Origin of the sequence: Streptantibioticus rubrisoli (assembly GCF_024436055.1) — a bacterium.
Taxonomy (GTDB): domain Bacteria; phylum Actinomycetota; class Actinomycetes; order Streptomycetales; family Streptomycetaceae; genus Streptantibioticus_A; species Streptantibioticus_A rubrisoli.
The window spans coordinates 1-114,989 of the sequence record NZ_JANFNH010000012.1; the positions used below are offsets into that span (position 1 = coordinate 1).

Genomic DNA, 114,989 nt, shown 5'->3' on the forward strand with positions numbered 1-114,989 from the left:
GCCGTGAGGGGCGGGTGGGCGGGAGGTCCCCCCTCCACCCGCCCCACACGGCGGTTGACGGGGTCACTTCACCGGCGACAGGAAGTCGTCGGCGATCCGCTGGGCCACCCGCTCCAACAGTGGTCCCGCCTCCGCGATGCACCGCAGGACGTCCGGCTCCAGTTCGGTGAGCGGGTAGGCGCGACGGATCCCCGCCGCCGCCAGCTCCGCGGGCGGCAACGTCAGCCGCCCGCAGACCGCGACGACCTCGACTCCCCGGGCCCGCGCCGCCTGCGCGACGCCCGCGGGGGCCTTGCCGTGCAGGGTCTGGGCGTCGAGCGAACCCTCCCCGGTGATCACGAAGTCGGCCCGGGCCAGCGCCTCGGCGAAGCCCAGCAGCTCGAACAGCACCTCGACCCCGGGCCGGAACGCCGCCCCCAGACCCACCAGCGCCCCGTACCCGATGCCGCCCGCCGCACCCGCGCCCGGCGCCTCAGCGGCCTGGACCGCGCGAGCGCCGACCGCCTCACCCAGCACCCGCACATACCGCCCGAGCGCGGCGTCCAGCGCCTCGACATCGGCCGCACAAGCGCCCTTCTGCGGGCCGTAGACAGCCGCGGCGCCCTTGGGGCCGCGCAGCGGGTTGTCCACATCGCTGGCCAGTACGACCTCCGTGTCGGCCAGCCGTGGCTCAAGCCCGCTGAGGTCGGCCGTGGCGAGCGCGGCCAGCGCGGCGCCGCCGGGCCCGACCGGCTTGCCGTCCGCGTCGGTGAACGCCGCACCGAGGGCGGCCAGCATTCCGGCCCCACCGTCCGTCGTGGCGCTGCCGCCGACCCCGAGCACGAGGGTGCGCGCTCCGGCGTCCAACGCGGCGCGCAGCAGCTCCCCGGTGCCGTACGTGGTCGCGGTGAGCGGTGCGAAGACGCCGACCGGCAGGTGCCGCAGGCCCGACGCCTCGGCCATCTCGACGACGGCAACGGTGTCGCGCAGCGCGTAGGCCGCGGTCACCGGATCGCCCAGTGGCCCGGTCACCCGTGCCGTACGCCGTTCGAACCCGGCGGCGACCGCCGCGTCCACCGTGCCGTCGCCCCCGTCGGCGACCGGCAGGAACTCGACGCGCAGGCTGGGCACGGCCCGGTGCAGGCCGGTGGTGAGGTGCTGGGCCACTTCGGCGGCCGTCAGTGACCCCTTGAACTTGTCCGCGGCGATCAGCACGCTGCGAATTTCTGCCACCTTTGCACTCTCCAGGAGTTAAGTCGCGCCGCTTCGGACCTTATCCGCCCGATGCTTCGCTGCCCATGGTCACCGCCGACAAGCCGCCCTCTGCGGAGGCATATATCCCGACATAGCGATAGAACGGGAGCGCCCTGGCGCGCGCTGTCGTGGCCGAGGGCGCGCTCGGCGAGGAGTCGCCGGACACCGGGCCCGCGGTACCGCGCGCCATCGGCGTGCTGTCCACATTCGGCTGGCTCTTCGTGATCTCCACCGAGTTCCTTCCCGGTCCTGGCCCCGGTGATCGCTCCCGCCGCGCGGTTCACGACAGCCGCGCGGCGCTGACGCCGCGGTCGCGACGTCTCTCCGGCATCCCCCGAAATCTCCTGACACGCGCGGCGTCCCGGGCGCCCGACCGCGCACCGGTGCGCTCCCTGGGCGCTGACAACTACGCCCCGCCCCTGGGCACTTGACGTACCACGCCCCCACGCCAGAAGAGACTTGCCCAGCCCAAACCCCGTGGCGACAGCGAGCAACTCCACCGGCGTGCCCCGGCGCACACAACCGCCACGACCCGTGACCCCCAGCCCACAATCCGCCTGAACGGCACCTCGCGTTCGGCCAAAAACCAGCGCCGACCGGCGCGTTCATCGGCACAATGGGTGCGTGCCGCAATACGCCGAGATACAACTCGACCCCAACACCTCCGTGCGCCTGGAACTCGCGCCGGTCGGCGTGCCCCCGCAACCCGCTCCCGCACCCGGCCCCGAGGCTGACGCCGCTGACCTGCCCGACGGCATCAGCGGGGCGGTGCCCGTCGGCCGGGCGGGCGCCGCCTCGGAGCTGACCTCGGAGGCGCTGCGGTTCACCCTGCGCCCGCTCGGCCCGCTGCTCCAGGAGGTGCATGACTCGGTCAGCGCCATCAAGAACCCGCCACAGGAGATCAGCGTCGAGTTCGGCGTCCAGATCGGCCAGGACCTCAAACTCGGCATCGTCGGGGCCCGCGGGCGCGCGAGTCTGACGGTCACGGCTTCCTGGCAGGTCGGTCAGGATTCGGAGTGAGCACCTATGGGGTGGTTCCGGTACCTCGGCGCGGATGACTCGGCCGGTGTGCACGACGCCTTCGTCTCCGTCTTACGGGAGAGCGATCAGCGGGCCGCCGGTGGCGGTGTGCTGCTCACCGAGCGCCATCTGCTGACCTGCGCCCATGTGGTCAACGTGGCGCTGGGCAAGGAGCTGTTGGCGTCCGCCGATCCGGGTCCGGTGCGGATCGGGACCGTCTTCCCCGGCAGCGGCTCGCGGGTGCCGCAGGAGGCGCGGGTCGCCCACTGGGTGCCGCCCCGGCGCACCGGCGGCGGGCTGGACTGGAGCGGCGACCTCGCCGTCCTGGAACTGGACGCTCCCGCGCCGGTGGTGCCGCCGCGCTGGTCGGAGATGGTGCCGGGGCAGGGGGTGCGCGCCTGGCACGGCGGCGGGCACACGGCCACGTTCGTCGAGGTCACGGTCAAGGAGTGCGACGGCTGGATCGGCTACGTCGACGGTGAGCTTTCCGGCGCGGCGATCGGCCCCGGCTACAGTGGCGGCCCGCTGTGGTCGGAGCGCGAGGGCGCGTTCGTGGGTCTGGTCGCGGCCCAACTGCGCGCGCCCGACGGCCCGTTGGCCGCGCACCATGTGGTGCGGCGCGGTTGGGCGATCCCCTGGCAGGCGGTCCGTGCGGAACTGGAGTCCGCGGGCGCCGGGCCGCTGCTGGCGGCGGCGCAGGACACCGGGGACGCCGAGCGCGTACCGCACCAGTTGCTGCCGCCGCTCGCCGCGCTGCTGAGCGACCCGGCGGAGCGTACCGACAAGGCCCGGCGGCTGGCCGAGCAGTGCGGACTGCACGCCCTGGACGACGGTTCCGCGCCCACGTACGAGGAGTTGGCGACGGTACTCGCCGAGTATCCGCGCGCCCTGCCCTCGCTCACCGAGGTGCTCGTGCCGACCGCGCACAGCATCGCGGCCCGCGACGCCATCGACACCCTGCACGCCAGCGGACCCCTGGCGGTCGGAGCGCGGCTGCTGTCATACGACGAACACCACCATCTGCTCGCCCAGTTGCGGCAGCACACCAAGACCGACCCGACCCTGCTGTCGTCCGCCGCGCGAGGCGCGCTCGCCTATGCGGAACTGCCGCAGCCGGTACGCGCGGCGCGGATCGCACCGGAGGGCCTGGAGGCCGCGGTGGACGCGCTGGAGGAACTCGGCGACAGCGGGCGCGTGCCCGACGGCACACCGCGGGTCCCCGCGCTGCTGCGGGTGGCCGAGTACGTGGCGGCGGCGCTGGACGGCCCGGCCGGTGACGAACTACGCGGCTGGAGCGATCGGGTGGCGACCCGGCTCGGCATCCACCCCGCCGCGTTGGCCGAACGCCGCAGGGACGCCGACGAGTGGGCGCGCAGCCGCCACGTCGACAGCGGCCGCACCGTCGTCCGGCTCACCCGCCGCCCCGGCGACCCGTCCGGCGCGTACCGGTGCACGGTGTGGCGGATGGCCCCGGACGGCACCGCGACCCGTGCCTCCACCGGCGAGGACCGCCCACTGAGCGGCGCCGACATCGCCCGCCTGGTGCGGGACGCCGTCGCGCCGGACGACGCGGAGGCGCCCCTGGTCGAGGTGGTGGTGGACCGCGACGCGCTGCAGTTGCCGGTGGACGAGTGGCGCGAGGCCGAGCCGGATGACAGCGATCCGTACGGCATCTTCGCCCCGGCGGCGCTCGGCGCCGACTTCCGGGTGGTGCTGCGCTGCCCGGAACTGCGCCGCAGGTCCGCGACGGGCGCGGCCGACCTGCGGCGCCGTTGGACCGGGTGCCGTACCGACGAGACGCTGGTGGTGGACGAACTCATCGGCGACGTAAGGGCGTTGAAGGATACACTCAACAGGACACGGCAGCGGTCGACCGGCCGGGTGGTGCTGCACGGCCCTTTGGCCCGGCGGATCCAACTGCTTCAGGTGTGCCTGTTCATGGGCGTCCCGGTGGTGCTGTGGGACCGGGCGGCTGCCGGGCGGGACGACGGGCGGCATCTGGACGAGATCGACGCCGCGGGCCCGTTGGACTCGCTGCCGGAACGGGTCAGGGACTTCCGCGTCGATGTGTACGCCGATCCGGAACGCACCGCGCGGCCCTCGCTGGTCTGGGAGGATCCGGACCGGCCGCTTCCAGGTGAACTGTGGCTGGCGGACCCGGTGGCAATGACGGAGGAGAAGTGAACGGCAACACCGAAGACGGCGACTGGCGGCTGTTCCGGGGGGACGGCACGGCCCGCGACACCGTCTTCCCCGAACCGCCGCCCTGGCGCCGGTTCGGCGACGCGTTCCAACAGCAGGCGCAGCGCCCGTACTTGATCGGCCGGGCCCAGTCCGATGTCGTCAACGCGGCGCTGCATCTGCGCCGTCCGCTGCTGGTCACCGGCCATCCGGGCACCGGCAAGTCATCTCTGGCCCGGGCCATCGCCCATGAGCTGAAGCTGGGCAGGGTACTGACCTGGCCGGTCAACAGCCGTTCCGTGCTCCAGGACGCGCTGTACCGCTATGACGCGATCGGGCGCCTGCGCGAGACGGCGCTCCACCGCGACCGCGGCGAGCAGTCGCCGGAGCCGGGCATCGGCTCCTTCGTGCGGCTCGGACCGCTGGGCACCGCGCTGCTGCCGAACGACAGACCGCGGGTGCTGCTCATCGACGAGCTCGACAAAGGCGATGTGGACTTGCCCAACGACCTGCTGGCGGTCTTCGAGGACGGCTCGTACGAGATCCCGGAGCTGGCCAGGCTGCCGCGTGAGCAGTCCGAGGTCGAGGTGTTCCCGGACGATCCGGACGGCGATCCGGTGCCGGTGGTACGCGGCCGGGTGTGCTGCACCCAGTTCCCGGTCGTGGTCATCACGAGCAACGGTGAGCGGGACTTCCCACCCGCCTTCCTGCGCCGCTGCGTTCGGCTGGACCTGCCGGACCCGGACGAGGAGCGGTTGCGCGAGATCGTCACCGCGCACCTGGGGCAGGACGCCCTGGAGGCGGTGGACGATCTGCTACGGGACTTCCTGGCCCGCCGGGCGCCCGGTGAGCTGGCCACCGACCAGTTGCTGAACGCGGTGTTCCTGCGCTCCGGCGGGGTCGACCTGAGCGCCGAGGGCCTGTTGGACGCGGTGCTGCACCGGCTCGGCGGGGCGGTCTGACCGCCATGCCCGGGCGGGTACGGCGGGTGCTCGCCGACTGCGGGGTCGATCTGTCGCCGCAGGAGCTGCTGGACGCCCTGTGGTTGGCCCACCGGCTGCCCGCCGACGCCTCGGCTCCGCTGGCCAGGGCCCTGGCCGCGGCCGAACCCGCGGCGGTGGACAGCGGTTCGGCGGCGGCCACCGAAGCGCCGTCTCCCGCGCGGGAACACGTGGCGCGAGAGGAGGCGCCACCCGCGCACCCGGGCACCTTGCACGCGAGCGCCACCATGGCGGCTGTCCCCAAGGCGGCGCGGAGCACGCCGCTGGCCGCACTGGCGGTCCGCGCGCCGGAGGAAAAAGCCCTTGGCGCCGCTGAGTTGCGGCTGGGACGCGCGTTGCGACCGCTCAAGCAGCGGCACCCCGGTGGCCGCCTGCTGGAGTTGGACGAGCGGGCCACCGCGGACGCCATGGCAGAGACCGGGCTTCCGGACCTGGTACTGCGCCCCGCGGGCGAGCGCCGACTTGACCTGGCGCTGGTCGTGGACGACGGCCTGTCCATGCTGCTGTGGCGTCGACTCGCCACCGAGCTGCGGTCGTTGCTGGAGCGGCTCGGTGCGTTCCGCTCGGTGCGGGTGCACGGGCTCGACACCCGCGCGGTGGGCGAACCGGCGTTGCGCGGGCGCCCGTTCGCTCCCCAGGCGGCTGGTCTGCGCCCGGGGTCGGTGGCCGACCCGACCGGGCGGACCCTCGTGCTGGTGGTCAGTGACGGTGTGGGCGCGGCATGGCGGGACGGCCGGATGCGCCGACTCCTCGCCCGCTGGGCGGCGTGCGGGCCGACTGCCGTGCTGCACGCCCTGCCCGCCCGGATGTGGAACACCTCCGGGATCCGCACGGAGGACTGGCAGGTGACGGTGGGCCAGACCTGGGCGGCCAACCGCACCTGGCGGGTGGCGGATCCGGTACTGCCGCCGGAGCTGGCGCCGTTCGACGGCATGCCCATCCCCGTCCTCGAACCGGAACCCTCATCGGTGGCCAGGTGGGCCCGGCTGGTCGCCTCGCCGGGCGGCAGCGAGCTGCTGCCGCTGCTGGCCGACGCGCCCGAGGAGGTACCGCGCCCCGCCGCGCCGTCCGGGGGCGGTGGTGATCCGGTGCTGCGGTTCCGCAGTGCCGCCTCGCCGGAGGCGTACCGGCTGGCCGCGCATCTGGCGGCGGTCGCACCGGTGTCGGTACCGGTGATGCGGCTGGTGCAGTCGGCGGTGCCCTGGCGGGCCGAGACCGCGCATCTGGCCGAGGTGTTTTTGGGCGGCCTGATGCGGCGCACCGACGGCGGGGGCTGCGGCACCGGGCCGCAGCACCAGACGTTCGACTTCACCGAGGAGGCCCGCAAGATCCTGCTGGACACCGTCCCGGCCGCGGAACTGGCGCGCACCACCAGCGCGGTGGCCGACCGGCTCGGGGAACTCGTGGGCCGCTCACCCGACTTCCCCGCCTGGTTGTCGCACCCCGGCGGGGTGGACGAGGTGTCCGGCGCGTCCCAGCCGTTCGCCGAGCTGGACGCACGGCTGATGCGGCATCTGGGCGCGCCTGTGGAGCGACCCGCGTCACGACAACGGCAGACCTGGGGGCCGCTGGAACCCGACGATCCGCTCGCCGTCGGCCCGTACGCCCTGTACGCGCGCAGCGAAGCCAGCGGGTTCTGCGTGCTCTACCTGGGCCGCTCCGGGTCGGGGCGGGAAGCGCTGCTGCGGCTACCCCGCAGTCCGGATCCGGCGCGCGCCTACCAACTCATCCGGCGGACGGCCCTGGCGCTGACGCGCATGGGCGGCCGGTACGCGCCCGCGCTGCGCGACTTCGACCTGGCGCAGCCGCCCTACTGGACGGCGGAGGAACTGCTGGTGGGGCCGTCCGGTGAGCCCGCGCCGCAACTGCCCTTCCTGGTACGGGAGAAGGATCCGGCGCCGGGTTCCGCGCTGTGCTACGAACTCAGTTGGGGCCTGGCGCGGGCGGTGGCCCGCTGCCACGACGCGGGGATGGCGCACTGCGCGCTGGCCCCTTCGTCGGTACTGGTCACCGGGCAGGCGTCGGTACGGCTCACCGGTTGGGCGCACGTGCTCATCGACCCCCCGGAGAACGAACTGCGGGTGGCCTGCGCCTCCGACGTCTATTCGCTCGGCACACTGCTGATCGCACTCAACTCCCGCTCGATGCCGTGGAGTCCGGCGGAGGGAGAACTACGCGGCTCCTCGTCCTGGCTGCCCCGGGTGCCCCATCCCGACCTGCGGAAGTTGCTGAGCCGGTGCATCGCGCTGGATCCGCGGACGCGACCGACCGCTCATGAGGTGGCGGACGCGTTCGCCGCTCAGCTGCCGGACGGAGCAACCCGGTCGGCGGCACTACGGGAGGCGGTCCCTGAGGACGGGGCCCCGGCGCCCGTCGTGGAGGCGCCGTCCCCGTCCGCGCGGCTGTGGCTGCCGCAGCGCCGTACCGCCATGGGCAGACAGCTGCAGGAACGGCGACTGGAGCTGGTCCAGCGTCCGTTGGCCCGCTGCCACCGGATCGTCGTGGTCAGCGCCGTGCGCTTTGCGGGAGCGTCCACGACGGCGCACGCGCTGGGCGCGCTGCTGGCGTCCGTGCGGGAGAACAGCAGGGTCGTACTGATCACCAACGACCGCAAGTGGTTCGCCGGAAGTGATGCCTCCGGGCTGCGCATCCCGCGGATCGAGCGCAATCCCGACGGTCCGCTGAGCACGCCGAGGAGCTATCGGGGACTGGTCAACAGCCTGCGCGGCGAGTGCGACATCCTGATCACCGACACGGACGCGGAGATGCCACTGCCCGGCGGGCATCTGACGGAATCTCTGGTGGACCAACTGGTCATCGTGGCAGCGCCGTCCAGCAAGCGGAGCGCGGCGGTCGACGCCACGGACGCGCTGTTCGACCTGGTCGCCAAGCACGCTTCGGAGCGGCTGGTCGCACAGAGCATCGCCGTCATCTCCCAGCACCACGGCAGTGCGGGGGCGCATCGGGATCTGTCGGACCGGCTGCGCGGCCGCTGCCGGGGCTTTGTGAGCATTCCGTCGGACAGCGGTCTGGCAGGCGGGCGCTTCCCCGATCCGGCGCTGCTGCGGGGGGTGACGCGGGAGCGGTACCTGGATCTGGCGGCGCTGGTCGCGCAGGGCTTCCCGCCGGTTGGTCCTTCGTAGATCCACGCTGGTCAGGGCCGGTTGTCAGACCCCCGTGCGACGATCTGGGCATCACTTCGAAGTGAGGGAGAACGGGGACGCGGCGGGGTCCGCGCGACGATGGAGGGGGTCACGTCATGCAGCGCGACAGCCTACGGTCCATATACGGCAACCTACGGTCCATATCCGGCCGCCACCAGTGAGGAGCCGCGGGATCAGCGGCCGACCGCGTACCCCTGCATACCGCGGGGGTTGGCGGCGGCGCTGAGCACACCGGTGGCGGGGTCCCGGGCGACGGCGCACAGTCGGCCCTCGGTCCATGACTCGCCGACCGTGACATGGTGTCCGCGGGCGCGCAGCGCGGCGATGGTCCGCTCCCCCAGGCGAGACTCGACGGTGACGCTGCCGGGCAGCATGGCGCGGGGATGGAACGAGCTGGGGAAGCTGTCGTTGTGCCAGTTCGGGGCGTCGATGGCGCCCTGGAGGTCGAATCCGCAGCGCACGGCGGGGCGCAGTGCCACGGCGAGGAAGAAGTGCAGGCTCCACTGGTCCTGCTGGTCTCCGCCGGGAGTGCCGAACGCCAGCACGGGCTGGCCGTCGCGGAGCGCGAGAGACGGGGAGAGGGTGGTGCGCGGCCGTCGGCCGGGGGTGAGGGAGTTCGGCAACCCCGGCTCCAGCCAGGTCATTTGGAGCCGGGTGCCCAGCGGGAAGCCGAGTTCGGGTACGACCGGGTTGGACTGCAGCCAACCGCCGCTGGGGGTCGCGGCGATCATGTTGCCCCAGCGGTCGACGACATCGAGGTGGCAGGTGTCGCCGCGGGTCGCGCCGTCGGACGCGACGGTGGGCTCGCCCGCTCCGGCTACGGCGAGCGGGTCCCAGAGGCGGTCACCGCCTCGTCTGGCGGCGGCACGTCGCGCCTGGCGGGGCAGGCGGGGGGTGCGGCCGCCGGGGCTGCCGGGGCGCAGGTCGTGCGATGCGGTGTCGCCGACGAGCTGTCGGCGGTCGGATGCGTAGGAGTCGGAGAGGAGGTCGTCCAGGGGGACGGTGCCGGGTTGCGCGTCGCCGTACCAGGCCTCGCGGTCGGCCATGGCGAGCTTGGCGCCCTCGATGAGCAGGTGCGGGTAGTCCTCGGTGCCGTAGGTCAACTCTTCCGGCAGCAGGGCGAGTTGCTGGAGGAAGACCGGGCCCTGGCTCCAGGGGCCGGGTTTGGCGACGGTCCAGCCGTCCCAGTCGTAGGTGACGGGTTCCTCGTAGGCGGCGGACCAGTTCGCCAGGTCGTCGCCGGTGAGCACTCCGGCGTGCCGTTCGCCGCTGGTGTCGAGGGCGGGGCGGGCGGCGAAGGAGGCGAGGGCTTCGGCGATGAAGCCTTCGCGCCAGACCCGGCGGGCGGCGTCTATCCGGTTCTCCCGGCTGCCGGGGGCCGCCTCGGCCTCGGCGATGAGGCGGCGCCAGGTCCGGGCCAGGATGGGGTTCTTCAGGAGCTGTCCGGGGACTGGGGAGCGGCCGTCGGGTAGATAGAGCTGGGCGGAGGTGGTCCATTCACGGAGGAACAGTTCGCGTACCGCTTCGACGGTGCCGCAGGCGGCTTCGACGGCGGGGTGGCCTCCTTCCGCGTACCCGATGGCGTGGGCGAGTACGTCGGCGAGCGGCTTGGTGCCGTGGTCGCGCAGCAGGAGCAGCCAGGCGTCGAAGGCTCCGGGTACGACGGCGGCCAACGGGCCGGTGCCGGGGACGAGTTCGAGGCCGAGGCCGGTGTAGCGGTCGATCGTGGCGCCCGCGGGCGCGGGACCCTGACCGCACAGTACGCGTACCTCGCCACCCGCGGGCGCGAGGATGATGGGGACCTCGCCCGCCGGGCCGTTGAGGTGTGGCTCGACGACGTGCAGTACGAACGCGGCGGCGACGGCGGCGTCGAAGGCGTTGCCGCCGTCCTCCAGTACCGCCATGGCGGACTGGGACGCCAGCCAGTGGGTGGAGGACACCATGCCGAACGTGCCCTGCAGGGTGGGGCGCGTGGTGAACATGGTTACGCCCGAGGGATGTCGAAGTAGGACAGCAGCCCTCCGGCCAGCCGTAGGTCGCCTTGCATCTTCAGCTTGCGGGTGAGGAACAGGGCCGGTCCTGAGGCGTTGCCGGAGGCCAGCCGGAGCAGTTCCGGCGCGGCCATGGTGAGCGTCAGCCGGGCGGGGCGGTCGGTGCCGTGCGGGGTGACCACGCACCGTCCGTCGGCGATGTACGTCTCGTAGGTGTCCAGGGCGCCGCCCGCGCCGGTGATCCGCCAGCGCACCAGCGCGGTGCGGTCGCCCGCCTGGGCCGGGTTGAACAGGGTCTCCATGCGGCGGAAGAGTTCGTCGAGCACCCGCCTGCGGTGCGGCCCGGCCATCACCTCGGCGGTCCTCCTGGCGGGCGTGTCCCGGACGATGCGGGCGAACTCAGCGGACTCGACGGAGCGCAGATCGAGGGTGCCGAGGTCGAGGGTGCCGAGGTCGAGGTCGTCGCTGGTCGCCATGGGCGGGCACCTTTCTGACTTCCCGGGAGCCTACTGATCGGTAAGGCTAGGAGCCCCCTCCACCTGCCGCAAGACGACCTCTACCAACCGTGCGACGGCCGCGCGGAGCCGCCCGCACGGTCCCGCCACAGCGCCTTCAGCACCGCCCGCGCCGCGTGGTGGCCGGACATCCCGTGCACCCCGGGACCCGGCGGCGTGGCGGCGGAGCACAGGAAGACCGCGGGGTCGCTGGTGGCGTACGGCACGCGGCGCAGCGTCGGCCGCAGTACGGACCGCAGTCCGGCGGTGGCGCCGCAGGCGTAGTCGCCGCCCACGTAGTTGGCGTTGCGCGCGGCGAGTTCCGCCGGGCCGCTGATCGCCCGGGCGAGCACCCGGTCCCGGAAGCCGGGGGCGAAGCGTTCCAGCTGCCGCTCGATGGCCTCGGTGGCGTCGCCGCGCCAGCCATTGGGCACCCGCCCGTAGACCCAGAAGACGTGCTTGCCCTCGGGGGCCCGGGTGGGGTCGAAAAGGCTGGGCTGGGCGGCCAGCAGGTAGGGGGCCTGCGGTGCGCTGCCGTGCAGGGCGGGCAGCAGTCCGGCCTCGACCTCGCTGATGGTGCCGCCGACGTGGATGGTGCCCGCGCGGGCGGCCTGCGGGGAGCGCCAGGGCACCGGGCCGTCCAGCGCGTAGTCGATCTTGAATGCGGCGGGTCCGTAGCGGAAGCCGCGGTAGTCCTTGGGCAGCCCGGCGATCCTGGTGAGCGCGGTGGGCGAGGTGTCGAAGACGTACGCCCGGGCGGGCGGCAGCTCCTTCAGCGAGGTCACGGTGGTGCCGGTGTGGATCGTGCCGCCGAGGTCCTTGAGGTATCCGGCCAGCGCGTCCGAGATGGCCTGGGATCCGCCGCGGGCCAGCGGCCAGCCGACCGTGTGCCCCGCCAGCAGGAACATCAGCGCCGCGCCGCCCGAGGACAGGCCGTACAGCGGGGTGCTCAGATGCCCTGCGGCACCGGCGATCAGGGCCCGCGCCGGTGCGTCACGGAAGCGCCGGGCCAGTACGGTGGCGGGCAGGCCGCCCAGCATGCCGAACCGGGCGAACAGCAGCGGGCTGCCCGGCAGTCCTGACCACTGAGCGCGCATCACGTCCCGGGCCACCTCGTCCCAGCGGCCGAGGAACGGGGCGAGCATCCGGCGGTAGGCGCCCGCGTCGCGCGGGCCGAGCGAGGCGGCCGTCTCACCGACGGCACGGGACAGCACGGCCGCCGAGCCGTCGGGGAACGGATGCGCCATCGGCAGGTCGGGGTGCACCCACCGCAGGCCGTACTTGTCCAGCGGCATCGTCTTGAAGACCGGCGAGCCGACACCGAAGGGGTGCGCCGTCGAGCACGGGTCGTGCCGGAAGCCGGGCAGCGTCAGCTCCTCGGTGCGGGCGCCACCGCCCACGGTCGGCTCCGCCTCGAAGACCTCGACCGTCAGCCCGGCCCTGGCCAGCTCGATCGCCGCGGTCAGCCCGTTGGGCCCGGCCCCGATCACTACCGCTTCGGTCGTCGGCGAGTGCGTCACGTCACCACAGTGCCAGAGGAGCGTACGGCCGCGCAGAGCGGGGGTCTGCTGGCCACGGCGGCTGTGCCGGGTTGCGGTTCGTCCGGCGGGCCGCCGCGGCAGGCCCGGGGAACCGGGGCCTGCCGCGGTGCGCGTCAAGTCAGGGCAGGGATCACCTCGTTGCCGTAGGCGTCGATCACCGCCTCCCGGGCGTCGTGCATGGCGTAGAGGGCGAACTGGGTGACGCCCAGGTCGCGTAGGCGGCGGAGCTTCTCCCTGTGGGCCTCCGCAGGACCCAGGAGGCAGAAGCGGTCGACCACGGCGTCGGGCACGAAGGCCGTGTCCGGGTTGCCGACGCGGCCGTGGTGGGAGTAGTCGTAGCCCTGCCGTTCCTCGATGTAGGCGGTCAACTCCTCGGGAATCTCGGCCGAGTGCTCGCCGTAGCGCGCCACCAGGTCGGCCACATGGTTGCCGACCATGCCGCCGAACCACCTCGTCTGCTCACGGGCGTGGGCGAGCCCCTCCTGCGTCCCGTCGGTGACATAGGCGGGCGCGGCCACGCAGATCCTCACGTCGTCCGGGTCACGCCCGGCGTCCGCGGCGGCCGTGCGCACCGCCTTGACCATCCACTCGGTGAGGAAGGGATCGGCCAGTTGCAGGATGAAGCCGTCCGCCTCGCGCCCCGCGAGGGCCAGCGCCTTGGGGCCGTAGGCGGCCATCCACACCGGCAGTCTGCCGTCCTTGACCCAGGGCAGCCGCAGCGAGGTGCCGTCGACCGCGACCTCCCGGCCCTCCGCGAGTGCGCGGATGACGCGCATCGCCTCGCTCAGCGTCGCCAGGGTGTTGGGCTTGCGTCCCGCGACCCGCATCGCCGAGTCGCCGCGGCCGATCCCGCACACCGTGCGGTTGCCGTACATCTCGTTGAGCGTCGCGAAGGTGGCGGCGGTGACCTCCCAGGCGCGGGTGGCCGGATTGGTGACCATGGGCCCGACGATCAGCCGCTCGGTGTGTTCCAGCACCCTGCTGTAGATGACGTAGGGCTCCTGCCACAGCACGGTGGAGTCGAAGGTCCAGCCGTAGCGGAAGCCGTTCCGCTCGGCGCGGCACATCAGGTCGACCACCGCCGAGGCGGGCGGATCGGCCTGCAGGACCAGTCCGAAGTCCATCTACCACTCCCCTAGTGTCCGGTGAGGTACTGACAGATACCGCGCGGCTGGTACTGGCCGTGCCCGGCCCGGCCCACGTAGCTGCGGGCGTCGATGACCAACTCGCCGCGTGACAGCACGGTTTCGACCCGCCCGGTGACCCGCTTGCCCTCGTAGGCCGAGTAGTCGACGTTCATGTGGTGGCTCTCGGCGGAGATCACCTGCTCGGCGTGCGGGTCGTAGACGACCACGTCGGCGTCGGCACCGGGCGCCAGGGTTCCCTTGCGCGGGTAGAGGCCGAACATCCGCGCGGGGGCGGCGCAGGCCAGCTCGATCCAACGGCGGCGCGTCAACTTCCCCTCCACCACGGCCTGGTGGAGCAGGTCCATCCGGTTCTCCACGCCCGGCAGGCCGTTGGGGATCCTGGAGAAGTCACCGCGGCCCAGCTCCTTCTGCCCGTAGAAGCAGAACGGGCAGTGGTCGGTGGAGACCACCGACAGGTCGTCGGTGCGCAGCGCCCGCCACAGCGCCGCCTGGTGCTCCACGGGGCGCAGCGGTGTGGAGCACACGTACTTGGCGCCCTCGAAGTCAGGCCTGGCCAGATCGTCGGCGGACAGGAACAGGTACTGCGGGCATGTCTCGCCGAAGACGTCCAGCCCCAGGTCACGGGCGTGCGCCAGCTCGGCCACGGCCTCGGCGGCGGAGACGTGCACGACGTACAGCGGTGCTCCGGCGACCCGGGCGAGCTGGATGGCGCGGTGCGTGGCCTCGGCCTCCAGCAGCGCCCTGCGGACTTCCCCGTGGTAGCGGGGGTCGGTGTGCCCGGCGGCCAGCGCCTGCTCCACCAGTACGTCGATGGCGATGCCGTTCTCGGCGTGCATCATGATCAGCCCGCCGTTGCCCGAGGCGCGCTGCATGGCCCGCAGGATCTTCCCGTCGTCGCTGTAGAACACCCCGGGATAGGCCATGAACAGCTTGAACGAGGTGCAGCCCTCCTCGACGAGGAGGTCCATCTCCTTCAGGGTGTGCTCGTTGACGTCGGCGAGGATCATGTGAAAGCCGTAGTCGATGGCGCACTGCGCATCGGCCTTGGCGTGCCAGGCGTCGAGTCCTTCGCGCAGCGAGTGGCCCACGCTCTGGACCGCGAAGTCGATGATGGTGGTGGTGCCGCCCCAGGCGGCGGCGCGGGTTCCGGTGGCGAAGGAGTCCGAGGCGAAGGTGCCGCCGAACGGCATCTCCATGTGGGTGTGCGCGTCAACTCCGCCCGGAACGACGTACTTTCCGGTGGCGTCGATCGTGCGGTCGGCGCTCCATCCGGCGGCCGCCTGGCTGCCGTGCGCGGCCAGCGCGGCGATCCGGGGGCCCTCGATGAGGATGTCGGCGTGCACCTCGTCGGCGGCGGTGATCACCAGTCCGCCGCGGATCACGGTACGTGCGGTACGGCTCATGGCGTGGCCTTCCCCTCTCGCAGTCGCTCGGTCGCGGTGCGCAACGCGTCCTGAAGGATCCCGGCGCCCTCCTCGGCCTCGGCGACGGTGAGGGTGAGCGGCGGTGCGACGCGCAGCACGTTGCCCTCCCTGCCGCCCTTGCCGATCAGCAGTCCGCCTTCCCTGGCGGCCTCCAGCACCGCGGTGGCCGCCTGCGGCGAGGGGTCCTCGGTGCCGGGCGCCACCAGCTCCACGCCGAGCATCAGGCCCCGGCCGCGTACCTCCCGTACCAGCGGGGAGGCGGCGGCGATCGCGGACAGCCGGGCGGCCAGCAGTCCGCCGACCCGGCGGGCGTTGCCCTGGAGGTCGTGCTCCAGTAGGTACTTGAGGTTGGCGAGGGCGCCCGCGGTGGTGACCGGGCTGCCGCCGAACGTCGAGATGGAGTTGGCGGTGAGGCAGTTCATCACCTCCGCCCGGGCGACGACGCCGCCCATGGACAGGCCGTTGCCGATGCCCTTGGCGAAGGTGAGGATGTCCGGCGGTCCCGACTGGCTGTGCGCCTGCCAGCCCCAGAAGTGCTCGCCGGTGCGTCCCCAGCCGGTCTGCACCTCGTCGCTGATCCACAGGATGCCACGGGGTGCGAGGACTTCGCGGAACGCGGCGAGCAGCCCGTCCGGCGGCGCGGTGAACCCGCCCACGCCCTGGATGGGTTCGGCGATCAGTGCCGCGACCGAGCCGCCTGCCTGCCCGAGGACGTCCTCCAGGTCGGCGACGCAGGCGGCGATGAACTCGGCGTCGGTGAGCTGGGCGTAGGGGCCGCGGCTGCGGACCGCACCGTGTACGTAGAGCGTCTGCAGCGGTGACAGGCTCGTCGGCGACCAGGCGGTGTTGCCGGTGACGCCGACGGCGGAGAAGGAGCGGCCGTGGTAGCTGTTGCGCAGCGCCAGCACCTGGTTGGAGCGGGTGTGACTGGTGGCCAGCAGCAGTGCGGTGTCGTTGGCCTCGGTGCCGGAGGTGGTGAAGAAGACCCTGGCGTCGGGAATGCCGGACAACCGGGCGATGTGCTCGGCGAGTTCGACCGCGGAGCGGTTCAGGTACAGCGTCGAGGAGTGCAGGATCCTTGCGGCCTGCTCGCTGACCGCCCGGGTGACCTCGGGCAGGGCGTGCGCGGTCATGGTGGTGAGGATGCCGCCGAAGAAGTCGAGGTACCTGTTGCCTTCCGCGTCCCAGACGTGGCGCCCCTCGCCGTGCGTGATCTCGATGGGCTGCCGGTAGTACGTGGCGAGCCAGTCGGGCATGACGGCGCGGTGACGGGCGTGCAGGCTGGCGTGGTCGCCGTTGCTGGGTGCGGATGTTTCGGTCATGGCCGTCATAACGATCACGGCTCCACAAGGTCGCCGTAGGCGTCTGGCCGGCGGTCCCGGTAGAACGCCCACTGCTGCCTGACCTCTTCGATCATCGCGAAGTCGAGGTCGCGCACGACCAGCTCCTCTTCCTTGTCGCTGGCGGTGTCGCCGACGAACTGCCCGCGCGGGTCGACGAAGTACGAGGTGCCGTAGAAGTCGTCGTCGCCGTAGATCTCGTGTCCGACACGGTTGATGGCGGCGACGAAGTACTCGTTGGCGACCGCGGCGGCGGGCTGCTCCAACTGCCACAGGTAGGCGGACAGTCCACGGGAGGTGGCCGACGGGTTGTAGACCAGCTGCGCTCCGGCGAGGCCGAGGGCCCGCCAGCCCTCGGGGAAGTGGCGGTCGTAGCAGATGTAGACGCCGATCCTGCCGACCGCGGTGTCGAAGACCGGCCAGCCGAGGTTGCCGGGCCTGAAGTAGTACTTCTCCCAGAAGCCCTTGACCTGGGGGATGTGGTGCTTGCGGTACTTGCCGAGGACGGTGCCGTCGGCGTCGATGACCGCGGCGGTGTTGTAGTAGAAGCCGGTCTGCTCCACCTCGAAGACGGGGGCGACGATCACCATCCCGGTCTCGCGGGCCAGCGCGGACATCCGGCGGATGGTGGGGCCGTCGGGGACGGGCTCGGCCCAGCGGTAATGCTCGGGCTCCTGGACCTGGCAGAAGTACGGGGCGTTGAAGACTTCCTGGAAGCCGATCACCTTGGCGCCCTGTGCGGCCGCCGCGCGGGCGTGCGCCTCGTGCTTGGCGATCATCGATTCGGTGTCACCGGTCCAGGTCGCCTGGACCAGTGCGGCGCGTACAACTGTGGCCATTGGGCAGCTCCTTTGACGCGACGTCACGCAGGGGTCTACGTGCGTAGACGGTATGAGCGGCCAGCTCACCGTGACAAGACCGCTGCGCGGGAAAGAAAGCATCCCCGGGGACCGCGGCCCCCGAACCCCTCCGCGGACCCGGGTCCCGTGCCCCGCGGACTCCGGACCCACCCCAGATCAACAGGGAAACTTGCAAGTTCACCTGTCGATAATTTACCGTGGGAGCATGGCACGAAAGGCGGCACACGACACCGACACCGCGACGGAACTGTCCGTGGTCATCGGGCAGTTGATGCGGCGGCTGCGGGCGGAGTCCCCGGAAGGGGCGCTCACGCCGACGCAGCGATCGGTGATGGGGTGGCTGGACCGCGACGGGCCAGCCACCACCGCGGCACTGGCGCGCGCCGAACACGTTCGTCCGCAGTCCATGCGGATGACCCTCGGCGCGCTGGAGGAGCAGGGCATAGTGACCCGCGCCCCGCACCCCACCGACGGCCGCCAGGTGGTCTTCTCCCTCACCCCGGACGGCCGCAAGGGCCTGACCTCGGTGCGGCACGCCAAGGAGAGCTGGCTCGCCGAGGCCATCGCGGGCGTCCTGGACCCCGCCGAGCGGCGCACCCTGAACGAGGCCATCGCGCTGCTGAAGCGGCTAGCCGAGTCGTGACACGCACCGGAACCCGCACCGCGGCAGCCCGCTCGGGCACCGGTGAACAGGCGGGGTTCGGCCCGAGGTTCATCACCCCGCTGCTGCTCGGAGCCGTACTGAACCCGGTCAACTCGACCATGATCGCCACCGCGTTGGCGGCGATCGGCACCGATCTGCACGTGGGCGCCGCGCAGACCGCCTGGCTGATGGCCTCCCTCTATCTGGCCAGCGCCATCGGCCAGCCCGCGATGGGCCGGTTGGCCGACCTGCTCGGGGCACGCCGGGTCTTCCTGGCCAGCCTGGTGCTGGTGTGCGCGGCGGGCGCGGTGGGCGCCCTCGCTCCCAGCCTCGGCTGGCTGGTGGTCTCCCGGATGCTGCTGGGCCTGGGTACCTCGGGGGCGTATCCGGCGGCGATGGCGCTACTGCGGGCGGAGTCGGAGCGGCTGGACCGTCAGACCCCGCGCACGGTGCTCGGGCTGCTGTCGCTGGCCGGGCTGTCCAGCGCGGCGGTCGGCCCGGTGCTCGGCGGGGTGCTGACGGCCACCCTGGGCTGGCGGGCGATCTTCGCGGTGAACATGCCGTTGGCGGTGGTCGCGCTGGCGCTGGCGGCGTTGTGGCTGCCGGGCGGCAGGCCCGCCGGGTCGCCGCGGGCCACGGCGGCGCTCGATCCCGTGGGCATCGCGCTGTTCGCCGCCGCGCTCACCGTCACCACGGTGTTCCTGATGCGGCTCGACCACCCGCGCTGGCCGCTGCTGCCGGTGCTCGTGGTCCTCGGTGCCGTGCTCACCTGGTGGGAGCTGCGCCGTGCCGTCCCCTTCATCGACCCGCGCATGCTGACCCGCAACCGGGCGCTGGCCGCCACCTACCTACGGCACGGCATCGCCTATCTGGTCATCTACTGCGTGATGTACGGCTACTCGCAGTGGCTGGAGGAGGCCCATGGCATCTCGGTGTTCGACACCGGTCTGGTGATGCTGCCGATGTCGGTGGCCGCCGCGGTCTGCTCGCTGCTCGGCGCTCGCACCAAGGGCATCCGGGCCCAGCTCACCCTGGCCGCGGCGCTGCTCGCGGTGGGCAGCGCGGGGCTGCTACTGGCCGGAGCCCACACACCGCTGGCGGTGGTGCTGCTGATCGGCACGGTCTTCGGCCTGCCGCAGGGCCTCACCTCCACCGGCAACCAGGCCGCCGTCTACGTCCAGGCGCCGCCCGGCGGCACCGGCGCCGCGGCCGGACTGCAGCGCACCGCGCAGTACCTCGGCGCGATCGTCGCGTCCAGCCTGATCGGCCTGTTCTACGGGTCGCGGGCGACCGATGCCGCGCTGCACGGCATGGCCGCCACGGCGGGCGCGCTGAGCGTGCTGCTGCTCGCACTGACCATCGCCGACCGGGCGTTGCGCGCCAGACGCCACTGACCCGGTCATCCCCAACCGCACGACGACGAACGGAAGTAGGCACCGTCCATGCCAGCAACGGCACTTGACCCCCGGACCGCGCTCGTCCTGATCGACCTGCAGAAGGGCATCGTCGCCCTGCCCTGTGTCCACCCCAGCGCCGAGATCGTGGAGCGCGGCGCGCGGCTGGCGGCGGCCTTCCGCGCCAAGGGCCTGCCGGTCGTCCTGGTGAACGTCGCGGGCCGCGCGCCAGGCCGCACCGACACGCCGCTGCCGGACCGCGAACTGCCCGCCGACTGGGCGGAGTTGGTCCCGGAACTGGGTCGGCAGCCGCAGGACATCACCGTCACCAAGCAGCAGTGGGGCGCGTTCCACGGCACGAATCTCGACCTGGAGCTGCGCCGCCGGGGCGTGACACAGATCGTGCTGGCCGGTATCGCGACCAGCGTCGGCGTGGAGTCCACGGCCCGTGGCGCCCATGAGCACGGCTACCACGTGACCGTCGCCACGGACGCGGTCACCGACATGAACCCGGACGCCCACCGCAACAGCGTGGAGCGGATCTTCCCGATGCTGGCCGAGACCGACAGCACGGAGGCGATCATCAAGCTGCTGGGGTGAGCGCCCGGGTGGGAGTGGGGTTCTCCCCACTCCCACCCCGCGTGCTGCCGGGATGTCCCGGCCGGGCCTGTCGCGGACACGATGGTCCGCATGGTGCACAGGATTCAACACGCGGCCGTCGGACTGGTGGCGCTCGGAGCAGCCGTGGTCCCGGCGGGCTCGGCGAGCGCCGCGGCGCCCCTGCACGGGGTGTGGCGGATGGACGGCTACGGCACGGTGCTCAGCGTCGAGCACGGTCAGCTCCGCACGTTCCAGACGACGGCCGTCGGTTGCCTTCCGGGTGAGGTGGCCCAGCAGTCGGGACCACCCGCCAGGGACGGCTCGGTCACATACACGACGTCCCACGAGGACCTCTACACCGTTCGGCCGTCGGCCCGGCCGGACAGCGCGGCCTTCCAGGTGGCCGGATCTCCGGGCGACCGCGGGCTGCGGCGGATCAGCGCCCTGCCCACCGCGTGCGCGCACAAGGCGCCGTCCGATCCGGTGGCGGTGTTCGAGACGTTCTGGCGGACCTTCGCGGAGAACTACCCGTTCTTCGCCGCCAAGGGCGTCAACTGGCAGGCGGCGCACGTCCGTTACCGCCCGCGGGTCAGCGCCCACACCTCCGATGACCAGCTCTTCACCGTCCTGCGGGACATGGTCGCGCCGCTGAACGACGCGCATGTTCATGTGTCCGACGGGGGCTCCCGGTACTTCGGCCAGGTACGGCCGGGAACGGTGGTGCCCAGCCCGGCGCTCGACGCCAAGGTGAAGGCGTACGTCAAGGACCGTGACCTGCGCGGTCGACCGCTGACGGAGTTCGCGGACGGCCGGATCAGCTATGCCGATCTGCCCAGTGGCCTGGGGTACCTGCGCGTCTCCGGTTTCGGCGGCTACACGGCCGACCGCAACGATCCGTACGCCGCCAACGAGAAGGCACTCGATCAGGCACTGGACACGGTGTTCAGCGCGACGCGGGCAAAGGACCTGAAGGGGCTGGTCATCGACCTGCGGGTGAACGGCGGCGGCTCCGACGAACTGGGGCTGCGCATCGCCTCCCGGCTGACGGACCGCCCCTACCTCGCGTACGCCAAGCGGCACCGCGACGACCCGGACGACCCGGCCCGGTTCAGCCGACCGCAGCCGATCACCGTGCGCCCGGCCGACGCCCCGCGCTACACCGGCCCGCTGGCCGTACTGACCGGAGGATCGACCGTCAGCGCCGGAGAGACGTTCACCCAGGCGCTGATCGACCGACCGGGGAAGGTGGTCCGGATCGGTGAGAACACCCAGGGCGTGTTCTCCGACGTCCTGGACCGTGAGCTGCCCAACGGCTGGAGCTTCGGACTGCCCAACGAGGAGTTCCTGACCCGCGACGGGCGGACCTTCGACGGCCGGGGTGTTCCACCGGACATCCGCGAACCGGTCTTCACCGCCGGGGAGTTCGGCCACCGCCGTGACGCGGCGTTCGACACGGCGGTGGCGCTGCTGGGCTGAGTCAGGGCTTCCCGGACGGCCAGACGACCATGGCCGAGCCGCCGCCGCGGCGTACGGTCTCGGCGGCGGCGACCCACCGGCCGTCCGGCAGGCGCTGGACACCGGTGGCGGCGCCGATCTCCGGGTTGAGGGTGAAGTGGTGGCCGATCTTCTCCAGCTCACCGCGCAGTGGGCTGTTGTAGAGGCCGGGCTCCAACTCGGTGTTGGCGGCGTTGCGTTGGCTGGCGCGCGGCGCGGCGATCGCGTCCACCAGCGGCAGCCCGCGGTCGACATGGCCGAGCAGTACCTGGAGCACGGTGGTGATGATGGTCGCGCCGCCGGGCGATCCGATCGCGAAGTCCGGCCACCCGTCCTTGAGCACGATCGTCGGGGAGATCGAGGAACGCGGACGCTTGCCGGGACCCGGCAGGTTCGGGTCGGGGACGGCCGGGTTGGCCGGGGTGAAGTCGAAGTCGGTCAGCTCGTTGTTGAGCAGGAAGCCACGGCCGGGCACCACGATGCCGCTGCCACCGGTCTGCTCGATGGTGAGGGTGTACTCGACGACGTCGCCCCACCGGTCGGCCACCGTTAGGTTGGTGGTGTTCTGGCCCTCGTACGTGGTGGGTTCCGCGGTGCCGCCGTGGTCGCAGCCGTGCGACGGGTGGTAGGGGTCGCCGGGCGGCAGCGGGCTGGTGAGGACCGCGTCGGACTTGATCAGGCAGGCCCGCGAGTCGGCGAACCGGCGTGAGGTCAGGCCGCGGGTGGGCACGTTGACATACGCCGGGTCACCGACCCAGCGGCCCCGGTCGGCGAAGGCGATCCGGCTGGCCTCGATGAAGTGGTGCAGGTACTGCGCCGGGCTCATCCCGGCGAGGTCGTACCGCTGGAGGATGTTCAGGGCCTCACCCATCGTGGTGCCGCCCGAGGATGACGGCGCGATCCCGTACACGTCGAGGCCGCGGTACGCCACATGCGTCGGCTGCCGGTACCGCACCCCGTACGCGGCCAGGTCGGCGGCGCTCAGGTCACCGGGGCGGACCTTGCGGGTCGCGGTCGGGCTCACCGGCGGATGGTGGACGGTGCTGACGATGTCGGCGCCGATGTCGCCGCGGTAGAGGGCGCCGAGGCCGCGTCGGCCCAACTCCCGGTAGGTGCGGGCCAGATCGGGGTTGGTGAAGGTGGAGCCGACCACCGGCAGCTTGCCGCCGGGCAGGAACAGCTTGGCGGTGGCCGGGAAGTCGGCGAACCGCGCCTGGTTGGCGGCGGTCTGCTGGCGGAACGTCTGGTCGACGGTGAAGCCGCGTTCGGCGATGCGCTCGGCCGGTGCGAGCGACTGGGCCAGTGAGCGGGTGCCCCAGCGGTCGAGGGCGGCCTGCCAGGTGGCGGGGGTGCCGGGGGTGCCCACGGAAAGGCCGCTGGTGACCGCCTGGTCGAACGGGAGCGGCTTGCCGTTCTCCAGGAACAGGCCGCTGTTCGCGGTGCGCGGTGCGGTCTCCCGTCCGTCGATGGTGGATATTCGGTGGGTCCTGGCGTCGTAGTAGACGAAGTAGCCGCCGCCGCCGATACCGGCCGAGTACGGCTGGGTCACCCCGAGCGCGGCGGCGGTGGCGACGGCCGCGTCCACCGCGTTGCCGCCGTGCCGCAGGACGTCGATGCCGACCGCGGAGGCGTTGGCGTCCACGCTGGAGACGGCGCCGCCGTAGCCGACCGCGACCGGCGACTTCACCGGGGCGGCGACGGGGGTGCCAGCCGCCGCCGGCGTGCCCGCGGCGAGCGTGGCGAGCACGGCGCCGGTCGCGGCAAGTGCCGTTATTCGGCGGCGAGTTGTCGATCCTGCGGCAGGACCCATGCGTACCTCCAAGCGAACGACAGGGCCGGGAGCCTACCGGCGGGACAGGAGCGACGACAGGGGGGCGGCGGCCGCCGCGGTGATGTTTCGTCCGGCTGTAACGTTCCGCGCCCTTGGGTCACGTCAGGTCGGCACCTCACGTCAGGCCGACGCCACGTCAACTCGCCATCGCGATGACCAGCCACATGAACCCGGCGCCCGCGAGCGTGCACAGCAGCGTGGACAGCGAGGGGTGCGGGCTGTGTGCCTCGGGCAGGATGTCGCAGGTGGCGAGATAGCACAGGAACCCGGCGAAGAACCCCAGGTACAGCCCGAGCACGCCGCGTGGGAGGGTGACGCCCAAGGTGGTGGCGGCGCCGACGACGGGCGCCACGGCATCGCAACCGAGCAGGGCGAAGGTCCGACGGCGGTCGTTCCCGTACAGCCAGGTGACCGTGTAGGTGTTGAAGCCGTCCGCGAAGTCGTGGGCGATGACGGCGAGCGCCACCACCGCGCCGACGGTCGCCCCGGTCTGGAAGGCCGCGCCGATGGCGAAGCCGTCCATGACGCTGTGTGCGATCAGGGCGCTCGCCGCGGCGATCCCGAGGGCCCGCGGCGGCGCGCGGTCGTGCCGGTAGCGGTGGGTGTGGGCGGCGTACTCGCCCTCGTGGGCACGGCGGACGGCGACCGCGCGCTCCGCGGTGTGGATGGCGAGGAAGCCCGCGACGAACAGCAGCAGCGCAGCGGGTACGCCGAACACGTTCGCCGGTTGGGCGCGGAGGGCCTCCGGCAGCAGGTCGAAGCCGACCGCGCCCAGCATCAGCCCGGCGGCGAACCCCAGGACGAGATGGCGGCGATCCCCGATGCGGTGTGCCACCGCGCCGCCGAGCAGGGTCATCCAGAACGCGCCCACAGCGACCATTACTGCCATGGGGTCATGATCCGGCCACGCCGGGGGGTCGGCGCTCGGGCGTGGGCCGTATGGGCGGCGCGGCGGCTACTGATGCGTGGGTACGGCCTGCCGCGCCGCCCGGATGGGTCAGTCGAAGACGCGCGAGGCGAGGGTGGCGCGCTCCTCCTGCGGGATGGAGGTCCAACGGGTGCCGCGGATGGCGCCTTCGAGCGCGAAGAGGGTGTGACCGCGGGCGTCCTCCGGCAGTTCCGCGCTGATCTTGGCGTACGCCGCCTCCGCGCCGAGCCGACGCAGTTCCGCCGCGTCGCACACCCCGGCTTCGCGCAGCCGGTCGGCGAGGATCGCACCGATGTTGGGGAGTTTCTCCAGGGATTCCATGTCGTATCTCCCGGTCTGGGTGGTTCGCGGGGTCCTCTGCGCCATGATGCCCGGCTCCGGGCCCGATCCCGTGGATGCGGGGCCGACCTGACGCCCGATCCGGCGGTCTTGTCGGGCGTCGGCGAGTACGGCAGCGTACGGGCGACGGTGATCACAAGTGCTCATGGATGATCAGGAGAGGGCGATTCGATGGCACGGACCAGACGAGAGCGGTCACTTTCCGGCGGGCGACGGTTGCCTTTCGGGCGACCGCTGTCCTTGTGGCCATTACTGTCCCTTTGGCCGTTACTGGCCGCGCTCGGTGCCGCGGCGGCGCTGGCGCTCGGCGGGCTGAGCGCGCCCGCCTCGGCCGCGGCGGCACCGGGACCGCGTTCGAACCCGGCGGTGGACTACCAGGATCCGGTGTCCGCCCTGCCGCCGGTCAGCCGCCCGGCCACCCGGCACTGCACGGTGGAGGTGATGCGCCATGACTTCGGCGACAACCTCGCCGATCCCCCGTTCAGCACCACCGTCACACCGCCCAGCCGTTGCGCGGGTCCGTGGACGAAGGTCGTCATGGACTGGTCGGGCAGCGTCAAGGGCCGCCAGTACGACCGGCTCGCCGGGGTGTGGCTGGGTGGCGCGGAGATCTTCCGCACCAGTACGGCCGAGCCTGACGAGGACGGCGTCAACTGGCATGTCGACAAGGACATCACCGAGTTCATCCCGCTGCTGAGGAGCCCTCAGCAGCTCCAGGTGGAGCTGGGCAACGTGGTCAACTCCACCTACACCGGCGTCTACCACATGCGGCTGAGCTTCACCTACTACCTGGCCGACGCCCGGCATCCGGCCGCGCGCACCGCCGACCAGGTGATACCCGTCGACCGGCACGACCCTAAGAGCGCGCCCTGGTTCGAGCTGGGCAAGGGCCAGTCGGCGACCACCTCGGTGTCGCTCCCGGCCAATCTGACCCGGGCCCGGCTGGAGCTGTACGCGCGCGGCGGCGGGTGCGACGAGCAGTGGTTCACCGCCGTACCGGACGACCTGGCCAGGACCGCGCCCGACTACCTGTGCGGCGGCGGTCCCTACCGTGAGGTGCTGGTCTCGGTGGACGGCCGTCCGGCCGGGCTGGCACAGCCGTATCCCGTGGTGTACTCGGGCGGCATCGTGCCCACGCTGTGGCGGCCGATCCCGGCCATCGACCAGTTCCGCACCGAGGCCTACGACCTCGACCTGACCCCGTTCGCCGGTCAACTCGCCGACGGCAGGCCGCACTCGCTGACCATCACCCCGTATGACGCCAACGACACCTGGACGGTGGGCGGTTCACTGTTCCTGGACACCGACCACGGCCGGTCCCACACCGGCGGCGCGGTCACCGCGGACTCGCTGGGCGCGGCCCCTCGGGTGGCGACCACGCAGACCAAGCGGGCGGACGGCGGTACGGATGTCGCGGTGGACGTGCACCGCGACTGGTCGATCAGTGGCTATGTCGACACTTCCGGTGGACGGGTGGTGACCACCGTCGAACAGCACCTCGGGTACCGCAACACCGACGCGGTCTCCAAGACCGGCCAGCGGCAGGTGGTGCGCCAGACGGACACCGGGGCCACCACGGTGCGCACCGCTGGTCCCGGCCGCGACCAGCGGACCGCCGTGCGGCACTCCTGGGCGTACCCCATCGACGTGGACAGCGACGCGGTCTCCAACGTCGACTACAACAACTACGACCTGCGCGCGGCGGTGACGCAGGGGCGCACCGAGACGGACGCCGTACGGTCCGGCCGCGGTGGCTGGCACGTCACGGCCGTCTCGGACGACCGGCTGACCGCCACGGGTGAACTCGCCCGCAAGGCCGGGGCGGTGCTGACGGCGGACGGCACGTCCGTTGAGCACTATCGGGGTGCGGACGATTCCGGGTTCTGCTACGACCGTCTGCTACGTGCCGCGCACGGGTGGATCACGTCGGACTCGGGCGGGCTCTGCGGGTAGGCGCTCCGGGCTCCGCTGGGTGGGCGGGGGCTCGGCTGGATGGGGGGAGGGGCTCCGCTAGGCGTGCGGGGGGCTCCGCTGGGTGGGTGGCGATAGGCCGTCGATCGTCTGCGGCACGGTTGTGGCTGGTCGCGCCCACGCGGCGGAGCCGCACATGAACACAGCCCCGCGACCCTTCAGGGCGCCGCCAACCGCACCCTCAATGGCCTTCGGCCGCCTCGGCGTGGACCTGGGCCAGTTCCGGAGTGCCCCCGGTCGCCCAGGCGTGGCCCGCGGCGACCACGTCGATCTCCCGGCCGGAGGCCAATCGCACCACAGGACGGCCGTTCGGCCAGATCTGCCAGACGGCGCCGGGCACACTGCGCACGATGACCGTGCCGAGGTACAGCCCGGCGTCGTTGCCGAGCCAGGAGAGGTTGTCCGGATCGTCCCGCCACTGCGGCGGCAACTGGTCGAGGGCCGCCAACGAGGCCGCGGTGTCGTCGAGTTCGACCCCGGCCGCCGACGCCTGTTCCCGCAACAGCTCGCACTCCGAGAGCAGTTCCGCGACACCTTCCTGGTCGACGGTGCCCGGGGCGGTGACGGACACGCCACGCGCGGTGCCGTGCCGCTTGCGCCATCTGTCGAAGAACGAGATATCCATACCGACAGACTGGCACCACCGGTCCGGGCGCGACGTCAGACGCGGCGATCAGATACGGACGCTGTACGCCTTGCGCAGCGTCTCGTGCACCGTCCATGTCGTCCGGTCGCCCTCGCGCAGCACGCACACATCGCCAGGGCCCACCTCGAACGTCGGGCCGTCCGCCACCTCGATCGTGGCCCGGCCGCTGAGCACCACGAACATCTCGTCGGCCTCGGTGTCGGTGACCGCTCCCGGGGTGATCTGCCAGATGCCGTGCGCCCGGGTGCCGTCCGGTGACTCCCACAGGACGGCGCCGGTCGCCTCGGGAGTGCCGGAGACGATCTGTGCCGGATCGAGCGGTTCCGGCGACAGTTCGGCGGCGGCGATGTGCAGGGCGAAGCTGGGCACGAGGGGACGGCCCGGGTCAACGGCGGTCATGGCCGCTCAGCGTACGCGGGTGGGCCGCGGCGCCGGGGCGGCACAGTGTGTGCGCTCCGGTACCCGTCCGTACAGGTCGTAAAGCGGCTACAGCTCCAGGTCGACCACGACCGGGGCGTGGTCGGAGGCGCCCTTGCCCTTGCGCTCCTCGCGGTCCACATAGGCGTCGCCGACTGCCTTGGCGAAGGGCGCGTTGCCGTAGACCAGGTCGATGCGCATGCCCTTGTTCTTGGGGAAGCACAGTTCCCGGTAGTCCCAGTAGGTGAACGGCCGGTCGTACTTCAGCGGGCGGGGCACCACGTCGGACAGGCCGGTCTCGCGCAGTGCGGCCAGCGCGGCGCGCTCCGCCGGGGTGACATGGGTCAGCCCCTCGAAGACCGACGAGTCCCAGACGTCGTCGTCGGTGGGGGCCACGTTGTAGTCACCGAGGACGGCGAACGGCCGGTCCCCGCCCGCGTCGTCGGCGACGGCCCGCCGCAGCGCCTCGAACCAGAGCAGCTTGTAGTTGTAGTGGTCATGGCCGACCTCCCGGCCGTTGGGCACATACACCGACCACACCCGCACCGCGCCGCAGGTGGCCGCCACCGCGCGCGGCTCCTGGCTGCCGTCGTAGTCCGGGCCGTCCGGCAGGCCGAGCACCACGTCCTCCAGCCCGACCCTGGACAGCACCGCGACGCCGTTCCACCGGCCGTTCGCGTTGACCGCCGCTTCGTAGCCCAGCTCGCGCAGCTGGTCGGAGGGGAACTGCTCCGCCGTGCACTTGGTCTCCTGTATGCACAGCACGTCCGTGCCGCTGTTCTCCAGCCAGGCCAGCAGCCGCGGCAGGCGGGCGGTGATCGAGTTGACGTTCCAGGTCGCGATGCGCAGTGCCATGTCCCGCAATCTACCGCCCGCCACTGACAGGCCGGACGGCTACGCCAGTTCCACGCTCTCCCCCGGCACGATCCTGCGGTGCTCGGCCCCGCCGATACCCGGGCCGGACGGTCCCAGGTTGCGGTTGTAGACCCCGTGCCCGGCGTCGTTCAGCAATCCGTCGTGGATCGAGTAGGCCTGTCGCGGACCGACCTCGCGCAGGTAGTCGACGACCTCCGAGAACTTGTTCCACGGAGCGTGTACCGGGAGCAGCAGCGTGCTGACGCTCTTGTCCGGCACCGTGAGCGCGTCGCCGGGGTGGAACAGCGAACCGTCCACCAGGAAGCCGATGTTGGTGATGCGCGGCAGGTCGGGGTGGATGACGGCGTGCAGTTCACCGTGCACCTCGATGTCGAAGCCCGCCGCTTGGAAGGTGTCGCCGTTGCCCACCGTGTGCACCCGCCCGGGGAAGGCGGCGGCGATCCGGTCGACGACGCTGCGCAGGGTCCAGATCTCGGCGGCCGGGTTGGCGTCGAGCGCGGCCCGCAGCCGGTCCTCGTCGAAGTGGTCGAGGTGCTCATGGGTGACCAGGATCGCGTCGGCGCCGACCGCCGCGTCCTGCTCACTGAAAGCGCCGGGGTCGATGACCAGGGTCTGCCCGCCCTTCTCCAGCCGGACGCAGGCGTGACCCTTCTTGGTCAGCTTCATGGTTGTCTCCCCTGTCAAGCCGTCCCGGGAACCGTTTCCCCAACATCATTTCACCGGGGCGCGGTCAGACCACGGCCCTGGCGGGGCGAGCCGATCCGGGTATCCGGCGAACCCTCAGCGGGGCAGTTGGGCGACCTCCCTGATGACCCGCTGGGCCACGGCGAGGGCGGAGCGGGCGGCGGGCACGCCGCAGTAGACGGCGGTCTGCATCAGCACCTCCTTGATCTCGGCGGGCGACAGGCCGTTGCGCAGTGCCGCGCGGACATGGAAGGCCAACTCGTCCAGATGGCCGCCAGCGACGAGCGCGGTGAGGGTGACGCAACTGCGGGTCTTGCGGTCAAGACCCGGCCGGGACCAGATCTCGCCCCAGGCGTAGCGGGTGACGAAGTCCTGGAAGTCCGCGGTGAGTTCGTCGGCTTCGGCCGCGGCCTGGTCCACGTGCGCGTCGCCGAGCACCTCACGGCGGATCCGCATGCCGGTGTCGTACGGGTCGGGCCGCTGCCCAGGCACGGCGGCTGACGGCTCGGGCACTACGGTCGGCGCCGCGGGCGGCGCCATCGGCGACGCGGCGGGCGGGGCGGCGTTCGGCGCGGCCGCCGGGGCGACGTTCGGCGCGGGTGCCACCGGCGGCGGGGGTACCGGCGCCGCGGGCGGCGGGGTGGTCAACGGCGCCAGTGCCGGGGCGGCGGCCGGGTGCGGCGGCGTGGGCTCGACGGGCGGCCGGAACGGGGGCGGGGTGGGCGTGACGGCACGGTCCTGCCAGGCGGTGGAAAGGTGCCGGACCACCAGATCGGTGAACGCCCTCGGCTGCTCCACCGGAACCAGGTGGGCGGCACCGGGCACCACCGCGAGCCGGGCGTCGGGGATGCCCGCGACCAGTGCGCGGGCCTCGGCGGGCGGTGTGGCCTGGTCCTCCGCACCGGCCACGACCAGCGTCGGGACGGCGACCCCGGCGAGTTCCGCCCGTACGTCATGGGTGGCCAGTGCCTCACAGGCGGCGATGTAGCACTCGGCGTCGGTGGTGCGCACCATCTGCACGCCCCACTCGACGATGGACGCCTGTGCGGTGCGGAAGGCCGGGGTGAACCAGCGCTCCGGGGTGGTCTGGGCGATCTGGGCGAGTCCACCGGACCGCACGACGACCCCGCGCTGCCGCCAGCCGTCGGGGGTGTCGAAGCGTGCCGCCGCGGAGACCAGGACCAGCGAGGCCACCCGGCACGGGCTGCGCAGCGCCAGGTCGAGACCGATGGCACCGCCGATCGAGCAGCCCGCGTAGCCGAACCGCTCGACGCCGAGGCCGTCGAGGGTGGCCAGCAGCCGGTCGGCCAGCTCGCCGACGGAGGGCGCGGGTTCCGCGGGGGCGCCGCCGTGGCCCGGCAGGTCGAAGCGGAGCACCCGCCAGTGCGCGGTCAGTTCGGGTATCTGCCGGTCCCACATGTGCCATGTGGTGCCGAGGGCCGGACCGAGCACGAGTACGGGGGCGTCCTGCGGGCCTTCGATCCGGTGCTGGAGGGTCTTCGGGTCAGTCACCCGGCCACGCTATCGAGGGAGCGGAATGAGCCGTTCAGCACCCCCGTGCCGGGCATGCCTCAGCGGAAGGTTGTGGTGGAAACGAGGTAGACGGCCGGTTTGTCGGGGTTGTCGAGGTTGACGGTGATCCGGTGCTCGGGCTTGTCGCCGTGGCCGGGCAGGGTGGCGCCCGCCCAGTCGTGTGCTGGCGAGAACTTCCAGCCGACCCGCTGGGACTGGTCGGCGGTGATGGTCACCGCGCCGCCCTTCAGGTCCTCGCGCCCCGCGCCCAACTGCGCCAGGAACGTGTCCAGTCCACCCGCGGTGGTGGTGAACTGTACGTAGAGCGAGCTGGTTTGCCACGCGTTGGACTCGAAGTAGGCGACCTTGGTGGCGTTGTACGGAATCGGCACCTGGTAGATGCTGCGCTGGGTCCGGGCGGGCCAGTCGTCCACCAGACCGGCCATCTCGGCCTTCAGCGACTTGGCGCCGTCGGTGTCCCGGCTCTGCACGGCGGCGACCGCGCCGTAGCCGGACGGGATCACGATCAGCAGGGCGACCACGATCCACTGCACCCAGCGGCGCCGTCCCCGCGGATGCCCGGTGGTGGCGGAGGTGGGAATCATCGTGCGTCCTCCCGGCCGCGCGGCACCAGCCGTGTGCCGAGCCCGGCGCGCTCGTAGCGTTCGACCCGCCGCCGGTTGGTGCGGCGGAAGCGGCGGGCGATCAGCCGGGCCAGGTCCGCGGCGCCCACCATGCCCGCCTCTGGCCCGAGTTCGGCCTTGACGATCCGGGCCTCCGGCCGGTAGCCGCGACCGGTCAGGGTACGCCGGAAGGCGTCCCTGGCCGGGCCGATCAGCAGGTCGTCGGCGGCGCTGACGCCTCCGCCGATGACGAAGCAGGACGGGTCGAGCGCGGCGGCCAGGTTGGCGATGCCGACGCCCAGCCACTGTCCGATGTCCTGGAACAGCTCGACGCACATCGCGTCGCCCTCGCGGGCCAGCTCGGTGATCAGCGGACCGGTGATCTCGCTGACGTTGCCGCCGACCCGGTCGATGATCGCCTGCGCCACCGGGGAGTCCGCGGCGGCCAGTTCGCGAGCCTCGCGCACCAACGCGTTGCCCGAGCTGTACTGCTCCCAGCAGCCGCGGTTGCCGCACGGGCAGCGGTGCCCGCCGGGCACCACCTGCATATGGCCGAACTCGCCCGCGACCCCGTACCGGCCCCGCTTGACCTGGCCGTCCTGAAGGATCGCGCCGCCGATGCCGGTGCCCAGCGTGATCATCACCAGGTCGTCCGCGCCGCGCCCGGCGCCGAACCGCCACTCCGCCCAGGCCGCGGTGTTGGCGTCGTTGTCCACCATCACCGGCACCAGCAGCCGCTCGGCGAGCTTGTCCCGCAGCGGTTCGTCACGCCAGGACAGGTGCGGTGCGAACAGCACCCGGGAGCGGTCGGCGTCCACCCAGCCCGCGGCGCCGATACCCACGGCGTGCACGTCATGCCGCTCGGACAGATCGAGCACCAGCTCGACGATGGTGTCCTCGACCACCTTGGGGCTCTTGGACTTGTCCGGGGTCTCGGTGCGCAGCTTCTCCAGGATGTTGCCGTCGGCGTCCACGACGCCCGCCATCACCTTGGTGCCGCCGATGTCGATGCCCACCGTGGGCACCCGGGGCGCGGTGAGATGGGAGCGGCGTTCGCGGCGGCCGACGGTCTGCAGGACGGTGGCTCGCGCCGCGCCCCTACGGTGGACGCGTTCGCGGTAGGCGCTCAAGGGGTCTCTCCGGGTCGGGGGCTCTACTGGGCGATTCTGCCTCATGCGCGGTCCGGTGAGCGAAGGCCGTCCGGTCGGCTCAGCTCATGGCTGAGCTGTTCCAGCTCGCTGCCGCCCGCCATCTGGCGGGTCAGCTCCTCCAGGGTGATCTCCGCCTTGGTGTGGCTGCCCGCCATCGTGCCGCGCTTGAGCAGGACGAAGCGGTCGCCGACCAGGTGGGCGTGGTGCGGGTTGTGCGTGATGAGCACCACGCCGAGGCCCGCGTCACGTGCCGCGGCCAGGTACTTGAGCACCACGCCGGACTGCTTGACGCCGAGCGCCGCGGTCGGCTCGTCCAGCACCAGGGCCTTCGCGCCGAAGTACACCGCGCGGGCGATCGCCACGCACTGCCGTTCACCACCGGACAGGGTGCCGATGGGCTGGTCCACGTCGCGCAGGTCGATGCCCATCCGCAACAGTTCGGCGCGGGTGGTCTCGCGCATCGTGCGCACGTCGAGGCGCCTGAGGGGGCCGCGGCCCTTGCGCGGCTCGGAGCCGAGGAAGAAGTTCCGCCACACCGGCATCAGCGGGACGACCGCCAGGTCCTGGTAGACGGTGGCGATGCCGCGGTCCAGGGCCTCGCGCGGTGAGCCCAGCCGGACCTCCTCGCCCTCGATCCGGTAGCTGCCGCCGTCGTGCTGGTGCAGCCCGGCGACGATCTTGATGAGGGTGGACTTGCCCGCGCCGTTGTCGCCCAGCACACAGGTGATCTCCCCCGCGCGCACGTCGAGGCAGACGCCTTCGAGGGCCTTGATGTTGCCGTAGAACTTGCTGATGCCTTCCAGCTCGACCAGTGGCGTCATGTGCTGGCCTCCGCGCGTTTGCGTACCCAGTGGTTGAGCAAGGTGGCGAGCAGCAGCATCGCCCCGAGGAAGAACTTGAACCAGTCGGGGTTCCACTGGGCGTAGACGATGCCCTTGCTGGTCATGCCGAAGATGAACGCGCCCACGGCCGAGCCGATCGCCGAGCCGTAGCCGCCGGTCATCAGGCAGCCGCCGATGACGGCCGCGATGATGTAGAGCAGTTCGTTGCCGACGCCCTCACCGGACTGCACCACGTCGAACGAGAGCAGCAGATGCTGGCCGGAGATCCAGGCGCACAGCGCCACCGCCATGTAGAGGCCGATCTTGGTGCGCGCCACCGGAACGCCGACCGCCCGGGCCGCGTCGGCACCACCGCCCACCGCGAACACCCAGTTGCCCGCCCGGGTGCGCAGCAGCACCCAGGTGGCGACCGCCACCAGGGCCAGCCACCACACGATGGTGACCTGCAGGTCGACCGAGCCGATGGTCAGGTGGGAGGCGAACACCGCGCGGGCGGAGTCGAAACCCTGCATGTCGGAGATGCTCTTGGTGGCCACCGTGCCGCTGATCAGCTTGGTGCAGCCCAGGTTGAGTCCAGTGAGCATCAGGAACGTGCCGAGGGTGATGATGAAGCTCGGCAGCCTGGTGCGGGTCAGCACGAACCCGTTGAAGAACCCGATGGCCAGCGTGACCAGCAGGGAGACCCCCACGCCCACCCAGACGTTGGCGGTCATCTGGTAGCTGAACATCGAGGAGAACAGCGCGGAGGTGGTGACCATCACCCCGGCCGACAGGTCGAACTCCCCGCCGATCATCAGCAGCGCCACCGGCACCGCCATGATCCCGATGGTCGACGAGGCGTACAGCACGGTGCCTAGGCTGGACGGCTGGAGGAACGAGTCGGCGACGAAGGAGAAGAAGAGGAACACCGCGACCGCCCCGACCACCGAGCCGAGTTCGGGCCGGGCCAGCAGGCGGCGCGGCAGCGAGCGCCGCACCAGGCGCTCGTCGAGGGTGGCCTGGGTCATCGGGTCCCCCGCTGGGTGTACTGGCGCAGCGCGTCCGCGTCGTCCCTGGTGACGATCTGCGGGCCGGTGAGCACCGGCTTGCCGCCGCCGAGGGCGTCGCGGTTGTACTTGTACAGCCACATCAGGTCCACCGCCTCGTACCCCTGCAGGTACGGCTGCTGGTCGACGGCGAAGCCGAGGCTGCCGTCGGACAGGCCCTGGGCGACCTGGGCGTTGAGGTCGAAGGTGTCGATCTCGGCGCTGCTGCCCGCCTGTTGCCTGGCCTTGACCGCGGTGGCGGCGAACGGCGCGCCGAGGGTGACCACGGCGTCGACCGACTTGTCGGACTGCAGCTTGGCCTGGAGCGCGGACTGCACGTCGGGCATGTTGGTGCCGTTGACGTAGAGGTTCTCCACGGTGCCGTGGAAGGACTGCTTGACTCCGGCGCAGCGCTGCTCGTGGCCGACGTTGCCCTGCTCGTGCAGTACGCACAGGGCGTGCTTCCTGCCGCGCTTGTCGAGCTCGTCACCGACCGCCTGCCCCGCGATGGTCTCGTCCTGGCCGACGTGGGTGAGGGCGCCGAACGCCTTGGACTGGTCGGCGCCGGAGTTGATGGTGATCACCGGTATTCCGGCCCGCTCGGCCTTGGCGACCACGTCCTTCATGGCGTCCGGCTTGGCCAGGGTGACGATCAGCCCGTCGACGTGCTGGTCGATGGCGGCCTGGACCAGTTGCGCCTGCTGGTCGCTCTGGTCGCTGGCGGAGTACAGGAAGTTGACGTTGTCCTTGACGGAGGCCTGCTTGGCGCCGTTCTGGACGATGTCCCAGAAGGTGTCCCCGGCGCCGGAGTGGGTGACCATCGCCACCGTCCACCGCGGGGTGGTGACCGCCTTGCCGTTCGCGGCGGCCTGCTTGGCCCGTTCCTCCGCGCGCAGACCCCCGGTGCTGCTGCACCCCGTCACGGTCGCGGCCATCACGGCCGTCATGATCGCGATGAGCGCGCACAGCCGCCTTTCCACCCTCGCCACTGCTTCCTTCGCCTTCCTCGGGGACCCGCCAGCCGTCCATTGTCCCTGACGCGGCGGAAACCCGAGATCAGGGGCGTACCAGCAGCTGGAACTCGAAGGCGTAGCGGGAGGCGCGGTAGATGTGGGTGCCGTACTCCACCGCCCTGCCGGTGTCGTCGTAGGTGGTGCGCTGCATGGTCAGCAGGGCGGCGCCCTCGGGCTCGGTGAGCTGCTCGCCCTCCTCGGCGGTGGCGTTGCGGGCGCCTACCGCCTGGCGGGCGCTGTGCAGGGTGATGCCCGCGGCGCGCATCAGCCGGTACAGGCCGGTCTCCTCAAGGCGTTCGCTGTCCAGTTCCAGCAGCTGCGCGGGCAGGTAGTTGCACAGGTACGCCATCGGCTCGCCGTGGGTGAGGCGGAGCCGTTCGATCACCTGGATCTCGCTGCCCTCGGCGACCCCGAGGGCGGCGGCGACCTCGGCGGAGGCGGGCTCGGTCTCGTTGCGCAGCACCCGGGTGGCCGGGCTCTGCCCGGCGGCCTGGAGGTCGTCGTACAGGCTGCTCAGTTCCAGCGGGCGCTTGACCTGGCTGTGCACCACCTGGGTGCCGATACCGCGGCGGCGGACCAGCAGGCCCTTGTCGACCAGGGACTGGATGGCCTGGCGGACGGTCGGCCGGGACAGGCCGAGCCGCCCGGCCAGTTCGATCTCGTTGCCCAGCAAAGAGCCCGGGGCGAGTCGGCCGTGCTCGATGGCGCTCTCCAACTGCTGGGCGAGTTGGTAGTAGAGCGGCACGGGGCTCGACCGGTCCACCGCGAAGTCAAGGCTTACGGGCTCAGGCTTGGGCACGGGCCGAGAATATCCATCGGTAAAGCTGACAGGAAAGTCTGACATCACATTGTCCTGACATGTTCCCTGGGCAGGGTCCCGATCGGGGAGGGCATCTCGGCCCTGACGGCGGTCACAGGTGGTGGCGCCGGGTCGCCAGCTGCCGTTCGTACTCCTCACGTGCCTTGACGGCGGCGGGCCGGGTCGCGGTCTCGGCCACCGGCACGTCCCACCACGCCTCGGCACCCGGTGTGGTCGGTGCGCGGCCCGCGGCAGTCTCGGTCTCGACGTACACACACGTCGGCCGGTCCGAGGCGCGGGCGGTGGCGAGGGCGGCGCGCAGTTCGCGGACGGTCGCCGCGCGGATCACGTCCATCCCCAGGCTGGCGGCGTTGGCGGCCAGGTCGACCGGCAGCGGTTCGCCGTCGTAGGAGCCGTCCTCGGACCTGAACCGGTAGGCGGTACCGAAGCGTTCGGCGCCGATCTGCTCGGACAGCCCGCCGATGGAGGCGTAGCCGTGGTTCTGGATCAGGACGATGTTGACGCCCACGCCCTCCTGGACGGCGGTGACGATCTCGGTGGGCATCATCAGATACGTGCCGTCCCCCACCAGCGACCACACCGGCCGGTCCGGCGCGGCCAGCCGCACGCCGATCCCGGCGGGGATCTCGTAGCCCATGCAGGAGTAGCCGTACTCCAGGTGGTACTGGCGCGGGGAGCGGGCCCGCCACAGCTTGTGCAGGTCGCCGGGGAGCGAACCGGCCGCGTTGATGATCACGTCCTCGTCGCCCACCACCGAGTCCAGCGCGCCCAGCACCTGGGTCTGGGTGGGCCGGGCGTCCTCGTCATCGGCCGCGTAGGCGGCGTCCACGATCCGCTCCCAACGGGCCTTGCCGGTACGGTACTCGGCCTCGTACGACGCATCGACGCGGTGGCCGCCGAGGGCCTCGGTGAGCGCCTGGAGTCCGGTACGGGCGTCGGCGACCAACGGGATGCCGCTCAGCTTGTGGGCGTCGAAGGCGGCGACGTTGAGGTTGACGAAGCGCACCGCGTCCGCCGCGAACAGGGTGCGGGAGGCGGTGGTGAAGTCGGTGTACCGGGTGCCGACGCCGATCACCAGGTCGGCGGTGCGGGCCAGTGCGTCGGCGACCGCGGTGCCGGTGTGGCCGATGCCGCCCACGTCGCCCGGGTGGTCGTAGCGCAGCGAGCCCTTGCCCGCCTGGGTGGAGGCCACCGGGATGCCGGTGGCGTCGACCAGCGCCCGCAGCGCCTCCTCCGCCTCGCTGTGGTGGACGCCGCCGCCCGCCACGACCAACGGCCGCCGGGCGGCCCGGATCGCGCTGACCGCCGCCGCCAGCTCCACCGGGTCGGGGGCCGGGCGGCGCACCCGCCACACCCGCTCCGCGAAGAACTCCTCGGGCCAGTCGAACGCCTCGGCCTGCACGTCCTGCGGCAGCGCCAGGGTGACCGCGCCGGTCTCGACCGGGTCGGTGAGCACCCGCATCGCCTCCAGCGCCGCCGGGATCAGCGCCGCCGGACGCATCACGCGGTCGAAGTAGCGGGAGACCGGCCGCAGCGTGTCGTTGACCGAGACGTCCCCCGCGTACGGCACCTCCAGTTGCTGCAGCACCGGGTCGTTGGCGCGGCTGGCGAAGATGTCGCCGGGCAGCAGCAGTACCGGGATGCGGTTGATGGTGGCCAGTGCCGCGCCGGTGACCAGGTTGGTGGCGCCCGGGCCGATGGAGGTGGTGACCGCCTGGGTGGACAGCCGGTTGGACTGCCGGGCGTAGCCGACCGCCGCGTGCACCATGGCCTGCTCGTTGCGGCCCTGCAGGTACGGCATCGCGGACCGGCCGGACTCCAGCAGCGCCTGCCCGAGCCCCGCCACGTTGCCGTGCCCGAAGATTCCCCAACAGGCACTGATCAGCCGGGACTTGCGGCCGTCCCGCTCGGTGTACTGGTGGGCCAGGAACTCCACCAGGGCCTGGGCGACGGTGAGCCGTCGTGTGGTCATCGCTCTTGCGCTCCTTTGGAAGCGGCGGGATACAGGGGGAGCCGGGGGTCGACGGGCTGGCCGGCCCAAGTGCCGCGGATCCAGGCGTGGTCGGGGTGGTCGCAGATCAGCCACTCCCGCTCGGCGCCGGGACCGGCCATCACGTTGAGGTAGTACATGTCGTGGCCGGGTGCGGCGATCGACGGCCCGTGCCAGCCGTCGGGGATCAGCACGGTGTCGCCGTGGCGCACCTCGGCGAGCACGTCCGGGCCGACGCCGTGCCCGGAGGGGGTCACCCGCTGGTAGCCGACGCCCGGCGTGCCGTGCGCGGCGGCGATCTCGAAGTAGTAGATCTCCTCCAGTTGGGACTCCTGGCCCGGACGGCATTCGTCGTGCTTGTGCGGTGGGTACGAGGACCAGTTGCCGCCGGGGGTGAGGACCTCCACGGCGATGAGCCTGTCGCACTCGAACACGCCTGCCGCGGCGAAGTTGTTGACCTGGCGGGAGCAGTTGCCGGTGCCGCGCAGTTCCACCGGCACGTCCTCGGCGGGTCCGTAGCGGGCGGGCAGCCTGCGCTCGCAGCGAGCACCGGTGAGGGCGAACCGGCCGCCCGCGCCGCTGGCGATCTGGGCGTGCGCGTCGCGCGGCAGATAGGCGAAGTCGGTGACGGAGCTGAACACGCTGTCCCTGCCGCGCAGTTCGAAGGCGCGTCCCTCGGTCACCACGGTGCAGCCACCGCTGAGCGGCAGCACGATCCACTCGCTGTCGCCGGTGGCCAGCGAGTGCGAACCGCCCGGCGGCAGTTCGAGCACCCGCAGTGCGGAGTAGCCCCAACCGGCTCGTTCGGGGTCGATGTCCACCGTGTACGGGCCGTCGGCGGTGCTTGCGGCGGTGCGGTGGAATTCCTGGGAGTCGCAGGTCATGGTTCTCAAGTCTCCTGACCGCTGGGCGGGTTCACAGCAGTCCGACGGCGGTGTCGACGGCGGCCTCCACGCTGCCGCGCGCCGGGTACAGCAGTGAGCGGCCGACGACCAGGCCCTGCACGGTGGGCAGCCGCAGCGCCTTGCGCCACTTCTCGTACAGCCCCTCCTGGTCCCGGCCGACCTCTCCGCCGAGCAGTACGGCGGGCAGCGTGGAGGTCTCCATGACGGCGGCCATGTCGTCCACGTTCTCGGTGACCGGCACCTTCAGCCAGGTGTAGGCGGAGGTTCCGGCGAGGCCGGAGGCGATGGCGATGGATCTGGTGACGGCCGCCGCGCTCAGGTCGTTGGTCACCTTGCCGCCCACCCGGCGGGAGATGAACGGCTCCACGAAGACCGGCAGCCGCCGCTCGGCCATCTCGTCGATGGTCCGGGCGGTGGAGTACAGGGTGCTCACCGACCCGGCGTCGGCGTAGTCGAGGCGCAGCAGCAGCTTGCCCGCGTCGAAGCCCAACCGGGCGATGTCCTGCGCGCGGTGGCCGGTGAACCGGTCGTCCAGCTCGAACGAGGCTCCGGCCAGGCCGCCGCGGTTCATCGAGCCCATCACGACCTTGCCGTCGAGCGCGCCGAGCAGCAGCAGGTCCTCCAGGATGTCGGCGGTGCCCAGCACCCCGTCCACACCGGGCCTGGCCAGCGCGGTGCACAACCGTTCCAGCAGGTCGACCCGGTTGGCCATGGCCAACTCGTACTCACCAACGGCGAGCGCGCCGCGCGCCGGATGGTCGGCGGCGATGATCATCAGCCGACCGCTCGGTCCTATCAGAGGCCGACGGACCCTGCGCGCGGCGGCTTCGGCGATGGCCTCGGGGTGCTGGGTGCGCACCTTGACGAGGTCGCTGATGCTGATGCTCAAGGGGTGCTCGCTTTCACGTGGGGCAGTGGGTCAGCCATGCGCGAGGAGGTCCTCGACCTCGGACTCGGTGGGCATGGCGGAGGAGCAGGCGAGCCGGGCGGCGACCAGCGCCCCGGCGGCGTTGGCGTACCGCATCACACGGTCCAACTCCCAGCCGGCGAGCAGCCCGTGGCACATCGCGCCGCCGAACGCGTCGCCCGCGCCGAGGCCGTTGACCACCTCCACCCGCACCGGCGGCACCTCGGCGGACCGGCCGTCGCGATGCACGGCCAGCACGCCCCTGGGCCCCTGCTTGACTACCGCCAGTTCTACTCCTGCCGCCAGCAGGGCGCGGGCGCAGGCCCAGGGCTCGCGGACGCCGGTGGCGACCTCGCACTCGTCGAGGTTGCCGACCGCGACGGTCGCGTGTGCCAGCGCCTCGGCGTAGTACGGACGCGCTGTCTCCCTGGCGTCCGGACCGTCCCAGAACATCGGCCGCCAGTCGAGGTCGAAGACCGTGGTGCCGCTCTTGCCGCGGGCGCGCAGCGCGGTCAGGGTGGCCGAGCGGCTGGGCTCGGCGCACAGTCCGGTGCCGGTCATCCAGAAGACCCGGGCCGCACGGATGGCGTCCAGGTCGAGTTCGGCCGGGTGGATCTCCAGGTCGGGGGCCTTGGGCTGGCGGTAGAAGTACAGCGGGAAGTCATCGGGCGGGAAGATCTCGCAGAAGGTGACCGGGGTGGGGTACCGCTCGACCGGGGTCACCCAGCGGTCGTCCACCCCGAACTCCTTCAGCGCCTGGTGGACGTAGGTGCCGAACGGGTCCTGCCCGGTGCGGCTGATCACCGCGCTGCTCCGGCCGAGCCGGGCGGCGGCCACCGCCACGTTGGTCGCCGAGCCGCCCAGGAACTTGCCGAAGGTCTCGACCTGCGGCAACGGCACGCCGGTCTGCAGTGGATAGATGTCCACCCCGACCCGGCCCATCGTGATCAGGTCGTACGGCTCGGTCATGGGCATGGCTCCTCGTGGTCCGTCATGCGCCGGTCCGAACGCCCGGCCGAGTCAGGTCTAACGGCTGCGCGCGGCCATTGTCAACGCTTTGTCATTACATTCGAACGTCCTAACCCCGACGGAGCCCTCACCCCGTCACGTTGGCGTTATCCCGTCGTTACGTCGAGATGAACTGATGTCATAACAAACCCTTGACAGGGCCCTCGGTACGAGGTTGGCTCCGCTGTGCAACGGGCCGTGTTGCCCCGATCCGCCTTCCCTCCCCGCAGCTCCCCCTTCCCCGCAGCGAGGTATCAGGACCGATGGAAAGTTCCGCCACACCCCGCAGAGCAGCCGCCCTCGCCGTACTGGCGGCGAGCACCCTCATCCTCGCCGGATGCGCCAGCAGCTCCGGCGGCAAGAAGGCCGCAGACACCGCCGACGGCATATCGGCGGGCCACGCCAACACCCCCCGGATGAAGGTCGCGATGATCACGCATCAGGCCCCGGGCGACACCTTCTGGGACCTGGTGCGCAAGGGCGCCCAGGCCGCCGCCGCCAAGGACAACGTCCAACTCGTCTACTCCTCCGACCCCAACGCCGCCAACCAGGCCAACCTGGTGCAGAACGCGATCGACCAGAAGGTCGACGGCATCGCGGTGACCCTGGCCAAGCCCGACGCGATGAAGAACGCGGTGGCCAAGGCCGAGCAAAGCGGCATCCCGGTGGTCGGCCTGAACTCGGGCATCGACGTCTGGAAGCAGCAGGGCCTGCTGGAGTACTTCGGACAGGACGAGAGCATCGCGGGCCAGGCGGTCGGCGACAAGCTCAACCAGCTCGGCGCCCACCACGTCGTGTGCGTCGTCCACGAGCAGGGCAACGTCTCGCTGGAGGACCGCTGCGCGGGCGTGAAGAAGGACTTCAAGGGCACCACCGACCTGCTGTACGTCAACGGCCAGGACATGCCGTCGGTGAAGGCGACCATCACCGCCAAGCTCCAGCAGGACCACTCGATCGACGAGGTGGTCACCCTCGGCGCCCCCTTCGCGCTCACCGCCACCCAGTCGGTCTCCGACGCGGGCAGCAAGGCCAAGGTGGCCACCTTCGACCTCAACAAGGACCTGGTGTCCGCCGTGCAGGACGGCAAGGTCCAGTTCGCCGTCGACCAGCAGCCGTACCTGCAGGGTTACCTCGCGATCGACGCGCTGTGGCTCTACAAGAGCAACGGCAACTACAGCGGTGGCGGCACCGCCCCGGTGCTGACCGGCCCGGCGTTCGTGGACAAGGGCAACGTCGCGGCCATCGCCAAGTTCGCGCGGAACGGGACCCGGTGATGACGATGACCCAGCAGGCCGCGTCGGCGGCCGACGCGCAGTCGGCCCCCGTACCGCCCAGTACCGACGGCCGAACCGCCCAGCGCTCACCGGCTCGCAGACTGCTGGCCCGGCCGGAGGTCGGCGTGGCGGTCGGCGCCATCGCCGTGTTCCTCTTCTTCTTCGCCGTGGCACCGACGTTCCGGCAGGCCGACTCGATGGCCACGGTGCTCTACCAGGCCTCGACCATCGGCATCATGGCGCTGCCGGTGGCGCTGCTGATGATCGGCGGCGAGTTCGACCTGTCAGCCGGGGTCGGGGTGGTCAGCTCGGCACTGACCGCCAGCATGATCAGCTACCAACTCACCCAGGACGTCTGGGTGGGCGTGGTCGTGGCGCTGGTGTTCTCGCTGGCGGTCGGCGCGTTCAACGGCTATCTGCTGGTGAAGACCGGACTGCCGAGCTTCCTGGTCACACTGGGCACCTTCCTGATGCTCCAGGGACTCAACCTGGCGGTCACCAAGCTGATCACCGGCAATGTCGCCACCGACTCGATCAGCGACATGAACGGGTTCAACCAGGCCAAGGCGGTCTTCTCCTCCGACATCACCATCGCGGGGGTGTCGGTCAAGATCACCGTGTTGTGGTGGCTGGTCTTCGCCGCCCTCGCCACCTGGGTACTGCTGCGCACCAAGTACGGCAACTGGGTCTTCGCCGTGGGCGGCAACAAGGAGAGCGCGCGGGCGGTCGGCGTACCGGTGACGTTCACCAAGATCACGCTGTTCATGGCGGTGGGCTTCGGCGCCTGGTTCGTCGGGATGCACCAGCTGTTCGCCTTCGACACCGTGCAGTCGGGTGAGGGCGTCGGCAACGAACTGCTCTACATCGCCGCCGCGGTGATCGGTGGCTGTCTGCTCACCGGCGGCTACGGCTCGGCGATCGGCACGGTCATCGGCGCGTTCATGTTCGGCATGGTCACCCAGGGCATCGTCTACGCCGACTGGAACCCCGACTGGTTCAAGCTGTTCCTGGGGGTCATGCTCCTGGGCGCCACCCTCATCAACCTGTGGATCCGCCGTCAGGCCACCCGGAAGTGATCACCATGGCAACCAAGGAAACCTCCGGCACCACCTCGCCGCCCATCGTCGAGCTGAGCGGCGTCGGCAAGTCGTACGGCAACATCCGCGCGCTGCACGGGGTGGACCTCACCGTCAGCCCCGGCCAGGTGAGCTGCGTGCTGGGCGACAACGGCGCGGGCAAGTCCACCCTCATCAAGATCATCTCAGGGCTGCACCAGCACTCCGAGGGCGAGTTCCGCATCGACGGCGAACCGGTACGGCTGGGCTCGCCGCGCGACGCGCTGGACCGCGGCATCGCCACCGTCTACCAGGACCTGGCCACCGTGCCGCTGATGCCGGTGTGGCGGAACTTCTTCCTCGGCTCCGAGCTGACCCGGGGCCGCTGGCCGCTGCGCCGGTTGGACATCGCGCTGATGAAGAAGACCGCCGACGAGGAACTGCGCAACATGGGCATCGTCCTGGACGACCTGGAGCAGCCGATCGGCAGTCTGTCCGGCGGCCAGCGGCAGTCCGTGGCGATCGCCCGCGCGGTGCACTTCGGCGCCCGGGTGCTGATCCTGGACGAGCCGACCGCGGCGCTCGGCGTCAAGCAGTCCGGTGTGGTGCTCAAGTACATCGCGGCGGCCCGGGAACGAGGGCTCGGCGTCATCTTCATCACCCACAACCCGCACCACGCCTACATGGTCGGCGACCACTTCACCGTGCTGCGGCTGGGCACTTTGGAGCTGAGCGCGGCACGCGCCGAGGTCGGCCTGGAAGAGCTGACCCACCACATGGCGGGCGGCGCCGAACTGGCCGCGCTCAAGCACGAGTTGGCCCAGGTGCGCGGCGTCGACACCGACGAGCTGCCGTCCGCCTCCCTCGGGGCGCAGTGATCACCAGGGCGCCTCGCCCCCTGACCTTCGTTCTTGACCCCGCCCCTGAACCGGCAAGGAGAGCACCGCAGATGACCACCAGCTCCGCCCCCGTACTGGACCGCATCCGGGTCGGTTCGGCACCCGACTCCTGGGGGGTGTGGTTCCCCGACGACCCGCAGCAGGTGCCCTGGACCCGGTTCCTGGACGAGGTCAGCCAAGCGGGTTACGAGTGGATCGAGTTGGGGCCGTACGGCTATCTGCCCACCGACCCCAAGCGGCTCACCGACGAACTCGCCCGCCGCTCGCTGAAGGTCTCCGCCGGAACCGTGTTCACCGCGCTGCACCGCGGCCCGGCGGTCTGGGACGCCACCTGGACGCACGTCGCCGAGGTCGCCGAGCTGACCCAGGCGATGGGCGCGCGGCACCTGGTGGTCATCCCGTCCTTCTGGCGGGACGACAAGACAGCCGAGCTGATCGAGCCCAGCGAGCTGACCGGTGAGCAGTGGGGCCATCTGACCACCGGCATGGAGCGGCTCGCCCACGAGGTACGGGAGCGCTACGGGCTGGACATCGTGGTCCATCCGCACGCCGACACCCACATCGACACCGAGGAGCATGTCGTCCGCTTCCTCGACTCCACCGACTCCGACCTGGTCAAGCTGTGCCTGGACACCGGCCACTACGCCTACTGCGGCGGTGACAGCGTCAAGCTGATCCACACCTACGGCGAGCGGATCGGCTATCTGCACCTGAAGCAGGTGGACCCCGACATCCTCACCGACGTGATCGCGAACGGGGTGCCGTTCGGCCCCGCGGTGAGGCGCGGCGTGATGTGCGAGCCGCCGCGCGGAGTGCCGGAGCTGCCCCCGGTGCTGGAGGCGGCGCAGGGCCTCGGCGTGGATCTCTTCGCGATCGTGGAACAGGACATGTATCCGTGTCCCGCGGACCAGCCACTGCCGATCGCCCAGCGCACGCGGCGTTTCCTCCGCTCGTGCGGGGCCTAGCCCCCGCCGGGCGGGCCGGAGCGGCGACAACGGGTTCCACGGGGGCAACCCCCCGGATCCCGCTCTCCTGGCCCCCGACAAGCAACCCGTAGGCCCCGGAAGGACGAACCAGAGCAATGCACAACACACTCGGCGTAGCCGTGATCGGTACCGGACGGATGGGGGCCGACCATGTGCGCCGTATCGACGAAGTGACCAGCGGAGCGCGCGTCGCCGCCGTGGTGGACATCGACGCCGACCGCGCCAAACGCATCGCCGACCGCATCGAGGGGTGCACCGCCTACACCGACCCGGCCGCCGCCATGGCCGCCCCCGCCGTGGACGCGGTGCTGATCGCCTCCCCGGGACCGGCGCACGAGGCCGCGCTGCTGGCCGCGTTCGAGCGCGATCTGCCCGTGCTGTGCGAGAAGCCGCTCACCCCGGACGCGGCCTCCACGCTGCGGGTGCTTGAGGCCGAGCAGCGGCTGGGGCACCGCAGGGTGCAGGTCGGCTTCATGCGCCGCTACGACGCGGAGTACCTGCGGCTGAAGTCGCTGCTGGCCGGGGGCGAGCTCGGCCGCCCGCTGATGGTGCACAACCGGCACCGCAACGCCTCCACCCCGCCCGGCTTCACCAACGCCATGCTGATCAACGACTCGGTCGTGCACGAGATGGACACGACCCGTTGGCTGCTCGACCAGGAGATCACCGCCGTCACCGTGCTGCGCCCGACCCCGTCCGGCAACGCGCCGGAGGGCCTGGACGACCCGCAGTTCGTCATCTTCGAGACGGACGGCGGCGCGCTGGTGGACACCGAGATCAACGTCAACTGCCGCTTCGGCTACCAGGTTCAGGCCGAGGTGGTCTGCGAGCGCGGCACCGCGCGGATCGGCGAGGCGCACTCGCTGCTCACCAACACCGAGGGCCGTTGGGGCGGCAGCATCGCCCCGGACTTCGTGGAGCGGTTCGAGGAGGCGTACGACCGCGAGGTGCAGAGCTGGGTCAACGCCACCCGGCGCGGCGAGGTCGTGGGTCCCAGCGCCTGGGACGGCTACGCCGCGGCGGCGGTCTGCGAAGCCGGGGTGCGGGCGCAGACCGAGGGCCGCAGGGTGCCGGTGGAGATGATCGAACGCCCGGCGCTGTACCGCTGAACTCCCCTGACGGCACACCTGATTGAGGACCGCCATGCGAATCGGACTTGTGGGCACCGGCCGGATCGGCTCGTTCCACGCCGAAGCCCTGCGAGCACTGCCCACCGTGAGCGAGTTGGTGGTGGCCGACGCCGATCCGGCCCGGGCCGTCGAGGTCGCCGCACGCGTCGGGGCCCGGGCGACCGGGTCGGTGGACGGCCTGTTCGCCTGCGGGGTGGACGCGGTGGTGATCGCCTCGGCCACCTCGGCGCACGCCGAGCTGATCACCCGCGCCGCCCGCGCCGGTCTCCCGGCGTACTGCGAGAAGCCCATCGCGCTGGACCTGGCGGGCACGCTGCGCGCGCTGCACGCGGTCGAGGCCGCCGGAACCATGTTGCAGATGGGCTTCCAGCGGCGCTTCGACGCCGGATACCTGGCCGCCCGCGCCGCCTACCGGGACGGAAGGCTGGGCCGGGTGCACACCATCCGGGCCGTCACCTCGGACCCCGCTCCGCCGCCGCCGGAGTTCCTGCCGCTGTCCGGCGGGCTGATCAGGGACTGCCTGGTGCATGACTTCGACGCGGTGCGGTGGCTGACCGGTCGCGAGGTGGTGGAGGTCTTCGCCCGCGGCTCGGCCGGTGGCGCGGCGTTCTTCCGCGAGGCGGGCGACGTGGACACCGCCGCCGCCCTGCTCACCCTGGACGACGGCACCCTGGTCACCGCGACGGCCACCCGCTACAACGGCGCGGGCTATGACGTGCGGATGGAACTGTCCGGTGAGCGGGAGCAGTTCGTCGTCGGCCTGGACGACCGCACCCCGTTCACCTCCGCGGAACCCGGCGGTCCGGCGGGACCGGAGCGGCCGTGGACCGGATTCCTCGAGCGCTTCGAGAGCGCCTACCGGGCGGAGTTGGCCGCGTTCGTCGAGGCCGCCGCGGGCCGGGCCGCCAACCCCTGCTCGGGGCGCGAGGCGCTGCACGCCCTGCTGGTCGCCGAGGCGTGCGAACTGTCCCGGCTGGAGGGCCGCCCGGTGCAGTTGGAGGAGATCGCCAAACAGCTGTGAAGGAGAGGAGGGGGACGCCGTCCCCCTCCTCCTCGCGCTCAGCTGGGCAGCAACTCCTCGATCGCGGCCGCGAGTTCCTCCGACTCCGGGTCGGTACGCGGCCGGAACCGTGCGGCCACCGTACCGTCGGGGGCGATCAGGAACTTCTCGAAGTTCCACTGGACGGGTCCCGCCTCGCCCTCGGAGTCGGCGAACCGGGTCAGTTCGGCGTACAGCGGCTGCTGGTCGGCCCCGTTGACGTCGGCCTTCGCGTAGAGCGGGAAGCTCACACCGTAGGTGGAGGAGCAGAAGGTCTCGATCTCCTCGGCGGTACCCGGCTCCTGGCCGCCGAACTGGTTGCAGGGGAAGCCGAGGACCGTGAAGCCACGATCGCCGTAACGCTTGTGCAGGCGCTCAAGGCCCGCGTACTGCGGGGTGAGACCGCACTTGGAGGCGACGTTGACGATGAGCAGCGCCTTTCCCCGATGGTCGGCGAGCGAGCCGGGCTCACCGGCGAGGGTGCGCAGCGGAATGTCGTAGAGGTTGGCCATGCCGCGATACTAGGACCTCCCATCGGGCGTGAACCGAACCGGCAACCGCCGCGGGCCGCGGATCAGCATGCCGTCCCGCCAGGCCAGGGCCGCCGGGTCGGCGTCCAGGGCGAGGTCGGGGCAGCGCTCCAGCAGCGTGCGGATGGCGATCCGGGCCTCCAGCCGGGCCAGCGGCGCGCCCAGGCAGTAGTGGATGCCGTGGCCGAAGGCGATATGGCCACCGGCGGGTCGGCGGATGTCGAAGCGGTTCGGCTCGGGGAAACGGTCCGGATCGCGGTCCGCGTCGGCGAGCGCGACCAGCACCAGTTGCCCGTCACCGGGGATGACCGTGCCGCCCACCTCGCAGGGCTCGGTGGTGAAGCGGTACGTCGGGGTCTCCACCGGGCCGTCCCAGCGCAGCATCTCCTCCACCGCGTTGTCGATCAGCGTGAAGTCGGCGCGCAGCGCGGCCAGTTGGCCGGGGTGGGTGAGCAGGGCCAGTACGCCGTTGGAGATGAGGTTGACCGTGGTTTCGTGCCCCGCGACCAGCAACAGCCAGGCGGTGCCGCGCAGTTCGTCGGGTGAGAGCCGGTCACCGTCCTCGTCGGTGGTGCGGATCAGCGCGCTCATCAGGTCGTCGCCGGGGTGCCGCCGTTTGCCGTCCAGCAGCCGCTCCAGGTAGCCGGTCAGCTCCTGCGCCGCCGCGGACCGTACGGCGGGGTCGGTGGCCGACAGCGCGGTGTTGGACCAGTCGCGGAACGCCACCCGGTCGAGCGTCGGCACCCCGAGCAGTTCGCAGATCACCGAGATCGGCAGCGGGAACGACAGCGACTCCACCAGGTCGGTCCGGCCGTCCGGTGCGGTCAGCATGGTGTCCAGCAGGCCGTCGGTGATCTCCTGGACCCGCGGGGCCAGGCCCTGGACCCGGCGCGTGGTGAACTCCCTGACCACCAGCTTGCGCAGCCGGGCGTGGTCCGGCGGATCGGAGTTGAGCATGTGCGGCCCGGCGGCCGGGCTGGTGAGCGGGAAGTCGGCGGCGGCCATCTTCCACTGCTTCGACAGCCGCGGATCGGTCAGCGCGGCGCGTCCCGCCTCGTAGCCGACGACCAGCCATGCCTCGGCGCCCTCGGGTATTCGCACCCGGTGCACCGGACCGCGTTCGCGCAGCGCCGCGTAGACCGGATAGGGGTCGCGGACGAAGTCCTCGCCCAACGCGGCCAGATCGATCACTTCGTGTTCCCCCACCACACGCCCTCTCTTCCGGAACTCGCGACAGGCTAACGTCCAACAAGGGTCCGGCGAACGGCAGTTGTGGCCGAACCCAGGCTGCTTACTCCACGGGCTCGGCGATACGGCCGAGCAGGTCGGCCACCCGCTTGGCCACCGTCTCCCGGTCGCCCTCCACCAGCGGGGCGCCCAGGCCGCACGCCACCGCACCGGCGGCGAGCCATCGCGGTGCGGTCTGCGGGGTGATGCCCGCGGCGGGCAGCATCGGCGCCTGCGGCAGTACGGCACGGACGTCCGCCAGCCAGTCGGGTCCCACGGCGGAGGCGGGGAACACCATGACCGCGTCGGCGCCCAGTTCCATGGCGCGCACGATCTCGTTCACCGTCGCCGCGCCGGGGAAGACCGGTATCCCGTAGCGGTGCCCGGTGGATATCACCTCGGGGTCGAGGTTCAGCGCGGTCAGGAAGCGGGCCCCGGCGTCGACCGCCATCCGGGCCGAGGCACCGTCCAGCACCGTGCCCGCCCCGATGATCGCCTCGTCACCGACCTCGCGCACCAGTGTGGTGACCGCCTCCAGCGCGAAAGGAGTGGTTAAGGAGATCTCCAAGGTGGTGATCCCGGCGGACAGCAGGGTGTCGGCCATCCCGGCGGCATGGTCGTAGCTGTCGGCGCGGATGGTGGCGAGGATCCGCTGGGCCAGCGCGGCCCGAGTGATCTCCCAGCGGTACACGGCGGTTCGCCGTCCTTTCCTGTTCGGCCCAAGGGCTGGTGGTCGCCAAGAGCCGGTCCCCTAGAGGGACCGCCTCTTCGAGAAGGCTAGCGGTCGCCACCGACAACGCCCCGGCCGGAAACGGCCCGCGGCGGCCCGGCCGCACGGACCCGGCCGCCTCCGTCGTACGTCCAACGGCCCCTGCACGCACGGGAGTTCCCGGCACCGGCGGCCGCCTGCCGCGGTGGTGGCGGTCTTCGCCGCGTACGCGGTGAGCCGCTACCGCTTCCGCGGGCGGCGGGTGTTCACGGTGACGGTGCTGTCCACGCAGACGTTCCCGGGGATCCTCTTCCCCGTGATGGCCAACGACACCACCCGCACCCTGGCCGTGGGTCTCCGGGCTACGCCAGTCAGACCGATGTGTACTGGGACCAGGTTATGGCGGCCTCGCTGGTGGTGAGCGTGCCCGTCGTCGCCGGGTTCCTGCTGTTGCAGCGCTGTCTGGTCGCCGGTCTGACCGCCGGTGCCGTCAAGTGAACTCACCGGAAGGGTTGTTGTGACCGAACACCTTGTGGACGACCTCGCCGCCTTCCCCGCCGACTTCCTTTGGGGGGTGGCGACCGCCGCGTACCAGATCGAGGGCGGGGTGCGGGAGGACGGGCGCGGCCCGTCGATCTGGGACACCTACTGTCACACGCCCGGCAAGGTGGCGAACGGCGACACCGGAGACGTGGCCTGCGACCACTACCACCGCTGGCGCGAGGACATCGCGCTGATGCGGGAGCTGGGCGTGACCGCGTACCGGTTCTCCATCGCCTGGCCGCGGGTGGTGCCGCTCGGTGACGGCGAGGTCAACCGGGCGGGGCTGGACTTCTACGACCGGTTGGTGGACGCGCTGCTGGACGCGGGCATCACGCCGTTCCCGACGCTCTACCACTGGGACCTGCCGCAGGCACTACAGGACCGGGGCGGCTGGCCGAGCCGTCAGACCGCGGAGCGGTTCGGGGAGTACGCGGCCGTGGTGGCCGGGGCGCTCGGTGACCGGGTGCGGGACTGGGCGACGCTCAACGAGCCGTTCTGCACGGCCTGGATCGGGCATCTGCAGGGGCAGATGGCGCCGGGCCTGGCCGATCTGACAGCGGCGGTGCGCGCCTCGTACCACCTGCACCTCGGACACGGCAGGGCGGTCGCCGCGATCCGGGCGGCGGTGCCGGACGCCCGGGTCGGCATCGTCACCAACCTCAGCCCCTACGAGCCCGCCACCGACCGGGAGGCCGACCGGGCCGCGGCGGTGCGCGCCGACGGACACGGCAACCGCTGGTGGCTGGATCCGCTGCACGGGCGCGGCTACCCACCGGACATGGTCGAGGTGTACGGCGTGGAACTCCCCGTGCGGCAAGGTGACTTGGCGGCCATCGCGGCGCCGCTGGACTGGCTCGGCCTCAACTACTACTTCCGCGTGGTGGTCGCCGACGACCCGACCGGGCAGGCGCCGTACGCCCGCCCGGTGTACCAGCCCGGTGTGCCGCGCACCGCGATGGACTGGGAGGTGTATCCGGGGGGCCTTGAGGCGATGCTGGTGCGGCTGACGCAGGAGTACGGCGCCCGCCGCGTCCTGGTGACGGAGAACGGGGCCGCGTACCCGGACACCGTCGGCCCCGACGGCCAGGTCGACGACCCCGAGCGCACGGCCTATCTGGCCGCCCATCTGGCGGCCTGCGCCCGAGCGGTACGGCGCGGCGTGCCGCTCGGGGGGTACTTCGCCTGGTCGTTGCTGGACAACTTCGAGTGGGGGTACGGGTATGAGAAGCGGTTCGGGTTGGTGCGGGTGGACTACGCGACGCAGTCGCGGACGGTGAAGGCCTCCGGCCGCCAGTACGCCAAGCTCATCGCCGCGCACCAGCGGCGGACGCGGGGGGCGTTGCGGTGAGTTCTGACACCGCAGGTCCGCGCCATCGTGGTTGCTCGCCGTCGCGGCGGAAAACCATTTGGGGGCAAGCCCCACCCCCCGGGGCGGGCCTCCTACAACCGCGCGGCGCGTTCGCGCAGGCGCGTCGCGCCGGTCTCGGTGAGAGAACCGTACAGACGCAGCCGGGCCACGCCACCGTCGGGGAAGATGTCAAGGCGGACGTGGGTCGCCGCCGGTGCGGCCACCACGAAGCGGTGCACCGTGTCCGGCTGGAGCCGGGTACGCGGCAGGATCTCGAACCACTCGTCGGGGTTGGACGCCGCGTCCAACCCGTGAAGCGCCGCCCAACCGGCCGAGTTGCCCTTGTAGCAGCCGGTGTCGATCTCCACGGCGCGGATCTCGGCGTGCTCGGTGAGCCGGTAGCGCACCCAGTCATGGGCCTTGTCGCGGCGCCGCCGGGTCTCCCAGCCGTCGTCCATCTTGCGGGAGCGGCCGGGCAGGATGGTGTTGACGGGCGGCGAGTAGAAGCGGTCGGAGGCGTCCTCCGCGGTGCCGCCGTTCTCCAGCGCGACCACGTCGAAGGTGCCGAGCACGGCGAGCCACTCGGGGTCGGGCACGACCTCGCCGTACACCCGCAGCCGGGCTATGCCGCCGTCCGGATGCTGGTTGAGCCGCAGGTGGGTGAAGCGGCGTTCGGTGTCCACCTCGAAGGCGTTGGCGGCGTGCCCGCCGACGGGGGTGCGCGCGACGACCTCGGTCCACCGGGTGGACGGCGCCAGCAGTTCCTCGGGCGACGCGGACAGCGGCGCGGTGGTGGCCTCGACGCTGACGCTCTGCGGGTAGTTGCCGCGGAAGTGCGCGGTGTCCACGACGATGCCGCGGATCACACCGGGCGCGCCGAGCCGTATCAGCGCCCAGTCGTGGTCGGCGTCCACCGGATGCGGGCTGTCCGCGCCGGTGCCGCGGCGGCGGCGGGTCTCCCAGCCGTCCATGACCTTGCCCTTGTGCCCGAAGTGCTCGGGGTCGAACACGGGGCGCTCGGGCACCAGCAGGTTCTCCCGCTCGGCGAAGAACTCGTCGCTGGCGGCGATGACCCCGGCACCGAGGCGGCGGTCCGCGAGGTCGGCCAGGTGGTCGAACGGAACCTCGGCAGCGCGGTAGTCGGCATACGGATCGCCGCCACCGTACGGCTTGGCGTCGCCGGTGAAGCGAGTGACCTGCGTCATGCATGCTCCTTGTCGTGTTCGCGTGCGAGCAGCCGCCCGCGGGGTCGGGCGGTCACCCCGTGGTCGGCGATGAGCTGTCCGCGCAGCCAGGTGGCGCGCACCACGCCGTGCAGGGTGCGGCCCGCGTAGGCGGTGACCTGGTTGCGGTGGTGCAGGGCCGCGGGGTCGACGGTGAAGGTCTCCTCGGGGGCGAGCACCGCGAAGTCGGCGTCCCGGCCGGGCGCGATGGCCCCCTTGCGGCTGAGCCCGACGAGCCGCGCGGGACCGGTGGACATCCAGTGAGCCACGTCGCTGAGGGTGTGGCCGCGCCGCCGGGCCTCGGTCCAGATGGCGGGCAGTGAGAGCTGGAGGGAGGAGATGCCGCCCCACGCCTGGCCGAAGTCGCCGCCCTCCGGGCGCTTGAGCTCGACGGTGGCGGGCGAGTGGTCGGAGACCACGCAGTCGATCGTGCCATCGGCCAGTCCCCGCCAGAGCGCGTCCCGGTTGTCCGCCTCGCGGATCGGCGGGCAGCACTTGAACTCCGTCGCGCCGTCGGGGACTTCCTCCGCCGTCAGCGTCAGGTAGTGCGGACACGACTCGGCGGTGACCCGTACCCCGTCGCGCCTGGCGGCGGCGATCAGCGGCAGCGCGTCGCTGGACGACAGGTGCAGTACGTGCACCCGTGCGTCGAGCCGCCGGGCGAGCGCGACCAGCCCTTCGATGGCGGTGTTCTCGGCGGTGCGCGGCCGGGAGGCCAGGAAGTCGGCGTACTTCGGTCCGTGCGGCTGGGGGGCCGAGTCGATCAGCTCCGGGTCCTCGGCGTGCACGATCAGCAGTCCGCCGAACGAGGCGATCTCCCCCATCGCCGCCTGGAGTTCGGCCGGGGAAAGCTGCGGGAACTCGTCCACGCCCGAGTGCAGCAGGAAGCACTTGAACCCGAACACCCCGGCGTCGTGGAGGGGTTGGAGGTCCTTGACGTTGCCGGGTACCGCACCGCCCCAGAAGCCGACATCGACGTGGACCTTGCCGAACGCGGTGCCGCGCTTGGTGGCCAGCGCCGCCGGTGTGGTGGTGGGCGGAACGCTGTTGAGCGGCATGTCGATCAGCGTGGTCACGCCACCAGCCGCGGCGGCGCGGGTGGCCGTCTCGAAGCCCTCCCATTCGGTGCGGCCCGGGTCGTTGACGTGGACGTGGGTGTCCACGAGACCGGGCAGCAGCGCGTCGTCTCCGACGTCCACCAGCCGGGCCCCGCCGGGCACCCGCGCCTCGTACGGCAGGACGCCGGTGATCCGTCCGGCGCTGACCGCCACCGCGGCCGGGCGCTCTCCTTCGGGCGTGACGACCCGCGTCGAACGCAGCACCAGTTCCACGTCGGACACGCGCTCCCCTCCTCCACCCTCAGAGACTTTTCAACGTTCTGTTGAACGCACTGTTGAACGAATCTTCATCCGTCGAGCAGGGAGCGTCAAGAGCGCACCGAAGGGACAACCGGGGTCGCGGAGCAGGTTCAGCCGATTCCACAAAACGGAATCCACTTTCCGTGAAGTAGAATGTAGCAACCGCCAGTCGTCAGCCCACCGCCAGTGATCGCAGCGGCGGTGAACGGTAGGCTGCGGTACTGCCGACGGGCTGCCACCCGGAGGCCCAGCGGCTTCGAGAGGACCGGACGTGCCGTCGATCAGCTCCAGCAGCTCCGCCCACACCCCGAGCGCGGCCAAGGCGCCCAACGGGGGCACCGGTGGCGTGCAGTCACTGGAGCGCGCCTTCGACCTGCTGGAGCGGATGGCCGACGCGGGCGGCGAGGTGGGGCTCAGCGAGCTGTCCGCCAGCAGCGGGCTGCCGCTGCCGACCATCCACCGGCTGATGCGCACCCTGGTCTCCTGCGGCTACGTCCGCCAACAGCCCAACCGCCGCTACGCGCTCGGCCCGCGGCTGATCCGGCTCGGCGAGAGCGCCTCACGGCTGCTGGGCACCTGGGCCAGGCCGTACCTGGCGGAGCTGGTCGAGGCCACCGGGGAAACGGCGAACATGGCGCTGCTCGACGGCGACGAGGTCGTCTACGTGGCACAGGTGCCCTCACGCCACTCGATGCGGATGTTCACCGAGGTCGGCCGACGGGTGCTGCCGCACTCCACGGGCGTCGGCAAGGCGCTGCTCGCGAACGTACCGGCGGACGAGGTGCGGGCGCTGCTGGCGCGCACCGGGATGCCCGCGGCGACCGAGAAGACGATCACCGATCCCGACGCGTTCATCGCGGAGCTGGAGCGGATCCGGGCCGCGGGGTACGCGGTGGACGACAACGAACAGGAGATCGGCGTGCGCTGTCTGGCGGTGCCGGTGCCGGACTCGCCCACGGCCGCCGCCATCTCGATCTCGGGTCCGGCGGGGCGGGTCACCGAGGCGGCGCAGGAGCGGATCATTCCGGTACTGCGGGACATCGCCCGGCAGTTGTCGGCCGCCCTGGCCCGATCCGCCTGAGGAATCGCCGATCCGCCTGAGGAATCGGGCCGGTTACGGCGCGACGCCCCACGGCGGCACGGTCGGGCGGGGAGCGGGCGGCCCGAAGAGGTCTATGGCGTTGCGCAGTTCACGTACCGCCGGGGAGAGCGCGCTGACCGAGCCCAGCGCGCCGGTGATGAGCAGCAGGGAGTAGCGCAACCGGTCCGCCGCGGGTGCCCCGGTGGAGGTCTGGCCGTCCAGTGCGGTCAGTTCCTCCTCGGCTATCTCGCGGTCGGACAAGTGGCCGCGGTAGCCCGCCAGTTCGCGGCGCAGCCGGGTGACGGCGGTGCGCAGCTCCGCCACCCGCGGGTCCTCCGGACCCACCCCGGTCCCATCGTTCGACACTAGGCACTCCCCTTCGAGCGCAGTAGGCCGGACCAGTAAAGGCGACGCTCCGCACACCGCGCCACACGGAGCGCTAAATACGTCCTAAAAACCTTGGCGCGCAGGGCAATTCGCGGCCTTGCGCACCGGGAATCTCACGCACGGTCGCATATTCCGGGCACCGCACTCACTCGCCGTCACGTCGTGTGATCGTCCATCACATTCCTGTTCCCCGCCTCGCACACAGGTCTGCCGTTTTCACGCCGGGCCGGAAAGGGGTATGCAGGGGGTCATGGTGGAACATAACGGCGCCGCTCCCCCGGTGCCCGGTCTGGTGCTGGCCGCCGGGACCGGGCGGCGGCTGGGCGGCCGCCCCAAGGCCCTGCTGCCCTTCCGCGGCGGCCTGCTGGTGGAGCACGCGGCACGGGTCCTGCGGGAGGGCGGCTGCGCCCCGGTCCATGTGGTGCTGGGCGCCGCTGCGGCGCAGGTACGGGAGCGGGCCACAGGGCTCGGGGGGTGCGTCCTGGTCGACAACCCGGACTGGGCGCGCGGCATGGGCTCCTCGCTGCGCGTCGGGCTGGAGTCGCTCGCCCCGCTGGGGGCGCCCGCGGTACTGGTCGGACTGGTGGACCAGCCGGGCATCGGGCCGGATACCGTCGCCCGGCTCCTCGCCGCGGCCGCGCCGGTGTCGCCGGGCACCCTGGCCGCCGCCGGATACCGGGGGCGGCGCGGCCATCCGGTGCTGTTCGGCGCCGACCACTGGCCCGCGATCGCCGCCTGCGCGACCGGCGACCAGGGCGCCAGGGCGTATCTGAAAAGCCACGAGAGCAGCATCACACTCGTCGAATGCGGGGACATCGCCGCGCCCTACGACATCGACACCCCCGCCGACCTGCGGCTCCTCTCGGACGATCTTCCCAGCGCGGAAACGGGCTGATCCGCACCCCTGCACCGGGTGCCACAAACCGTTGATCTTCCACTATGCAGAAACTATGCTCCACGCAGCAGAAGCCTCGGCTGGCCGCACACCTCGCCGGGGCCGCCCTGCCGCCGTACCCACGATGCACGGCACCCCGTGCCGCCACCGCGCCACCGCCGCACACGGTCCGCGCGGGAAGGAGTGACCGCCATGTCCACAGCAGCGTCGCAGGAACCGGCCGTCGTCGCCGCCGGTACCGTCCCGCGATCCGAGGAGGTGCTGACCGACGAGGCGCTGACCTTCGTCGCCGCGCTGCACCGCCGGTTCGCACCGCGCCGGGCTGAGCTGTTGGCCCGGCGCAGGGAGCGCCGCGATGAGATCGCCCGCACCGCGCGCCTGGACTTCCTCCCGGAGACCGCCGCGATCCGGGCCGGGGACTGGCAGGTGGCCCCCGCGCCGCAGGCGCTGAACGACCGCCGGGTGGAGATCACCGGCCCCACCGACCGCAAGATGACGATCAACGCGCTGAACTCCGGCGCCAGGGTCTGGCTCGCCGACTTCGAGGACGCCTCCGCGCCCACCTGGGAGAACGTCGTACTGGGCCAGCTCAACCTGATCGACGCCTATGAGCGGCGGATCGACTTCACCACCCCCGAGGGCAAGTCCTACGCGCTGCGTCCCGACGCGGAGTTGGCCACCGTGGTCATGCGTCCGCGCGGCTGGCACCTGGACGAGCGCCACCTGGTGGTGGACGGCGAGCCGGTGCCCGGCGCGTTCGTGGACTTCGGCCTGTACTTCTTCCACAACGCCGAGCGGCTGCTGGCCAAGGGCAAGGGACCGTACTTCTACCTGCCGAAGACCGAGTCGCACCTGGAAGCCCGGCTGTGGAACGACGTCTTCGTCTTCGCCCAGGACTACCTGGGCATTGCGCAGGGCACCATCCGGGCCACCGTGCTGATCGAGACCATCACCGCGGCCTTCGAGATGGAGGAGATCCTCTACGAACTGCGCGACCACGCAAGCGGGTTGAACGCGGGGCGCTGGGACTACCTGTTCTCGATCGTGAAGAACTTCCGTGACGGCGGGGAGAAGTTCGTCCTGCCGGACCGCAACGCGGTCACCATGACCGCGCCATTCATGCGCGCGTACACCGAACTGCTGGTGCGCACCTGCCACAAGCGCGGTGCGCACGCCATCGGCGGCATGGCCGCGTTCATCCCCTCGCGCCGCGACCCTGAGGTGAACGCCAAGGCGCTGGAGAAGGTCAAGGCCGACAAGGACCGCGAGGCGGCGGACGGTTTCGACGGCTCCTGGGTCGCTCACCCCGACCTGGTGCCGGTCGCCCGGGCCAGCTTCGACGCGGTGCTCGGCGACCGGCCGAACCAGAAGGACCGGCTGCGCGAGGACGTCCATGTCACCGCCGAGCAACTGCTCGCCATCGACTCACTGGACGCCAAGCCCACGTACGAGGGACTGCGCAACGCGGTGCAGGTCGGCATCCGCTACATCGAGGCGTGGCTGCGCGGGCTCGGCGCGGTGGCCATCTTCAACCTGATGGAGGACGCGGCCACCGCCGAGATCTCCCGCTCGCAGATCTGGCAGTGGATCGACGCGGGCGTGGTGTTCGAAGGCGGCGAGAAGGCCACCGCCGAACTGGCCCGCCGGGTCGCCGCCGAGGAACTGGCCGCGATCCGCGCCGAGATCGGCGACGAGGCCTTCGCCGCCGGTAGCTGGCAGCAGGCCCACGACCTGCTGCTCCAGGTCGCGCTCGACGAGCGGTACGTGGACTTCCTGACCCTGCCCGCCTACGAACTGCTGGACTGAGGAGCTGAGTTGGTGGTGCGTCAGCTGTCGTACAGCCGGACGATCCGGTGCATGCCGAGGAAGGCGTGCGGCGCACCGCCACCGTCGTCGGGGACGAAGCACAACAACGCGTAGGTGCCGCGCCGCAGATGGCGCGGGTGCACCAGCACGGTGCGGCCGGGCGCGATGGCGCCGAGCCCGGACGGCTCACCGACGAAGGGGGACGGTCCCGGCACCGGGCCGTGCGCCAGCGCGTCGAAGTACCGGGTCAGCTCGGCGTCGCTGGTGCCGGGCCGGACGCGTTGGATCTGCATCTCGTGGATCTCGGTGGAGATGTTGTGCACCAGGAAGGTGCCGTGGGAGCTGTCCACGTCCTGCGGGCGGAAACGCGGTCCGGCCCCGGTGTCCACGGCGAGGACCCGTCCGGTCGGGGTGCGCCGCAGCGGTCCGTAGCGGCAGGGGCCTTGCAGCCGTACCGCCTCCAGTTCGGCGTCGGCGCTGGGGTGGCGGCGGAACGCGGTGAGGTCCAGCAGGTAGACCCAGCCCGCGGTGATCGCCTCGGTGAACTCCACCGGCACCCGGCGGGTGACGTAGGCACCGCCCAGCGCCTCGGCCTCACCCCGTACCGCGTGGATACCGGCGGCCGCGGTGCGCGGATCGCGGCTGACCGCGTTCACCAGGTCCGCCAGCACCCGCTGTGGCCGCACTCCGCGCTTGGGCCGGAACAGTTGGAGCTGCCGCCCGCGCTGGTCGCCCGTGCGCACCCGGAACGTGACGTTTCCGCAGCGGTGGTGGCGGGGCGCGCGGACGCCCGAGCGGCTGATGCGTACGTCGACGCCGTGGTATCGGTGCACTGGGCGCGCGCAGACGAGGTGGGCTCCGGCGAGGATGGCGGCCACCGCCAGCGCGGTGGCTGTCGTGGCTTCGGCCGCACGCCGCCATGGCTTCCTTCGCATGGGCGAACCCCTTCTGGTGTGACTCGCGCCACATCAGAACACCGGCCGGGGCGGATGCCAATCAGCCATGCGGGCGGACTTGCGACCGCCCCCACCGGAAATCCGCCGCGGCGGCGAACACCCCCGCACCGTGGCCCGGCGGTGCCGAACCCACCGCGACCAGCCCGAGGCGCTACGCGGCACCCGAGGACACCGGCTCGCCGATCGGCTCCACTCGCGCAGCCGGTTTGCGGCCCAGGTGGTGGAAGACCGTGTTGAGCACGACCGCCACCAAACAGCCCATGCTGACACCGGAGTTGAGCACGATCCGCAGATGCGGGTCCACCCCGTCGTAGAAGTCGGGGGCGACGATCGGGATGATGCCGCCCCCCAGGGCGACGGCCATGATCAGCAGGTTGTCGCCGTCGTTCAGATCCGCCTCGGCGAGCGTCTTGACGCCGCTGGCGGCCACCGTGCCGAACAGCACGATGCCCGCGCCGCCCAGCACCGGCCCCGGCACCAGGGCGATCAGCGAGGCCAGTACCGGACACAACCCCATCACGACCAGGATGAGTCCACCTGCCGCGACCACGAACCGACTGCGCACCCGGGTGATCGCCACCAGGCCGATGTTCTGCGCGAAGGCGCTGTTGGCGAAGCCGTTGAAGACCGGGCTGACCGCGCTGCCGAGCATGTCGGCGCGCAGCCCCGCCGCCAGCACCGCCTCGTCCGCGGGCTTTTCGACCACCTTGCCCAGCGCCAGGATGTCGGCCGTCGACTCGGTCAGACAGACCAGTATCACCACGCACATCGAGACGATCGCCGGTAGCTGGAACTGCGGCGCGCCGAAGTGGAACGGGGTCGGAAAGCCGATCAGGCCCGCCCTGCCGAGCGGGCTGAAGTCGGTGACGCCGAACGGGATCGCGATCAGGGTTCCCACGACGAGTCCGATGAGCACCGCGATCTGCTGGAGGAACCCGTTGAGCATCCGCCGCAGGACGAGCACGACGACCAGGGTGATGACGGCCAGCGCGATGTCGGAGGCGCTGGCCGCGGGATGCGCGGGATCGTTCCCCGCGACCCAGCCGATGGCCACCGGCAGCAGCGAGACGCCTATCAGGGTGATGACCGAGCCGGTTACGACCGGCGGGAAGAACCGGACGAGCCTGCCGAAGTACGGGGCGATGAGGAAGCCGAGGGCCGCGGCGACCATCACCGCGCCGAACATCACCGGCAGGCTGTCGCGGTGCGGTGTGGTGCCGGCGATCGCCACCAGCGGTGCCACCCCGGCGAAGGAGACCCCGTTGACGAACGGCAGTCTGGCCCCGACCTTCCAGAAGCCGAGGGTCTGCAACAGCGTGGCGATGCCCGCCGTGAACAGGCTGGCCCCGACCAGGAAGGTCAACTGAGCGCCGGACAGCGCGCACGCCTTGCCGACCACCAGCGGTGGTGCGACCACACCGGCGTACATGGCGGCGACATGCTGCAGTCCGCTGGTGACGAGCTTGAGTGGGGGAAGGGTCTGGTCGACCGGATGCCTGCGCTGTGCTGGAGCTGGGACCACGGTGCTCCTCCTGTCGGTTGCGCGCTCTCGCGCGGGTTTCAGGGAGGTGGTGCGGGTCGAGGGGTTGCGCGTTGCGGTTGCGGTTGCGGTTGCGGTTGCGGTTGCGGGCAGAAAATGCGCCGCCCCCTGCCGTGACCATCCCGGCACGGGGGCGGCGCTGCCGACCGGGGACCGTCCTCCTCGGTCGGTGTCTCGATGAGAGTTGTCAGCCGGTGAGCCCGGCGATCCTCGCCAGGCGCTGGGTCTCGGCGCGGGTCGAACGGGCGATGGCGTCCTCGTCGACGGTGACCAGACGGCCGTGCTCGACCACCGGCTTGCCGTCGGTGAGCAGCAGGGTCAGCGGGGCGGCGGCGCCGAGGACCAGCGCCGCGACGGGATCGGCGATGGAGGAGTGGAGCACACCGTTGAGCTTCCACAGCGCCAGGTCGGCGAGCTTGCCCGGCTCGATGGAGCCGATCTCGCGCTCCCGGCCGAGCACCCGGGCGCCGCCCATGGTGCCCAGCCGTAGCGCCTGACGGGCGTTCAGCGCCTTCTCGCGGTGCGCGCCGAGCCGGTTGATCAGCAGGGCGTTGCGCAGTTCGGTGCCCAGCTCGCCGGACTCGTTGGAGGCGGTGCCGTCCACACCGAGGCCGACCGGCACTCCGGCGGCCAGCATGTCGGGCACCCTGGCGATTCCGGCGGCCAGCCGGGCGTTGGAGGACGGGCAGTGGGCGACGCCGGTGCCGGTCTCGGCGAACTTGTCGATGTCGGAGTCGTTCATGTGGACGCAGTGCGCCATCCACACGTCCTCCCCCAGCCACCCGGTGGACTCCAGGTAGTCGGTGGGGCCCATGCCGAACAGCTCGTGGCAGAACTTCTCCTCCTCCACCGTCTCGCTGCCGTGGGTGTGCAGCCGTACCCCCCGCGCTCGGGCCAACACCGCTGCCTCACGCAGGAGTTCGGTGGAGACCGAGAACGGTGAGCAGGGCGCGACGCCGATCCGCAGCATCGAGTCGAAGGACGGATCGTGCCAGCGGTCGATCGCCTCCTCGGTCGCGGTGAGCGCGTCCTCGGTGGTCTCGACGGCGAAGTCCGGGGGCAGGCCGCCGTCGGACTTCCCGCGGTCCATCGAGCCGCGGGTCGGGTGGAACCGCACCCCCATCTCGGCCGCGGCGCGGATCTCGGCGCCGAGCAGATCGCCCGTACCGCGCGGGAAGACGTAGTGGTGGTCCATCGCGGTGGTCACCCCGGACAGCGCCAGCGCGGCCAGTGAGCCCTGGGCGGCCGCGTACACCATCGCCTCGTCGATGCGGGCCCACACCGGATAGAGGGTGACCAGCCAGTCGAACAGGTTGCAGTCCTGGGCCAGGCCGCGGGTGATCCACTGGTAGAAGTGGTGGTGGGTGTTGACCAGGCCGGGGGTGAGCAGATGGCCGTCGGCGTCGATCCGCCGCACCACCTGGTCCAGCCCGGTGGGAGCGGGGCCTGCGCCCACCGACTCGATGCGGTTGCCCGCGATGACCACATGGCCGCGGGCGTACTCGGTGTCGTCCTGGTCAACGGTGGCGATGGCACAGTTCTCGATGACGATGCGCGCCGTCGCGCCGCCTTGGGCTGCCGATGCTGCCATGGTGGTTCCTCGTTGTCGTGTGTTGGCGGTGGGCACGGCATGGCCCTGGGGATTTGAGTGCCGGAGCCGGGCGGGGCGGTCGAGGAGGCCGCCCCACCCGTCGGGCGCTCCGGGTGCCGAGTGTGCTTGTGGTCTGTCAGAGGTTCGTCATGTCCACCGGTATCCGGGCCTCGACGCCGTCACGCAGCACGGTCGCCTCGATCAGGCCGTACGGGCGGTCGGCGGCGAAGTACACCTCGTTGTCGTTCTTGAGGCCGAACGGTTCGAGGTCCACCAGGAAGTGGTGCTTGTTGGGCAGCGAGAAGCGGATCTCGTCTATCTCGGAGCGGCTGTTGATGACGCGTGAGCCCATCTGGTAGAGCGTCTGCTGCAGTGAGAGGCTGTACGTCTCCGCGAAGGCCTGCAGTATGTGCTTCCTGGCCTGCGCGTAGGAACGCTCCCAGTTGGGCGCGCGGTCCTCGTCGCTGGTCCAGTTGTAGCGCCACCAGGCGCTGACGTCGGTGGCCAGGATGCGGTCGTGGGCTTCCTTCAGGGTGGTGTACTTGTCCTTCACATAGCCCCAGAACTCCGAGTGGGTGGAGTTCAGCACGGTGAGGTCCTTCAGCCCGGCCAGCACCTCCCACCTGTCGCCGTCGAAGGTGATCTGGGCGGTGCGGACCTCCTGGCCCTTGCGGACGAAGGAGTGCTTGACCTCGTCGGCCCCGATGAAGCGGGAGTTGCCGTCGGTGGTCTCGATCCGCTCCCAGGCGTACTCCTCTATCCGGATGCGCGCCCGCTTGATCGGTTCCTGGCTGGTGACGAAGTGCCGGGCGAGATGCATGCCGAACTGCTCGGCGGAATCGATCCCGTGCTCCTTCGCGAAGGCGAACACGGTGTTCTTGGTGGTGTCGGTGGGCAGTACGTTGGCGTTGCTGCCGGAGTAGTGGACCTCGTCCATGTCGCCGGACAGGGCCACGGAGACGTTGAGGTCCTTGATGTGGTGGGTGTCGCCGTCCCGCGTGATCCGTACGACGCGGTTCTCCGCTTTGCCGTACTGGTTCTGGCCGAGAATCGTGGGCATGTCTGCTAGCTCCCTCGGTAAACGGAGTAGCCGAACGGGTTGAGCAGCAGCGGTACGTGGTGGTGCTCGCCCGGTCGTACGGCGAAGGTGACCGTCACCTCGGGGAAGAACGGACCGCTGTCCCGATTCGCGGGGGCGTCCTGCTGCGCATCGGCTTGCTTCTTCTCGAAGTACGGCTCGACCTCGAAGAGAAGCCGTACATGGGTGGTGCCCTCGGGGAGGGCGGGCAGGTCCTTGCAGCGCCCGTCGGCGTCCGTGGTGGAGGCGCCGTGCCCGGTCCACGCGGCGTTGCCGCCACGGCGGACCGACAGCCGCACGGGCACGCCCTCGGCCGGGCGGCCGATGCTGGTGTCCAGTACGTGCGTGGACACGGAGGTGTCCGTCATGACGGGTCTCCTTCCGCCGCTACCAGGCGGGTCAGCCGGATACGGTTGATCTTCCCCAGTTCCCCGCGGACGATCTCCCGCTCCTGTTCCAGAGTGTTGCCGATCCGGGCTCTGGCCGCGTCCCGCATCTGCTCGCCGGTCAGGCCGGTGGCGCAGATCAGGAAGACGTGTCCGAACCGTTCCTGGTAGGCCAGGTTGAGTTCGAGCAGTTCGGCCTTGAGCCGGTCCGACGCCCCGGCCATACCGCGCTGTTCGCGCGCCGAGGTGGGGTCGCCGGGCTCGGGGCGGCCGATCGGCGGGTGGCCCGCCATCGCCTCGCCGAGGTCGTCGGCGGTCAGGTCGTGCAACGCGGCGTCGCTCGCCGCCAGCAGCGCCTCCGCGTCGGGGTACGGGCGCTCGGCGAGCACCGCGGCGACCCAGGTGGTGGACGAGCACACCTCACGCAGCAGTCGGGCGGCGGTGTCAGCGTCGGCGGCGTTGAGGCGGGCGAGGCCCGCGGTGGAGCGAGAAGTCATCTGCGGCCTCCGGGGCCTGCTGGACCGTGCTTGCCCGGAAAGCTAGATCCAGCCGACAGGCGCCGTCAACAGTTTGTTGAACTTTCGCCGACAGAAAGGGCCGCCACCCGGGACAAACCGGGTGGTGGCCCCGAAAAGGCTGGTCACGCCGCGTCGATGAGTGGTTACCGGCCGCCCTTCGCTGCGTTCTCACGGTTGAGGTAGTTGTAAACGGTGAAGCGGCTGACCCCCAGCGCGGAAGCCACCGTCTCCACCCCGTGCCGCACCGAGAAGGCGCCGCGCTCCTCCAGGATGCGCACCACCGTCTGCTTCTCCTTGCGGTCCAACTCGGCCAGTGGACGGCCCTGGCGGCGCTCGAGGTCGGCCAGGATGTGGTCGAGCGAGTCGGCTATGTGCGGCAGCCGCACCGCGACCACCTGCTCGCCCTCCCAGCTGAGCACCACGTCATCGCCGCGCGCGGCCTCGGGCGGGACCATCTCGCCACCCATCGCGTCGACCAGCGGCTTGACGGCGTCGACCAGCGGATGGGGGTCGGGCGCCACCATGCTCACCCCTCCCCCTCGTCCACCACGTTGAGCTGCAGGGACACCCGGGTCGCACCCGCGTCCAGAGTGCGCTCCAGCAGGTCGCGGACGGCGGCGAGCACCGCCTGGGCCGACCCTTCCGCGGTGTTGCCGAACGGACCCACGTCCACCCGGTCGAGATCGGCCGTCTGCACCACCTCGCGCGCCACCACCGCATGCCGCGGGGCCTCGTCGAGGTCGAACGGCTCCGTCGTGAACTCCACCCTCAATCGCACGCCCTCAACCTAACCGGTCCCGGGCACGCCTCGACGTCCGCACTTGACACTCGCCGCACGCATCCCCCACTCTTCCAATACGCAGAAACCAACTTCCGCAATGTGAAATACATCGAGCGGCGGAAGCCAGCGCGATTCCGGAAAGGGGCGCATCCCGGTGGGTTTCTCTGACACGCGCTTCGACGTGAACCTGTCGATCCTCTTCACCGAACTACCGTTGCTCGAGCGCCCCGCGGCCGCCGCGGCGGCCGGGTTCACCGCGGTCGAGCTGTGGTGGCCGTGGGTCGAATCACCCGCCCCCGAGCAGGCCCAACTCAGCGCCCTGCGGGACGCGTTGCGCACCGCGGGCACCCAACTGGTCGGCCTGAACTTCTACGCCGGGCAGCTCCCCGGCCCGGACCGCGGCGCGCTGTCGATCCCCGGCGCCGAGTCGGACCGGTTCCGCGACAACGTCGAGGTGGCCGCCGAGTTCGCGCGGTCGGTCGGCTGCACGGCGCTCAACGCGCTGTACGGCAACCGGGTGGACGGCGTCGACCCGGCCGTGCAGGACGAACTGGCCCTGGAGAACCTGGTGTTGGCGGCCCGCGCGGCCCATCGGGTGGGCGCGGTCCTGCTGGTCGAGGCGCTCAACGCCCCCGAGTCCCCGCACTGCCCGATCGTCAGCGCGCCGAAGGCGATCGAGGTGGTGGATCGGGTCAACGCCGCCACCGGCCTGGGCAACGCCAGGTTCCTGATGGACCTGTACCACCTGTCGATGAACGGCGAGGACCTGCACGAGGTGATCGACCGCTACACCGGCAAGACCGGTCACGTACAGATCGCCGACAACCCCGGTCGCGGCTACCCCGGCACCGGCGGACTCGACTTCGACGACCTGCTCGGCCGCCTCAAGAAGGCCGGCTACGACGGCTGGGTCGGCCTTGAGTACAAGCCGGGCGACGATCCGAGCGCCGACGCGTTCGAGTGGCTGCCCAGGTCGCAGCGCTCCGCCCACCACTGACTTCCCCGTAGCACCGAAGGACACCCCAATGAGCAACCCACTCGCAGCTTCCCCCCGCCCGGCGATCGGATGGATCGGCCTGGGCATCATGGGCTCCCCCATGGCCGAGAACCTCATCAGGGCCGGGTACCAGGTCACCGGCTACACCCTGGAACAGGCCAAGCTGGACCGGCTCGCGGCGAACGGTGGCACCGCCGCCGCCTCGATCGCCGAGGCGGTCCAGGACGCCGACGTCATCATCACCATGGTCCCGGCCTCTCCCCAGGTGGAGGCGGTCGCCTACGGCGAGGACGGCATCCTGGCGAACGCACGGCCCGGCGCGCTGCTGATCGACATGTCCTCGATCACCCCACAGACCTCGATCGACCTGGCCAAGAACGCCAAGGAGAAGGGCATACGCGTGCTGGACGCCCCGGTCTCCGGCGGTGAGGCGGGCGCCATCGAGGCGGTGCTGTCCATCATGGTCGGCGGTGAGCAGGCGGACTTCGACCAGGCGAAGCCCATCTTCGAAGCGCTCGGCAAGACGATCGTGCTGTGCGGTCCGCACGGCGCCGGTCAGACCGTCAAGGCCGCCAACCAGCTCATCGTCGCCGTCAACATCCAGGCGTGCGCCGAGGCGGTGGTCTTCCTGGAGAAGTCGGGTGTGGACCTGGCCGCCGCACTGGACGTACTCAACGGTGGCCTGGCGGGCTCGACCGTACTGACCCGCAAGAAGGACAACTTCCTCAAGCGGGACTTCAAGCCGGGCTTCCGGATCGACCTGCACCACAAGGACATGGGCATCGTCACCGACGCCGCCCGCAACGTCGGCGCGGCCCTGCCGGTCGGCGCCGTCGTCGCCCAACTCGTCGCCTCCCTGCGCGCCCAGGGCGACGGCGGCCTGGACCACTCCGCGCTGCTGCGCTCCGTCGAGCGGCTGTCCGGCCAGAAGGTCGAGGGCTGACCCGTGGCCGCACAGAAACCGCGTTCAACCGGAAAGAAGATCCTTGCCATGCAGGCGGCCGTCCAGATCATGAAGGACGAGGGGGTCGATATCGCCTTCGGCTGCCCCGGCGCGGCGATCCTGCCGCTGTACAAGGCGATGGAAGTCGTCGGCGGCATCGATCACCTGACGGTGCGTCACGAAGAGGGCGCGACGCACATGGCGGACGGCTGGGCGCGCACCAACGGCAAGGTCGGCGTGGCGATCGCCACCTCGGGCCCCGGTGCCACCAATCTGGTCACCGGCCTGTACACCGCGCAGGCCGACTCCATCCCGATGGTGTGCATCACCGGCCAGGCGGTCTCCCCCAAGCTGCACCAGGAGGCCTTCCAGGCGGTCGACATCGTGGAGATCGCCCGACCGGTCACCAAGTGGGCGGTGCAGGTCAAGGAGGCGGCGCAGGTCCCATGGATCTTCCGGGAGGCGTTCCGCATCGCCCGCGAGGGCCGTCCGGGGCCGGTGCTGATCGACATCCCGCTGGACAAGGGCCAGCAGGAGATCTGGTACGACGCCGAGATCGACGCGCCGCTGCCGGTGAAGACCGTGGCACCACACGCGCCGCGCGTGGAGGCGGCGTTGGACCTGCTGCTGGCCGCCGAGCGGCCGCTGATCCTGGCGGGCGGCGGGGTGATCCTGTCCGAAGCCTGCGATGTGCTGCGGGAGTTGGTGGAGTACCTGCGGGTTCCGTTCCAGGTGACCTTGATGGGCAAGGGCGCCATCGAGGACGACCATGAGCTGAACCTGGGCACCACCGGCATCCAGACCTCCCAGAAGTACGCCAACGCGTCCTTCCTGGAGTCGGACTTCGTGCTCGCGGTCGGCGCCCGGTTCGGCGACCGGCACACCGGTGCCGACATCAGCACCTACAAGGGCGACCGCACGTTCGTCCATGTGGACATCGAACCGGGCCAGTTGGGCCGGGTGATCGAGCCGGACCTGGCGATCGTCTCGGACGCCCGGCTGTTCCTCGAAGCGCTGCTGGCCGCCGCCCGGCGCCGCGCCGTCAAGGCCGACGTGGCACCGTGGATCGAGCGCTGTCAGGAGCTGAAGCGCACCCTGCTGCGCAAGGAGGACTTCGACACCGCCCCGATCAAGGCTCCCAGGGTCTACAAGGAGATCAACGAGATCTTCGACGAGGACACCTACTTCGTCACCGCCATCGGCCTGTACCAGATCTGGGGCGGCCAGCACCAGAAGGCCCACCGGCCGCGGCACTACCAGGTCTGCGGGCAGGCGGGGCCACTGGGCTGGGAGATCCCGGCCGCGATCGGCGTCAAGAAGGCATTGCTGAGCGAGGGCCGGAGCAACGAGGTGGTCGGCATCGTCGGCGACTACGGCTTCCAGTACATGGTCGAGGAACTCGCGGTCGCCGCCCAGTACAACGTGCCCTACGTGCTGATCATGCTCAACAACGAGTACCTGGGCCTGATCCGACAGGCGTCGGTCGGGTACGACATGAACTACCAGGTCGACATCCACTACGACGAGTACGGCTCCGACAACGTCAAGATCATGGAGGCGTACGGCTGTTCAGGGCGACGGGTGTGGGAGCCGGGCGACATCCGGTCGACCATCGAGTGGGCCCGCAAGGAGGCCGCCGCCACGTCCCGTCCGGTGCTGGTCGAGATCATGATCGAGCGTGAGGCGAACACCCCGCACGGTCCGAACATCGACTCCGTCAAGGAGTTCGAGCCCGAGGCATAGGCCTCCCAAGTCCCCGCTCGGCGGCGCGCCGACCTGTCCTGTCGCGCCCAAGCGCGCCGCCGGGCGGCACCATTGACATTTTGTTGAAGCCGTTCGTAATGTCCCGGGACACCTGACCCACGGACCCCATCGGAAGGTCCCCCATGCCCAAGCCCACGCTTACCACCGAGTCCGGCGCCCCGGTCGCCGACAACCAGAACTCCGCCACCGCGGGCATCGGCGGCCCGCTGCTCCTGCAGGACCAGCACCTGCTGGAGAAGCTCGCCCGCTTCAACCGCGAGCGGATACCGGAGCGAGTGGTGCACGCCCGAGGCTCCGGCGCGCACGGCCACTTCGAAGTGACCGACGACGTCACCGAGTTCACCCGCGCGGCGTTCCTGTCCGAGGTCGGCAAGCGCACCGACATCTTCATCCGCTTCTCCACCGTGGCGGGCAACCTCGGCGCCGCCGACGCGGTGCGTGACCCGCGCGGGTTCGCCGTGAAGTTCTACACCGAGGAGGGCAACTACGACCTCGTCGGCAACAACACCCCGGTGTTCTTCATCAAGGACCCGATCAAGTTCCCCGACTTCATCCACTCGCAAAAGCGCGACCCGTTCACCGGCATCCAGGAGCCGGACAACGTCTGGGACTTCTGGGCGCACTCCCCCGAGGCTACGCACCAGATCACCTGGCTGTTCGGGGACCGCGGCATCCCGGCCTCGTACCGGCACATGAACGGCTACGGCTCGCACACCTACCAGTGGGTCAACGCGGCGGGCCAGGCGTTCTGGGTGAAGTACCACTTCAAGACCAACCAGGGCATCCGCTGTCTGTCCACCGAGCAGGCCGCCGAGTTGGCCGGAAAGGACCCGGACAGCCACCAGCGCGATCTGGTGCAGGCCATCGAACGCGGCGTCAAGCCCTCCTGGACGCTGTACGTGCAGATCATGCCGGTCGCCGAGGCGGCGGAGTACCGCTTCAACCCGTTCGACCTGACCAAGGTCTGGCCGCACTCCGACTACCCGCTGCAGCGGGTCGGCCGACTGGTGCTGGACCGCAACCCGGACAACGTGTTCGCCGAGGTCGAGCAGTCCGCGTTCTCGCCCAACAACTTCGTGCCCGGCATCGGCCCGTCCCCCGACAAGATGCTCCAGGGACGGCTGTTCGCCTACGCCGACGCGCACCGCTACCGGCTGGGCGTCAACCACACCCAACTGCCCGTCAACGCACCGAGGAACCCGGCGCTCAACTACGGCCGGGACGGCCTGATGGCGACCAACCCGCAGGGACGGTACGCCAAGAACTACGAGCCCAACTCCCACGACGGCCCGGTGCAGACCGGCCAGCCGCTGGCCGCCGCCCTCGCGGTCGCGGGCCACACCGGCACCCATCCGGCGCCCGAGCACACCAAGGACGACGACTTCTTCCAAGCCGGTGAGCTGTACCGGCTGATGTCCGCCGAGGAGAGGTCGCGGCTGGTGGCCAACATCGCCGGAAGCCTCTCCCAGGTCAGCCGCGACGACGTGATCGAGGCCAACCTCGCCCACTTCCACGCCGCCGACCCGGAGTACGGCAAGCGGGTCGAGGCCGCCGTGCGCGAACTGCGCGAGAGCTGATCGCCCGAGGGGTACCGGAAGGAGGGGCGCGCCAACTCGCCCGCACCGTCGGCCTCTTCTGAGGGGTGGAGGCCCGACGGTGCGGGCGTACCGCGTCCGCCCCGGACCTCGTACCGCCCTGGCGGCTGACACCTGACTTGCCGGGACCGCGAGCCCGGCCCCGGATATGGTGGTCACACGACCGCCCCCGGATCGGATCCGCCTGGAGCTCCGCAATGGCCGAAAGCGTGCCCGTCCGCTGCCCCGCCTGCCGCCGGGAACACGGCTTCACCCCGCCGACCTACCCGTGTCCGTGCGGCGCCCCGGTGACCATCCCGGTGCTGCGCGGTGGGGTGCCCACCCTGGTACGGCACCGGACCTGGAAGAACTCCTGGGTGACGCTGCGCTGCCCGTCGTGCGACCGGGAGGACGACTGGCCGCACCCCGAACTGGGCTGCTCCTGCGGCGCGGTGATCCGGCTGCCGGTCGACCAGGGTACGCGCGAACTGCCGCCCGGTGAGTCCGAGCACGCCGAGGCGCTCCAGCCCACCGGTCACCCGGGTGCGGCGACCACCAGCGCGCCGCAGCCGGTGCGGCGGCCACCGTTTCGGCCGGTGACCATCCGTACCGGCGGCGACGCGGTCACCGCGGCGGCGCAGTACCTGAAGTGGCTGGGCTTCGGCGACGTGGCCGTCGCCGCGGACCGCTCGGCCACCGGGGTCGACCTGCGCGGTGCCGGTGTGGTGGCGCAGGTCGATCCGGCCACCCGGCCGACACCGCTGCGGGACGTGGAGACGCTCTGGCTCAACTCGCTCAACGAGGACCGTGCCGGGGCGTTCTTCTCGTTGGCCGGTTACGCGCACGACGCCCGGCTGCGCGCCGACCAGTTGGAGATTCCGCTGTTCGTGATGGACCTGACCGGCACCCCGCAACCGGTCAATGACGCGGCCGACCAACTCATCCGCACCGCGCCCGGCGGCAGGCCGAAGTGACCGGCCCGGGGCGGCGGGCCGCTCCCCGCCGTCCCGGGCCGGTGTCTACCGCCGCCGGTCAGTCACCGGTGTTGGTGGCCCAGATCGGCGATCCCGACTTGTCGTAGACGACCGCGTTTCCGTCGTCCTGCACGGCCAGGTACGCGCCGTCGTTGCCATCGGTGCCGGACGCCCAGACCGGCTGGTCGGCCTCGTCGTACAGCACCACGTTGCCGTCGCCCTGCACCTTCAGGATGTTCCCGCGCGACCAGGCGTTCTCCGCCTGCCACGCGGGCTTGCCGTCCTTGTAGAGCACCAGGTTGCGGTCCTCCTGCAGGCGCAGCAGGGTCCGGCCGCTGCCCGAGGTCAGCGCTTCGTTCAGGGTGATCTGCGTGCCCGCGTGGAAGATGGCGTCGCTCATCGTTCCCCCCTTCGACTCGGCTTGCCCGGCGGCCCGTTCAGGCCGCCGTGGCACCGTATGCGGGCCGAACTCACCGCCAACAGACAGGAATCCGTCACCTCACCATGGACGGGTGCCAACGGCGCACTTCGGGCGCGGTGTTCCGCCGTGCGCGCCGGGGGCGCTCAGTCCAGGTCAGGAGGGCGGGGCGGCCGGTGGGCTCGTCGCTGGTGCGGTGGGGGTGGGGGGACCGCTGGTCGGCGCGGTGGAGGGCGGCGTCGACGGCGGCGAGGACACCGAGGGGGCTGTGGACGCCGACGGCGCCGGGGACGAGACGCTGGAGGCGCTGGGGGACGGCGTCGCGGAGCCGGACGGCTGGTTGGTCGGCGGTGGGACCGGCTGGTCCCTGCTTCCGCTGTCGCCGGTGAACCGTTCGAACCAGCTGCCGTTTTGGATGTCGATGACGGTGATCGCCGTCATGGGCCGAGGGGCCGCGGTGACCACGACGAGGTTCGACGGCTGATAGGAGGGCCAGGACTGGCCGGTGTACCGGGGATTGTCCGCCAGGACCGGCGGTGTCAGCGGATTGCCGCAGGCGCAACGCACCCGGGGCAGCCCGTGGTCGTCGACCAGGACGGCGGTGCCCGCCTGCAGGACCGACTGGAAGCTGGTGGCGGCTCCGTTCCGGTAGCCGTGGTTGGTCACCCGGGTGTCGGCCCGCAGCAGCACGGGGGTCAGGGAACGGATGTACGACGGCACGGCAGCGGCTTGGATGCCTTCCACCGCGGCCCACGCCCGCTCCTTGTCCCGGTCCGCGGTCAGATAGCGGACCAGCCGCGGGACGTCGCAGCTTGAGTTGTTCATCGAGCCGCCGTACAGCCCAGCGGTCGATCCTGACAGGGCGCGCAGGCCGTTCGCGGTGGGCGACGGCGTGGTGGCGGCCGGAGACGGGGTCGCGGCGGCGGCCTGGCCCGCCGACGGAGTGAACGGATCGGGGCCGGTCGACGCGGCGGGCTGAAGCAGCACCTCGTGCGCCGCCCCCAGCACACTGCTGAGCACCACGCCCACCACCACGGCCAGCACCGCGACACCGGCGGCCAGCCCCACCTTGCGCGGTGACCGCCACCACGGGCCGCCCGGTGGTGGCCCCGGGCGACCGGGGCCGCCACCGCCCGGCGGGGCGGGCGGCGGCCCGGGGGCACGAGGTCCGGACAGCGGGCCCGCGGGCGGCCCGGTCGGGGGTGCCGTCCGATCCGTCGGACGGAGGGTGCGAACTCACCGGCGCTTCCTTCCGCACGGGTCGACGTCTGTGTTCGGTATCCGCCCCTCCCGCATTGTGTGCCGGTGCCGCACACCCTCCGCAACTCGGCGCGGCCGTCCGGCCGGGGTGCTAAGCGGCCTCGGGGATGCCGGGCACGTCCCCCAGGGCCGCTTACCGCTCGCGTGGCGCGAACACCGGCATGGCCCACGCCGGGGGCCTGGGCGGCTGCGCCGCGGGTACCGCCGGGCCGTGGTCCACCTGGGTCGCGGGGTGCGGCGCGGCCCGCTTCCCCAGCCCGCCGCCCGCGTCCCGTAGCGCCGCCACGAACGCCAGACAGCTGCCGTAGCGGTCGTCCGGCGACTTGGCGAGCCCCTTCGCCAGCACGGCGTCCACCCCTGCGGGCAGGTCCGTTCGGTGTGAACTCAGCGGCGGCGCGGGCTCGTTGAGATGTGCCCACAGTTGGGCCAGGTCGTCATCGCGCCGGAAGGGCGGCGTACCGGCGAGCGCCTCGTACACCACGCACGCCAGGCTGTAGACGTCGCACCGCCCGTCCACCGGCCTGCCCGAGATCTGTTCGGGGGCCACGTAGTCGACGGTTCCGACGAACTGCCCGGTCGAGGTCAGCCCCGTCAGCGACAGCGACCTCTTCATCAGCCCGAAGTCGGCGAGGTACACATGCTCGGGATGGTCGGGGTCGATGCCCTCGGCCACCAGGATGTTGCCCGGCTTGACGTCCCGGTGGACCAGGCCGTGGGCGTGGGCGGCGTCGAGAGCCGAGGCCACCTGCGCGGCGATGCGCGCGGTGGTGTCGACGGAGAGCCTGCCCTGGCGGTCGAGCAGCGCCCGCAGATCCTCTCCGGGCACGTACCGCATGGCGATGTAGAGGACGCCGTCGGCCTCTCCGGCCTCGAAGACCGGGACGATGTGCGGATGGTCGAGCCCGGCGGCCAGCCGTGACTCACGGATGAACCGTTCCCGGAAGACCTCGTTGCGGGCGAGCCCGGGCGACAGGAGCTTGAGCGCCACCGTGCGGTCGAGACGCAGATCCCTGGCCCGGTAGACCGTCGCCATCCCACCGCGCCCGATCTCGGCCTCTATCCGGTACGCGGCGATCTCCCGCCCGGCCATCCCGGACGGGCGCTCCGCCGCCGTACCCCGGTCATCGGCCACGGCGGCACCTTGGCGCTCGGGTGCGGTCGGCGGGCATCACGGCCCGCCGCCTTGCTGGGTGGGCCGCCGCGACACGGTGGGGTCGCAGGCCGAGGGCTCCGCGGCGGCCGCGAAGGTCGCCAGAGCGGGTCCGTCGCAGTAGCACCAGCGGTCGTGTTCCGCGTCGAACAACCACACCTCGTCGCCGTCGACGAGCACCCCGACGCGCGCTCCCCTGGTGCCGGCCCGGAAGGCCGCGTCGTCCGTACGGCCCGCCATCAGCTCCTCCAGCGCCCGGCGGTAGTCGCCGACGACCTGCTCCACCCGCGCCAGCAGCGGACGCGGATCGCTGGTCCGGCCGAGCGGGATTCCGGCGGCGGGCGGTTCGTCCGGGACGGAGACCAGGGGGCGACCGTCCACCCACGCGGTCCACCCGTTGGAGCACTCGACCCGGCACCAGTCGCCCCTGCGGTCGATGACCCGTACCGGCAGCAGCGGATCGAGCCATGCCGACGGCCGCTCCTGGTCCCGGCCGGTCTCCGCCCAGGCCGGTACCGCGTGCCGCGGGGTGACGTGTGTCGGGCGGAACTCGCTTTCGTACATGACGGCGCTCCCGATGTTTCTCCGCCGCCGCGCTAGCCGCGCATGATGGCGGGTTCACGGCGGCGCAGCAGGGCGCGGACGACGAGCCCCGCCGCGGCCGACAGCACGACCAGCATGGCCACGTCCAGTGCCCAGGCACCGAGCGAGTGCCGGAACAGCGGATCCGCGGTCACGCTGCCGGGCACGATCCGGTGCAGGTCCACGGTCCCGGCCAGCGCGCCGAGCGCCCATCGGGCGGGGACGAGCCAGGAGAACTGGTTGAGGCCGGGCACTCCGTGGAGGGTGAGCAGGGCTCCGCAGAAGACGACCTGCACGATGGTGACCAGCACCAGGAGCGGCATGGTGACCTCCTCCTTGCGTACCAGCGCCGAGATCAGCAGGCCGACCATCATGGCGGTGAAGGACAGCAGCGCGACCGTGACGGTCATCTCGGCGAGCGGCGGCAGTCCCGCCGCACCGCCCTTGACCCCCAGCCGGACCCCGACCAGTCCGACCATGGTGAGCACCACGGCCTGGGCCACGGTCACCGCGCCCAACACGACGACCTTGGAGAGCAGGTACGCGGAGCGGGACAAGCCGACGGCCCGCTCCCGCCGGTAGATCACCCGCTCCTTGACCAGCTCGCGCACCGCGTTGGCCGCCCCGGTGAGGACGCCTCCGACACACAGCAGGAGCAGCGCGTTCATCGCCGTGTTCGGGGTCAGCCGGGCGCCAGCGAGGGCGCGGGCCATCGCACCCATCACGAAGGGCAGCACCACCATGATCGCCAGGAACGTGCGGTCGGCGCTGAGGACAGCGGTGTAGCGGCGGACCAGGGTGCGCAGTTGGCTGTTCCAGCTCTGCGGTTTGCGCGGTGCGGCGATCTCCCGCGCCGGGGCGGCGGCCGGACGGCGCACTTCCATGGCGTCGGTGATGTACTCGCGGCACAGCGGCGAAGCACGGTACCGCGCCGCCCAGTCGCGGCCGACATCGCCCTCGAACGCCTCGAAGGCCTCGGGCCATTGGGTGAAGCCGAAGAACGGGAGGGCGTCTTGTGGCGGTCCGTAGTACGCGATCCGGCCACCGGGGGCGAGCACCAGCAGCCGGTCGCAGACATCGAGGCTGAGCACGCTGTGGGTGACCACGATGACGGTGCGGCCGTCGTCGGCCAGGCCGCGCAGCATGTGCATGACGGAGCGGTCCATCCCCGGGTCCAGTCCCGAGGTCGGCTCGTCGAGAAAGAGCAGTGAGGGCTTGGTGAGCAGCTCCAGCGCCACGCTGACCCGTTTGCGCTGGCCGCCGGAGAGGCTGTGGATCGGCTGGTCGACCCGCTCCCGCAGGCCGAGGTCGGCCACCACCTCCGCCACCCGGCTGAGCCGCTCGGCCCTGCCGGTGTCTCCCGGGAAGCGCAACTCGGCGGCGTATCCGAGGGCGCGCCGGACGGACAACTGCACGTGCAGGATGTCCTCCTGCGGCACCAGGCCGATGCGCTGCCGCAGCTCCGCGTAGTCCCGGTACAGATCCCGGCCGTCGTACAGCACCGTTCCGCGGTCGGCGGGGCGCAGGCCGGTGAGGGCGCCCAGCAGCGTGGACTTGCCCGCACCGCTCGGGCCGACCACGGCCAGCAGGCACTTCTCGCCCACCGGGAACGAGACCTGGTCGAGGAGGGTCCTGCGGCCCCCGTCCACCGCCACCGTCAGCTCCTGGACGGTCAGCGAGACCTCCCCGGTGTCGACGAACTCCTGCAACTCGTCGCCCACCAGCCGGAACGCCGAGTGGCCGACGCCGACGATGTCTCCGGGCCGGACCGGGGCCCGCTGGACGCGCTGGCCGTTGAGGTACGTCCCGTTGTGGCTGCCCACGTCGACGATCTCGTGGCCGCCGCCCGGCAGGGCGCGCAACTCCGCGTGGGCGCGGGAGACCACGAGGTCGTCCACGACCAGGTCGTTTCCGGCGGCCCGGCCGATTCTGAGGGTCCTGACCGGTAGCGGCCGCACCGAGGTGGGCTGGCGGAACGCTCCGGTCGCGGAAGGGGTCTCGGCCGGGGCGGGGACGGCTGGCGCCGGGGGCGAGGGGGTACTGCTGAGCGTCGCCCGTGGCCCGTCGTCGGGATTGGCGAACCGCAGTACGCTCCCGGGCCCGACCGGCACCGGCCCCACCAACCGCGCCCGCTGACCGTCGGCGTAGGTTCCGTTGGTGCTGCCGGTGTCCTCCAGGGTCCAGCCGCGCTCGGCGGGCCGTAGGACGGCGTGGCGCCAGGAGACCCTGGGGTCGGTACAGACGATGTCGCTGAGCGGATCACGGCCCACGCTGTAGGACCTGCCCGGCCTCATGACCAGCGAGTCGCCTTCGCAGTCAACCAGCAACTCGGGCGGGGAGGGTGCGAACGACCGCCTACCCATGATCCGCATGCTACCGCCGCGCCCGCCCGACCGCCTCCGCTGCGGCCCTGCCCCTCCCTGCCCTCCCTGCCCATCCCTGGCCCTCCCTGGCCCGCGGGACGACGCTGCCGATGCGCGTCGCTGACCAGCAGATGCGCACGTCAGCCTCGCTCTCCAAGGTGTACCGCCGACGGGGTGGACGGGTCCGACACGCACCCCCCGCGCGGCGCCGCCGGACCGCGGCTGGATGACAGTGGAGATCGCGACCCGCCCAGCGGGCCGCGCGGGTTCCCGAACACATCCGATCCCTCAACACATCTGCGGTGAGACACGGTCCGCCCGCGACAGCAGCCGCCGTGCCCACCATCGACGAGCATCGAACCAGGAGAAGGCACACCATGACACGCAGAACCATCGCGCTCGTTGGGAGCGCGGCACTCACCCTCGCCGGAACCATGCTGTGCGGTGCCGCACCCGCACACGCCCAGGGCTCCACCGTGACCGCCATCGTTCAGGGCGGCCACATCACCGACGTTCAGGTCGACATGCCCAGCGTCCTGCAAGCGGCGGGATTCAATGTCACCCAGGGGTTCGCCCTCAAGGTGGGCGAGCGCATCGCTCTCAACGACTCGACCCTGGAAGAGGGGATCGGGCGTGGGCCCTTCGACCAGAACAACCCCATCGTTCACGTGCAGCCCCTGGTCCAGTTCGGCAGTGTCGCGAACGGCGCCGTGGGCAAGGTCGACCTGCGGGCGGTCGTGGCCGCGGCGGATGGCAGCATCGACGAAGCCAGCTACTCGGCAACCATGAACTGCCAGTTGGACGCCAGCGCCAACGGCACCTGCACCAGCTCCTCGTGAGCCCACCGCCGTACCTCGGCGGTCCGCAGGCCCGTGCACGCCGTCGGCGCCGCAGTGACCGGCTTCCCTGGTGACGCCGGAGCCCCGTCAATACTCCTGCAGAGTCCCCAACGAAGTCACGGCAATTGGGGATGGGTGCCCGGGAGATCTAACGCCTGGGCACCCGCAGACGGTGTGACGCCACATGCCATCGCCCTGGCCCCTTTGTGCGGAAGTCTCAGCTCCCGACTTCCGGGGGACGGTGCAAGGTGACGGTCGAGATCAGGCGACGGAGTGGTGGCGTTGTTGAACGCCAACAAGGCCAGACCCCACGGAGCATCCTTCTGCGGAAATTTGATCAACCAAACCGGAACAGTATCCGGCGGCTGGAATACCGGCGCACCTGAGGCAGTTGAGAACGCGGAGCTGTCAGCGACACGCGAACTGGCTTCCAGACGGATAGACGGCCCGTCTTGCGATTGCAGGCCGTCTTGCGATTGCAAGCACGACACGCCCAGGCAGACCGATAGTGGCATCAAGTAACCATCATCGTTCATGCTCGCAGTGAATTCGACCGACTCGCTGAGCGATCTGGCGGAGCAGCCGCCCGCATGCACCGGTCCCATGCGTACTCCTTCCGTCTGGCGGATCGGAGTCGCGGTAGTTCCGTTCTCTCTGGGGAAGGAAAGCCGCCGGAATGGAAGCTGATCGACTAACCCTCGTGTTCGGCGCGCTCGCAGACCCTACTCGGCGAGCGCTTCTGGTACAGCTGAGAAAAGCGGATGCGACGGTCAAAGAACTCACCGCCCCGTTCAAGATGTCGCAGCCCGCGATCTCACGGCACCTCAAAGTGCTGGAGGGCGCTGGTCTCATCTCACGGGCCCGCAGGGCAACCACCCGACCCAGTCGGCTGGAGGTAGAGCCACTGCGTGACGCCTTTTCGTGGCTGGCAGAGGTAGCACGGGAGAACAGGGGCGTTTCACGCCCCGACAAGAACGCTGAATTCAAAAGGTAACGCGCCCGTCAGTATCCCAACGGGCCTTCGTCCATCGAGTGAACAGAGGACTTGGGCACGACGGTCACAGGTGCCCCTGCGGACAGCGGAAGGTCCTCATTACTTCCGCCGTCCGGGAAGAACCGTCGTGCCCACTCCTTGGCCTGGCTGCGCGCTGCTGGGAAGCGGGAGGTGCTAGTCCTCCTCGCCCCCGCCTTCGCCCCTGCCTTCGCCCCCGCGCTGGATCTGCACCCAGGTCTTGGTGCAGTTGTCCGTCGAGGTGAGGAGCCCAGTTACGGGGAGGGCGCAGTCCGTCTGCAAGATCCCACGCTCCGTGTACGCGTCGACGACGACGTGGGTCACGGCGACACCAGGGGCAGCGGGTACAAGGGTGTAAACGGCCACAGAGACGCCGTAAGCACACGGCCCCTGGACCGGGATCCATGGGGTAGTAGTGGGAGGTGTTCCCGGGGTGGTCTCTTGGAGGTAGACTTGGCCGTCGACTGAAATCGCGCGGAAAAACGTTCCGGGCGCAGGGTTCACAGAGACTGAGTCCGTCGCTGCGACGCTGATGGTATGCCCCGCTCCCCGACCGCAGTTGCGCTGCTTGGGAGTGGCCGCGCCCGCGGCCGGGGCAAGGAGCGCGCTGCAGAGGACGGCTCCGGTGACCGCCGCCAGCCCTCTAACGGCCCATGCGCGGCTTGATTTACGGCCGTTGCGGCCGCGTGGTTGCAAGTACTGGGACTGCATCTTTGTCCTCCCGGGAGTGCCGGATCTGCCGACGATGCCGTATCGGGCGGCATCGCTGTCGACCTGAAATTGCCACGGGCACCGCGGGTTGCATCGACATCAGTCCTCCTGTCATTCATTCAGATCAGGAACCTCCTCCGAATGGCTTCACAGCCAACTCACGGCCTGTCATACGACATCCGCCATCGTTCGCGACCCCAGGGAAGGTTCACTCACAGCTTCGTGAAAGAAGGAACGGGAACAGTGGAATAGGGGAACATCCCTGTGTCACGGACCCGTGACACCCGAACTGCCGGGCGGGTACGTCAGGCGGCGGTGACTCCCTCTGCGGTCCCCTCGAACCGCGCCCGCATGATGTCCCAGATCAGCGCCTGAAGCTCCTGCGCCGCCCTCAGCACCGCTTGCGGATCCTTGGCGATCGCACGCGCCGACCGCTCGGTCAGCAATCCAGCGGACAAGGCCGCGGCCATCCTCCGCCCGTTCTCCTCCGAGATCCTTTGAAAATCGATCACACGATGATCGTCAAAGCGTCCGACATAAAATATTTCTTTCTCGCTGACGCCGCCCCCGCGGCGACAGGGCCCTGCGCTGACACTTCAGGTGGGCCATGCCGTTCTCGACGCTAGTGCATCGTGAGGGATCCGAAACCCAATGGCGCGCGGGGTCGGCGCTCAGTGGACTCCCCGTTCCAACCCCGTCCAATACGGCTCACGGAGCTTGAACTTCTGGATCTTGCCGGTGGCCGTACGTGGGATGGAATCGCGGAACTCCACGCTCGTTGGCGCCTTGTACCCGGCCATCCGCTGCTTGCAGTGGGCGACGATGTCGGCCTCGGTCGCCACCGCCCCCTCGGCCAGGACCACCAAGGCCTTGATCGTCTCGCCCCACTTCTCGTCCGGAACGCCGATGACCGCGACCTCGGCGACCGCCGGGTGGCTGAAGATCGTGTCCTCCACCTCGATCGACGACACGTTCTCACCACCCGTGATGATCACGTCCTTCTTCCGGTCGGAGATGGTCAGATGGCCGTCGGACTCGTCGATGGTGCCGCCGTCACCCGTGTGGAACCAGCCGCCCTCCAGCGCCTCAGCGGTCTCCTCCGGCTTGTCCCAGTAACCGGCGAGCACCGTGTTCGACCGGGCCAGAACCTCGCCGGAGTCCGCGACCTTGAGCTTGACGCCGAGCGCGGGCAGCCCCGCACGCGACAGCTTCCGCGCCCTGTCCTCCGCGGGCAGATGAGCATCGGCTGGACGGGAGCGGTTGAAGGTCAGCAGCGGAGACGTCTCCGTCAGACCGTAGATCTGGGTGAACTCCCAGCCGAGTTCCTCGCCCACCCGCTGGATCGTCCTGCTCGGCGGCGGGGCACCGGCGCACACGATCCGCACCCGGTCACGGCCCGGGATCTCCCCCTCCCAGGCAGCCGCCGCATCCAGCACCGCGTTCCACACCGCGGGCGCGCCGCACATCAGCGTGACCCCGTGCTCCTCGACGCGGCGCAGGATCTCCGTGCCGTCGACCTTGCGCAGCACCACCTGCTTCACGCCGAGCCCGGCCATCAGATACGGCATGCCCCAGCCGTTGCAGTGGAACATCGGCAGCGTGTGCATGTAGACATCGCGCTCCCAGGCGCGGGTGTGCAGTCCGAAGGTCATGCCGTTGACCCAGATGTTGCGGTGCGTCAACTGCACTCCCTTGGGCCTGGCTGTGGTTCCCGAGGTGTAGTTGATCGTCGCGGTGGCGTCCTCGTCCGGATTCGCCCACGGTCGCGGCTCGATGCCGAAGCGCATCAGCTCGTTCTCGGTCGGCTCACCGAGGACGAAGCGGTGGCGCGCCTTGACACCGGACAACACCTCATCCAGCTCCGGGTCGACGAGCAGCACCGAGGCTCCACTCTGCCGCACCACGTACTCGACCTCGTCCGGCTTGAGGCGGAAGTTGACCGGCACGCAGATCCGGCCGCTCATCGGCACCGCGAACAGCAGCTCAAGCAGCCGCGCGGAGTTGTGGCTGACCACCGCCACCCGCTCCCCCTCGCCCACGCCGAGCGCGTCGAATCCCGCCTGCCAGGCCCGCACCCGCTCCGCGAACCGCCCGTACGAGGAGTCCGGCACCGGCCCGGCGGGCTGGACCGGCTCGTCAACCACAGCCAGGCTGGAGGAGAACCCCAGCTCTGCCCGGTCGAGGAAGTCCGCGATGGTCATCGGTACCCGCATTGCTCTCCCCTGTCGGTGGTGATCAGGAACAACATCGAAGGAATACCAACAGCCGCCATCCTCCAAGCGGCCGAACTCGATTGAAAAGAAAAGCACCTGGTGGATCACATGGCGGCATCCGGTCGCGCCGCGTGGTGGCGGGCGATCAGGTCCCGGTACCAGGTGTAGGAGGCTCTGGGGGTGCGGGTCTGGGTGGTGTGGTCGAGGTGGACCAGGCCGAAGCGCTGCGTGTAGCCCTCGGCCCACTCGAAGTTGTCGACCAGCGTCCAGACGAAGTAGCCGCCCACGTCGGCGCCTTCGGCGACCGCGTCGGCGACGGCCCGGATGTGCCCGTCGAGGAAGGCGATCCGCTCGGGGTCCTCGATGCCGGGGTACGAGCAGCCGTTCTCGGTGATGGTGATGGGCGGCAGCGCGTCTGCGTACCGGCGGCCCAGGCGCAGCAGCAGTTCCCGCAGGCCCTCGGGGACGACCGGCCAGCCGAACGCGGTTCGCGGCACGCCCTCCATCGGGGCCAGGTCGAACGGCAGGCCGCCCGGGTCGGCCGGGGCGCGTACCCGGGTGGGGTTGTAGTAGTTGACGCCCAGGCCGTCAACGCTGCCGCGGATGAGTGCCAGGTCGCCGTCGAGGACCGCGCCGCCGATGTGCTCGGCGACGCCGAAGGCGGACAGGTCCGGGTAACTCCCGGTCAACGGCGGGTCGTTGAACAGGCGGTTGTGCAGGGCGTCGTACGCCTCGGCCGCGGCGCGGTCGGCTTCGGTGCCGCTCGCGGGGTCGACGGGGGTGCAGTTGTTGGCGATCAGCACTCGGGCGCCGCGCTCCCGAAGTTGCCGGGCGGCCAGTGCGTGGCCGAGCAGTTGGTGGTGTGCGGTGGGCAGCGCGTCGAGCAGCAGGGTGCGGCCGGGGGCGTGCTGGCCGAGCGCGTAGCCGAACACGGTGTGCACGAACGGCTCGTTGAGCGTGATCCACTCGGGCACCCGGTCGCCGAGCCGGTCGGCGGTGCGCGCCGCGTACTCGGCGAAGCGGAACGCCGTGTCGCGGGAGAGCCAGCCGCCGTCGTCCTCCAGGGCCTGCGGCAGGTCCCAGTGGAACAGCGTGGGTAGCGGGGTGATGCCGTGGGTGAGCAGCTCGTCGGTCAGCCGGTCGTAATACGCCAGCCCGCGCTCGCCCACCGGGCCGCGCCCGGTGGGCTGGACGCGTGGCCAGGCGATGGAGAACCGGTAGGCGTCCACGCCGAGTTCGCGCAGCAGCGCGATGTCCTCGGGCCAGCGGTGGTAGCTGTCACAGGCGGTACGGGCGTGGTGGCCGTCCTTGATGGCGCCGGGCCGGGCGGCGAAGGTGTCCCAGACGCTGGGCCCTCGGCCGTCCTCCTCGGTGGCGCCCTCGATCTGGTAGGCGGCGGTGGACACACCCCAGCGGAACGTCGGCGGCAGTGCGGGGATCTGCGGCATGGGATGCATTGTGGGGGCAAGTCGCCCCGCGACTACAGGGGCTTGCCCCCGGAAACTACGCCACGTCCTTGCGGCTGATCGCCAGGTAGCCGACGAACAGCGCGATCACCGCGGCCAGGCCCAGGCTCACCGGGCCGGTGCCCCAGCCAAGGCCGCCGCGGCTGGCGGGGACGCCCAGCCAGTCGGCGAACGAGGCGCCCAGCGGGCGGGTCAGGATGTAGGCGAACCAGAAGGCGAAGATCTCGTTGAGCCGCAGCTTCCAGTAGGCCAGCGCCGGAACGGCGATCAGTACCGCGAACAACACGCCTGAGGAGAAGTAGCCCAGTTTCATGGTGCCCGCGGTCATGTCGCCCGCGGCGGTGCCCAGCGCGAACGTGGCCATGACCGTGGCCCAGTAGAAGACCTCACGGCGACGGGTGTGGATGCTGTGGATGGACAGCGTCTTCTCGCTGCGGTACCAGACGGCGAAGATCGCGGCCAGCACCAGCGCGTAGAACGTGGTCGAAACGACGTACGGGATGCCCAGGACCACGTGCAGCACGTCGGCGGCCATGGTGCCGAACACGCTGACCATGGTGACCGCCAGCCAGTAGACCCAGGAGACGTAGCGGCGCGCGGAGAACTGCAGCGCGAGCGCGACGACCAGGCCGAGGCCCCCGATACCGACCGCGATCACCGGGTTGAGTGACTTGGTCAGGAAGTCCGAGGTGGTCTCGCCCATGCCGGTGGTCAGCACCTTGATGACCCAGAAGTAGACGGTGACTTCCGGGACCTTGCTCAACGCGTGCCGCGCGGGGGCCAGTGGCTGGTCCAGCCTGAGCTGCTCTGTCGTCATGGCGGCACAGGATGGCACACGTTCCCATGAGTCCCCTCTGCACCCCCTCAACCACGCGGTGCCATCGACGTCACACCGGTATCACCCGGCGAAGTTCGCCCGTAGTTCCACTTTTCGCACCTTGCCGCTCACCGTCATCGGGAAGCTGTCCACGATCCGCAGATGGCGCGGGACCTTGAAGTGCGCCAGGCGGCCCTGGCAGAAGGCGGTGATCTCCTCCAGGGTGGGCGCGTCGGTCATCTCGCGCGGGATGACGCAGGCCAGGATCTCCTCGCCGTACCGCTCGTCGGGGACGCCGACCACCTGAACGTCGGCGATCTTGGGGTGGGTGTAGAGGAACTCCTCGATCTCCCGTGGATAGACGTTCTCGCCGCCGCGGATGATCATGTCCTTGATGCGGCCGACGATCGCCAGGTAGCCGTCCTCGCGCATCACCGCCAGGTCCCCGGTGTGCATCCAGCGGGCGGAGTCGATCACCTCGGCGGTGCGCTGCGGTTCCTGCCAGTAGCCGAGCATCACCGAGTAGCCGCGGGTGCACAGCTCGCCCGGTTCGCCGCGCGGCACGGTCCGGCCGGTCACCGGGTCGACCACCTTGACCTCCAGGTGCGGCAGTACCCGGCCCACCGTCTCGGTGCGGCGCTCCAGGTCGTCGTCGGTACGGGTCTGAGTGGAGACCGGTGAGGTCTCCGTCATCCCGTAGCAGATGGCCACCTGCGCCATGTGCATCTCGGCGACCACCCGTTTCATCACCTCCACCGGGCACGGCGATCCGGCCATGATCCCGGTGCGCAGCGACGACAGGTCGTACGAGGTGAACTCCGGCAGGCTCAGCTCCGCGATGAACATCGTCGGCACCCCGTACAGCGAGGTGCAGCGCTCCGCCGCCACCGCCCGCAGCGTGGCCGCCGGGTCGAACGTCGGCGCCGGGATGACCATGCAGGCGCCATGGCTGGTGGCCGCCAGATTGCCCATGACCATGCCGAAACAGTGGTAGAAGGGCACTGGTAGACAGATCCGGTCCAGCTCCGTGTAACCCACCAACTCGCCCACGAAGTAACCGTTGTTGAGGATGTTGTGGTGGGAGAGCGTGGCCCCCTTGGGGAATCCCGTGGTGCCCGAGGTGTACTGGATGTTGACCGGGTCGTCGAAGCTCAAACCGGCCTGGACGACGGCCGGTTGGTCCGCCGGTACGGTCTCGGCGGCGGCGGTCAGTTCGTCCCAGCTGGGATCGCCGATGTGGACCACGTCCCGCAGGGCGGGGCAGTCGCCCCGGGTCTGCTGGACCATCGTGCGGTAGTCGCTGCTCTTGTAGGCGGTCGAGGCGATCAGCAGTCGCACCCCGGACTGGTTCAGCGCGTACGTCAACTCGTGCGCTCGGTAGGCCGGGTTGATGTTCACCATGATCGCGCCGATCCGCGCGGTGGCGTACTGGACCAGCACCCACTCCGGGCAGTTGACCGCCCAGATGCCGACCCGGTCGCCCTTGGCCACGCCCTTCGCCAGCAGGCCCCGGGCCACCGTGTCGACCGCCTGCCCGAACTGCCGGTAGGTCCAACGGCGTCCGCTCGCCATGTCGACCAGCGCCTCACGGTCCGGGAAGGCGGCGATCGCGCGGTCCAGGTTGGCGCCGATCGTGTCACCGAGCAGCGGCGTCGCCCCGGCGCCGCTGCTGTACGAGAGTGTGGTCATCCGTCGCCCTCCCTCGGTGCCCGATCGCGCGCCGGACCGCCACGGAGCCCACTACCCCGCCGCTGGCACCGCTATCCGCCGAGCCCCAGCGTCTCCCGTACCGCGGGGGCGAGGGTCTCCACGATCTCGTCCGGGGTGAGCTCGGTGACGGCTGGCAGGCGCAGCAGATGGCGGGTCAGGGCCAGGCCCAGGAGTTGGGAGGCGACCAGTCCGGCCCGGCGGCTGGCCGCCTCAGGGCCGATGACGGCAGCCAGCGCTGGGGCGACCTGCTCGGAGAACAGCCTGCGGGTGCGTTGCGCCGCGCGGTCGTTGGTGACCGCGGAGCGCAGCACCATCAGCAGGGCGTCGTCGCTGGGATCGCTCTCCCAGCGGTCGAGGAAGTGCCGCACCAGCGTGGTCGGTACCTCGCCGGGAGCCATGGCGGTCAGGTCGGGGAGCCGCAGGTCGACGGTGAGCGCGGCGTCGAAGAGTTGCTCCTTGGTGCCGAAGTAGCGGATCACCATCGACGGGTCGATCTCCGCGTCGGCGGCGACCGCGCGGATGGTGGTGCGCTCGTAACCCTGCGCGGCGAAGCGCTGGCGCGCGGCGCGCAGGATCGCCGCGCGGGTGCGGTCGGAGCGCTTCTCGGTGCTGGGTTCCGCGGTGGCCGGTTCAGCGGTGTCGGGTTCCGCGGTGGCCGGTTCATGGGGGTCGGACATGCACCCAAGGTATGCCAACAGTTGTTGGCCCACAAGCGTTGACATGACTCATCGATCGGCGCACGATGTCAACAGACGTTGGCCAACAACCGTTGGCACACTGTTGAAGGGGGTTTCCCATGAACGCCGCGGCACTTCCCGCCCGTACCGAGGTCGCCATCGTCGGCGCCGGGCCGACCGGGCTCACCCTCGCCATCACCCTGGCCCGCGCCGGGATCGACTTCGTCCTGCTCGACCGGCGGGAGCAGGCCGCGCACACCTCGCGCGCCGGTGTCGTACACGCCCGCACCCTGGAGGTGCTGGACGAACTGGGCACCGCCCCGGAACTGCTCGCCCGTGGCCGCCGGGCCGACCAGATCACCGTGCGCGACGGCGCACGGCAGGTGCTGCGGGTGCCGTTCGACGGTCTGCCCACCCGTTTCCCGTTCGCCCTGGTGGTCCCGCAGTACGAGACGGAGGACGTGCTCGCCTCCCGGCTGCGGCAGCTCGGCGGTGCGGTCCACCGGCCCTACGAGGTCACCGCCGTCGCCCAGGACGCCGAGGGCGCCACGCTGACCATGGCGTCCGGTGAGACCCTGCGCGCGGCCTACGTCGTAGGCGCTGACGGCATGCACAGCGTGGTGCGCGAGGCGGCCGGTATCGGTTTCGAGGGCGGCTCCTACCGCGAGTCGTTCGTGCTGGCCGACGTGACGCTGGAGCAGGACCGGCCGGACGAGGGGCTGGCGCTGCGGTTCGGTGCGGCCGGTGTCTTCTTCGTCGCACCGTTCCCCGGCGGGCACTACCGGGTGATCGCCACCGTTGACGACGCGCCCGACAAGCCGGAACTGGGCTACGTCCAGGGCCTGTTGGACGCGCACGACCCGTACCGGGGGAAGATCAGGGAGCTGGTCTGGTCTTCGCGGTTCCGCATCCATCACCGGGTCGCCGAACGCTTCCGCGCCGGTCGGGTGCTGCTCGCGGGAGACGCCGCGCATGTGCACAGCCCGGTGGGCGGTCAGGGCATGAACACCGGCATCCAGGACGGGTACGCGCTCGGGCGGGCGCTCGCCGAGGGGCGGCTGGAGACGTACGAGGAGCGGCGCCGTCCGGTGGCGCGGCGGGTGGTGGCGTTCACCGACCGGATGACGCGGATCGCGACGGGGCCGCGGGTGGTGCGCCACACACTGCTGCCCTTGGTGAGCCGGGTTCCGGCCCTTCGGCAGCGCCTGGCCATGGAGCTGGCGGAACTGAACTACCGCTGAGGTCGTCCTTGAGGGCTGGAGCGAACCGCAGGAGGACCGATGCCGCAAGACAGCGCCCTGGCGCTGGTCGTCGAGGACGACGCGACCCTGGCTGAGGCCCTCACCACCGCTCTTGAGGTGCACGGCTACCGGGTGGCGACGGTCGGCGACGGCCTGCTCGGCCTGGAGCGGATCCGTACCACCGCCCCCGATGTCGTACTGCTCGACGTGATGCTGCCGGGGCTCGACGGGCTGACCGTCTGCCGCCGGGTGCGCGCCGACGGGGACCGTACGCCGATCCTGATGCTCACCGCCCGCTCGGCGGTGGCCGACCGGATCGACGGGCTGGACGCGGGCGCCGACGACTACCTGCCCAAACCGTTCGACCTCGACGAACTCATCGCCCGGGTCAGGGCGTTGCTGCGCAGGGCCCGGCCGGAGGCCACGGTCGACCTGCCGGAGGAGCTGACCTTCGGCGACCTGGTGCTCCACACCCGCACCCGCCGCGCCCGGCGCGGCGGGCGGACCATTGACTTCACCCGCACCGAAGCGGCGCTGCTTGAGCTGTTGATGACCAACGCCGGGCAGGTGCTGCCCCGGGATGTGATCACCGACCGGGTGTGGGGATATGACTTCGGCCCCTCGTCCAACTCCCTTGAGGTGTATGTGGGATATCTGCGCCGCAAGCTGGAGGAGGGGGGACAGTCACGGATCGTGCACACCGTGCGCGGTGTGGGATATCTGCTGAGCGAGCGTCGGCATGGCTGATGCCCGGCGCCGGGAGCGACACCCTCCGCTGCGGCTGAGGTTGGCGGTGGCCACCGCGCTGGCCGTGGCGGCGGTCGCGGCGGGGGTCTGCTGGGCCGCCTACATCGCCGCGGGCCAGCAGCTCGGCCGGGAGCTGAACCTCAGCCTGATCCGTGAGTCGAACCGGGTGGTCCCGCAGATACGGGCAGGGGCCGCGCCGCCGGGTGGCGAGTGCGCCTGGCTCGGTTCGCCGGACTGCGTCCAGGTGATCCGCTCCGACGGCACGGTCACGCCCGCGCCCGCGTCCGATCCGTACGTACCGCCGGTGGTGCCCGGCGCGGTGGCGGTGGCGAAGGGGCAGCGGGGTGCGTACTTCACCGACTCGGCCTTCCACGGGCTGCCGTTCCGCAGCTATCTCACCCCCGCCGGGCCGGGGAAGGCGGTACAGGTGTCGATGCGCACCGACTCGATGCAGCGCAGCGAACGCCGGATCGCGGTGGCGCTGGTGGTGATCGGCGCGGCGGGCGCGGCGGGCGCCGCGGTGCTCGGATACGCGGTGGCGCGCACCGGGCTGCGGCCGGTGGCCCGGCTGACCAGGACGGCCGAGACCATCGCGGCGACCCGTGATCCGCGGCACCGCATCGAGGTTCCGGGGCGCGACGAGTTGTCGCGGCTGGCGGGCAGTTTCAACGTGATGCTGGGCGAGTTGGAGCAGGCGCTGGACGCCCGGCGGCAGCTCGTCGCCGACGCCTCGCACGAACTGCGCACCCCGCTCACCGGGTTGCGCACCAACATCGCGCTGCTCTCGCACGATCTGACGGCCGAGCAGCGGGAGCGGGTGAACGGTGCGTTGTCGGCGCAGATCGCCGAGATGGGCGGTCTGGTTGACGATGTGATCGAGCTTGCGCGGGGCGACGAGGCATCCTCCGGTTCGCTGGAGGACGTACGGCTGGACGAGGTGGTCCGGCACTGTGCCGTGGCGGCTCGCCGCCACTGGCCCGCGACGGCCTTCTCGGTGGAGCTTGAGCCGTGCGTGGTGCGCGGGGTCCCGGCGCGGTTGGCGCGGGCGGTCACCAATCTGCTGGGTAACGCGGCGAAGTTCTCGCCGCCGGGGGCGGTTGTCGAAGTGCGGCTCGCGGAGGGTGAGTTGACGGTGCGGGATCATGGTCCCGGGTTCGCGGACGAGGACCTTCCGTATGTCTTCGACCGGTTCTACCGGTCCCAGTCCGCTCGGGGGCTGCCCGGGTCGGGGCTTGGTCTGGCCATCGTCCAGCAGGTGGCGCAGGCTCACGGCGGCTCCGCCGAGGCGGGCAACACCCCTGATGGCGGGGCGGTGTTGACGGTGCGGTTCGCCGACTACGCCACCGAGTGAACCGTGCGGGGGACGTCGTGGTGGATGGGGGTGTGCGCGCCGGTCAGCGGGACGCCGGTGCCGCCTCTGCGGTGGGCGACGATCTCGGCGGCGATGGACAGCGCCGTCTCCTCCGGCGTGCGGGCGCCCAGGTCAAGGCCGATGGGCGAGCACAGCCGGGCCAACTCCCGTTCGCCGACGCCCGCTTCCCGCAGCCGGTCGAGCCGGTCCAGATGGGTACGGCGGGAGCCCATCGCACCGACGTAGGCGACCGGCAGCCGCAACGCCCGTTGCAGCAGCGGGATGTCGAACTTGGCGTCATGCGTCAGCACGCACACCACCGTGCGCGCGTCCAGTTCCTGGGAGTCCAGATAGCGGTGCGGCCAGTCCACCACGACCTCGTCTGCCTCCGGGAATCGGGCCTCGGTGGCGAAAACCGGGCGGGCGTCGCAGACGGTGACCCGGTAGCCCAGGAACTTCCCCATCCGCACCACCGCCGCCGCGAAGTCGATCGCCCCGAACACCAGCATCCGCGGCGGCGGAACGCTGGATTCGACCAGCAGTGTCAGCGGCTCCCCGCAACGGCTGCCGTCGGCCCCGACCTCCACCGTGGCGGTGCGCCCGGCGTCCAGCAGCGCGGCGGCCTCGGCGCTCACGGTGTGGTCCAGCTGCGGATCGCCGAAGCCGCCCTGGTACGAGCCGTCCGGCGCCACCGTCATGGTGCCGCCGAGCAGCTCGGCGGGCCCCTTGACGATCCTGGCGACCGCCGCCGCCTGACCGGTGGCGGCGGTGGCCAGCGCGGCGGCCAGCTCGGGGCTGGCCGCCGGGTCGACCCGCTGGACGAAGATGTCGATCACTCCGCCGCAGGTCAGGCCGACGGCGAAGGCGTCCTCGTCGGAGTATCCGAAGCGTTCGAGAACGGCCGGGCCGCCGTCCGTCAGTGCCTGCTGGCACAGTTCGTACACCGCTCCCTCGACACACCCGCCGGACACGCTGCCGATCACGGTGCCGTCCGCGTCCACGGCGAGCGCCGCGCCCGGCTGCCGGGGCGCGCTGCCACCGGTGGCGACCACGGTGGCGACCGCGAACGGACGCCCGCGCTCGCACCAGCCCAGCAGTTCCTCAGCGATGTCCAGCATGGTGTGTCACTCCTCAGTGGACGCCCAGCCACCCTTGGATGGGGTGAAGGGCGAAGTAGACGGTGAAGACGACCGACAGGACCCACATGAAGGCGCCTGGATCACGCCACTTGCCCTGCGCGGTCTTGATGACCGTGTACGCGATGACGCCCGCGCCGACCCCCGCGGTGATCGAGTAGGTGAACGGCATCAGCGCCACGGTCAGGAAGACCGGGATCGCCACCGAGCGGTCGCTCCAGTTCACGTGCTTGGCATTACCCATCATCATCGAACCGACCACGACCAGCGCGGCGGCGGCCACCTGACTGGGCACGATCTGGGCGAGCGGGGTGAAGAACAGCCCGGCGGCGAACAGCAGGCCGGTGACCACGCTGGACAGGCCCGTCCTGGCCCCCTCGCCCACGCCGGTCGCCGACTCGACGAACACCGTCTGCCCCGAGCCGCCGACCAGTCCGCCGACCATTCCACCCGCTCCGTCGATGAGCAACGCCTTGCTCAGCCCGGGCATCCGGCCCCTGGCGTCGGCCAGCCCGGCCTCCGTGCCGACCCCGATGATGGTCGCCATTGCGTCGAAGAAACCCGCCAGCACCAGGGTGAACACGATGATGCCGACGGTCATTCCGCCGATGTGGCCCCAGCCGCCGAACTCCGCATGGCCGAGCAGGGAGAAGTCCGGCAGTGAGACGACCTTCTTGGGCAGCTCGGGCACCGCGTAGCCCCACACCTTGGCGCCAAGGCCCGCCACCGCCTGTACGACCACCGCGATCACCGCGCCGACCACGATGCCGATGAGGATCGCGCCGGGGACCTGCCTGGCCTGCAGGGCGAAGATCAGCAGCAGGGTCACCGCGAAGATCAGCACCGGCCAGCCGGTGAGATGGCCGCCGACCCCGAGCGTGACGGGTGCGTCCGCGCTGCCGATGCCGACGAAGCCCGCGTGCACCAGGCCGATCAGCGCGATGAACATTCCGATGCCGATGGTGATCGCGTGCTTGAGCGGCAGCGGGATGGCGTTCATGATCATCTCGCGGAGTCCGGAGACCACCAGCAGCACGATCACCCCGCCGTAGATCACGCACATGCCCATCGCCTGCGGCCAGGTCATGTTGGGCACCACCTGGGTGGACATCACACCCGAGACGCTCAGCCCGGCGGCGAGGGCGAGCGGGACCTTGCCGACGAAGCCCATCACCAGGGTGGTCACCGCGGCGGCCAGCGCGGTCGCGGTGACCAGCGGGGCCTGGCCGAGCCGGTGGCCGCTGACGTCGGCCCCGGAGAGGATCAGCGGGTTGAGCAGCAGGATGTAGGCCATCGCCATGAAGGTCGTCAGACCTCCACGGACCTCTCGGGCCACGGTCGAGTTGCGGTCGGAGATATGGAAGTAGCGGTCCAGCCACGAGCGGCCGGAGGGTACGCGCGAGCTGGCGCCCGCCTCCTCGGCGACCGTCGTCGGCTCGACTTGCGACTGGGTCATGAGTCCAACTCCCAAGGTTCATAGGGGCACCCGCGCCAGGCGCGGGATTTGGGAATGTGCCTTGGCCTGCACGACCCGGGGGACGGCCCGAGACGAACGGGGTTACTGCGCCGGTCGGCGGACCGGCCGGGTTCCGGGCGGTGGCGGGAGGGACGAGAACCCGGCACCGCCCGGAGGCTTGGTTCACTTCGCGGGTCCGGGGGTCATCCCCCGGAATACTGCTGCCCGGTGAGGTGCTCCGGCCGCACCGGCACCCGGTTGAGCGCCAGGCCGGTGGCCGCGCGGATGGCGGCGACCACGGCCGGGGTGGAGGACAGGGTGGGGGCCTCGCCGATGCCGCGCAGCCCGTACGGGGCGTGCTCGTCGGCGAGTTCGAGGACGTCCACCGGAATGGTGGGGGTGTCCAAGATGGTGGGGATCAGGTAGTCGGTGAAGGACGGGTTGCGGACCTTGCCCTCCGGGGAGACCACGATCTCCTCCATCACGGCCAGGCCCAGGCCCTGGGTGGTGCCGCCCTGGATCTGGCCGACCACCGACAGCGGGTTGAGCGCCTTGCCCACGTCCTGGGCGCAGGCCAGCTCGACCACCTTGACCAGGCCGAGTTCGGTGTCCACCTCGACCACCGCGCGGTGCGCGGCGAACGAGTACTGGACGTGCCCGTTGCCCTGGCCGGTGCGCAGGTCGAACGGCTCGGTGGGGCGGTGCCGCCACTCCAACTCCAGGTCGATCGCCTCGCCTTCGAGTACGTCGGCCAGGTCGGCCAGCACCTCGCCGCCGTCGGTGACCACCTTGCCGCCCTCCAGCAGGAGTTCGGCGGTGGCCCACGCCGGGTGGTACGAGCCGAACCTGGCGCGGCCCAGCTCAAGTACCTTCTCGCGCACCGCCTCGCAGGTGTGCTTGACCGCGCCGCCGGTGACGTAGGTCTGGCGGGACGCCGAGGTGGAACCGGCCGAGCCGACCTGGGTGTCGGCCGGGTGGATGGTCACCTGGGTGACGCCGAGTTCGGTGCGGGCGATCTGGGCGTGCACCGTGACGCCGCCCTGCCCGACCTCGGCCATGGCGGTGTGCACGACGGCCACCGGCTCGCCGCCCACCACCTCCAGGCGCACCCGGGCGGTGGAGTAGTCGTCGAAGCCCTCGGAGAAGCCGACGTTCTTGATGCCGACCGCGTAGCCGACACCGCGCACCACGCCTTCGCCGTGCGTGGTGTTGGACAGTCCGCCGGGCAGCGCCCGTACGTCGGCGGACTGGCCCGCGGTCTCCCATTGCTTCTGCGGCGGCAGCGGCATCGCCTTGACCCTGCGCAGCAGTTCGGCGACCGGGGCCGGGGAGTCCACCACCTGTCCTGTCGGCATCACGGTGCCCTGTGACATCGCGTTGAGCTGGCGGAACTCCACCGGATCCATGCCGAGTCCGGCGGCCAGCTTGTCCATCTGCGCCTCGTAGGCGAAGCACGCCTGGACCGCGCCGAAACCGCGCATCGCGCCGCAGGGCGGGTTGTTGGTGTAGAGCGCGATGGCCTCGATCTCGACGTTGTCGACGACGTAGGGGCCGACGGACAGCGACGAGGCATTGCCGACGACCGCCGGGGAGGCCGAGGCGTAGGCTCCGCCGTCCAGCACGATCCGGCACTTCATGTGGGTGAGCTTGCCGTCGCGAGTGGCGCCGTGCTCATACCAGAGCTTGGCCGGGTGCCGGTGGACATGGCCGAAGAAGGACTCGAAACGGTTGTAGACGATCTTGACGGGCTTGCCGGTGCGCAGCGCCAGCAGACAGGCGTGGATCTGCATCGACAGGTCTTCGCGGCCGCCGAAGGCGCCGCCGACGCCGGAGAGCGTCATCCGTACCTTCTCCGGCGGCAGGCCCAGGACCGGGGCGATCTGGCGCAGGTCGGAGTGGAGCCACTGGGTGGCGATGTACAGGTCGACCCCGCCGTCCTCGCCGGGCACCGCGAGACCCGACTCCGGGCCGAGGAAGGCCTGGTCCTGCATGCCGACCTCGTACTCACCTGAGACGATCACATCGGCCCTGGCCCGGGCGGCGGCCACGTCGCCGCGGTGGATCGGCTGGCGGTGCACGATGTTGGGGTGCGGGACGTGCCCGGCGTGGTGGTCGGTGCGGCCGGGGTGCAGCAGCGGTGCGTCCTCGGCGATGGCGGTCGCCTCGTCGTGGACGACGGGCAGCGGGACGTACTCCACCTTGATCTTGGCGGCGGCGCGGCGGGCGGTCTCCGGGTGGTCGGCGGCGACCAGCGCCACCGGCTCGCCGTGGTGCCGTACCCGGCCGTGCGCCAGCACCGGGGTGTCCTGGATCTCCAGGCCGTAGTTCTTCACCTCGGTGGGCAGGTCGTCGTAGGTCAGCACGGCGTAGACCCCGGCCTGGGCAAGCGCCTGCGAGGTGTCGATCGACTTGATCTCGGCGTGTGCGTGCGGGCTGCGCAGCGTGAAGCCCCACAGCATGTCCTCGTGCCACATGTCGGAGGAGTACGCGAACTCGCCGGTCACCTTCAGGGTGCCGTCCGGGCGCAGCGTGGACTCGCCGATGCCGCCCTTGGCCTTGCTGCCCTGGGTGATGTTGCTGGGAGTGCGGGTCGCGCCCATGGTCAGACCGCCTCTTCGCTCCGGGCCGCCGCGAGGCGGACCGCGTCCAGGATCTTCTCGTAGCCGGTGCAGCGGCACAGGTTGCCGGACAGGGCCTCGCGGATGTCCTCGTCGGACGGGGAGGAGTTGCGCTCCAGCAGTTCGTCGGCGGCGACCAGCAGACCCGGGGTGCAAAAGCCGCACTGCACGGCGCCCGCGTCGATGAACGCCCGCTGGATCGGCGAGAGTTGAGCGTTCTCGCCCGGCTTGGACCGCCAGCGCTTTGCGTCGTCCAGCGAGATGCCGTGTCCTTCGGCGGCGCAGCCGCCATGGTCGCGCTGCCGGGCGAAGTCGGCGAGCCCCTCGACGGTGACCACCTCGCGGTCCTGCGCTTGGCCCGCGGCCACCAGACAGGCGCACACCGGCACCCCGTCCAGCCGGACCGTGCACGAGCCGCACTCGCCCTGCTCGCAGGCGTTCTTGGAGCCCGGCAGACCCATGCGCTCGCGGAGCACGTACAGCAGGCTCTCGCCCTCCCAGACGTCGTCGGCCTGCTGCTTGCGGCCGTTGACGGTGAACGTCAGGCGCATCGCGCGCTCCTCTCGTTTCCGCGGTACTCCTCCCAGGCCCAGCCCAGGGTGCGCCGTGCCATCACGCCCAGCGCGTGGCGGCGGTACGCGGCTGAACCGCGCACGTCGTCAATGGGATTGGCGGCGCCGGACACCAGCTCCGCGAACTGGCGGGCCACCGCGGGCGGGATGATCTGGCCGCTGTCCCACAACCCGGCCTCCGCCAGCGCCGAGTTGAGGAACTCCTCGGCCGCCGTAGCCCGGATCGGGGTGGGCGCGGCCGAACCGATGCCGGTCCTGACCGTGCGGGTCCCGGGGTGCAGGGCGATGCCGAAGGCGCACACCGCGATCACCATCGCGTTGCGGGTGCCGACCTTGGAGAACTGCTGCGGTCCGTCGGCCTTCTTGATGTGCACCGCGCGGATCAGCTCGTCCGGCTCCAGGCAGTTGCGCTTGACACCGGTGTAGAACTCCTCCACCGGAATCATCCGGGTGCCGCGCACCGAGACCGCCTCCACCTCGGCACCGGCCGCGAGCAGCGCCGGATGCGAGTCCCCGGCCGGGGAGGCGGCGCCGAGGTTGCCCCCGACGCTGCCGCGGTTGCGGATCTGCGGCGAGCCGACGGTGTGCGCGGCCAGCGCCAGACCGGGCAGCTCCGCGCGCAGGCTCTCGATGATCCGGGTGTACGGAACGCAGGCGCCGAGCCGTACGGTCTCCTCGCCCACCTCCCATTCCCGCAGCTCACCGATGCGGTTCAGGTCGAGCAGGGCGTCGGGTCGGCGATGGTCGAAGTTGATCTCGACCATCACGTCGGTGCCGCCCGCGATCGGCACAGCGGTGGGGTGCTCGGCCTTCGCGGCGAGCGCCTCCTCCCAGCTGGCGGGGCGCAGGAAGTCCATGGGGTCTCTTCTCGGATGTCGAAGGGGCCGGGTGGTGCACGGTCGCGAGGGGCTTGTTCATGTGGCGTTCACGTGATGTGGCCCAGTACACAAAGAACCGGCCGGTCGGGTGCAGTCACCGAAAACATGAAGCACTTGGCTGGCCGGACACTGGACCTTGTAGATTCCTCTGAAAGGCGGGGTCGCACCACCTCGCCGGATTACAAGAGCGTCATTCAAGACAAGGCGAGAACGATGCGGCTGCGCACACTGCTGGACACCGAGGCGCTGGGCCTGCGGCTGCTCTGCGGCGAGGAGGAGCTGGACCGTACGGTCCGTGGCGTGATGACCACCGACCTGCGGGATCCCAGCCGCTATCTGTCCGGCGGCGAGCTGGTGCTGACCGGCCTGGCGTGGCTGCGCGGTCCCGAGGACTGCGAGCCGTTCGTCCGCCGGTTGGCCGCCGCCGGGGTGGCCGCGCTGGCGGCGGGCGAGGCGGAGGTCGGCGGGGTGCCGCAGGACCTGGTGGACGCCTGCGCACGGCACCGGCTGCCGCTGTTCGCGGTGCACGAGCGGGTGGCGTTCGCGACGATCACCGAGCATGTGGTGCGGCAGGTCTCCACCGAGCGCGCCGGGGATCTGGCGGCCGTGGTGGAGCGGCACCGCAGGCTGATGTCGGCCGGTCCGGCGGGCGGCGGGCCGGACGCGGTGCTCGATCTGCTCGTCACCGATCTCGACCTGCGCGCCTGGGTGCTGTCGTCCACCGGGCGCCGTATCGCGGGCTGCGCGCCCGAGCTGCCGGACCAGATCCGCGCCGAACTGGCCGGAGAACATCTTGCGGCGTCCCGGACCGGGCGTCCCGCACCGCACCGGGTGCAGGTCGGCGGGCGGGTCTTTTCGGTCTTCGCGATCAGGGGCGCCGAGACGGATCCGCGCGCCACCGTACTTTCCGACTGGCTGCTGGCGGTCGAGGCGGACGCGGGCGACTGGCCCGCCGAGCGGCTCGACCTGCTGCACGGGGTGACCCAGCTGATCGCCGTCGAGCGGGACCGGCAGGACGCGGCGGGCGCGGTACGCCGCCGCCTGGCGCACGAGGTGCTGGAGCTGGTGCAGACCGGCGCGCCGCCCGCCGAGGTGGCGGCCCGGCTGCGGGTCGCCGCCCCGGTGCTGCTGCCGGGTGCGGGCGCGGCGCCGCACTGGCAGGTGGTGGTGGCCCGGGTGGACTGGGAGGGCGGCGAGCCGCCCGGTGGGCCGGTGGCCCAGGCGCTGCTGGAGGAGATCCTGGTGGACCCGGCCTCCGCGGGCACCGACCCGGCCGACCGGATCGCCGTGGCGCACAGCGACGACGAGGCGATGGCACTGCTGCCGCTGCCGACCGCCGGGCCGGACGAGCAGCAGTCCGCGGGGCTGCGTGCGGAGGAGCTGCTGCGCACGGTGGCGGCGCCGCTGGCCCGCGGCCTGGACGGTGACGGTCGGCTGACCATCGGGGTGAGCGCCTGCGTCCACTCCGCCGAGGGGCTGCGCGGCGCCCTGGAGGAGGCCCGGCACGCCCGCCGGGTGGCCGCCGCCCGGCCCGGGCGGGTGTGCGTGGCGGGGCACGAGGAGCTGGCCTCGCACGTGCTGCTGCTGCCGTTCGTACCGGACGACGTCCGACGGGCCTTCACCGCACGGCTGTTGGACCCGCTGCGCGCGTACGACCGGCGGCACCGGGCCGAACTCATCCCGACCCTGGAGGCGTTCTTGGACTGCGACGGGTCCTGGACCCGCTGCGCGACGCGGCTGCACCTGCACGTCAACACGCTGCGCTACCGCATCGGCCGGATCGAGCAGTTGACCAGCCGCGACCTGTCGCGGCTGGAGGACAAGGTGGACTTCTTCCTTGCGCTGCGCATGAGTTGAGCCGGTACGGCGTACGGGGGAACCCGCCGAACACCCTCTTGCTGGGCGCCGGGAGGCGTGCTGAACTTCGCCTACCGACGGCGCGCGGGAGGGGACTGTGGCAGACGCCTCCAAGGCGGAGACGCACAAGACCAACGGCATCGCGCCCGGTGGCCGGCCTGATCCGCCCGCGGTGTGGCGGCTGCGGTCGCGCGGGTGCTGGACCGAGGCGGCGGCACTGCTGAACGGCGAGGGCTCGCCGCACACCGCGCTGCGCCGGGCGGCGCTGCTGATCGAACGGTGTGTGTTCACCGGTGAGGGATGGGCCGAGGCGGAGGACGCGCTGCGGAGCGCTGAGGCGCTGGCCGGGACGGACGAGGAGCGCGGGCGCGCGGCCTGTGAGCGGGGGCAACTGGCCTATACGGCGACCATGTTCGGGGTACGCGACCGCTCCGACGAGGCCCACTCGGCGCTGGGCCGCGGTGCGGCCCTGCTGGCGCCGGGGGCGGCGGACCGGGCGCTGCTGGATTTCCGGCGCGGAATGCTGGCGGAGAACCTCTCCGGTGACCCGGCGGGTGCGCGGCTCGCCTATCGGCGCGCCCACGCGGGCGCCACGGCGCACGGTGACCGACTGCTGGCGTCCGCCACCTGGCGGCAGCTGGCCGGACTCGCCTTGCGGGACGGGGAGTTGGCCGAGGCGCGCTACGGGTTCACCGAGTCCCTGCGGATCCGCGAGGAGTTGGGCTATCTGATCGGCACGCCGCCAGCGTTGGTCTCCCTCGCGGAGGTGGAATCCGAGCCCGAGGCGAGTCGGCTACGCGCCGAGGCGACCCGCCTCTTCCGCCTCCTCGGCGGCCTACCCGTCTGGCTCCGCGACGCGCTGTAGCCTCCGGCTCGGTTGGCTGTTGGGGCTGCGGCACGCCTCCGGCGCGGTGGGTCGTTGGGGGGGCTGCGGCCGGTTCGGGACCGCCGGGCTTTTTGTGTCTGGTTGCTCGCCGTCGCGGCGGTTCTAATCTTCGGGGGCAAGCCCCCGAACCCCCTGACGATGCCCGACTTCGGGGGCCATGGGGGCCTGCCCCAAACCCGCGCCGCGCGGGGGCGTGGGGGCTTGCCCCCACAAAAAGTCCGCCGCGACGGCGAGCAACCGTACTCAAGGAGCCCGGCGGTCCCGAACCGGCCGCAGCCCCCCCCAACGACCCACCGCGCCGGAGGCGTGCCCCAACCCAACGACCCACCGCGCCGGAGGCGTTACGTGAAGTGGTCGCGGATGAGGGACTCGGCCGCGGCCGAGTCGCCCGCCGCGAGGGCGTCCAGCAGGGCCACATGCTGAACGGCGTCAGCCAACAACTCCGCCCCCCGCGGAGCGGACAGCGCACGCCGGTGCAACTGCTCGGCGACCGCCACGAGTTGGGAGTTCCCAGCGAGGCCGAGCACCGCACCGTGGAACGCGCGGTCCGCCTCCGCGTAGGCGGCCCGGTCGCCCTCCGCCGCGGCGGACACCGTCGCCTCGGCGAGTGGGCGCAGCGTCTCCCACCGGTTGGCGGGCACCGTGCCCGCCAACCGCAGCATCACCGGCACCTCCAGCAGCGCACGCACCTCGGCCAGCTCGGCCAGGTCCCGCGCGGAGCGCTCGGCCACCCGGAAGCCGCGGTTCTGGACGACCTCCACCGCCCCTTCCCTGACCAGCTGCTGCATCGCCTCCCGCACCGGAGTCGCGGACACCTCGAACCGCTCGGCGAGCGCGGGCGCCGAGTAGACCACCCCTGGCCGCAACTCCCCGGTGACCAACGCGTCCCGCAGCCCGCGCAGCACCTGGTCGCGCAGCGACAACCGCTCCGGCAGCCGGCGCGGTGGTTCCGGCTCGTCATACGGGTGCGCCCCGCGCGCCCCGCCGGTCTCCCCCGGCGTGGGCCGCCCCTGGTCCGGCACCCGTACCGGCGCCCCGGCGCCGCGTGTGCGCGGCCGCGCGCCCCGTTCCACCGGCGCCTCCTCCTGTCCGTCAGCCCGTCCCGCTACGTCATTCGTACGGGCGAATGCCTCCTATTTCACCACTCGACACCAGCGGCCCACATCGACGGCACTCCGGACACGGTTCAGCTAAGGTAAGGCTTCCCTGCGTGGATCTCTGTCAGGACGGTTCACCCATGCCCACGGCAACGCTCCGCCGCACCTCGCCGCTCGCCGCGGCCTACGCGCGCCTGGCCGAGGTCCGCGCGGGGCCGCGGGTCACCGAGGAGCCGCCGCGCACCGCGGGCGACTGGCTGGGGGCGCGCCAACTGGCCGAGGGCGGCAGCGCGCTGGACACCTTCCTGGCCGGGGAGGAGACCCGGCTCCTACGTGAGCACGGCGCGCGGCCGCGCCCCCATGTGGTGGCGAGCCTGGGCTTCCACCGCTATGTCTGGCCCGCGTGCCTGCTGTTCACCGTGCCGTGGTTCCTGCACCGCAGGGTCCCCCGGCTGCAGGTTGGCGATGTGTCGTTCCACCGGACGTCCGGACGGATGACCGTGCGCACCGGCGACCTGCTGTGCCTGCCGGACGATCCGGCGGCCGGATGGCCGGGGGCGCGGACCGTACCGGACGCGGCGGCGCTACGGCAGGCGCTGCGCGAAGCGGTCGCCGAGCACGTCGGGCCGCTGCTCGGCGCCTTCCGGACGCGCACCCGGCGCGGGCCGCACGCGTTGTGGGGGATGGTCTGCGACGAGATCACCGAGGGGCTGTGGCATGTCGCGCGGCTGCTCGGCGAGGAGGACCGCGCGGTCACCGAACTGGGCGCGCTCCTGCCTGGCGGCACTCCCCCGTACCCGGGTGGCGCCGGATTCCGGGCGCTGGGGCGCGGGCACACCCGGGACCGGCTGGCCTGCTGCCTGTTCTACACACTGCGCCCCGAAGACGCCTGCGCCACCTGCCCGCGCGCCCGCGAAGGCGACCGGATCTACCGAACCGGATTCGAAGCGGAACGACAAGCCAAATGATGGCCCGTCACCTGATAAGGTGCGTGCGATTGCCTCAACTCCCCTAATTCCGTTCGGTAGTTCGAGACTTCGCACACCGCCTCCCGCGACCGCCCGCTCATTGGCGTTCTCTTGTTCCGAAAACCCCTCGGGAAGCCCGGGTCATTCGCCAGGATGGCGCGCAGCGCGAAGACAAGCGAAACAAGGGAACCACCACAGATGACACTTACGGACATATCGCTGGATTGGACGCTGTCGGGCGCCGTAGGGCTGGCGATTCTGGCGGCCACGGGGACGGTGGTGGTGCGCGGCCGCCGAGCCAGGGCGGCACAAGGTGAGCAGCTCGACTCCTGGGAACGCGGGGAGGAACGGCGGCGGCACAAGGAGGCGGTGTACGGCAGCGCGTCGTACGTGCTGCTGTTCTGTTGCGCCGCGGTGGCGGCGGCGCTGTCGTTCCACGGCCTGGTCGGCTTCGGGCGGCAGAACCTGAGCCTGGGCGGCGGCTGGGAGTACCTGGTCCCGTTCGGCCTGGACGGCGCCGCCATGTTCTGCTCGGTGCTCGCGGTGCGCGAGGCCAGCCACGGTGACGCGGCCCTCGGCTCGCGCATGCTGGTGTGGACGTTCGCCGCGGCCTCCGCCTGGTTCAACTGGGTACACGCGCCACGGGGGTTGGGCCACGCCGGGGCGCCGGAGTTCTTCGCCGGGATGTCGCTGTCGGCCGCCGTGCTGTTCGACCGGGCGCTGAAGCAGACCCGCAGGGCCGCGCTGCGCGAGCAGGGGCTCGTGCCGCGGCCGCTGCCGCAGATCCGTATGGTGCGCTGGCTGCGCGCACCGCGCGAGACCTATCGCGCCTGGTCGCTGATGCTGCTGGAGAACGTCCGCTCCCTGGACGAGGCGGTCGAGGAGGTCCGCGACGACCGCCGGGAGAAGGAGCGCAACCGCAGGCGCCGCCGGGACCAGGACCGGCTGGAGCGCGCCCGCATCAAGGCGATCACCCGCCAGCACCGCGGCTGGGGCACCCACCGCGGTGGCCGCCAGGTGGAGCTTCCCCCGGCCGCCCAGGGCACCGCCGCGCCGGAGACCGGCACCGGTGCCAGCGGCGGCGCGCCCGCCGCCAAGGTCGAGCTAGCGGAGCCCGTCATAGCCGAGGCGGCAGAGCTCCCGGTACGCCCCCGCCCGGCGCTGCAGTCCATCACCGGTGACTCCGGCCCGGCGGTGGTCGACCTGACCGCCGAGGACGACACCCAGGCGCTGCCGAGGCTGGATTCGCTGGAGGCCAAACTCAAGGACCTTGAGCGGCAGTTCGGCTGAGCCCCTACCGTCCACGGCCCGTGCCGTCCGAGCCCGCGCGTCCGCGCGGGACGCGGCCCGCAGAAACCGTTCGCTGAACCCGGTCCCCGCGCGACACTCCGCGCGGGGACCGACGCGTTCAGCCCAGGCCCGTCCTCAGAGCCAGGGCACGCTCAGGCCTCAGGCGGATGCCGCCGCCAGCTCGAACCACACGGTCTTGCCCAGCCGCTGCACCCGCACTCCCCAGGCGTCCGCCAGTTCCCTGACCAGCAGCAGCCCGCGCCCGGACGGCGTGTGGTCGCTCGCCTGCCGGGGCTGCGGGCGGCGGGCGCTGAAGTCGCGCACCTCGACCCGCAACCGGCGCTCGGTGCCGCTGGTGAGCGTCGCGGTGAACAGCGCCCCCTGATCCGTGTGCACCAGCGCGTTGGTCACCAGTTCGCTGGTGAGCAGCTCGGCCGTGTCGACCAGGCCGGGCACCTCCCAGCGCCGTAACTGGTCCCGCAGCAGCGCGCGTACCTCCCCTACGGCGGGCAGATCGGCACGCCGTAGCTGGCGGCGCAACTCCCGCCGGTGTGTGGTGCGTTGGGTCCCCCGGGCGCCGCGTACCGCGTGCGCACCCCGGGATATCCGGGACCCCCGCGATCCATGGGACGCCACACCGGCATCCCGTATCCCCCGTTCCCCTGCCAATCGATCCATCGATTCCGCTCCGGCCCCCGTCACGTGTCCGTCCCCCTTCGAACGTGCGTCGCGGAATACATTCCCACCCGATCGCGGCCCACTCCCCGCGAACCGGATGTCTTGTCGCAGACCGTATGGGTCGCCCCGCCGGTACGGGGAATGGTCCCCTGGGGGAACGGGACGCTGGCGCAGTCCGGGAGGAGCCGCTATGCACGACGATCGCCTGCTGGTCGAGCAACGTCTGGAACGGGCGCTCGCCCAGTTCATCAGGGACGCGGTGTATTCGGCGCGCACCCCGATGACGGTGCGCGCCTGGCATGTGCGGGGCGAGCCGGTGCCGGTGGAGGAGGCGCTGAAGGCCAGCTACGAGCCGTTCTCGCCGGGCGAGCGGTGGGGCGCTCCGTGGTCCACGAGCTGGTTCCGGATCGAGGGCACGGTGCCGCGGGAGTGGGCGGGACGCCGGGTGGAGGCACTGCTCGATCCGGGGTTCACCGGGGTGCACCCGGGGTTCCAGGCGGAGGGACTGGTCTACGACTCGGAGGGCGTGCCGATCAAGGGCGTCCATCCACGCAACCGCCAGGTGCCGGTGGGCTCACCGGTGCGGGGCGGCGAGCCGCTGCGGCTGCTGCTGGAGGCGGCGGCGAACCCGCAGGTGCTGCGGGACTTCCGGCCGACCCGGCTGGGCGACATCACCACCGCGGGGGACGAGCCGCTGTACCGGTTCGGTTCGGCGCAGCTAGCGGTGCTGGACGAGAACGTGTGGCATCTGGTCTTCGACATCGAGGTGCTGTCGGAGCTGATGCATGAGCTGGCCGTCGACGATCCGCGCCGCCATGAGGTCCTGCGCGCCCTGGAACGCGCACTGGACGCGCTGGACCTGCACGATGTCGGCGGCACGGCGGTGGCCGCCCGGGCCGAGCTGGCCGAGGTGCTGGCCCGTCCCGCGCACGCCAGCGCCCATCGGCTGACCGCCACCGGGCACGCCCACATCGACTCCGCATGGCTGTGGCCGCTGCGCGAGACGGTGCGCAAGGCGTCCCGTACGTTCGCCAATGTCACCGATCTGGTGCGGGAGTACCCGGAGTTGGTGTTCTCCTGCTCCCAGGCGCAGCAGTACGCATGGGTCAAGGAGCACCAGCCGCACATCTGGGAGCGCATCAAGAAGGCGGTGGCAAGCGGCAACTGGGCGCCGGTGGGTTCGATGTGGGTGGAGTCGGACGCCAACATGCCGGGGGGTGAGGCGCTGGCCCGGCAGATCACCCATGGAAAGCGGTTCTTCCTTGAGGAACTGGGCGTCGACACCCAGGAGATCTGGCTGCCCGACTCCTTCGGCTACACCGCCGCGTTTCCGCAACTCGCCAAGTTGGCCGGGGTGCGCTGGTTCCTCACCCAGAAGATGTCCTGGAACCAGTCGAACAGGATGCCGCACCACACCTTCTGGTGGGAGGGCATCGACGGCACCCGGGTGTTCACCCACTTCCCGCCGGTCGACACCTACAACTGCGAGATGCGCGCGGCGGAACTCGCGCACGCGGTAAGGAACTTCGCCGAGAAGGGACTGGCGACGCATTCACTGGTGCCCTTCGGCTACGGAGACGGCGGCGGCGGGCCGACCCGGGAAATGCTGGAGAAGGCACGGCGGCTGCGTTCCCTGGAAGGGGCACCGCGGGTGACCGTGGACCGGCCGTCGGCGTTCTTCACCGCGGCCGAAGCGGAATACGGCGAGCGGGCTCCGGTGTGGTCCGGTGAGATGTACCTGGAACTGCACCGCGCGACGTACACCACCCAGGCCAAGACCAAGCAGGGCAACCGGCGCGCCGAACACCTGCTGCGGGAGGCCGAGTTGTGGGCCGCCACGGCCGCGCTGCGGGTGCCGGGGTACGGCTACCCGTACGACGAACTGGACCGGATCTGGAAGACCGTGCTGCTGCACCAGTTCCATGACATCCTGCCGGGCAGTTCGATCGCCTGGGTGCACCGGGAGGCCCGGGACACCTATGAGCGGGTGCGCGCCGAGTTGGAGCGGATCATCGACGGCGCGGTCGCGGCGCTGGGCGAGGGGGGCACGGCACTGTTCAACGCCTCGCCGTACCCCCGCGCGGAGGCCGTGACGCTGCCCGACGGGCGCACCGTGTGGGCCGAGGTGCCCGCGCTGGGGGCGGCCGGGGTGGCCGAACCGCCGCGCGGGGTACGGGTGGCGGCGCGCACCGGTTCGGGAGGACACGTACTGGAGAACGACCGGCTGCGGGTGGCGATCGACTCCGACGGACTGCTCGGCTCGGTGTACGACAAGGCGGCGGACCGCGAGGTGCTGGCGCCCGGCTGCCGGGGCAACCTGCTGCAGATCCACCCGGACCATCCCAACAAGTGGGACGCCTGGGACATCGACCGGCACTACCGGCGCAAGCACACCGACCTGACCGTCGCCGAGTCCGTGACGCTCGCCGCGTCGGGACCGCTGCGCGCGGTGGTGCGGGTGGTACGCGAGTTCGGGCGCTCGCGGGTGGTGCAGGACATCGCGCTACGGGCGGGCAGCGCGCGGCTGGACATCACCACCGAGGTCGACTGGCACGAGTCGGAGAAGGTGCTCAAGGCCGCGTTCCCGCTCGACGTACACGCCGAACGGGCGGCGTCCGAGATCCAGTTCGGGCATGTGTACCGGCCGACGCACACCAACACCAGTTGGGACGCTGCCCGGTTCGAGACCTGTGCGCACCGCTGGACGCATGTCGCCGAGCCGGGTTACGGCGTGGCGGTGCTCAACGACTCGACGTACGGCCATGACATCGGCCGTGGCGCCGGTGCGGCGGGGAGCGTCACCACGGTTCGGCTGACGCTACTGCGGGCGCCGCACAGCCCGGACCCGGAGACCGACCAGGGCACCCACCGGTTCGGCTACGCGCTGCTGCCGGGCGCGGGGATCGGGGACGCGGTGGCCGAGGGGCTCGCGGTCAACCTGCCGTTGCGCCCGGCGGCGACCGGTGCGCCGGTCGAGCCGTTGGTCGCGGTGGACGATCCGGCGGTCACCGTCGAGTCGGTCAAGCTGGCCGACGACCGCTCAGGCGATGTGGTGGTACGGCTCTACGAGTCGCGCGGCGGCAGGGCGCGCGCCACGCTCACCGCCGGGTTTCCGGTGAGCCGGGCGGACGCCACCGATCTGCTGGAGCGGCCGCGGGAGCCCGCTGCCGTGGACGGCGGCCGAATCGCGGTGCGGTTGCGGCCGTTCCAGATCCTCACCCTGCGGCTGAGGCCTTGAGCCTTCCGGCGGATCGTGAGGGCGGGCGGCTGGCGGCCGCGCGCGACCGCCGGTCCGCGCCGCTGTGGTTGCTCACCGTCGCGGCGGACTTCCGTGGGAGCGGCCCTTCGGCACCCGGTGCGGAGTTTTGTTGTGGCCAAGCCCCCAATCCCCTTGAGGGAAGCGCCCAATCCGCGGCGGGGGTTCAGCTCTCCCACACGGCGACGGCCGTGCGGTCATCGGCGTAGCCCTTGACGCGGGTGGCGGTGTCGGCCAGGAACGCGGCGAGGCCGGGCGGTTGGTCCGCCCGGCCCCAGCGCCGTGCGAGGTGTTCGGACAACTCCGGTGTCTCCCGCAGCGGGTCGGCGAGTCCCGCGCTGCACAGCAGCAACGTCTCTCCGCGCTGTGCCACCGACGCGCGGAACCGGAACCGGGTGCCCGCCTCCTCGGTTTCCGCGTCGGGGTCCAGGTCCTGCCACTGGCCAGCGCGCAACCGGAACAGGCCGCCGGGACCCAGACCGAAGAACACCCGGGTGCGGCAGTCGGGATCCACCGGCAGCAGCAGACAGCGCAGCGACACCACGAACTCACCGCAGGGCGCGGACGGTTCGCCGTCGGCGTGCGGCTTTCCGTAGGCCCGGGCGGTGAGGCGGCGCAGCCCGGACTTGAGCGCGCCGCGCTGTCCCGACCGTATGTCCTCGGCGAGCCGGGGCACGTTGCGGCCCACCGCGCTGCCGAGGGCATGGCAGGCGTCACGGGCGGCACGCGGCGCGTCATCGGCGGCCCGGGCGCCGCCCGCGACGGCGATGAACAGCAGTGCGTCGTCCCCGGTGCCGAACCGGGCGGTGAGCAGGGCGTCGGTGCGCGGTGCCCCGCGGTAGCGGGCGGAGTCGCCGCGACCGGAGGCGGCGCGCACCGTCAACCGGCCGTAGTGCGCGCCGTCGAGCACGGTGTCCGGTACCAGGTCGGTCAACCGGTCGGGATCGGCGCACGGCCAGGCGGTCGGCTCCGCGTCGTAGGTGGGCGGCCGGTCCCCCAGGTGGATGACCTGCTCCGGTGGCCGCTGCGCGGGCAGCGGCGGGCGTACCGGCGCGCCTTCGAAGGCCCGCCGGACGGTGGCGAAGTGCTCGTCGAGCGAGCCGACCGGCGGCTCGCCGTGCGGATCCGTGGCTCCGTCGTCGGCATAGAGCCGCCGCCACCACGCGTCGTCATGGTGGTGCTGCTGCCCCAGATGACTCATGTCCCTATTGTCCGCAGGGACGCGGCCACGGAAACCCGGTTCCCCGAACGGGGGTACGTTCGAACACGACGGTGCCCCCGGCGGGGGTTGCTCGCCGTGCTGACGGATGGTTCTTTCGGCGCAGGTCCCCCAAGCGCCCGGCGCCTTGCGCGCGTTGCTCGTGCGGCGGGCAGGATTGAGGGCCGTCCCCATGAAGCCCTACGGCGCCGTGGTCGCCGGGGCGGGAGTCGGCGGGGTGGAGGGGACCGCGCAGCGGAGGGGGCCTCGGGTGGTGTGGCCGCTGGCGACGCGGACGTCGATGTCGGCGGTGGTGCCGACGCCCTCCTTGGCGGCGGCGTTGGCCGCCGTACACGTCAACTGGCTGATCGCGTTCGGGGTGAGCCGGGTGACATCGGTGGACATCACGATCCGCACCTGCTTGTCACCGGTGATGACCTTGGCCACCCCGATCGGCGGCGCCAGTTCCGTGGTCATGCCGCGGGCGATCTCCGCGCTGTTGGGGCCGCCGAGCAGCAGGTCCAGGGTCTCCTGGGGGCCGACCGGTCCTGACGCGGGCCGGGTGACCGACTGCAGGCCGGTCGGCGAGACGAAGTACAGCCGCACCGTGGCCTGCGGATGGACGCCCGTCGCGGGCACCCCGGCCTCGATCACACCGGTGGGCTGGATGCCGCAGCCCGCGAGCGCGCCGAGCGCCACCATCCCCGAGGCGGCGGCCGTCAGCCGCCGGTTCGCCGTTCTCACTGTTCCTCTCCGCCCTGGGCGCGCAGCGGCAGGTCCACGGTGAACACCGCACCGCCCTCCGGCCGATTGGCGGCGCGCAGTTCGCCGCCGTGCAGCCGTACGTTCTCCTCGGCGATGGCCAGTCCGAGGCCGCTGCCCTCGGAGCGGGCGCGGGCCGCGTCGGCCTTGTAGAACCGCTCGAAGATGTGCGGCAGCACCTCGTCCGGTATGCCGGGGCCGTTGTCGGCCACCTCGATCAGCAGGCGCCCAGCCCTGGTCGCGAGTCGGATCCGTACCGGTGCGCCGCCGTGCCGCAGCGCGTTGCCCACCAGGTTGGCGACCACCACGTCGATGCGCCGCGGGTCGAGCACCGCCCTTACGCCACCGGGCAGTTGGGCCTCGACCTGGTCCTGCCAGCCGCGGGCCTGCAGGGACTTGCGCACCGTCTCCGCCGCGTCCACCTCGTCGAGGTGCAAGGCGGCGGCTCCGGCGTCGAACCGGGAGACCTCCATCAGGTCCTCGACCATCCGCGCCAGTTTCGCCGTCTCCTCGCTCACCAGCCGCACGGCCGCCGCGGTGTCCGGGTCGAGCGTCGCCGCGTCCTCGTCCAGCACATCGGTGACCGCGGTCATCGCGGCCAGCGGGGTGCGCAGTTCATGGGAGACGTCGGAGGCGAAGCGCCGGGCGGTGGCCTCCAGGCGGCGCAGTTCGATCATGTTCTCCTCCAGCGTGGCGGCCATGTGGTTGAACGTGCGGGAAAGTTCGGCGAGTTCGTCGCCGCCGCGCACGTCGAGCCGGGTGTCCAAGCGGCCCGCCGCGATGTCCCCGGCGGCCTTGCGCAGCCTGCGCACCGGACGGAGCACGCCCTGTGCGGCGAGCAGCGCGGGGACCAGTGCGAGCGCGAGGGCGGGCACCGCGCCGCGCTCCGCGGCCTTGATCAGCGCGCCGGTGTTGGCCTGTTCGGCGGTGAGCGGCAGTTCCGCGTAGACGGCGAGGCCGGACTGGGCGCGCCCGGTGCCCGCGTACGACACCGGCATGCCGATGGCCAGCCACGGCTGGCCGTTCTTCATCACCCGCTGGAAGACCGGCACGCCCTTGCCGGTCACCGCCGCGCGCAATTCGGGGGTGATGGCGGTGCTGGTGTTGGCCGGGCGCTGTGGCAGCAGCGGGCCGTTCTGGAAGCTGGCGTACGCCTGCCAGTTCTGCGCCTGGCCGCCGCCGTCGAGTTGGGCGGCGAAGTGCTGGAGGTCGCTGGCGCTGGGCGGGAAGGGCAGGTCGGGGGCGAGCGAGTTGACCTGGGAGCGCAGCGCGTTGATCGCGGTGTCCTGGCTGCGCTGCAAGATGGCCTTCCTGGCCTCCTGGAAGGTGAGCGCGGCGGTGGTCAGCGCACTGACCGCGGCGACCAGCAGGAACGCCACGGCGAGCCGTGCGCGCAGGCCCCGCGCGACCGACCAGCGGATGCGCGGCCGTCTCACAGCGGCCCGAAGCGGTAGCCGAAGCCGCGCAGGGTCTGGATGTACCTCGGGGAGCGCGGGTTGTCCTCCACCTTGGCGCGCAGCCGCATCACACAGGCGTCCACCAGCCGTGAGTCGCCATGGTAGCTGTGCTCCCAGACGCTCTCCAGCAGTTGCTGGCGGCTGAAGACCTGGCCGGGCGCGGCGGACAGGTAGAGCAGCAGCTTCATCTCGGACGGCGGCAGCGCGAGGTCCTCGCCGCCCTTGGTGACGATCAGCCCGGCGCGGTCGATGCTCAGGTCCCCGTAGGTCTCGACCGACGGGGGCATCAGCAGGCCGTTCGCCTCGTCGCCGTCGGCGGGTGCGGTACGGCGCAGCACGGCGCGGATGCGGGCCTCCAGCACCTCGCCGCGGGCGGGCTTGACGATGTAGTCGTCCGCCCCGGCCTCAAGGCCGAGGACCACGTCCATGTCGTCGCCGCGTGCCGTGAGCATGATGATCGGCAACTGCCTGGTGGCGCGGATGCGCCGGCACACCTCGAAGCCGGAGGCGCCGGGCAGCATCAGGTCGAGCAGCACCAGGTCGGGCCGGAACGTCTCCAGCACCGCCAGCCCGGCCTCACCGGTCGCGGCCGCCTCGATCTCGTGACCGCGACGGCGCAGGGCAAGGGTGACCCCGTGCCGCACCGCGGGGTCATCTTCGATCAAAAGCACTCGCGACATGCGTCAAGTATCGACGGGATTTATGAGCAAACGGTCACAAGCGGATCCATCACCGCGCTTGGTTCGTCTCCCCACAGGAATCGCGAGCGTAAGACCACAAACCGGAAAGGCCGGGGAACATGGTGCGGAAGGGAATTCGGGCAGCCAACGGGCGTGCGGCCGCGGCAGTGGTGGCGGCCCTGGCGGGGGCGGGGTTGCTGGCCGGTTGGTGGAGCGCCCAGGCGGGCGAGCCGACCGGCCCGGCGCCCAGGCCCGTCCGGTCCTCCGCGTCCGCCCCGGCGCCGATCACCGGCCAGACCTCAAGCCTGGACCCGTCGCTGCCCTCGCCCAAGGTCAACATGGACATCGCGCACGCCTCCGACAGCGGCGGCAGGGCGGTCAACATCACCATCGACGACGGCCCGGACCCGACCTGGACCCCGAAGGTGCTGAAGGTCCTCAAGGACAACGGCGTCAAGGCGACCTTCTGCATGATCGGCCCGAAGGCAGCGGCCCACCCCGACCTCGTCAGGGAAGTGGTGGCGGACGGCCACCGGCTGTGCGACCACTCGGTGTCGCACGACACGGCGATGGACCACAAGTCCGATGTCTACCAGAAGCAGCAGATACTCGACGCCGCCAAGGAGATCGAGAAGGCCTCCGGCGGGGTCAAGCCGATGTACTACCGGGCACCCGGCGGCGCCTTCACCCCGTACAGCAGGCAGATCGCCGCCGCGGCCGGGATGCGGCCGCTGGGCTGGAACGTGGACAGCAAGGACTTCGAGAAGCCGGGCACCGACACCATCGTGCGCACCGTGCTGGGCGAGTTGAGGAACGGCCCGACGATCCTCTTCCATGACGGCGGCGGCAACCGGGGCGAGACGGTAGCCGCGTTGGAGCGGCTACTGCCCCAACTGAGGCAGGAGGGCTACGGGTTCGGCTTCCCCGTCCACTGAGCAGGCCGGACGACGAACTACGCTGCGCAAACGGCGCCCCGAAGGGGCGCGGGGCTGTGTGCATGTGCGGCTCCGCCGCGTGGGCGCGACCAGCCACGATGGTGCCGCGGACAATCGACTTGGGGATTGCGGGGCTTGGGGGTCCGGGAGCTTGCCCCCGAAAAGGCATCCGCCGCGACGGCGAACACCCCCACGGCGCGGACCGGCGGCCCCAAACCGACCGCACCACCAGCCGAAGCGGGCCGCAGGTCTCAGAGCGCGCCCTCCAGTGCGAGCAGGGCGCGCTTGCGGTCGAGGCCGCCCGCGTAGCCGGTGAGGCTGCCGTCGGAGCCGACGACACGGTGGCACGGCCGGATGATCATCAGCGGGTTGGCGCCGACGGCGCCCCCGATCGCCCGCACCGCTCCCGGCGAGCCCGCCCTGGCGGACAGCTCCCGGTAGGTGACGGTGCTGCCGTACGGGATGGTGTCCAGCGCCTTCCACACCCGCTCGCGGAACTCGGTGCCGCGCGGCGCGAGCGGCAGGTCGAAGTCCGTCAACTCCCCCGCGAAGTACGCCCGAAGCTGCCGTTCCGTCTCGGCGAACGGGGTCGGATCGCGCCGCCACTGCGGCCGTACCGTCACCTCGCCGCGCTGTCCGCGCACGCTGACGGCGGTCAACGCGAAGCCGCGGCCTGGGAGTTCCTCGCCGACGAGGGTCAACTCTCCGAGGGGGCTGTCGATCGTGGTGTAGACGGTCATGGTGTCTCAGTCCTGTTCTCGTGCGGGGGACGCGGCCCGAAGGTGCCGTAGGGCGTAGGACCGCCAGGGGCGCCAGGCGTTCGCGTCCCGCGCGGTGGCGTTCTGGGTGGGCAGGAAGACGTCCGGATCGCCGAGCGCGCGCATCCGGATGTATCCGGCCGTCCACTCGTCGACCCCGGGCAGTGCGAGCAGCGCGGCCTGTGCCCGGTCGCGGTCCGCCCCGGGGTCGAGGCAGAGCGTGCCGTCCTCCACTGCGGCCGCCAGCGCCAGCACGGGCTTGGGCACATCGGCCGCGGCGAGGGTTCGGGTGGTCGGAAACAGATGGGTGAGCGAGCCGTCGGGTCCGCCGGGCAGCGGTTCGCCGTACCGGGCCACCAGCGCGGCGGCGCGGTCCGGGTGGCCGCCGAGCACGGCGCACACCGCGAGCTGGTGCGGGTCCGCCGCGCCCGGCGACCGCAGCCCGGGGGCACCGCGCACCAGCGGGGCCAGCAGCGGATCGGTGCCCAGGGCGGCGGTGACCGCCTCCGGGTCGGCGTCGAGGTCGAACAGGCCGCGCATCCGCTGCACGGCGGTGGTCAGGTCCCGCAGGTCGGCCAGTCGCAGCCGGCACTCCAGCCAGCGGCCCTCGCGGGCCTTCGCCCCCGGCTCGTCGACCTCGGCGATCCCCATCCCGTACGGCAGCCGCAGCGTGCGGCGGTAGGTGCGGGCGCCGGGCTCACCGGTGAGTTCCTCGACGCCGGGTACCGCCCGCCGGGCGAGCAGGTCGAAGACGGTGGTGTCGTACGGTCCGCGGTACGCGAGCCGCAGCGGCACCCCGGCGGTGGGCACCGCGGGGGTGCCGGACGGCGGTGTGGCGGCGACCCGCTGGCCGCGGGTCACGGCGCGCAGTTGGGTGGGGGTACGGGCGTAGATCTCCCGTATCGAGTCGTTGAACTGCCGTACGCTGGCGAATCCGGCGGCGAAGGCCACCTCGGTCACCGGCAGGTCGGTGGTCTGCAGCAGCACCCGCGCGGTCTGCGCCCGCTGGGCACGGGCCAGCGCCACCGGTCCCGCGCCGACCTCGGCGGTGAGCTGGCGGTGCACCTGGCGTTCGCTGTAGCCGAGCCGCGCGGCGAGCCCCACGACGCCGTCCCGGTCCACGACGCCGTCCCGGATCAGCCGCATCGCCCGGCCGACCAGGTCCGCCCTGACGTTCCACTCCGGCGAGCCGGGCACCGCGTCCGGGCGGCAGCGGCGGCAGGCGCGGTATCCGGCGCCCTGCGCTGCGGCGGCCGTCGGATAGAAGGTGACGTTCTCCCGCTTGGGGGTCACCGCCGGGCAGCTCGGTCGGCAGTAGATGCCGGTGGTCCGTACGGCGGTGAAGAACACCCCGTCGAACCGGCTGTCCCGGCTGCGTACCGCTTGGTATCCGGTCTCCACGTCGATCACACGACCCAGTCTGCGGCACCGCGGGCGTCCCGACTGGCGGAAATCGGACGTCGCCGTTCGGTCAGGCCCCACCCGGTGTCCGCCGCCGAGCAGGGCCGGGAACAGACTTGCGAGCGAGAACGGGTGTGAAATCACGGCGCGAGGGAAAGTCACGGGCACGGAGAAACCGTGAAGGGCACGTGAAGCCAGGGCCAACTGCCAGCCATGATCCACCCGTTGGAGGAACACATGGTGTATAGCGTCGTACTCGGCATCGTGATCGTCGCGCTCGGCGTGGGCAGCGTGGTCTACACGTTCTGGCACGAGGGCAGCCCGCTCACCTCCCGCCGCCGCCGTCACAACGGCGCGGGCTGAGGGGCGCCCAGCGGCCCGGCGGCCACGGGCGCCACCGGTCCGCTGCGCATCGGTGGCGCCCCGAAGAGGCGCGGGGCTGTGCTCATGTGCGGCTCCGCCGCGTGGGCGCGACCAGCCACAACGGTGCCGCAGACGAACGACGGCACATCCCCCAGCGGAGCGCCTAGCGCGGAGCGCGCCCCCGCTTCGCCTCGTACGCGGCGCGCCCCTGCGCCGACCGCCGCTTCCACTCCCGCCGCTGCTCGGCGCGCAGTCGCGCATCACTGCGCGCCGCGATCCACGCGTTCTCCCGCAGCAGCTTGCGGTAACTCTCCCAACGCCGGTGCGACAGCCTGCCGTCCGCCAGCGCGGCCAGCACCCCGCAGCCCGGTTCCGCCGCGTGCGCGCAGTCGTGGAACCGGCAGTCGCGGGCCAACTCCTCGATCTCCGCGAACACTCGCGCCACCCCGGACTCCGCGTCCCACATGCCGACGCCACGCAATCCCGGCGTGTCGATCAGCACCCCACCGCCGGGCAGCGGCAGCAGATCACGAGTGGTCGTGGTGTGCCTGCCCTTGCCGTCCGCGTCCCGGACCTCC

At 71.4% G+C, this 114,989-nt stretch carries 102 protein-coding genes and 1 pseudogene (1 of these 103 running past the window's edge); 37 read left to right on the plus strand and 66 right to left on the minus strand.

What is annotated here, in order from left to right; all coding sequences use genetic code 11:
- Positions 1-63: 63 nt before the first annotated feature.
- Both NON19_RS13915 and NON19_RS13920 read right to left on the minus strand, forming a co-directional pair.
- Positions 64-1,194 (minus strand): glycerate kinase, encoded by a 1,131-nt coding sequence (locus NON19_RS13915; protein ID WP_255928066.1) that lies wholly within the window; start codon positions 1,192-1,194, stop codon positions 64-66.
- A 58-nt stretch (positions 1,195-1,252) separates the two neighbouring features.
- Complete coding sequence (locus NON19_RS13920) at positions 1,253-1,465, minus strand: hypothetical protein (RefSeq protein WP_255927869.1); 213 nt, start codon at positions 1,463-1,465, stop codon at positions 1,253-1,255.
- A gap of 392 nt (positions 1,466-1,857) precedes the next feature.
- Here NON19_RS13920 and NON19_RS13925 point away from each other — a divergent pair, with 392 nt between their 5' ends.
- From NON19_RS13925 to NON19_RS13940, 4 genes are read left to right on the plus strand one after another with little or no spacing between them, the layout of a single operon-like run.
- Positions 1,858-2,253, plus strand: a complete 396-nt coding sequence (locus tag NON19_RS13925) for a CU044_2847 family protein (protein ID WP_255927871.1) — start codon at positions 1,858-1,860, stop codon at positions 2,251-2,253.
- Between the two features lie 6 nt (positions 2,254-2,259).
- Positions 2,260-4,437 (plus strand): VMAP-C domain-containing protein, encoded by a 2,178-nt coding sequence (locus NON19_RS13930; protein ID WP_255927873.1) that lies wholly within the window; start codon positions 2,260-2,262, stop codon positions 4,435-4,437.
- Positions 4,434-5,396 (plus strand): AAA family ATPase, encoded by a 963-nt coding sequence (locus tag NON19_RS13935; RefSeq protein ID WP_255927875.1) that lies wholly within the window; start codon positions 4,434-4,436, stop codon positions 5,394-5,396. The genes NON19_RS13930 and NON19_RS13935 overlap by 4 nt, the downstream gene beginning before the upstream one ends.
- A 5-nt stretch (positions 5,397-5,401) precedes the next feature.
- Positions 5,402-8,578: an SAV_2336 N-terminal domain-related protein gene (locus NON19_RS13940; protein ID WP_255927877.1), complete on the plus strand. Its 3,177-nt coding sequence runs from the start codon at positions 5,402-5,404 to the stop codon at positions 8,576-8,578.
- 194 nt (positions 8,579-8,772) lie between these two features.
- Here NON19_RS13940 and NON19_RS13945 read toward each other — a convergent pair whose 3' ends face one another.
- The 7 genes from NON19_RS13945 to NON19_RS13975 all read right to left on the minus strand — a co-directional run bounded on the left by NON19_RS13945 (position 8,773) and on the right by NON19_RS13975 (position 17,376).
- The gene (locus NON19_RS13945) at positions 8,773-10,581 is read right to left on the minus strand and encodes a gamma-glutamyltransferase family protein (protein ID WP_255927879.1); all 1,809 of its coding nucleotides are present in this window, start codon (positions 10,579-10,581) and stop codon (positions 8,773-8,775) included.
- A gap of 2 nt (positions 10,582-10,583) precedes the next feature.
- The gene (locus NON19_RS13950; protein ID WP_255927881.1) at positions 10,584-11,066 is read right to left on the minus strand and encodes an SCP2 sterol-binding domain-containing protein; all 483 of its coding nucleotides are present in this window, start codon (positions 11,064-11,066) and stop codon (positions 10,584-10,586) included.
- An 80-nt stretch (positions 11,067-11,146) separates the two neighbouring features.
- Positions 11,147-12,604, minus strand: a complete 1,458-nt coding sequence (locus NON19_RS13955) for a phytoene desaturase family protein (RefSeq protein WP_255927883.1) — start codon at positions 12,602-12,604, stop codon at positions 11,147-11,149.
- Positions 12,605-12,738: 134 nt separating this feature from the next.
- Entirely contained in the window at positions 12,739-13,749 is a 1,011-nt protein-coding gene (locus NON19_RS13960) for a TIGR03842 family LLM class F420-dependent oxidoreductase (RefSeq protein ID WP_255927885.1), read from the minus strand.
- Between the two features lie 11 nt (positions 13,750-13,760).
- Entirely contained in the window at positions 13,761-15,176 is a 1,416-nt protein-coding gene (hydA, locus tag NON19_RS13965) for a dihydropyrimidinase (protein WP_255927887.1), read from the minus strand.
- Positions 15,173-16,519, minus strand: a complete 1,347-nt coding sequence (locus NON19_RS13970; protein ID WP_255927889.1) for an aspartate aminotransferase family protein — start codon at positions 16,517-16,519, stop codon at positions 15,173-15,175. The genes hydA and NON19_RS13970 overlap by 4 nt, the downstream gene beginning before the upstream one ends.
- Positions 16,520-16,533: 14 nt before the next feature.
- Complete coding sequence (locus tag NON19_RS13975; protein ID WP_255927891.1) at positions 16,534-17,376, minus strand: nitrilase-related carbon-nitrogen hydrolase; 843 nt, start codon at positions 17,374-17,376, stop codon at positions 16,534-16,536.
- Positions 17,377-17,602: 226 nt separating this feature from the next.
- Between NON19_RS13975 and NON19_RS13980 the strand changes: the two genes are divergently transcribed.
- The 4 genes from NON19_RS13980 to NON19_RS13995 all read left to right on the plus strand — a co-directional run bounded on the left by NON19_RS13980 (position 17,603) and on the right by NON19_RS13995 (position 21,510).
- On the plus strand, positions 17,603-18,040 hold the full coding sequence (locus tag NON19_RS13980) for a MarR family winged helix-turn-helix transcriptional regulator (RefSeq protein ID WP_255927893.1): 438 nt from the start codon (positions 17,603-17,605) through the stop codon (positions 18,038-18,040).
- Complete coding sequence (locus NON19_RS13985) at positions 18,037-19,434, plus strand: MFS transporter (protein ID WP_255927895.1); 1,398 nt, start codon at positions 18,037-18,039, stop codon at positions 19,432-19,434. Before NON19_RS13980 ends, NON19_RS13985 begins: the two co-directional genes overlap by 4 nt.
- Before the next feature lie 48 nt (positions 19,435-19,482).
- On the plus strand, positions 19,483-20,034 hold the full coding sequence (locus tag NON19_RS13990; protein WP_255927897.1) for an isochorismatase family protein: 552 nt from the start codon (positions 19,483-19,485) through the stop codon (positions 20,032-20,034).
- A gap of 90 nt (positions 20,035-20,124) precedes the next feature.
- Positions 20,125-21,510, plus strand: coding sequence for a S41 family peptidase (locus NON19_RS13995; RefSeq protein ID WP_255927899.1), 1,386 nt, complete (start codon positions 20,125-20,127; stop codon positions 21,508-21,510).
- Between the two features lies 1 nt (position 21,511).
- On the opposite strand, the gene ggt is transcribed toward NON19_RS13995, so the two are convergent.
- From ggt to NON19_RS14010, 3 genes are all read right to left on the minus strand, one after another.
- Positions 21,512-23,338 carry a gamma-glutamyltransferase gene (gene ggt / locus NON19_RS14000; protein ID WP_255927901.1) on the minus strand — a complete coding sequence of 609 codons (1,827 nt, stop codon included), beginning with the start codon at positions 23,336-23,338 and terminating at the stop codon, positions 21,512-21,514.
- 157 nt (positions 23,339-23,495) lie between these two features.
- Positions 23,496-24,248 carry a ZIP family metal transporter gene (locus tag NON19_RS14005; RefSeq protein WP_255927903.1) on the minus strand — a complete coding sequence of 251 codons (753 nt, stop codon included), beginning with the start codon at positions 24,246-24,248 and terminating at the stop codon, positions 23,496-23,498.
- Between the two features lie 108 nt (positions 24,249-24,356).
- On the minus strand, positions 24,357-24,608 hold the full coding sequence (locus tag NON19_RS14010; RefSeq protein WP_255927905.1) for a TfoX/Sxy family DNA transformation protein: 252 nt from the start codon (positions 24,606-24,608) through the stop codon (positions 24,357-24,359).
- 189 nt (positions 24,609-24,797) lie between these two features.
- Here NON19_RS14010 and NON19_RS14015 point away from each other — a divergent pair, with 189 nt between their 5' ends.
- Positions 24,798-26,579, plus strand: a complete 1,782-nt coding sequence (locus tag NON19_RS14015) for a peptide-N4-asparagine amidase (RefSeq protein ID WP_255927907.1) — start codon at positions 24,798-24,800, stop codon at positions 26,577-26,579.
- A gap of 199 nt (positions 26,580-26,778) precedes the next feature.
- Here the strand turns inward: NON19_RS14015 and NON19_RS14020 are convergent, their stop codons facing one another.
- The 15 genes from NON19_RS14020 to iolC form a co-directional block, all read right to left on the minus strand.
- On the minus strand, positions 26,779-27,222 hold the full coding sequence (locus NON19_RS14020; protein ID WP_255927909.1) for a DUF6278 family protein: 444 nt from the start codon (positions 27,220-27,222) through the stop codon (positions 26,779-26,781).
- Between the two features lie 48 nt (positions 27,223-27,270).
- A complete protein-coding gene (locus NON19_RS14025) occupies positions 27,271-27,642 on the minus strand; it encodes a cupin domain-containing protein (protein WP_255927911.1) in 372 nt (123 codons plus the stop codon).
- A gap of 87 nt (positions 27,643-27,729) precedes the next feature.
- Positions 27,730-28,509 (minus strand): exodeoxyribonuclease III, encoded by a 780-nt coding sequence (locus NON19_RS14030; protein ID WP_255928068.1) that lies wholly within the window; start codon positions 28,507-28,509, stop codon positions 27,730-27,732.
- Positions 28,510-28,554: 45 nt separating this feature from the next.
- On the minus strand, positions 28,555-29,202 hold the full coding sequence (locus tag NON19_RS14035) for an MBL fold metallo-hydrolase (RefSeq protein WP_255927913.1): 648 nt from the start codon (positions 29,200-29,202) through the stop codon (positions 28,555-28,557).
- Positions 29,203-29,316: 114 nt separating this feature from the next.
- Positions 29,317-30,732: a bifunctional 3-oxoadipate enol-lactonase/4-carboxymuconolactone decarboxylase PcaDC gene (gene pcaDC, locus NON19_RS14040; protein WP_255927915.1), complete on the minus strand. Its 1,416-nt coding sequence runs from the start codon at positions 30,730-30,732 to the stop codon at positions 29,317-29,319.
- 59 nt (positions 30,733-30,791) lie between these two features.
- Positions 30,792-31,337: a hypothetical protein gene (locus NON19_RS14045; RefSeq protein ID WP_255927917.1), complete on the minus strand. Its 546-nt coding sequence runs from the start codon at positions 31,335-31,337 to the stop codon at positions 30,792-30,794.
- On the minus strand, positions 31,334-32,485 hold the full coding sequence (locus NON19_RS14050; RefSeq protein WP_255927919.1) for an ROK family glucokinase: 1,152 nt from the start codon (positions 32,483-32,485) through the stop codon (positions 31,334-31,336). Before NON19_RS14050 ends, NON19_RS14045 begins: the two co-directional genes overlap by 4 nt.
- 41 nt (positions 32,486-32,526) lie before the next feature.
- Complete coding sequence (locus NON19_RS14055; RefSeq protein WP_255927921.1) at positions 32,527-33,327, minus strand: ATP-binding cassette domain-containing protein; 801 nt, start codon at positions 33,325-33,327, stop codon at positions 32,527-32,529.
- Positions 33,324-34,355, minus strand: coding sequence for an ABC transporter permease (locus NON19_RS14060; protein ID WP_255927923.1), 1,032 nt, complete (start codon positions 34,353-34,355; stop codon positions 33,324-33,326). The genes NON19_RS14055 and NON19_RS14060 overlap by 4 nt, the downstream gene beginning before the upstream one ends.
- Entirely contained in the window at positions 34,352-35,320 is a 969-nt protein-coding gene (locus NON19_RS14065; RefSeq protein ID WP_255928070.1) for a sugar ABC transporter substrate-binding protein, read from the minus strand. The genes NON19_RS14060 and NON19_RS14065 overlap by 4 nt, the downstream gene beginning before the upstream one ends.
- A 109-nt stretch (positions 35,321-35,429) precedes the next feature.
- Positions 35,430-36,185, minus strand: a complete 756-nt coding sequence (locus tag NON19_RS14070; RefSeq protein ID WP_255927925.1) for a GntR family transcriptional regulator — start codon at positions 36,183-36,185, stop codon at positions 35,430-35,432.
- A gap of 112 nt (positions 36,186-36,297) precedes the next feature.
- Positions 36,298-38,178 carry a 3D-(3,5/4)-trihydroxycyclohexane-1,2-dione acylhydrolase (decyclizing) gene (gene iolD, locus NON19_RS14075; protein ID WP_255927927.1) on the minus strand — a complete coding sequence of 627 codons (1,881 nt, stop codon included), beginning with the start codon at positions 38,176-38,178 and terminating at the stop codon, positions 36,298-36,300.
- Entirely contained in the window at positions 38,175-39,080 is a 906-nt protein-coding gene (iolB, locus tag NON19_RS14080; RefSeq protein WP_255927929.1) for a 5-deoxy-glucuronate isomerase, read from the minus strand. The genes iolD and iolB overlap by 4 nt, the downstream gene beginning before the upstream one ends.
- Before the next feature lie 31 nt (positions 39,081-39,111).
- Complete coding sequence (locus tag NON19_RS14085; RefSeq protein WP_255927931.1) at positions 39,112-39,990, minus strand: Cgl0159 family (beta/alpha)8-fold protein; 879 nt, start codon at positions 39,988-39,990, stop codon at positions 39,112-39,114.
- A gap of 30 nt (positions 39,991-40,020) precedes the next feature.
- Positions 40,021-40,977 (minus strand): 5-dehydro-2-deoxygluconokinase, encoded by a 957-nt coding sequence (gene iolC, locus NON19_RS14090; RefSeq protein WP_255927933.1) that lies wholly within the window; start codon positions 40,975-40,977, stop codon positions 40,021-40,023.
- 302 nt (positions 40,978-41,279) lie between these two features.
- On the opposite strand from iolC, the gene NON19_RS14095 reads away from it, so the two are divergent.
- The 6 genes from NON19_RS14095 to NON19_RS14120 all read left to right on the plus strand — a co-directional run bounded on the left by NON19_RS14095 (position 41,280) and on the right by NON19_RS14120 (position 47,381).
- Entirely contained in the window at positions 41,280-42,290 is a 1,011-nt protein-coding gene (locus NON19_RS14095) for a substrate-binding domain-containing protein (protein ID WP_255927935.1), read from the plus strand.
- Entirely contained in the window at positions 42,290-43,366 is a 1,077-nt protein-coding gene (locus NON19_RS14100; protein ID WP_255927937.1) for an ABC transporter permease, read from the plus strand. Before NON19_RS14095 ends, NON19_RS14100 begins: the two co-directional genes overlap by 1 nt.
- A 5-nt stretch (positions 43,367-43,371) precedes the next feature.
- Entirely contained in the window at positions 43,372-44,223 is an 852-nt protein-coding gene (locus tag NON19_RS14105) for an ATP-binding cassette domain-containing protein (protein WP_255927939.1), read from the plus strand.
- A 71-nt stretch (positions 44,224-44,294) separates the two neighbouring features.
- A complete protein-coding gene (locus tag NON19_RS14110; protein ID WP_255927941.1) occupies positions 44,295-45,209 on the plus strand; it encodes a sugar phosphate isomerase/epimerase family protein in 915 nt (304 codons plus the stop codon).
- Between the two features lie 116 nt (positions 45,210-45,325).
- Positions 45,326-46,339, plus strand: coding sequence for a Gfo/Idh/MocA family protein (locus NON19_RS14115; protein WP_255927943.1), 1,014 nt, complete (start codon positions 45,326-45,328; stop codon positions 46,337-46,339).
- Between the two features lie 34 nt (positions 46,340-46,373).
- On the plus strand, positions 46,374-47,381 hold the full coding sequence (locus NON19_RS14120) for a Gfo/Idh/MocA family protein (protein ID WP_255927945.1): 1,008 nt from the start codon (positions 46,374-46,376) through the stop codon (positions 47,379-47,381).
- 38 nt (positions 47,382-47,419) lie between these two features.
- On the opposite strand, the gene NON19_RS14125 is transcribed toward NON19_RS14120, so the two are convergent.
- The 3 genes from NON19_RS14125 to NON19_RS14135 all read right to left on the minus strand — a co-directional run bounded on the left by NON19_RS14125 (position 47,420) and on the right by NON19_RS14135 (position 49,847).
- On the minus strand, positions 47,420-47,911 hold the full coding sequence (locus tag NON19_RS14125) for a glutathione peroxidase (RefSeq protein WP_255927946.1): 492 nt from the start codon (positions 47,909-47,911) through the stop codon (positions 47,420-47,422).
- Positions 47,912-47,920: 9 nt separating this feature from the next.
- The gene (locus tag NON19_RS14130) at positions 47,921-49,135 is read right to left on the minus strand and encodes a cytochrome P450 family protein (RefSeq protein WP_255927947.1); all 1,215 of its coding nucleotides are present in this window, start codon (positions 49,133-49,135) and stop codon (positions 47,921-47,923) included.
- A gap of 85 nt (positions 49,136-49,220) precedes the next feature.
- Positions 49,221-49,847, minus strand: a complete 627-nt coding sequence (locus tag NON19_RS14135; protein WP_255927948.1) for a bifunctional 4-hydroxy-2-oxoglutarate aldolase/2-dehydro-3-deoxy-phosphogluconate aldolase — start codon at positions 49,845-49,847, stop codon at positions 49,221-49,223.
- Positions 49,848-50,064: 217 nt separating this feature from the next.
- Here NON19_RS14135 and NON19_RS14140 point away from each other — a divergent pair.
- Together NON19_RS14140 and NON19_RS14145 are read left to right on the plus strand one after the other, a co-directional pair.
- A pseudogene (locus NON19_RS14140) lies at positions 50,065-50,363 on the plus strand (hypothetical protein); the annotation flags it as partial.
- Positions 50,364-50,397: 34 nt separating this feature from the next.
- Complete coding sequence (locus NON19_RS14145; RefSeq protein ID WP_372514135.1) at positions 50,398-51,756, plus strand: GH1 family beta-glucosidase; 1,359 nt, start codon at positions 50,398-50,400, stop codon at positions 51,754-51,756.
- Positions 51,757-51,848: 92 nt separating this feature from the next.
- Here NON19_RS14145 and alc read toward each other — a convergent pair whose 3' ends face one another.
- Both alc and allB read right to left on the minus strand, forming a co-directional pair.
- The gene (gene alc / locus NON19_RS14150; RefSeq protein ID WP_255927950.1) at positions 51,849-52,961 is read right to left on the minus strand and encodes an allantoicase; all 1,113 of its coding nucleotides are present in this window, start codon (positions 52,959-52,961) and stop codon (positions 51,849-51,851) included.
- A complete protein-coding gene (gene allB / locus NON19_RS14155; RefSeq protein WP_255927951.1) occupies positions 52,958-54,319 on the minus strand; it encodes an allantoinase AllB in 1,362 nt (453 codons plus the stop codon). The genes alc and allB overlap by 4 nt, the downstream gene beginning before the upstream one ends.
- 298 nt (positions 54,320-54,617) lie before the next feature.
- On the opposite strand from allB, the gene NON19_RS14160 reads away from it, so the two are divergent.
- Positions 54,618-55,418, plus strand: a complete 801-nt coding sequence (locus NON19_RS14160) for an IclR family transcriptional regulator (RefSeq protein ID WP_255928072.1) — start codon at positions 54,618-54,620, stop codon at positions 55,416-55,418.
- 33 nt (positions 55,419-55,451) lie between these two features.
- Here NON19_RS14160 and NON19_RS14165 read toward each other — a convergent pair whose 3' ends face one another.
- Complete coding sequence (locus NON19_RS14165) at positions 55,452-55,784, minus strand: DUF5955 family protein (protein ID WP_255927952.1); 333 nt, start codon at positions 55,782-55,784, stop codon at positions 55,452-55,454.
- A 271-nt stretch (positions 55,785-56,055) separates the two neighbouring features.
- Between NON19_RS14165 and NON19_RS14170 the strand changes: the two genes are divergently transcribed.
- Positions 56,056-56,700, plus strand: a complete 645-nt coding sequence (locus NON19_RS14170; RefSeq protein ID WP_255927953.1) for a nucleotidyltransferase family protein — start codon at positions 56,056-56,058, stop codon at positions 56,698-56,700.
- 192 nt (positions 56,701-56,892) lie between these two features.
- Positions 56,893-58,506: a malate synthase A gene (aceB, locus tag NON19_RS14175; RefSeq protein ID WP_255927954.1), complete on the plus strand. Its 1,614-nt coding sequence runs from the start codon at positions 56,893-56,895 to the stop codon at positions 58,504-58,506.
- A 20-nt stretch (positions 58,507-58,526) separates the two neighbouring features.
- Here aceB and NON19_RS14180 read toward each other — a convergent pair whose 3' ends face one another.
- The 8 genes from NON19_RS14180 to NON19_RS14215 form a co-directional block, all read right to left on the minus strand.
- On the minus strand, positions 58,527-59,441 hold the full coding sequence (locus NON19_RS14180; RefSeq protein ID WP_255927955.1) for a hypothetical protein: 915 nt from the start codon (positions 59,439-59,441) through the stop codon (positions 58,527-58,529).
- A gap of 172 nt (positions 59,442-59,613) precedes the next feature.
- Complete coding sequence (locus tag NON19_RS14185; RefSeq protein ID WP_255927956.1) at positions 59,614-60,984, minus strand: nucleobase:cation symporter-2 family protein; 1,371 nt, start codon at positions 60,982-60,984, stop codon at positions 59,614-59,616.
- A 205-nt stretch (positions 60,985-61,189) separates the two neighbouring features.
- Entirely contained in the window at positions 61,190-62,593 is a 1,404-nt protein-coding gene (locus NON19_RS14190) for an 8-oxoguanine deaminase (protein WP_255927957.1), read from the minus strand.
- A 136-nt stretch (positions 62,594-62,729) separates the two neighbouring features.
- On the minus strand, positions 62,730-63,653 hold the full coding sequence (gene pucL, locus NON19_RS14195; protein ID WP_255927958.1) for a factor-independent urate hydroxylase: 924 nt from the start codon (positions 63,651-63,653) through the stop codon (positions 62,730-62,732).
- A gap of 5 nt (positions 63,654-63,658) precedes the next feature.
- The gene (gene uraH / locus NON19_RS14200) at positions 63,659-64,039 is read right to left on the minus strand and encodes a hydroxyisourate hydrolase (protein WP_255927959.1); all 381 of its coding nucleotides are present in this window, start codon (positions 64,037-64,039) and stop codon (positions 63,659-63,661) included.
- Positions 64,036-64,554 (minus strand): 2-oxo-4-hydroxy-4-carboxy-5-ureidoimidazoline decarboxylase, encoded by a 519-nt coding sequence (uraD, locus tag NON19_RS14205; protein WP_255927960.1) that lies wholly within the window; start codon positions 64,552-64,554, stop codon positions 64,036-64,038. The genes uraH and uraD overlap by 4 nt, the downstream gene beginning before the upstream one ends.
- 164 nt (positions 64,555-64,718) lie before the next feature.
- Positions 64,719-65,099, minus strand: coding sequence for a helix-turn-helix domain-containing protein (locus NON19_RS14210; RefSeq protein ID WP_255927961.1), 381 nt, complete (start codon positions 65,097-65,099; stop codon positions 64,719-64,721).
- 2 nt (positions 65,100-65,101) lie between these two features.
- Positions 65,102-65,353: a YkoF family thiamine-binding protein gene (locus NON19_RS14215; RefSeq protein WP_255927962.1), complete on the minus strand. Its 252-nt coding sequence runs from the start codon at positions 65,351-65,353 to the stop codon at positions 65,102-65,104.
- A 157-nt stretch (positions 65,354-65,510) separates the two neighbouring features.
- On the opposite strand from NON19_RS14215, the gene NON19_RS14220 reads away from it, so the two are divergent.
- The 5 genes from NON19_RS14220 to NON19_RS14240 all read left to right on the plus strand — a co-directional run bounded on the left by NON19_RS14220 (position 65,511) and on the right by NON19_RS14240 (position 71,608).
- Positions 65,511-66,353 (plus strand): TIM barrel protein, encoded by an 843-nt coding sequence (locus NON19_RS14220; protein ID WP_255927963.1) that lies wholly within the window; start codon positions 65,511-65,513, stop codon positions 66,351-66,353.
- A 28-nt stretch (positions 66,354-66,381) separates the two neighbouring features.
- Positions 66,382-67,296 (plus strand): 2-hydroxy-3-oxopropionate reductase, encoded by a 915-nt coding sequence (locus NON19_RS14225; RefSeq protein WP_255927964.1) that lies wholly within the window; start codon positions 66,382-66,384, stop codon positions 67,294-67,296.
- Positions 67,297-67,344: 48 nt separating this feature from the next.
- Positions 67,345-69,039, plus strand: coding sequence for a glyoxylate carboligase (gene gcl / locus NON19_RS14230; protein ID WP_255927965.1), 1,695 nt, complete (start codon positions 67,345-67,347; stop codon positions 69,037-69,039).
- 143 nt (positions 69,040-69,182) lie between these two features.
- Positions 69,183-70,637, plus strand: coding sequence for a catalase (locus tag NON19_RS14235; RefSeq protein WP_255927966.1), 1,455 nt, complete (start codon positions 69,183-69,185; stop codon positions 70,635-70,637).
- Positions 70,638-70,852: 215 nt separating this feature from the next.
- Positions 70,853-71,608: a hypothetical protein gene (locus NON19_RS14240; protein ID WP_255927968.1), complete on the plus strand. Its 756-nt coding sequence runs from the start codon at positions 70,853-70,855 to the stop codon at positions 71,606-71,608.
- A gap of 58 nt (positions 71,609-71,666) precedes the next feature.
- Here NON19_RS14240 and NON19_RS14245 read toward each other — a convergent pair whose 3' ends face one another.
- From NON19_RS14245 to NON19_RS14265, 5 genes are all read right to left on the minus strand, one after another.
- A complete protein-coding gene (locus NON19_RS14245; RefSeq protein ID WP_255927970.1) occupies positions 71,667-72,008 on the minus strand; it encodes a hypothetical protein in 342 nt (113 codons plus the stop codon).
- 174 nt (positions 72,009-72,182) lie between these two features.
- The gene (locus NON19_RS14250; RefSeq protein ID WP_255927972.1) at positions 72,183-73,094 is read right to left on the minus strand and encodes a DUF6777 domain-containing protein; all 912 of its coding nucleotides are present in this window, start codon (positions 73,092-73,094) and stop codon (positions 72,183-72,185) included.
- Positions 73,095-73,419: 325 nt separating this feature from the next.
- Complete coding sequence (locus tag NON19_RS14255; RefSeq protein WP_255928074.1) at positions 73,420-74,376, minus strand: serine/threonine-protein kinase; 957 nt, start codon at positions 74,374-74,376, stop codon at positions 73,420-73,422.
- Between the two features lie 78 nt (positions 74,377-74,454).
- Positions 74,455-75,000 carry an SH3 domain-containing protein gene (locus NON19_RS14260; RefSeq protein ID WP_255927974.1) on the minus strand — a complete coding sequence of 182 codons (546 nt, stop codon included), beginning with the start codon at positions 74,998-75,000 and terminating at the stop codon, positions 74,455-74,457.
- A 32-nt stretch (positions 75,001-75,032) separates the two neighbouring features.
- Positions 75,033-77,381 carry an FHA domain-containing protein gene (locus tag NON19_RS14265; protein ID WP_255927976.1) on the minus strand — a complete coding sequence of 783 codons (2,349 nt, stop codon included), beginning with the start codon at positions 77,379-77,381 and terminating at the stop codon, positions 75,033-75,035.
- A gap of 377 nt (positions 77,382-77,758) precedes the next feature.
- Between NON19_RS14265 and NON19_RS14270 the strand changes: the two genes are divergently transcribed.
- Together NON19_RS14270 and NON19_RS33685 are read left to right on the plus strand one after the other, a co-directional pair.
- Positions 77,759-78,220 carry a hypothetical protein gene (locus NON19_RS14270; RefSeq protein WP_255927978.1) on the plus strand — a complete coding sequence of 154 codons (462 nt, stop codon included), beginning with the start codon at positions 77,759-77,761 and terminating at the stop codon, positions 78,218-78,220.
- A gap of 676 nt (positions 78,221-78,896) precedes the next feature.
- Positions 78,897-79,214, plus strand: a complete 318-nt coding sequence (locus tag NON19_RS33685) for an ArsR/SmtB family transcription factor (RefSeq protein WP_372514129.1) — start codon at positions 78,897-78,899, stop codon at positions 79,212-79,214.
- Between the two features lie 1,034 nt (positions 79,215-80,248).
- On the opposite strand, the gene NON19_RS14275 is transcribed toward NON19_RS33685, so the two are convergent.
- The 6 genes from NON19_RS14275 to NON19_RS14300 all read right to left on the minus strand — a co-directional run bounded on the left by NON19_RS14275 (position 80,249) and on the right by NON19_RS14300 (position 86,826).
- Positions 80,249-80,413 carry a hypothetical protein gene (locus NON19_RS14275; RefSeq protein ID WP_255927980.1) on the minus strand — a complete coding sequence of 55 codons (165 nt, stop codon included), beginning with the start codon at positions 80,411-80,413 and terminating at the stop codon, positions 80,249-80,251.
- 201 nt (positions 80,414-80,614) lie between these two features.
- Positions 80,615-82,156 (minus strand): AMP-binding protein, encoded by a 1,542-nt coding sequence (locus NON19_RS14280; protein ID WP_255927982.1) that lies wholly within the window; start codon positions 82,154-82,156, stop codon positions 80,615-80,617.
- A 104-nt stretch (positions 82,157-82,260) separates the two neighbouring features.
- Positions 82,261-83,604, minus strand: coding sequence for a GH1 family beta-glucosidase (locus tag NON19_RS14285; protein WP_255927984.1), 1,344 nt, complete (start codon positions 83,602-83,604; stop codon positions 82,261-82,263).
- Positions 83,605-83,659: 55 nt separating this feature from the next.
- Positions 83,660-84,439 (minus strand): COG4705 family protein, encoded by a 780-nt coding sequence (locus NON19_RS14290; RefSeq protein WP_255927986.1) that lies wholly within the window; start codon positions 84,437-84,439, stop codon positions 83,660-83,662.
- A gap of 81 nt (positions 84,440-84,520) precedes the next feature.
- Positions 84,521-86,128, minus strand: a complete 1,608-nt coding sequence (locus NON19_RS14295; protein WP_255927988.1) for an AMP-binding protein — start codon at positions 86,126-86,128, stop codon at positions 84,521-84,523.
- A 71-nt stretch (positions 86,129-86,199) separates the two neighbouring features.
- Entirely contained in the window at positions 86,200-86,826 is a 627-nt protein-coding gene (locus NON19_RS14300) for a TetR/AcrR family transcriptional regulator (protein WP_255927990.1), read from the minus strand.
- 119 nt (positions 86,827-86,945) lie between these two features.
- Here NON19_RS14300 and NON19_RS14305 point away from each other — a divergent pair, with 119 nt between their 5' ends.
- The 3 genes from NON19_RS14305 to NON19_RS14315 are packed head-to-tail and all read left to right on the plus strand — an operon-like array spanning position 86,946 to position 90,165.
- Complete coding sequence (locus NON19_RS14305) at positions 86,946-88,067, plus strand: FAD-dependent oxidoreductase (protein WP_255927992.1); 1,122 nt, start codon at positions 86,946-86,948, stop codon at positions 88,065-88,067.
- A gap of 39 nt (positions 88,068-88,106) precedes the next feature.
- Positions 88,107-88,814, plus strand: a complete 708-nt coding sequence (locus NON19_RS14310; protein ID WP_255927994.1) for a response regulator transcription factor — start codon at positions 88,107-88,109, stop codon at positions 88,812-88,814.
- Positions 88,807-90,165, plus strand: a complete 1,359-nt coding sequence (locus NON19_RS14315) for a sensor histidine kinase (protein WP_255927996.1) — start codon at positions 88,807-88,809, stop codon at positions 90,163-90,165. The genes NON19_RS14310 and NON19_RS14315 overlap by 8 nt, the downstream gene beginning before the upstream one ends.
- On the opposite strand, the gene NON19_RS14320 is transcribed toward NON19_RS14315, so the two are convergent.
- From NON19_RS14320 to NON19_RS14340, 5 genes are all read right to left on the minus strand, one after another.
- On the minus strand, positions 90,150-91,283 hold the full coding sequence (locus tag NON19_RS14320; protein WP_255927998.1) for an XdhC family protein: 1,134 nt from the start codon (positions 91,281-91,283) through the stop codon (positions 90,150-90,152). The two genes, NON19_RS14315 and NON19_RS14320, sit on opposite strands and share 16 nt — an antisense overlap.
- Before the next feature lie 13 nt (positions 91,284-91,296).
- Positions 91,297-92,757 (minus strand): NCS2 family permease, encoded by a 1,461-nt coding sequence (locus tag NON19_RS14325; protein WP_255927999.1) that lies wholly within the window; start codon positions 92,755-92,757, stop codon positions 91,297-91,299.
- 203 nt (positions 92,758-92,960) lie between these two features.
- The gene (gene pucD, locus NON19_RS14330; protein WP_255928000.1) at positions 92,961-95,357 is read right to left on the minus strand and encodes a xanthine dehydrogenase subunit D; all 2,397 of its coding nucleotides are present in this window, start codon (positions 95,355-95,357) and stop codon (positions 92,961-92,963) included.
- Positions 95,358-95,359: 2 nt separating this feature from the next.
- Entirely contained in the window at positions 95,360-95,926 is a 567-nt protein-coding gene (locus NON19_RS14335) for a (2Fe-2S)-binding protein (RefSeq protein WP_255928001.1), read from the minus strand.
- Positions 95,917-96,804 (minus strand): FAD binding domain-containing protein, encoded by an 888-nt coding sequence (locus NON19_RS14340; RefSeq protein WP_255928002.1) that lies wholly within the window; start codon positions 96,802-96,804, stop codon positions 95,917-95,919. Before NON19_RS14340 ends, NON19_RS14335 begins: the two co-directional genes overlap by 10 nt.
- 234 nt (positions 96,805-97,038) lie before the next feature.
- On the opposite strand from NON19_RS14340, the gene NON19_RS14345 reads away from it, so the two are divergent.
- Together NON19_RS14345 and NON19_RS14350 are read left to right on the plus strand one after the other, a co-directional pair.
- Complete coding sequence (locus tag NON19_RS14345) at positions 97,039-98,682, plus strand: PucR family transcriptional regulator (protein ID WP_255928003.1); 1,644 nt, start codon at positions 97,039-97,041, stop codon at positions 98,680-98,682.
- A gap of 139 nt (positions 98,683-98,821) precedes the next feature.
- Complete coding sequence (locus NON19_RS14350; RefSeq protein WP_255928076.1) at positions 98,822-99,547, plus strand: hypothetical protein; 726 nt, start codon at positions 98,822-98,824, stop codon at positions 99,545-99,547.
- A gap of 362 nt (positions 99,548-99,909) precedes the next feature.
- On the opposite strand, the gene NON19_RS14355 is transcribed toward NON19_RS14350, so the two are convergent.
- Complete coding sequence (locus NON19_RS14355; protein WP_372514130.1) at positions 99,910-100,641, minus strand: GntR family transcriptional regulator; 732 nt, start codon at positions 100,639-100,641, stop codon at positions 99,910-99,912.
- Positions 100,642-100,805: 164 nt separating this feature from the next.
- Between NON19_RS14355 and NON19_RS14360 the strand changes: the two genes are divergently transcribed.
- Both NON19_RS14360 and NON19_RS14365 read left to right on the plus strand, forming a co-directional pair.
- Positions 100,806-101,633: a (2Fe-2S)-binding protein gene (locus tag NON19_RS14360; RefSeq protein WP_255928004.1), complete on the plus strand. Its 828-nt coding sequence runs from the start codon at positions 100,806-100,808 to the stop codon at positions 101,631-101,633.
- 198 nt (positions 101,634-101,831) lie between these two features.
- Positions 101,832-102,923, plus strand: coding sequence for a DUF2637 domain-containing protein (locus tag NON19_RS14365; protein ID WP_255928006.1), 1,092 nt, complete (start codon positions 101,832-101,834; stop codon positions 102,921-102,923).
- A gap of 159 nt (positions 102,924-103,082) precedes the next feature.
- Here the strand turns inward: NON19_RS14365 and NON19_RS14370 are convergent, their stop codons facing one another.
- Positions 103,083-103,559, minus strand: coding sequence for an ATP-binding protein (locus NON19_RS14370; RefSeq protein ID WP_372514131.1), 477 nt, complete (start codon positions 103,557-103,559; stop codon positions 103,083-103,085).
- Positions 103,560-103,791: 232 nt separating this feature from the next.
- Here NON19_RS14370 and NON19_RS14375 point away from each other — a divergent pair, with 232 nt between their 5' ends.
- Positions 103,792-106,839, plus strand: coding sequence for an alpha-mannosidase (locus tag NON19_RS14375; RefSeq protein ID WP_255928008.1), 3,048 nt, complete (start codon positions 103,792-103,794; stop codon positions 106,837-106,839).
- Positions 106,840-107,023: 184 nt separating this feature from the next.
- Here NON19_RS14375 and NON19_RS14380 read toward each other — a convergent pair whose 3' ends face one another.
- From NON19_RS14380 to NON19_RS14395, 4 genes are all read right to left on the minus strand, one after another.
- The gene (locus tag NON19_RS14380) at positions 107,024-108,058 is read right to left on the minus strand and encodes a protein phosphatase 2C domain-containing protein (RefSeq protein WP_255928010.1); all 1,035 of its coding nucleotides are present in this window, start codon (positions 108,056-108,058) and stop codon (positions 107,024-107,026) included.
- A 198-nt stretch (positions 108,059-108,256) separates the two neighbouring features.
- A complete protein-coding gene (locus NON19_RS14385) occupies positions 108,257-108,799 on the minus strand; it encodes a hypothetical protein (RefSeq protein ID WP_255928012.1) in 543 nt (180 codons plus the stop codon).
- Entirely contained in the window at positions 108,796-110,253 is a 1,458-nt protein-coding gene (locus NON19_RS14390) for an ATP-binding protein (protein ID WP_255928014.1), read from the minus strand. The genes NON19_RS14385 and NON19_RS14390 overlap by 4 nt, the downstream gene beginning before the upstream one ends.
- Entirely contained in the window at positions 110,250-110,954 is a 705-nt protein-coding gene (locus tag NON19_RS14395; protein WP_255928016.1) for a response regulator, read from the minus strand. The genes NON19_RS14390 and NON19_RS14395 overlap by 4 nt, the downstream gene beginning before the upstream one ends.
- Positions 110,955-111,073: 119 nt before the next feature.
- Here NON19_RS14395 and NON19_RS14400 point away from each other — a divergent pair, with 119 nt between their 5' ends.
- Positions 111,074-111,889 (plus strand): polysaccharide deacetylase family protein, encoded by an 816-nt coding sequence (locus NON19_RS14400; protein ID WP_255928018.1) that lies wholly within the window; start codon positions 111,074-111,076, stop codon positions 111,887-111,889.
- 251 nt (positions 111,890-112,140) lie between these two features.
- On the opposite strand, the gene NON19_RS14405 is transcribed toward NON19_RS14400, so the two are convergent.
- Together NON19_RS14405 and NON19_RS14410 are read right to left on the minus strand one after the other, a co-directional pair.
- A complete protein-coding gene (locus NON19_RS14405) occupies positions 112,141-112,629 on the minus strand; it encodes a methylated-DNA--[protein]-cysteine S-methyltransferase (RefSeq protein WP_255928020.1) in 489 nt (162 codons plus the stop codon).
- Positions 112,630-112,635: 6 nt separating this feature from the next.
- Complete coding sequence (locus tag NON19_RS14410; protein ID WP_255928021.1) at positions 112,636-114,057, minus strand: AlkA N-terminal domain-containing protein; 1,422 nt, start codon at positions 114,055-114,057, stop codon at positions 112,636-112,638.
- 228 nt (positions 114,058-114,285) lie between these two features.
- Between NON19_RS14410 and NON19_RS14415 the strand changes: the two genes are divergently transcribed.
- Positions 114,286-114,411: a hypothetical protein gene (locus NON19_RS14415; RefSeq protein ID WP_255928023.1), complete on the plus strand. Its 126-nt coding sequence runs from the start codon at positions 114,286-114,288 to the stop codon at positions 114,409-114,411.
- A 163-nt stretch (positions 114,412-114,574) separates the two neighbouring features.
- On the opposite strand, the gene rsgA is transcribed toward NON19_RS14415, so the two are convergent.
- A protein-coding gene (rsgA, locus tag NON19_RS14420) for a ribosome small subunit-dependent GTPase A (protein ID WP_303653707.1) crosses the window boundary here: on the minus strand, positions 114,575-114,989 show its 3' portion. 704 nt of this gene lie beyond the right edge of the window; 415 of the gene's 1,119 nt are visible here — the last part of the coding sequence; its start codon lies off the right edge, out of view — the gene reads right to left on this strand; its stop codon occupies positions 114,575-114,577.

Coding starts and splice junctions, on each gene's coding strand:
- NON19_RS14380 (WP_255928010.1), bottom strand. CDS start 108,058: ATGAGTCATCTGGGGCAGCAGCACCACCATGACGACGCGTGGTGGCGG.
- NON19_RS14335 (WP_255928001.1), bottom strand. CDS start 95,926: ATGCGCCTGACGTTCACCGTCAACGGCCGCAAGCAGCAGGCCGACGAC.
- NON19_RS14310 (WP_255927994.1), top strand. CDS start 88,107: ATGCCGCAAGACAGCGCCCTGGCGCTGGTCGTCGAGGACGACGCGACC.
- NON19_RS14295 (WP_255927988.1), bottom strand. CDS start 86,128: ATGACCACACTCTCGTACAGCAGCGGCGCCGGGGCGACGCCGCTGCTC.
- NON19_RS14065 (WP_255928070.1), bottom strand. CDS start 35,320: ATGACGGCCGTGATGGCCGCGACCGTGACGGGGTGCAGCAGCACCGGG.
- NON19_RS14210 (WP_255927961.1), bottom strand. CDS start 65,099: ATGGTGGCGCCCGACCCCCATCCGCTGGTCGACGCCGTCAAGCCGCTG.
- NON19_RS14055 (WP_255927921.1), bottom strand. CDS start 33,327: ATGACGCCACTGGTCGAGCTGGAAGGCATCAGCAAGTTCTACGGCAAC.
- NON19_RS14015 (WP_255927907.1), top strand. CDS start 24,798: ATGGCACGGACCAGACGAGAGCGGTCACTTTCCGGCGGGCGACGGTTG.
- NON19_RS13990 (WP_255927897.1), top strand. CDS start 19,483: ATGCCAGCAACGGCACTTGACCCCCGGACCGCGCTCGTCCTGATCGAC.
- NON19_RS14415 (WP_255928023.1), top strand. CDS start 114,286: ATGGTGTATAGCGTCGTACTCGGCATCGTGATCGTCGCGCTCGGCGTG.
- NON19_RS14375 (WP_255928008.1), top strand. CDS start 103,792: ATGCACGACGATCGCCTGCTGGTCGAGCAACGTCTGGAACGGGCGCTC.
- iolC (WP_255927933.1), bottom strand. CDS start 40,977: ATGACCGAGCCGTACGACCTGATCACGATGGGCCGGGTCGGGGTGGAC.
- hydA (WP_255927887.1), bottom strand. CDS start 15,176: ATGAGCCGTACCGCACGTACCGTGATCCGCGGCGGACTGGTGATCACC.
- NON19_RS14005 (WP_255927903.1), bottom strand. CDS start 24,248: ATGGCAGTAATGGTCGCTGTGGGCGCGTTCTGGATGACCCTGCTCGGC.
- NON19_RS13975 (WP_255927891.1), bottom strand. CDS start 17,376: ATGGCCACAGTTGTACGCGCCGCACTGGTCCAGGCGACCTGGACCGGT.
- NON19_RS14345 (WP_255928003.1), top strand. CDS start 97,039: ATGCGGCTGCGCACACTGCTGGACACCGAGGCGCTGGGCCTGCGGCTG.
- NON19_RS33685 (WP_372514129.1), top strand. CDS start 78,897: ATGGAAGCTGATCGACTAACCCTCGTGTTCGGCGCGCTCGCAGACCCT.
- NON19_RS14035 (WP_255927913.1), bottom strand. CDS start 29,202: ATGAAGCTGACCAAGAAGGGTCACGCCTGCGTCCGGCTGGAGAAGGGC.
- NON19_RS14245 (WP_255927970.1), bottom strand. CDS start 72,008: ATGAGCGACGCCATCTTCCACGCGGGCACGCAGATCACCCTGAACGAA.
- NON19_RS13980 (WP_255927893.1), top strand. CDS start 17,603: ATGGCACGAAAGGCGGCACACGACACCGACACCGCGACGGAACTGTCC.
- ggt (WP_255927901.1), bottom strand. CDS start 23,338: ATGGGTCCTGCCGCAGGATCGACAACTCGCCGCCGAATAACGGCACTT.
- iolD (WP_255927927.1), bottom strand. CDS start 38,178: ATGACCACACGACGGCTCACCGTCGCCCAGGCCCTGGTGGAGTTCCTG.
- alc (WP_255927950.1), bottom strand. CDS start 52,961: ATGACGCAGGTCACTCGCTTCACCGGCGACGCCAAGCCGTACGGTGGC.
- NON19_RS14020 (WP_255927909.1), bottom strand. CDS start 27,222: ATGGATATCTCGTTCTTCGACAGATGGCGCAAGCGGCACGGCACCGCG.
- NON19_RS14340 (WP_255928002.1), bottom strand. CDS start 96,804: ATGGACTTCCTGCGCCCCGCCAGCTGGGAGGAGGCGCTCGCCGCGAAG.
- NON19_RS14105 (WP_255927939.1), top strand. CDS start 43,372: ATGGCAACCAAGGAAACCTCCGGCACCACCTCGCCGCCCATCGTCGAG.
- NON19_RS14235 (WP_255927966.1), top strand. CDS start 69,183: ATGCCCAAGCCCACGCTTACCACCGAGTCCGGCGCCCCGGTCGCCGAC.
- NON19_RS14290 (WP_255927986.1), bottom strand. CDS start 84,439: ATGACGACAGAGCAGCTCAGGCTGGACCAGCCACTGGCCCCCGCGCGG.
- NON19_RS14260 (WP_255927974.1), bottom strand. CDS start 75,000: ATGTACGAAAGCGAGTTCCGCCCGACACACGTCACCCCGCGGCACGCG.
- NON19_RS14125 (WP_255927946.1), bottom strand. CDS start 47,911: ATGGCCAACCTCTACGACATTCCGCTGCGCACCCTCGCCGGTGAGCCC.
- NON19_RS14325 (WP_255927999.1), bottom strand. CDS start 92,757: ATGACCCAGTCGCAAGTCGAGCCGACGACGGTCGCCGAGGAGGCGGGC.
- NON19_RS14270 (WP_255927978.1), top strand. CDS start 77,759: ATGACACGCAGAACCATCGCGCTCGTTGGGAGCGCGGCACTCACCCTC.
- NON19_RS14320 (WP_255927998.1), bottom strand. CDS start 91,283: ATGCTGGACATCGCTGAGGAACTGCTGGGCTGGTGCGAGCGCGGGCGT.
- NON19_RS14180 (WP_255927955.1), bottom strand. CDS start 59,441: ATGCGAAGGAAGCCATGGCGGCGTGCGGCCGAAGCCACGACAGCCACC.
- NON19_RS13995 (WP_255927899.1), top strand. CDS start 20,125: ATGGTGCACAGGATTCAACACGCGGCCGTCGGACTGGTGGCGCTCGGA.
- uraD (WP_255927960.1), bottom strand. CDS start 64,554: ATGACTTCTCGCTCCACCGCGGGCCTCGCCCGCCTCAACGCCGCCGAC.
- uraH (WP_255927959.1), bottom strand. CDS start 64,039: ATGACGGACACCTCCGTGTCCACGCACGTACTGGACACCAGCATCGGC.
- aceB (WP_255927954.1), top strand. CDS start 56,893: ATGTCCACAGCAGCGTCGCAGGAACCGGCCGTCGTCGCCGCCGGTACC.
- NON19_RS14395 (WP_255928016.1), bottom strand. CDS start 110,954: ATGTCGCGAGTGCTTTTGATCGAAGATGACCCCGCGGTGCGGCACGGG.
- NON19_RS14060 (WP_255927923.1), bottom strand. CDS start 34,355: ATGACCCAGGCCACCCTCGACGAGCGCCTGGTGCGGCGCTCGCTGCCG.
- NON19_RS14225 (WP_255927964.1), top strand. CDS start 66,382: ATGAGCAACCCACTCGCAGCTTCCCCCCGCCCGGCGATCGGATGGATC.
- NON19_RS14115 (WP_255927943.1), top strand. CDS start 45,326: ATGCACAACACACTCGGCGTAGCCGTGATCGGTACCGGACGGATGGGG.
- NON19_RS13970 (WP_255927889.1), bottom strand. CDS start 16,519: ATGACCGAAACATCCGCACCCAGCAACGGCGACCACGCCAGCCTGCAC.
- NON19_RS14305 (WP_255927992.1), top strand. CDS start 86,946: ATGAACGCCGCGGCACTTCCCGCCCGTACCGAGGTCGCCATCGTCGGC.
- NON19_RS13945 (WP_255927879.1), bottom strand. CDS start 10,581: ATGTTCACCACGCGCCCCACCCTGCAGGGCACGTTCGGCATGGTGTCC.
- NON19_RS14405 (WP_255928020.1), bottom strand. CDS start 112,629: ATGACCGTCTACACCACGATCGACAGCCCCCTCGGAGAGTTGACCCTC.
- NON19_RS14315 (WP_255927996.1), top strand. CDS start 88,807: ATGGCTGATGCCCGGCGCCGGGAGCGACACCCTCCGCTGCGGCTGAGG.
- NON19_RS14120 (WP_255927945.1), top strand. CDS start 46,374: ATGCGAATCGGACTTGTGGGCACCGGCCGGATCGGCTCGTTCCACGCC.
- NON19_RS14025 (WP_255927911.1), bottom strand. CDS start 27,642: ATGACCGCCGTTGACCCGGGCCGTCCCCTCGTGCCCAGCTTCGCCCTG.
- NON19_RS14300 (WP_255927990.1), bottom strand. CDS start 86,826: ATGTCCGACCCCCATGAACCGGCCACCGCGGAACCCGACACCGCTGAA.
- NON19_RS13930 (WP_255927873.1), top strand. CDS start 2,260: ATGGGGTGGTTCCGGTACCTCGGCGCGGATGACTCGGCCGGTGTGCAC.
- NON19_RS14400 (WP_255928018.1), top strand. CDS start 111,074: ATGGTGCGGAAGGGAATTCGGGCAGCCAACGGGCGTGCGGCCGCGGCA.
- NON19_RS14365 (WP_255928006.1), top strand. CDS start 101,832: ATGACACTTACGGACATATCGCTGGATTGGACGCTGTCGGGCGCCGTA.
- NON19_RS13950 (WP_255927881.1), bottom strand. CDS start 11,066: ATGGCGACCAGCGACGACCTCGACCTCGGCACCCTCGACCTCGGCACC.
- NON19_RS14190 (WP_255927957.1), bottom strand. CDS start 62,593: ATGGCAGCATCGGCAGCCCAAGGCGGCGCGACGGCGCGCATCGTCATC.
- NON19_RS14240 (WP_255927968.1), top strand. CDS start 70,853: ATGGCCGAAAGCGTGCCCGTCCGCTGCCCCGCCTGCCGCCGGGAACAC.
- NON19_RS14360 (WP_255928004.1), top strand. CDS start 100,806: ATGCCCACGGCAACGCTCCGCCGCACCTCGCCGCTCGCCGCGGCCTAC.
- NON19_RS13940 (WP_255927877.1), top strand. CDS start 5,402: ATGCCCGGGCGGGTACGGCGGGTGCTCGCCGACTGCGGGGTCGATCTG.
- NON19_RS14045 (WP_255927917.1), bottom strand. CDS start 31,337: ATGATTCCCACCTCCGCCACCACCGGGCATCCGCGGGGACGGCGCCGC.
- NON19_RS14170 (WP_255927953.1), top strand. CDS start 56,056: ATGGTGGAACATAACGGCGCCGCTCCCCCGGTGCCCGGTCTGGTGCTG.
- NON19_RS14265 (WP_255927976.1), bottom strand. CDS start 77,381: ATGGGTAGGCGGTCGTTCGCACCCTCCCCGCCCGAGTTGCTGGTTGAC.
- NON19_RS14275 (WP_255927980.1), bottom strand. CDS start 80,413: ATGGCCGCGGCCTTGTCCGCTGGATTGCTGACCGAGCGGTCGGCGCGT.
- NON19_RS14285 (WP_255927984.1), bottom strand. CDS start 83,604: ATGCCGCAGATCCCCGCACTGCCGCCGACGTTCCGCTGGGGTGTGTCC.
- NON19_RS14095 (WP_255927935.1), top strand. CDS start 41,280: ATGGAAAGTTCCGCCACACCCCGCAGAGCAGCCGCCCTCGCCGTACTG.
- iolB (WP_255927929.1), bottom strand. CDS start 39,080: ATGACCTGCGACTCCCAGGAATTCCACCGCACCGCCGCAAGCACCGCC.
- NON19_RS14010 (WP_255927905.1), bottom strand. CDS start 24,608: ATGGAATCCCTGGAGAAACTCCCCAACATCGGTGCGATCCTCGCCGAC.
- gcl (WP_255927965.1), top strand. CDS start 67,345: ATGCAGGCGGCCGTCCAGATCATGAAGGACGAGGGGGTCGATATCGCC.
- pucD (WP_255928000.1), bottom strand. CDS start 95,357: ATGGGCGCGACCCGCACTCCCAGCAACATCACCCAGGGCAGCAAGGCC.
- NON19_RS13960 (WP_255927885.1), bottom strand. CDS start 13,749: ATGGACTTCGGACTGGTCCTGCAGGCCGATCCGCCCGCCTCGGCGGTG.
- NON19_RS14255 (WP_255928074.1), bottom strand. CDS start 74,376: ATGGCCGGGCGGGAGATCGCCGCGTACCGGATAGAGGCCGAGATCGGG.
- NON19_RS14110 (WP_255927941.1), top strand. CDS start 44,295: ATGACCACCAGCTCCGCCCCCGTACTGGACCGCATCCGGGTCGGTTCG.
- NON19_RS14100 (WP_255927937.1), top strand. CDS start 42,290: ATGACGATGACCCAGCAGGCCGCGTCGGCGGCCGACGCGCAGTCGGCC.
- pucL (WP_255927958.1), bottom strand. CDS start 63,653: ATGCCCACGATTCTCGGCCAGAACCAGTACGGCAAAGCGGAGAACCGC.
- NON19_RS14280 (WP_255927982.1), bottom strand. CDS start 82,156: ATGCGGGTACCGATGACCATCGCGGACTTCCTCGACCGGGCAGAGCTG.